The organism is Rhodococcus sp. SORGH_AS_0303, from assembly GCF_030819335.1.
Lineage (GTDB): Bacteria > Actinomycetota > Actinomycetes > Mycobacteriales > Mycobacteriaceae > Rhodococcoides.
In genome coordinates, this window is record NZ_JAUTBO010000001.1 from 3,451,798 (window position 1) to 3,564,854 (window position 113,057).

The 113,057-nt window shown below is 68.4% G+C and carries 112 protein-coding genes, 2 tRNA genes and 2 pseudogenes (2 of these 116 only partly in view); 52 read left to right on the forward strand and 64 right to left on the reverse strand.

The window, feature by feature from the left end; translation table 11 throughout:
- From QE449_RS16205 to QE449_RS16215, 3 genes are all read right to left on the reverse strand, one after another.
- On the reverse strand, nt 1-1,214 hold the 5' portion of the coding sequence (locus tag QE449_RS16205) for a BCCT family transporter (protein ID WP_373428308.1). It extends 475 nt beyond the left edge of the window; 1,214 of the gene's 1,689 nt are visible here — the first part of the coding sequence; it begins with the start codon at nt 1,212-1,214; the stop codon falls past the left edge of the window.
- Nucleotides 1,215-1,273: 59 nt separating this feature from the next.
- Nucleotides 1,274-1,708: a DoxX family protein gene (locus tag QE449_RS16210; protein WP_027504098.1), complete on the reverse strand. Its 435-nt coding sequence runs from the start codon at nt 1,706-1,708 to the stop codon at nt 1,274-1,276.
- A gap of 76 nt (nt 1,709-1,784) precedes the next feature.
- Nucleotides 1,785-2,144, reverse strand: a complete 360-nt coding sequence (locus QE449_RS16215; RefSeq protein WP_027504099.1) for a GntR family transcriptional regulator — start codon at nt 2,142-2,144, stop codon at nt 1,785-1,787.
- A gap of 27 nt (nt 2,145-2,171) precedes the next feature.
- On the opposite strand from QE449_RS16215, the gene arsC reads away from it, so the two are divergent.
- Complete coding sequence (gene arsC, locus QE449_RS16220; RefSeq protein WP_027504100.1) at nt 2,172-2,513, forward strand: arsenate reductase (glutaredoxin); 342 nt, start codon at nt 2,172-2,174, stop codon at nt 2,511-2,513.
- Between the two features lie 60 nt (nt 2,514-2,573).
- Here arsC and arcA read toward each other — a convergent pair whose 3' ends face one another.
- On the reverse strand, nt 2,574-3,788 hold the full coding sequence (arcA, locus tag QE449_RS16225) for an arginine deiminase (RefSeq protein WP_027504489.1): 1,215 nt from the start codon (nt 3,786-3,788) through the stop codon (nt 2,574-2,576).
- A 62-nt stretch (nt 3,789-3,850) separates the two neighbouring features.
- Nucleotides 3,851-4,729, reverse strand: coding sequence for an SDR family oxidoreductase (locus QE449_RS16230; RefSeq protein WP_307109157.1), 879 nt, complete (start codon nt 4,727-4,729; stop codon nt 3,851-3,853).
- 108 nt (nt 4,730-4,837) lie between these two features.
- On the opposite strand from QE449_RS16230, the gene QE449_RS16235 reads away from it, so the two are divergent.
- Nucleotides 4,838-5,437: a sulfite oxidase-like oxidoreductase gene (locus QE449_RS16235; protein WP_056447072.1), complete on the forward strand. Its 600-nt coding sequence runs from the start codon at nt 4,838-4,840 to the stop codon at nt 5,435-5,437.
- 1 nt (nt 5,438) lies between these two features.
- The gene (locus QE449_RS16240) at nt 5,439-6,209 is read left to right on the forward strand and encodes a ferredoxin reductase (protein WP_222650147.1); all 771 of its coding nucleotides are present in this window, start codon (nt 5,439-5,441) and stop codon (nt 6,207-6,209) included.
- A 23-nt stretch (nt 6,210-6,232) separates the two neighbouring features.
- Here the strand turns inward: QE449_RS16240 and QE449_RS16245 are convergent, their stop codons facing one another.
- The 5 genes from QE449_RS16245 to QE449_RS16265 all read right to left on the reverse strand — a co-directional run bounded on the left by QE449_RS16245 (nt 6,233) and on the right by QE449_RS16265 (nt 9,522).
- Entirely contained in the window at nt 6,233-6,415 is a 183-nt protein-coding gene (locus QE449_RS16245) for a hypothetical protein (RefSeq protein WP_307109775.1), read from the reverse strand.
- Nucleotides 6,416-6,499: 84 nt separating this feature from the next.
- The gene (locus tag QE449_RS16250; protein ID WP_051612955.1) at nt 6,500-7,195 is read right to left on the reverse strand and encodes a TetR/AcrR family transcriptional regulator; all 696 of its coding nucleotides are present in this window, start codon (nt 7,193-7,195) and stop codon (nt 6,500-6,502) included.
- A gap of 267 nt (nt 7,196-7,462) precedes the next feature.
- A complete protein-coding gene (locus tag QE449_RS16255) occupies nt 7,463-7,885 on the reverse strand; it encodes an effector binding domain-containing protein (RefSeq protein ID WP_162247027.1) in 423 nt (140 codons plus the stop codon).
- An 11-nt stretch (nt 7,886-7,896) separates the two neighbouring features.
- Entirely contained in the window at nt 7,897-8,364 is a 468-nt protein-coding gene (locus QE449_RS16260; protein ID WP_027504104.1) for an effector binding domain-containing protein, read from the reverse strand.
- Between the two features lie 135 nt (nt 8,365-8,499).
- Nucleotides 8,500-9,522 (reverse strand): DMT family transporter, encoded by a 1,023-nt coding sequence (locus tag QE449_RS16265; RefSeq protein WP_082544602.1) that lies wholly within the window; start codon nt 9,520-9,522, stop codon nt 8,500-8,502.
- A gap of 59 nt (nt 9,523-9,581) precedes the next feature.
- On the opposite strand from QE449_RS16265, the gene QE449_RS16270 reads away from it, so the two are divergent.
- From QE449_RS16270 to QE449_RS16295, 6 genes are all read left to right on the forward strand, one after another.
- Complete coding sequence (locus tag QE449_RS16270; protein ID WP_027504105.1) at nt 9,582-10,124, forward strand: CGNR zinc finger domain-containing protein; 543 nt, start codon at nt 9,582-9,584, stop codon at nt 10,122-10,124.
- Between the two features lie 248 nt (nt 10,125-10,372).
- Complete coding sequence (locus QE449_RS16275; protein ID WP_307095328.1) at nt 10,373-11,617, forward strand: aspartate aminotransferase family protein; 1,245 nt, start codon at nt 10,373-10,375, stop codon at nt 11,615-11,617.
- Complete coding sequence (locus QE449_RS16280) at nt 11,614-12,258, forward strand: SDR family oxidoreductase (RefSeq protein WP_307109158.1); 645 nt, start codon at nt 11,614-11,616, stop codon at nt 12,256-12,258. Before QE449_RS16275 ends, QE449_RS16280 begins: the two co-directional genes overlap by 4 nt.
- Nucleotides 12,252-12,650, forward strand: a complete 399-nt coding sequence (locus QE449_RS16285; RefSeq protein ID WP_307109159.1) for a hypothetical protein — start codon at nt 12,252-12,254, stop codon at nt 12,648-12,650. Before QE449_RS16280 ends, QE449_RS16285 begins: the two co-directional genes overlap by 7 nt.
- A gap of 26 nt (nt 12,651-12,676) precedes the next feature.
- Entirely contained in the window at nt 12,677-13,171 is a 495-nt protein-coding gene (locus QE449_RS16290; RefSeq protein WP_056447056.1) for a type II toxin-antitoxin system RatA family toxin, read from the forward strand.
- Nucleotides 13,172-13,199: 28 nt separating this feature from the next.
- Nucleotides 13,200-14,174 (forward strand): TAXI family TRAP transporter solute-binding subunit, encoded by a 975-nt coding sequence (locus QE449_RS16295; protein WP_056447053.1) that lies wholly within the window; start codon nt 13,200-13,202, stop codon nt 14,172-14,174.
- Here the strand turns inward: QE449_RS16295 and QE449_RS16300 are convergent.
- From QE449_RS16300 to QE449_RS16310, 3 genes are read right to left on the reverse strand one after another with little or no spacing between them, the layout of a single operon-like run.
- Entirely contained in the window at nt 14,101-15,486 is a 1,386-nt protein-coding gene (locus tag QE449_RS16300) for a HAMP domain-containing sensor histidine kinase (protein ID WP_307109160.1), read from the reverse strand. The genes QE449_RS16295 and QE449_RS16300 overlap by 74 nt on opposite strands.
- Nucleotides 15,483-16,157 carry a response regulator transcription factor gene (locus QE449_RS16305; RefSeq protein WP_222638306.1) on the reverse strand — a complete coding sequence of 225 codons (675 nt, stop codon included), beginning with the start codon at nt 16,155-16,157 and terminating at the stop codon, nt 15,483-15,485. The genes QE449_RS16300 and QE449_RS16305 overlap by 4 nt, the downstream gene beginning before the upstream one ends.
- A 44-nt stretch (nt 16,158-16,201) precedes the next feature.
- Nucleotides 16,202-17,533, reverse strand: coding sequence for an MFS transporter (locus tag QE449_RS16310; RefSeq protein WP_222627659.1), 1,332 nt, complete (start codon nt 17,531-17,533; stop codon nt 16,202-16,204).
- A 149-nt stretch (nt 17,534-17,682) separates the two neighbouring features.
- Between QE449_RS16310 and QE449_RS16315 the strand changes: the two genes are divergently transcribed.
- Complete coding sequence (locus QE449_RS16315) at nt 17,683-18,432, forward strand: hypothetical protein (RefSeq protein ID WP_222650140.1); 750 nt, start codon at nt 17,683-17,685, stop codon at nt 18,430-18,432.
- Nucleotides 18,433-18,445: 13 nt separating this feature from the next.
- Here the strand turns inward: QE449_RS16315 and QE449_RS16320 are convergent.
- The 5 genes from QE449_RS16320 to QE449_RS16340 form a co-directional block, all read right to left on the reverse strand.
- Nucleotides 18,446-18,521: transfer RNA gene (locus QE449_RS16320), tRNA-Ala, on the reverse strand.
- A gap of 62 nt (nt 18,522-18,583) precedes the next feature.
- A complete protein-coding gene (gene glpR / locus QE449_RS16325; protein ID WP_027504110.1) occupies nt 18,584-19,348 on the reverse strand; it encodes a gephyrin-like molybdotransferase receptor GlpR in 765 nt (254 codons plus the stop codon).
- A gap of 207 nt (nt 19,349-19,555) precedes the next feature.
- Nucleotides 19,556-20,206, reverse strand: coding sequence for a GNAT family N-acetyltransferase (locus QE449_RS16330; protein ID WP_027504111.1), 651 nt, complete (start codon nt 20,204-20,206; stop codon nt 19,556-19,558).
- Between the two features lie 31 nt (nt 20,207-20,237).
- Nucleotides 20,238-21,494 (reverse strand): gephyrin-like molybdotransferase Glp, encoded by a 1,257-nt coding sequence (glp, locus tag QE449_RS16335; protein WP_056447044.1) that lies wholly within the window; start codon nt 21,492-21,494, stop codon nt 20,238-20,240.
- A gap of 32 nt (nt 21,495-21,526) precedes the next feature.
- On the reverse strand, nt 21,527-22,483 hold the full coding sequence (locus tag QE449_RS16340; RefSeq protein ID WP_051612960.1) for a UTP--glucose-1-phosphate uridylyltransferase: 957 nt from the start codon (nt 22,481-22,483) through the stop codon (nt 21,527-21,529).
- Between the two features lie 63 nt (nt 22,484-22,546).
- Here QE449_RS16340 and QE449_RS16345 point away from each other — a divergent pair, with 63 nt between their 5' ends.
- The 4 genes from QE449_RS16345 (at nt 22,547) to mscL (ending at nt 24,866) form a co-directional block, all read left to right on the forward strand.
- Entirely contained in the window at nt 22,547-23,146 is a 600-nt protein-coding gene (locus QE449_RS16345) for a 5-formyltetrahydrofolate cyclo-ligase (RefSeq protein ID WP_373428394.1), read from the forward strand.
- A 93-nt stretch (nt 23,147-23,239) separates the two neighbouring features.
- The gene (locus tag QE449_RS16350) at nt 23,240-23,575 is read left to right on the forward strand and encodes an FmdB family zinc ribbon protein (RefSeq protein WP_081821044.1); all 336 of its coding nucleotides are present in this window, start codon (nt 23,240-23,242) and stop codon (nt 23,573-23,575) included.
- An 89-nt stretch (nt 23,576-23,664) separates the two neighbouring features.
- Entirely contained in the window at nt 23,665-24,321 is a 657-nt protein-coding gene (locus QE449_RS16355) for an SAF domain-containing protein (RefSeq protein ID WP_307109161.1), read from the forward strand.
- A gap of 101 nt (nt 24,322-24,422) precedes the next feature.
- A complete protein-coding gene (mscL, locus tag QE449_RS16360; protein ID WP_307109162.1) occupies nt 24,423-24,866 on the forward strand; it encodes a large-conductance mechanosensitive channel protein MscL in 444 nt (147 codons plus the stop codon).
- Nucleotides 24,867-24,946: 80 nt separating this feature from the next.
- Here mscL and QE449_RS16365 read toward each other — a convergent pair whose 3' ends face one another.
- The 7 genes from QE449_RS16365 to QE449_RS16395 all read right to left on the reverse strand — a co-directional run bounded on the left by QE449_RS16365 (nt 24,947) and on the right by QE449_RS16395 (nt 32,516).
- Nucleotides 24,947-25,369 (reverse strand): hypothetical protein, encoded by a 423-nt coding sequence (locus tag QE449_RS16365; protein WP_056447534.1) that lies wholly within the window; start codon nt 25,367-25,369, stop codon nt 24,947-24,949.
- A gap of 247 nt (nt 25,370-25,616) precedes the next feature.
- Complete coding sequence (locus QE449_RS16370) at nt 25,617-26,174, reverse strand: MspA family porin (protein WP_307109744.1); 558 nt, start codon at nt 26,172-26,174, stop codon at nt 25,617-25,619.
- Nucleotides 26,175-27,062: 888 nt separating this feature from the next.
- A complete protein-coding gene (locus QE449_RS16375) occupies nt 27,063-27,557 on the reverse strand; it encodes a molybdenum cofactor biosynthesis protein B (protein ID WP_197027709.1) in 495 nt (164 codons plus the stop codon).
- Nucleotides 27,558-27,652: 95 nt separating this feature from the next.
- A complete protein-coding gene (locus QE449_RS16380) occupies nt 27,653-29,038 on the reverse strand; it encodes a S1C family serine protease (RefSeq protein WP_307109163.1) in 1,386 nt (461 codons plus the stop codon).
- Nucleotides 29,039-29,137: 99 nt separating this feature from the next.
- The gene (locus tag QE449_RS16385; protein ID WP_307109745.1) at nt 29,138-30,625 is read right to left on the reverse strand and encodes a HAMP domain-containing sensor histidine kinase; all 1,488 of its coding nucleotides are present in this window, start codon (nt 30,623-30,625) and stop codon (nt 29,138-29,140) included.
- Complete coding sequence (locus QE449_RS16390; protein WP_027504120.1) at nt 30,625-31,311, reverse strand: response regulator transcription factor; 687 nt, start codon at nt 31,309-31,311, stop codon at nt 30,625-30,627. Before QE449_RS16390 ends, QE449_RS16385 begins: the two co-directional genes overlap by 1 nt.
- 59 nt (nt 31,312-31,370) lie before the next feature.
- Entirely contained in the window at nt 31,371-32,516 is a 1,146-nt protein-coding gene (locus QE449_RS16395) for an alpha/beta hydrolase family protein (RefSeq protein ID WP_373428309.1), read from the reverse strand.
- A 73-nt stretch (nt 32,517-32,589) separates the two neighbouring features.
- Here QE449_RS16395 and QE449_RS16400 point away from each other — a divergent pair, with 73 nt between their 5' ends.
- Both QE449_RS16400 and QE449_RS16405 read left to right on the forward strand, forming a co-directional pair.
- Nucleotides 32,590-32,829: a hypothetical protein gene (locus tag QE449_RS16400; RefSeq protein ID WP_307109164.1), complete on the forward strand. Its 240-nt coding sequence runs from the start codon at nt 32,590-32,592 to the stop codon at nt 32,827-32,829.
- A gap of 407 nt (nt 32,830-33,236) precedes the next feature.
- The gene (locus QE449_RS16405) at nt 33,237-34,778 is read left to right on the forward strand and encodes an HNH endonuclease signature motif containing protein (RefSeq protein ID WP_307109165.1); all 1,542 of its coding nucleotides are present in this window, start codon (nt 33,237-33,239) and stop codon (nt 34,776-34,778) included.
- Between the two features lie 62 nt (nt 34,779-34,840).
- Here the strand turns inward: QE449_RS16405 and QE449_RS16410 are convergent, their stop codons facing one another.
- Nucleotides 34,841-35,908 (reverse strand): cellulase family glycosylhydrolase, encoded by a 1,068-nt coding sequence (locus QE449_RS16410; protein WP_307109166.1) that lies wholly within the window; start codon nt 35,906-35,908, stop codon nt 34,841-34,843.
- Between the two features lie 202 nt (nt 35,909-36,110).
- Here QE449_RS16410 and QE449_RS16415 point away from each other — a divergent pair, with 202 nt between their 5' ends.
- From QE449_RS16415 to QE449_RS16460, 10 genes are all read left to right on the forward strand, one after another.
- Nucleotides 36,111-36,830: a GAF domain-containing protein gene (locus tag QE449_RS16415; RefSeq protein WP_027504123.1), complete on the forward strand. Its 720-nt coding sequence runs from the start codon at nt 36,111-36,113 to the stop codon at nt 36,828-36,830.
- Nucleotides 36,831-37,101: 271 nt separating this feature from the next.
- On the forward strand, nt 37,102-38,472 hold the full coding sequence (locus QE449_RS16420; protein ID WP_307109167.1) for a sugar transferase: 1,371 nt from the start codon (nt 37,102-37,104) through the stop codon (nt 38,470-38,472).
- Nucleotides 38,473-38,491: 19 nt separating this feature from the next.
- Nucleotides 38,492-39,865, forward strand: a complete 1,374-nt coding sequence (locus QE449_RS16425) for an O-antigen ligase (protein WP_222650130.1) — start codon at nt 38,492-38,494, stop codon at nt 39,863-39,865.
- Nucleotides 39,775-40,827, forward strand: coding sequence for a glycosyltransferase family 1 protein (locus QE449_RS16430; protein WP_056447022.1), 1,053 nt, complete (start codon nt 39,775-39,777; stop codon nt 40,825-40,827). Before QE449_RS16425 ends, QE449_RS16430 begins: the two co-directional genes overlap by 91 nt.
- Nucleotides 40,827-42,392, forward strand: a complete 1,566-nt coding sequence (locus tag QE449_RS16435) for a flippase (protein ID WP_307109168.1) — start codon at nt 40,827-40,829, stop codon at nt 42,390-42,392. The genes QE449_RS16430 and QE449_RS16435 overlap by 1 nt, the downstream gene beginning before the upstream one ends.
- Entirely contained in the window at nt 42,389-43,474 is a 1,086-nt protein-coding gene (locus QE449_RS16440; RefSeq protein WP_307109169.1) for a glycosyltransferase family 4 protein, read from the forward strand. Before QE449_RS16435 ends, QE449_RS16440 begins: the two co-directional genes overlap by 4 nt.
- Nucleotides 43,475-43,685: 211 nt before the next feature.
- Entirely contained in the window at nt 43,686-45,017 is a 1,332-nt protein-coding gene (locus tag QE449_RS16445; RefSeq protein WP_307109170.1) for a hypothetical protein, read from the forward strand.
- Nucleotides 45,004-46,116, forward strand: coding sequence for a glycosyltransferase (locus tag QE449_RS16450; protein WP_285188033.1), 1,113 nt, complete (start codon nt 45,004-45,006; stop codon nt 46,114-46,116). The genes QE449_RS16445 and QE449_RS16450 overlap by 14 nt, the downstream gene beginning before the upstream one ends.
- Nucleotides 46,103-47,395: a hypothetical protein gene (locus QE449_RS16455; protein ID WP_222627678.1), complete on the forward strand. Its 1,293-nt coding sequence runs from the start codon at nt 46,103-46,105 to the stop codon at nt 47,393-47,395. The genes QE449_RS16450 and QE449_RS16455 overlap by 14 nt, the downstream gene beginning before the upstream one ends.
- Before the next feature lie 6 nt (nt 47,396-47,401).
- Nucleotides 47,402-48,610, forward strand: coding sequence for a lipase family protein (locus QE449_RS16460; protein WP_307109171.1), 1,209 nt, complete (start codon nt 47,402-47,404; stop codon nt 48,608-48,610).
- Between the two features lies 1 nt (nt 48,611).
- Here the strand turns inward: QE449_RS16460 and zwf are convergent, their stop codons facing one another.
- Entirely contained in the window at nt 48,612-50,069 is a 1,458-nt protein-coding gene (zwf, locus tag QE449_RS16465; protein WP_056447015.1) for a glucose-6-phosphate dehydrogenase, read from the reverse strand.
- Between the two features lie 124 nt (nt 50,070-50,193).
- Between zwf and QE449_RS16470 the strand changes: the two genes are divergently transcribed.
- The 3 genes from QE449_RS16470 to QE449_RS16480 all read left to right on the forward strand — a co-directional run bounded on the left by QE449_RS16470 (nt 50,194) and on the right by QE449_RS16480 (nt 54,526).
- On the forward strand, nt 50,194-51,444 hold the full coding sequence (locus QE449_RS16470) for an Ig-like domain-containing protein (protein ID WP_307109172.1): 1,251 nt from the start codon (nt 50,194-50,196) through the stop codon (nt 51,442-51,444).
- Between the two features lie 136 nt (nt 51,445-51,580).
- Complete coding sequence (locus QE449_RS16475) at nt 51,581-53,965, forward strand: ATP-binding protein (protein WP_307109173.1); 2,385 nt, start codon at nt 51,581-51,583, stop codon at nt 53,963-53,965.
- Nucleotides 53,966-53,992: 27 nt separating this feature from the next.
- Nucleotides 53,993-54,526: a DUF1992 domain-containing protein gene (locus tag QE449_RS16480; RefSeq protein WP_027504133.1), complete on the forward strand. Its 534-nt coding sequence runs from the start codon at nt 53,993-53,995 to the stop codon at nt 54,524-54,526.
- On the opposite strand, the gene QE449_RS16485 is transcribed toward QE449_RS16480, so the two are convergent.
- Genes QE449_RS16485 through mrf form a run of 5 tightly spaced genes read right to left on the reverse strand, consistent with a single transcriptional unit; the run spans nt 54,441 to nt 57,849 of the window.
- The gene (locus QE449_RS16485) at nt 54,441-55,616 is read right to left on the reverse strand and encodes a cation:proton antiporter (RefSeq protein WP_027504134.1); all 1,176 of its coding nucleotides are present in this window, start codon (nt 55,614-55,616) and stop codon (nt 54,441-54,443) included. The genes QE449_RS16480 and QE449_RS16485 overlap by 86 nt on opposite strands.
- Before the next feature lie 3 nt (nt 55,617-55,619).
- Nucleotides 55,620-56,099 carry a cation:proton antiporter regulatory subunit gene (locus tag QE449_RS16490; protein WP_027504135.1) on the reverse strand — a complete coding sequence of 160 codons (480 nt, stop codon included), beginning with the start codon at nt 56,097-56,099 and terminating at the stop codon, nt 55,620-55,622.
- Between the two features lie 17 nt (nt 56,100-56,116).
- Nucleotides 56,117-56,293 (reverse strand): 50S ribosomal protein L32, encoded by a 177-nt coding sequence (gene rpmF / locus QE449_RS16495; RefSeq protein ID WP_056447007.1) that lies wholly within the window; start codon nt 56,291-56,293, stop codon nt 56,117-56,119.
- A 3-nt stretch (nt 56,294-56,296) separates the two neighbouring features.
- Complete coding sequence (locus tag QE449_RS16500) at nt 56,297-56,554, reverse strand: type B 50S ribosomal protein L31 (RefSeq protein WP_027504137.1); 258 nt, start codon at nt 56,552-56,554, stop codon at nt 56,297-56,299.
- Nucleotides 56,551-57,849, reverse strand: coding sequence for a ribosome hibernation factor-recruiting GTPase MRF (gene mrf / locus QE449_RS16505; protein WP_056447005.1), 1,299 nt, complete (start codon nt 57,847-57,849; stop codon nt 56,551-56,553). The genes QE449_RS16500 and mrf overlap by 4 nt, the downstream gene beginning before the upstream one ends.
- Before the next feature lie 148 nt (nt 57,850-57,997).
- Here mrf and rpmB point away from each other — a divergent pair, with 148 nt between their 5' ends.
- The 6 genes from rpmB to QE449_RS16535 are packed head-to-tail and all read left to right on the forward strand — an operon-like array spanning nt 57,998 to nt 60,451.
- Entirely contained in the window at nt 57,998-58,234 is a 237-nt protein-coding gene (gene rpmB / locus QE449_RS16510; RefSeq protein ID WP_027504139.1) for a 50S ribosomal protein L28, read from the forward strand.
- 1 nt (nt 58,235) lies between these two features.
- The gene (rpmG, locus tag QE449_RS16515; protein WP_027504140.1) at nt 58,236-58,406 is read left to right on the forward strand and encodes a 50S ribosomal protein L33; all 171 of its coding nucleotides are present in this window, start codon (nt 58,236-58,238) and stop codon (nt 58,404-58,406) included.
- Entirely contained in the window at nt 58,406-58,711 is a 306-nt protein-coding gene (gene rpsN, locus QE449_RS16520; protein ID WP_027504141.1) for a 30S ribosomal protein S14, read from the forward strand. Before rpmG ends, rpsN begins: the two co-directional genes overlap by 1 nt.
- 12 nt (nt 58,712-58,723) lie before the next feature.
- Nucleotides 58,724-58,978, forward strand: a complete 255-nt coding sequence (rpsR, locus tag QE449_RS16525; protein WP_027504142.1) for a 30S ribosomal protein S18 — start codon at nt 58,724-58,726, stop codon at nt 58,976-58,978.
- Between the two features lie 31 nt (nt 58,979-59,009).
- Entirely contained in the window at nt 59,010-59,936 is a 927-nt protein-coding gene (locus tag QE449_RS16530) for an AEC family transporter (protein WP_056447002.1), read from the forward strand.
- A 53-nt stretch (nt 59,937-59,989) separates the two neighbouring features.
- A complete protein-coding gene (locus QE449_RS16535) occupies nt 59,990-60,451 on the forward strand; it encodes a hypothetical protein (RefSeq protein WP_027504144.1) in 462 nt (153 codons plus the stop codon).
- A gap of 6 nt (nt 60,452-60,457) precedes the next feature.
- Here the strand turns inward: QE449_RS16535 and QE449_RS16540 are convergent.
- The 3 genes and pseudogenes from QE449_RS16540 to QE449_RS16550 form a co-directional block, all read right to left on the reverse strand.
- Nucleotides 60,458-62,423, reverse strand: a pseudogene (locus tag QE449_RS16540) (hypothetical protein).
- Nucleotides 62,423-63,826: a sigma 54-interacting transcriptional regulator gene (locus QE449_RS16545; RefSeq protein ID WP_204866402.1), complete on the reverse strand. Its 1,404-nt coding sequence runs from the start codon at nt 63,824-63,826 to the stop codon at nt 62,423-62,425. Before QE449_RS16545 ends, QE449_RS16540 begins: the two are co-directional and overlap by 1 nt.
- A gap of 48 nt (nt 63,827-63,874) precedes the next feature.
- A complete protein-coding gene (locus tag QE449_RS16550; protein WP_081821049.1) occupies nt 63,875-64,210 on the reverse strand; it encodes a hypothetical protein in 336 nt (111 codons plus the stop codon).
- Between the two features lie 67 nt (nt 64,211-64,277).
- Here QE449_RS16550 and QE449_RS16555 point away from each other — a divergent pair, with 67 nt between their 5' ends.
- Nucleotides 64,278-64,769, forward strand: a complete 492-nt coding sequence (locus QE449_RS16555; RefSeq protein ID WP_204866400.1) for a glutathione peroxidase — start codon at nt 64,278-64,280, stop codon at nt 64,767-64,769.
- Between the two features lie 57 nt (nt 64,770-64,826).
- Here the strand turns inward: QE449_RS16555 and purH are convergent, their stop codons facing one another.
- From purH to QE449_RS16595, 8 genes are all read right to left on the reverse strand, one after another.
- Nucleotides 64,827-66,428: a bifunctional phosphoribosylaminoimidazolecarboxamide formyltransferase/IMP cyclohydrolase gene (purH, locus tag QE449_RS16560; RefSeq protein WP_051612967.1), complete on the reverse strand. Its 1,602-nt coding sequence runs from the start codon at nt 66,426-66,428 to the stop codon at nt 64,827-64,829.
- Nucleotides 66,397-67,041 carry a phosphoribosylglycinamide formyltransferase gene (purN, locus tag QE449_RS16565; protein WP_222629067.1) on the reverse strand — a complete coding sequence of 215 codons (645 nt, stop codon included), beginning with the start codon at nt 67,039-67,041 and terminating at the stop codon, nt 66,397-66,399. Before purN ends, purH begins: the two co-directional genes overlap by 32 nt.
- Before the next feature lie 106 nt (nt 67,042-67,147).
- The gene (locus tag QE449_RS16570; protein ID WP_307109174.1) at nt 67,148-68,602 is read right to left on the reverse strand and encodes a DUF6350 family protein; all 1,455 of its coding nucleotides are present in this window, start codon (nt 68,600-68,602) and stop codon (nt 67,148-67,150) included.
- Nucleotides 68,603-68,661: 59 nt separating this feature from the next.
- The gene (locus QE449_RS16575; protein WP_307109175.1) at nt 68,662-69,897 is read right to left on the reverse strand and encodes a DUF5336 domain-containing protein; all 1,236 of its coding nucleotides are present in this window, start codon (nt 69,895-69,897) and stop codon (nt 68,662-68,664) included.
- Nucleotides 69,898-69,996: 99 nt separating this feature from the next.
- Nucleotides 69,997-71,121 carry a dimethylsulfone monooxygenase SfnG gene (sfnG, locus tag QE449_RS16580; RefSeq protein WP_307109176.1) on the reverse strand — a complete coding sequence of 375 codons (1,125 nt, stop codon included), beginning with the start codon at nt 71,119-71,121 and terminating at the stop codon, nt 69,997-69,999.
- A gap of 38 nt (nt 71,122-71,159) precedes the next feature.
- Entirely contained in the window at nt 71,160-72,395 is a 1,236-nt protein-coding gene (locus QE449_RS16585; RefSeq protein WP_056447522.1) for an acyl-CoA dehydrogenase family protein, read from the reverse strand.
- 68 nt (nt 72,396-72,463) lie between these two features.
- A complete protein-coding gene (locus QE449_RS16590; RefSeq protein ID WP_307109177.1) occupies nt 72,464-73,864 on the reverse strand; it encodes an HNH endonuclease signature motif containing protein in 1,401 nt (466 codons plus the stop codon).
- A 278-nt stretch (nt 73,865-74,142) separates the two neighbouring features.
- Nucleotides 74,143-75,108 carry a YafY family protein gene (locus QE449_RS16595; RefSeq protein WP_027504154.1) on the reverse strand — a complete coding sequence of 322 codons (966 nt, stop codon included), beginning with the start codon at nt 75,106-75,108 and terminating at the stop codon, nt 74,143-74,145.
- A 93-nt stretch (nt 75,109-75,201) separates the two neighbouring features.
- Here QE449_RS16595 and QE449_RS16600 point away from each other — a divergent pair, with 93 nt between their 5' ends.
- Entirely contained in the window at nt 75,202-75,567 is a 366-nt protein-coding gene (locus QE449_RS16600; protein WP_027504155.1) for a VOC family protein, read from the forward strand.
- A gap of 1 nt (nt 75,568) precedes the next feature.
- Here QE449_RS16600 and QE449_RS16605 read toward each other — a convergent pair whose 3' ends face one another.
- The 4 genes and pseudogenes from QE449_RS16605 to QE449_RS16620 all read right to left on the reverse strand — a co-directional run bounded on the left by QE449_RS16605 (nt 75,569) and on the right by QE449_RS16620 (nt 80,592).
- Nucleotides 75,569-76,561, reverse strand: a complete 993-nt coding sequence (locus QE449_RS16605) for a zinc-binding alcohol dehydrogenase family protein (protein ID WP_307109178.1) — start codon at nt 76,559-76,561, stop codon at nt 75,569-75,571.
- A 90-nt stretch (nt 76,562-76,651) separates the two neighbouring features.
- Nucleotides 76,652-77,554 (reverse strand): succinate--CoA ligase subunit alpha, encoded by a 903-nt coding sequence (gene sucD, locus QE449_RS16610; protein ID WP_027504157.1) that lies wholly within the window; start codon nt 77,552-77,554, stop codon nt 76,652-76,654.
- 14 nt (nt 77,555-77,568) lie between these two features.
- Nucleotides 77,569-78,733, reverse strand: a pseudogene (gene sucC, locus QE449_RS16615) (ADP-forming succinate--CoA ligase subunit beta).
- Between the two features lie 137 nt (nt 78,734-78,870).
- Entirely contained in the window at nt 78,871-80,592 is a 1,722-nt protein-coding gene (locus tag QE449_RS16620; protein ID WP_307109179.1) for a hypothetical protein, read from the reverse strand.
- Nucleotides 80,593-80,837: 245 nt separating this feature from the next.
- Between QE449_RS16620 and QE449_RS16625 the strand changes: the two genes are divergently transcribed.
- Nucleotides 80,838-82,046: a M23 family metallopeptidase gene (locus QE449_RS16625; protein WP_307109180.1), complete on the forward strand. Its 1,209-nt coding sequence runs from the start codon at nt 80,838-80,840 to the stop codon at nt 82,044-82,046.
- Between the two features lie 79 nt (nt 82,047-82,125).
- On the opposite strand, the gene QE449_RS16630 is transcribed toward QE449_RS16625, so the two are convergent.
- A complete protein-coding gene (locus tag QE449_RS16630) occupies nt 82,126-84,585 on the reverse strand; it encodes a UvrD-helicase domain-containing protein (RefSeq protein WP_307109181.1) in 2,460 nt (819 codons plus the stop codon).
- A gap of 298 nt (nt 84,586-84,883) precedes the next feature.
- On the opposite strand from QE449_RS16630, the gene QE449_RS16635 reads away from it, so the two are divergent.
- A complete protein-coding gene (locus QE449_RS16635; RefSeq protein ID WP_027504161.1) occupies nt 84,884-85,210 on the forward strand; it encodes a chorismate mutase in 327 nt (108 codons plus the stop codon).
- A 66-nt stretch (nt 85,211-85,276) separates the two neighbouring features.
- Here QE449_RS16635 and QE449_RS16640 read toward each other — a convergent pair whose 3' ends face one another.
- Nucleotides 85,277-86,758 (reverse strand): NAD-dependent succinate-semialdehyde dehydrogenase, encoded by a 1,482-nt coding sequence (locus QE449_RS16640; RefSeq protein WP_307109182.1) that lies wholly within the window; start codon nt 86,756-86,758, stop codon nt 85,277-85,279.
- 174 nt (nt 86,759-86,932) lie between these two features.
- On the opposite strand from QE449_RS16640, the gene pgi reads away from it, so the two are divergent.
- From pgi to QE449_RS16660, 4 genes are all read left to right on the forward strand, one after another.
- Nucleotides 86,933-88,576: a glucose-6-phosphate isomerase gene (gene pgi / locus QE449_RS16645; RefSeq protein WP_307109183.1), complete on the forward strand. Its 1,644-nt coding sequence runs from the start codon at nt 86,933-86,935 to the stop codon at nt 88,574-88,576.
- A gap of 165 nt (nt 88,577-88,741) precedes the next feature.
- A complete protein-coding gene (locus tag QE449_RS16650) occupies nt 88,742-89,503 on the forward strand; it encodes a crotonase/enoyl-CoA hydratase family protein (protein ID WP_307109184.1) in 762 nt (253 codons plus the stop codon).
- On the forward strand, nt 89,500-90,780 hold the full coding sequence (locus QE449_RS16655) for a hypothetical protein (protein WP_056446954.1): 1,281 nt from the start codon (nt 89,500-89,502) through the stop codon (nt 90,778-90,780). The genes QE449_RS16650 and QE449_RS16655 overlap by 4 nt, the downstream gene beginning before the upstream one ends.
- Nucleotides 90,781-90,821: 41 nt before the next feature.
- Entirely contained in the window at nt 90,822-91,067 is a 246-nt protein-coding gene (locus QE449_RS16660; RefSeq protein WP_027504165.1) for a DUF2630 family protein, read from the forward strand.
- Here QE449_RS16660 and QE449_RS16665 read toward each other — a convergent pair whose 3' ends face one another.
- The gene (locus QE449_RS16665) at nt 91,068-91,820 is read right to left on the reverse strand and encodes an SDR family oxidoreductase (RefSeq protein WP_285187973.1); all 753 of its coding nucleotides are present in this window, start codon (nt 91,818-91,820) and stop codon (nt 91,068-91,070) included. It abuts the gene before it with no gap.
- Between the two features lie 47 nt (nt 91,821-91,867).
- On the opposite strand from QE449_RS16665, the gene QE449_RS16670 reads away from it, so the two are divergent.
- Nucleotides 91,868-93,307, forward strand: a complete 1,440-nt coding sequence (locus QE449_RS16670) for an NAD(P)/FAD-dependent oxidoreductase (protein WP_307109185.1) — start codon at nt 91,868-91,870, stop codon at nt 93,305-93,307.
- On the opposite strand, the gene QE449_RS16675 is transcribed toward QE449_RS16670, so the two are convergent.
- A complete protein-coding gene (locus QE449_RS16675; RefSeq protein WP_027504168.1) occupies nt 93,304-93,897 on the reverse strand; it encodes a hypothetical protein in 594 nt (197 codons plus the stop codon). The genes QE449_RS16670 and QE449_RS16675 overlap by 4 nt on opposite strands.
- Nucleotides 93,898-93,938: 41 nt before the next feature.
- Here QE449_RS16675 and QE449_RS16680 point away from each other — a divergent pair, with 41 nt between their 5' ends.
- Nucleotides 93,939-95,507, forward strand: a complete 1,569-nt coding sequence (locus QE449_RS16680) for a carboxylesterase/lipase family protein (protein ID WP_051612973.1) — start codon at nt 93,939-93,941, stop codon at nt 95,505-95,507.
- Nucleotides 95,508-95,511: 4 nt separating this feature from the next.
- On the opposite strand, the gene QE449_RS16685 is transcribed toward QE449_RS16680, so the two are convergent.
- Both QE449_RS16685 and cobF read right to left on the reverse strand, forming a co-directional pair.
- Complete coding sequence (locus QE449_RS16685) at nt 95,512-96,378, reverse strand: Fpg/Nei family DNA glycosylase (RefSeq protein WP_027504169.1); 867 nt, start codon at nt 96,376-96,378, stop codon at nt 95,512-95,514.
- A gap of 20 nt (nt 96,379-96,398) precedes the next feature.
- Entirely contained in the window at nt 96,399-97,145 is a 747-nt protein-coding gene (gene cobF / locus QE449_RS16690) for a precorrin-6A synthase (deacetylating) (RefSeq protein WP_027504170.1), read from the reverse strand.
- A 23-nt stretch (nt 97,146-97,168) separates the two neighbouring features.
- On the opposite strand from cobF, the gene QE449_RS16695 reads away from it, so the two are divergent.
- Genes QE449_RS16695 through QE449_RS16705 form a run of 3 tightly spaced genes read left to right on the forward strand, consistent with a single transcriptional unit; the run spans nt 97,169 to nt 98,809 of the window.
- A complete protein-coding gene (locus QE449_RS16695; protein ID WP_307109186.1) occupies nt 97,169-97,966 on the forward strand; it encodes a thymidylate synthase in 798 nt (265 codons plus the stop codon).
- Nucleotides 97,963-98,442 carry a dihydrofolate reductase gene (locus QE449_RS16700; protein WP_027504172.1) on the forward strand — a complete coding sequence of 160 codons (480 nt, stop codon included), beginning with the start codon at nt 97,963-97,965 and terminating at the stop codon, nt 98,440-98,442. The genes QE449_RS16695 and QE449_RS16700 overlap by 4 nt, the downstream gene beginning before the upstream one ends.
- A 40-nt stretch (nt 98,443-98,482) precedes the next feature.
- Nucleotides 98,483-98,809 (forward strand): cupin domain-containing protein, encoded by a 327-nt coding sequence (locus QE449_RS16705; protein WP_027504173.1) that lies wholly within the window; start codon nt 98,483-98,485, stop codon nt 98,807-98,809.
- A 47-nt stretch (nt 98,810-98,856) separates the two neighbouring features.
- On the opposite strand, the gene QE449_RS16710 is transcribed toward QE449_RS16705, so the two are convergent.
- Nucleotides 98,857-99,810, reverse strand: a complete 954-nt coding sequence (locus QE449_RS16710) for an acyl-ACP desaturase (protein ID WP_027504174.1) — start codon at nt 99,808-99,810, stop codon at nt 98,857-98,859.
- 321 nt (nt 99,811-100,131) lie between these two features.
- Here QE449_RS16710 and QE449_RS16715 point away from each other — a divergent pair, with 321 nt between their 5' ends.
- The 4 genes from QE449_RS16715 (at nt 100,132) to QE449_RS16730 (ending at nt 103,495) form a co-directional block, all read left to right on the forward strand.
- The gene (locus tag QE449_RS16715) at nt 100,132-101,373 is read left to right on the forward strand and encodes a CdaR family transcriptional regulator (protein ID WP_307095423.1); all 1,242 of its coding nucleotides are present in this window, start codon (nt 100,132-100,134) and stop codon (nt 101,371-101,373) included.
- A gap of 54 nt (nt 101,374-101,427) precedes the next feature.
- A tRNA-Arg gene (locus QE449_RS16720) sits at nt 101,428-101,503 on the forward strand.
- Between the two features lie 125 nt (nt 101,504-101,628).
- Entirely contained in the window at nt 101,629-102,522 is an 894-nt protein-coding gene (locus QE449_RS16725; RefSeq protein ID WP_307109187.1) for a hypothetical protein, read from the forward strand.
- Between the two features lie 49 nt (nt 102,523-102,571).
- Nucleotides 102,572-103,495 (forward strand): hypothetical protein, encoded by a 924-nt coding sequence (locus QE449_RS16730; protein WP_307109188.1) that lies wholly within the window; start codon nt 102,572-102,574, stop codon nt 103,493-103,495.
- A gap of 7 nt (nt 103,496-103,502) precedes the next feature.
- Here QE449_RS16730 and QE449_RS16735 read toward each other — a convergent pair whose 3' ends face one another.
- The 10 genes from QE449_RS16735 to QE449_RS16780 form a co-directional block, all read right to left on the reverse strand.
- On the reverse strand, nt 103,503-104,939 hold the full coding sequence (locus QE449_RS16735) for a tyrosine-type recombinase/integrase (RefSeq protein ID WP_307109189.1): 1,437 nt from the start codon (nt 104,937-104,939) through the stop codon (nt 103,503-103,505).
- Between the two features lies 1 nt (nt 104,940).
- Nucleotides 104,941-105,618, reverse strand: a complete 678-nt coding sequence (locus QE449_RS16740; protein ID WP_307109190.1) for a recombinase family protein — start codon at nt 105,616-105,618, stop codon at nt 104,941-104,943.
- Nucleotides 105,615-105,842 carry a hypothetical protein gene (locus QE449_RS16745; RefSeq protein ID WP_307109191.1) on the reverse strand — a complete coding sequence of 76 codons (228 nt, stop codon included), beginning with the start codon at nt 105,840-105,842 and terminating at the stop codon, nt 105,615-105,617. Before QE449_RS16745 ends, QE449_RS16740 begins: the two co-directional genes overlap by 4 nt.
- Before the next feature lie 123 nt (nt 105,843-105,965).
- Complete coding sequence (locus tag QE449_RS16750) at nt 105,966-106,769, reverse strand: HGGxSTG domain-containing protein (RefSeq protein WP_307109192.1); 804 nt, start codon at nt 106,767-106,769, stop codon at nt 105,966-105,968.
- Nucleotides 106,770-107,057: 288 nt separating this feature from the next.
- A complete protein-coding gene (locus QE449_RS16755; RefSeq protein ID WP_307109193.1) occupies nt 107,058-108,359 on the reverse strand; it encodes an AAA family ATPase in 1,302 nt (433 codons plus the stop codon).
- Nucleotides 108,356-109,411, reverse strand: a complete 1,056-nt coding sequence (locus QE449_RS16760; protein WP_307109194.1) for a hypothetical protein — start codon at nt 109,409-109,411, stop codon at nt 108,356-108,358. The genes QE449_RS16755 and QE449_RS16760 overlap by 4 nt, the downstream gene beginning before the upstream one ends.
- Before the next feature lie 259 nt (nt 109,412-109,670).
- Nucleotides 109,671-110,339, reverse strand: a complete 669-nt coding sequence (locus tag QE449_RS16765; RefSeq protein WP_307109195.1) for a hypothetical protein — start codon at nt 110,337-110,339, stop codon at nt 109,671-109,673.
- Nucleotides 110,340-111,262: 923 nt separating this feature from the next.
- Entirely contained in the window at nt 111,263-111,706 is a 444-nt protein-coding gene (locus QE449_RS16770) for a hypothetical protein (RefSeq protein ID WP_307109747.1), read from the reverse strand.
- Nucleotides 111,706-111,945, reverse strand: coding sequence for a hypothetical protein (locus QE449_RS16775; RefSeq protein WP_307109196.1), 240 nt, complete (start codon nt 111,943-111,945; stop codon nt 111,706-111,708). The genes QE449_RS16770 and QE449_RS16775 overlap by 1 nt, the downstream gene beginning before the upstream one ends.
- On the reverse strand, nt 111,942-113,057 hold the 3' portion of the coding sequence (locus QE449_RS16780; RefSeq protein ID WP_307109197.1) for a hypothetical protein. 123 nt of this gene lie beyond the right edge of the window; only the last 1,116 of its 1,239 coding nucleotides appear in the window; its start codon lies beyond the right edge, outside the window; it ends in the stop codon at nt 111,942-111,944. Before QE449_RS16780 ends, QE449_RS16775 begins: the two co-directional genes overlap by 4 nt.

A 113,057-nucleotide genomic window follows, 5' to 3' on the forward strand; every position in this document is an offset into this window, starting at 1 on the left:
ACCAGGCTCACGGCACTCGGGATCACGATGACACCGATGATGAACTCACGAACGGTGCGGCCACGGCTGATGCGGGCGAGGAACATGCCGACGAAGGGGGTCCAGGAGACCCACCAGGCCCAGTAGAAGATCGTCCACGACGACAGCCACGACGCGGTCTCCGGATCGGACGACGCCGCCGAGCGAGCCGACATGTGGAACAGCTGGCTCGCGTAGTCGCCGATGGTGGTGGGAATCAGGTTGAGGATCAACACCGTCGGGCCCAGCACGAACACGAAGAGTGCGAGGACGAGTGCCAGCACCATGTTGATGTTGGACAGCCACTGGATGCCCTTGGCGACGCCGGAGACCGCGGACGCGACGAAGGCGAGGGTCAACAGCGCGACGATGGCGACGAGCAGGAGCGTGCCGGCCTCACCGAGCCAGCCGATGACCTCGACACCCGAACCGATTTGCAGCGCACCGAGTCCGAGGGAGGCGGCGGTACCGAACAGCGTCGCGAAGATGGCGAGGATGTCGATGACCTTGCCGATCGGGCCCTCGGCGCGGCGGCCGAGCAGGGGGAGGAAGGCGGAGCTGATGAGCTGACGACGGCCGCGGCGATAGGTGCTGTACGCGACGGCGAGACCCATGACGGCGTAGATGGACCACGGATGCAGGCTCCAGTGGAACATCGTGGTGGCCATGGCCGTTCCGACACTGCTGTCGGTGCCGGGCGGCGGCGTGACGAAGTGCGTCAGCGGCTCGGAGACGCCGTAGAACATCAACCCGATGCCCATGCCGGCGCTGAACATCATGGCGATCCAGCTGACGGTCTTGAACTCCGGCTTCTCCCCGTCCTTGCCGAGCGGGATACGTCCGTACTTCGACATCGCCAGGTAGATGCAGAAGAGCACGAAACCGGTGGCGGAGATGATGAACAGCCAGCCCATGTTGGTGACGAGCCAGTCCAGCATCGAGGACGTCACGTTCTCGAGGCTCGTCGGTCCGGCCAGTCCCCAGACGATGATGCCCGTGACGACGGCTGCCGCGACGCCGAACACCACGGGGTCGAGGGTGGCGCGCCGCGGCGCCGGTTCCTGCGACCCGGGGTCCTGCGCATCGGGGTGCGCGGAGGTGGGCAGCACGGCAGATGCCGCGGACGAGGGAACGTCCGCGGCATCATCGCGTGGGGTGTCAGCCGGTCCTGTGTCCGTGTCCATACGCGATGTCATGAGACGTCACGTTGCTCGCCTCGACGCCCCGGTGCAAGTTCACAGACTGTTTTTGCAGGTCAGGACGATACGCGTGCACGTGACTTCGGACGGCGGAATGCGCGGTCGACACTGTACGTGCCCGAGCCGACTGCCGCGAGGAGAAGCGCTCCGGCGCCGAGTGCGACGACCAGTTCCCAGCCGCCCTCGCCGACGAACACGCCCTTGTCGAGGTGCACGAAAACGAGCGCGCCGACCATGTCGACGACCAGCAGCAGAGCCGCGACGGACGTCAGCACGCCCAGGATCAGAGCGGCTCCACCGATGAGCTCGACGAAGGTGGCGAAGTACGCCGACACCTGCGGGGCCGGAATGCCCATGCCCTCGAAGCCGGCGGTGGTGGCATCGAGCCCGTTGGTACGCAGTTTCTGCCACCCGTGGGCGACGAACACGACGCCCAGGGCGATGCGCGCGACGAGTGCGGCGATGTCTCGAACGACGACAGGTGTCTTCACAGTGATCCTCTGATGGGTCGGGGTGGATTCGGGATCACGATGACACACTTAGGTTGAAGCGTCAACCTTGGTGGTGTCAGGAGTCTGTGAGCGCCGTCCGGACGTAGCGCAGAGCCACCTCGTCGTCGATGCCGGCGCGACGCGCCGCGCGGACGTACTCCGTGGCCGCGAGTTGCACTGCCCCGGCCGAAGGATCGCCGCCGGCCGCCACGAAGGTGCCCGACCGCCCCCGGGTCTCGATCACGCCGTCCTTCTCGAGTTCGCGGTACGCCTTCGCCACCGTGTTGGGAGCGAGGTCCAGCGTCGCCGCGAGAGCTCGCACCGTCGGCAGTTTCGATCCCGCGATGAGCTGCCCCGACCGCACCGCGGCCACGATCTGCGACCGCACCTGGTCGAACGGCGCCGTCCCCGACGCACCGTCGATCGTGAACCTCATCGGTCCCACTCCCGCCATACTTGCTCCATGTCCGTCACGATCTATCACAACCCCCGGTGCTCGACGTCCCGCAACGTACTCGCGGCCATCCGCGACGCGGGGGTGGAGCCGACCATCGTGCCCTACCTGACCACCCCGCCGGACGAGGCGACGTTGCGAGCCCTCATCTCCGATGCCGGCCTCACCCCGCGCACCGCTGTACGCAAGCGCGAGACACTGTACAAGGAACTCGATCTCGCGAATGCCGACGACGAGACGGTCCTGCGCGCCATGCTGACGCATCCGGTACTCATCGAGCGGCCCTTCGTGGTCGGCGAGAAGGGCACCGTCCTGGCGCGCCCGGCGGCCACGGTGAGCACGGTCCTCTAGCCGGCCGGACATCTGCGGGAAGGCCGGAGGCCGGCCGGAGGTCAGCGGGAAGGCCGGAGGTCAGACGGGATCGCGGGCGACGGGGCAGGACATGCAGCGGGGTCCGCCGCGGCCCGACCCCAGTTCCGATCCCGAGATGCGCAGCACCTCGATGCCCGACGCCTCGAGGCGCGCGTTGGTCTCGACGTTGCGTTCGTACGCGACGACGACGCCGGGAGCCAGTGCGAGCGTGTTGTTCCCGTCGTCCCACTGCTCACGTTCGGCGGTGACGTTGTCGAGTCCGGTGTCGATGACCCGCAGTTTGCCGATACCCATGGCGTCGGCCGCGGCGTCGAGGAACGGGCCCGCGCCGGTGATGGTCACACCGGTGTCCTCGCGACGAATCGTGAACGCGGACAGCGTGTCCTGGATGATCGGGTACATCACCACCGCGTCGGTGTCGACCATCGTGCACACGGTGTCCAGGTGCATCGACGCCCGTTCCTGCGCGATGGGCACCACGAGCACGGTGTGCGCGAGGTCGTCGTCGAAGAGGCTGCGCGCGAGCGCTTCGGCACCGGCGGGCGTGGTGCGTTCACCGACTCCCACGGCGACGACGCCGGGCGCCATCAGCAGCACGTCGCCGCCCTCCACCGGCGCGGTGTGCGACTCGTAGGCCCGGCGCACACCGAGGAATCGTGGATGGAAGGCGTAGATCAGATCCGTCAGCGACGTCTCCCGAGCGCGGGCCCGCAGCGCCAGTGACGTGATCGCGACGCGTTGCTGGATCCAGAACGACGAGTCGCGGGTGAACAGCAGGTTCGGGAGCGGCTCGATGACGAAGTCGCCGCCGTGGTGCATGCGCCGGACCAGCGAGACACCCGAGTCGTCCGCGACCGGCAGTTCGTCGAAGGTCATGCCCGCCATCAGCACGGTCGCCAGTTCGGGTGCGGGCAGGCCGCGGAGGTAGGTCGCCAGGTCCCGGGCGAGCACGTGTCCGAGCCGCCGGGGTTCCACCGCGGCGGCGACACCCTGCACGCGTGCGGCACCGCTGAGGGCCAGGGTCTCGGTCAGCAGATCACCGAGCAGGAGGACCTCGACACCGCGTCCTCGCAGCAGGTCGGCGAACGCGTCGTGCTCGTCGCGAGCGCGGTCCACCCACGGCAGTCCATCGAACAGCAGCTGATCGTTGTTGCGTGGGGTGAGTCGGCGCAGCTCGTCGCCAGGGCGGTGCAGCATGACCGTCCGGAGCGTTCCCACCTCGGAATCCGCTCCCAGCGGAGCCGTCGCGTCCATGCCAGAACGGTAGTGCGTGAGCGCCGACTCGGCACGCGCTCCGCCGCGACACGCGTGTGAGGTCAGCGCAGCAGTCGGGAGAAGTAGTCGTTGGCCGCCTGCATGGTCATCTCGTAGGGGCGCGCGAACTTGCGCGACACCCAGTACCCCACCCGGATGTCGTTGCTCGAGTAGACGAGGAAGTGCCGCTTCGCCATCCCGGTCAGGATCTTCTCCGCGACCACCTCGGGCGACACGGCGTGGGCCTCGAAGCGTGCGGTCAGCTTTCTCACGCGTGGGTCGTCGCGATCCACGCCGGCGATGTCCACCGTCTCGACGAGCGGTGTCCGCACCGCCCCGGGGACCACGAGCGAGACGTCGATGCCGTGCCGGGCGAGGTCGTAGCGCAACACCTCGGACATGCCGCGCACGCCGAACTTGCTGGCGCTGTAGGCCGCGTGCCACGGATACGCGAGCAGGCCGGCCGACGACGACACGTTGACCAGGTACCCACCGCGACCCGCCGCGATCATCGGGGGAACGAAGCACTGGGTGACGTGGATCGGGCCCATCAGGTTGATGTCGATCAGCGCCTTCCACGTCTCGTGGGCCATGTTCTCGACGGTGCCCCACGCGGAGATCCCGGCCACGTTCATGACGACGTCGACGCTGCCCACCTCGGCGTGCACGGCGTCCGCGAACGAGGCGACGACGTCGTGGTCGGAGACGTCGAGCGCACGCGAGGCGACGACGCTGCCGCCGTTCTCGGCGATGGTGGCGGCCGTGGCGGCCAGTCCCGCCTCCGCGATGTCCGTGACGACCAGCCGCGCCCCACGCCGCGCGGCCTCGATGGCCGTGGCGCGACCGATGCCGCTGGCGGCGCCGGTGACCAGCACGATTGCCCCGCGCAGGTCGGTCCACGACCGCCGCGGACGTCTCCCACCCAGCCTGCTCTGCACCATCGCGTCGCACTCCCCCCTCGCCGGCCTGCTGTGGTGCCCGACACTACCGGTCGAGTGTGCGCGCTCCGACTTGTCAGAGTCCCGACGACCGGCGCAGAATCTGCCACCATGGCGTTGATCTCGAAGGGCTTCGTGGGCCGCCGGCGCGGCGACGACGGCCGGACTCCCCCCGGCCAGTACCTGACCAACGATTTCCCGGTTCTCGCCATCGGGCCCGCGCCCGTGGTCGCGACCGACACGTGGTCGTTCTCCATCACGTCCGAGACCGGTGAGACCCGGACCTGGACGTGGGACGAGGTGGCCGCGCTGCCGCACGAGACCCCGACGGTCGACATCCACTGTGTCACCAAGTGGTCGAAGCTCGACACCAACTGGAATGGCGTGAGTCTCGACGTGTTGCTGGACGGTCTCGACACCGAGGCGGGGTACGTCGTCGTGCACGGCTTCGACGGATACACCACCAATCTGCCCCTCGAGGACCTGCGAGACGGGAAGGCCTGGCTGGTCACCGAGTTCGACGGAGAGCCGCTCGCACGCGAACACGGCGGTCCCGCACGGCTTCTCGTGCCGCACCTGTATTTCTGGAAGTCGGCGAAGTGGGTCTCGCGCATCGAGCTCACCGAGGAGAACGAACAGGGATTCTGGGAGCGCGGCGGCTATCACGACTACGGCGACCCGTGGCGCGAGCAGCGATACCAGGGCGACTGACGTGACCACCGGATCCACGGCCGGGGTCGGGGCCAGGCCCTGGCTCGTCTCGACCGTGCTCGAGGTGCGGCGCGAGACACCGACCGCCTCGACGCTGGTGCTCGACGTCGACGGCTGGCCGGGACATCTCGCCGGACAGCACGTGGACGTGAAGCTGACCGCCGAGGACGGGTACAGCGCGCAGCGCAGCTACTCCCTCGCCTCCGCACCGGACGGCACGTCGCGCATCGAGATCGCCGTGCAGAACGTCTCCGACGGCGAGGTGTCCCCCTACCTCGTCGGCGCCGTCGAGGTGGGCGACCGGTTCGAGATCCGCGGACCCGTCGGCCGGTGGTTCGTCTGGCGGCCGTCGGCACCCACCGAGACCCCGTCACCGCCTGTCCTGCTGGTGGGCGGCGGCTCGGGCATCGTTCCGCTCCGCGCGATGGTCCGCGCGCAGGCCGCGGCGGGATCGAGCGGCGGCCGGGTGCCGTTCCGCGTGCTCTACTCGGTCCGTGAACCGGCGGAGGTGTACTTCGCCGACGAGTGGGCGCATCCGCCCGCGGGAGTCGACGTCACCACGCTCTACACGCGGCGCGCTCCCACCGGCTCCCGCAGGCCGCTCGGCCGCATCACGATCGAGGATCTCGACGCGCACGGGTGGCCCGCCGAGTTCGAGCCGCGGTGCTACATCTGCGGGCCCACGAGCTTCGTCGACACGGTCGCGGACATGCTGGTCGAGCGAGGACATGCACCGGCGAACATCCGCACGGAGCGCTTCGGACCCAGCTGACAACCGTCCCCGCCCGGCCGAGTTCAGAGGCGGGTGGTCATCTCGTCCTGGTAGTCGCAGACAGTGCGTTCGATGCGTGCGGCATCGTCGGCGTCACCGCGTTTCCGAGCGTCGTCCGCGCGTGACTGCAGCACGCGGATGGCCTTGCGCAGCTCGTTGTCGGACATGCGGCGGTCGGTGCGTTCGCGCGTGGCGATGTCTTCCATGGGTCTCTCCCGACGTCACTCGTGCGGTCGACACACGATGCCGTGTGTCTCACGTCACAGTGTGCGCCGGGAGAGCGCCGAACGCTAGTGGTTGCTGGAGACGCCGGTGTCGCTGGTGGCGTCGGCACCCGAGCGATCGCGTACGAAGCTGGAGAGGCTTCGCGAGGCGAACTCGCGGAAGTACGGGAGCTTCGCCGGAGGCACGAGCGAGGGCAGGATGGTGTGCCAGACCTGCTCCATGCGCACGGCGGCACCGTCGAGGCGCGCAGTGCCCTCGGCGACCATCAGCACGCCACTGAGCATCTCCGAGACCAGGCAGGACGCGGTCTCGGCGTCCAGCGAGTCGATGACGTCACCGTGCTCGATGGCACGCTCGAAGAGGTGCGAGAAGATGTTCTGCCACGTACCGAAGACGCTCCCCCGCGTGGGGTCCGGTGCGTCCACCTCGAGCTGCAGGCGGTACATGATGCGCACCAGGTTGTCGGTATTGGCAAGGTCGAGAACGGAATACGTGATCCCGATGACGGATTCCAGTGCGGGAGAACGGCTGTCGACCATTCCGGTGCAGGCGGCCGCGACACGCTCACGACCCTCGTCGACGAGCGCGCGCGCCAGCTCTTCCTTGGACGCGAAGTGGAAGTACAGCGCGCCCTTGGTCACACCCGACTCCGCCGAGACCTGGCTCAGGGTCGCCGTGGCGTGGCCGACCCGCAGGAACAGATCGGCGGCAGCCCGCAGGGCCGCGGACCGCGTTGCCTCTGCACGTAATTGCCTGACCATTGTTACTCCCCACTAGTCACGCGCGTTCGGACCGGTGCTCCGAACCGCCGGTGTGAATCCCGTGTCACACCCTTCTACTGCGCGTGATCATGATAGGCACAGGTTGGACTCGAACACCGCCACAGAAATGCACTCGAGACAAAATCACAATGACGACCAGCGCTCGAGCGAGTCCAGGCACCGCTCCGACTGCTTCTACTCGTCGGTAGGTTCTTTATCTCGACGAGAGCCGACTTCTCGTCCGCCGGCACCGGACGTCGGCGCACGTCATTGCAGCGAGACGGCGACGAAGATCTCGACGTTCCCGTCGGCTGAGAGGCACTCGAACTCCACCCCGCCGGCGCGCACGATCGAGCCGTCGGCGATGGCCTCCTCGGCCTGCGCCCACGCGTCCTCCGCCCGGTCGGGCAGCGTCATCGACGGCGTGAAGACCGCGAACGCTCCCGACGGAACCGTGACGAAGACGTCGCCGATCGGCACGTCGTCGACGTTCCCACGAGGTACGCCGACGACGACGTTGCAGACACCACGCTGATCCGGGACGTAGACGGTGTAGACGTCGGCGTCCTCCGGTTCGCGTTCGCGGATGCGTTCACGCAGGAACACGACGAGATCGCTGGCGCTGCCCTCGGGTCCGGGATCGACACCGGGCACGACCAGTCCGCCGAACACCATGCTCGGACGTGCCACGAGACGGAACGTCATCCCGCACCGCCGACGCCCCGCGAGCCGGGCGTCGCGACCGGAACGTACATCTCGATCTTGTACGCGTGGGGATACACCTCGAACTCACCGGTGAAGGCGCGAGTGAAGGACCCCATCTCCTCCGCGTGGGTGATCTCGTTCCACAGCGTCGTCAGGACCTGCGGAAAATTGCCGACTGCTGAGAATTTCGCATAGCGACCCGCCGGCACACGCGCCACGATGTGCCCGCGGCGCACGTCACCGTCCGCGACGCGGTACCCGACGATCTGCGTGCTGTAGGACCCGATCGCGGGAACGAAGTCGGTGTAGATCGACCCGAGCGGTTCACCGATGTCCTGGTTCAGGATTCCGGACCACGCACGTTCGAGATTGGTGTCATAGAGAGAGCCCAACGCCCGTTTCGGGCTACGCACAGGGAGACCCGCAACCCACGTTTCCGCGAGGTCGACGAATTCGATGGTCATGACGGGCTCCCGTGCAACGGCTTCGATGTCCGCGTGGTGGTCACTGACATTCCGGCGGACCGGCACTCGCGACCCCGCCCGGAGAAGTGCCCACCCGCCGAATACCACGACGCGCCCTCACCATACAGTGCCGCGTCAGGGGAGAACGGATACCCCGTGCGATCCGTCCATTCCTGCCGAGGCCGGCAACGCCTCCACGGGCGGCGGTGCATCGGATCGCCACTGCACCACGGCGGCTCCCGTCAGAATTGCTGCACCACCTGCGATTTGAGTGAGAGACACCGTCTCGCCGAGCAGGAGCCACGCCGCAACCACCGCGCACAGCACCTCGACCAGCGCGATCACCGATGCGGTCGATGCCCCGAGAGCGCGGGACGCCATGATCCCGAAAACGTACGCGACGGCTGCGGAGACCAGGGCGAGCACTGCGACGGCAGTCCACCACGGCCACGCCCGGCCGTCGAGAGCGACGTCGTTCGTCGACACCTGCAACGGAACCATTCCCAGCATTCCGGCGACGCCGACCACAATGGCGCCCACCGCCAGTCCGGCGGCCGAGAGAACCAACGGATCGACGGCGTCACCCTGTTTCGCGGACACCACGAAGTAGAACGCGAGACACACGGCGGCGGACAGTCCCCAGAGCACGCCGACAGGATCGAACACGGCGCCGTCGAACACGTCGAGCACGACCAGCGCACCGCCGAGCGCGAGTGCGACACCCGCCATCGTCGTCGGGCGGGGGCGCCGCCGGGTGGTGATCCAGATCCAGCCGATCACCAGGACCGGCCCGAGGTACTCGAGCATGAGTGCGACACCCACCGAGAGGTGTTGGATCGCATTGAAGAAGCAGACCTGGGCTCCTGCCACCGCGACGACGCCGTACGCGACGACGGTGACGGGAGCCGAGAGCACCCCGCGGAGTGCGCCGCGGCGCAGCAGGACGACGACGGGCAGGAGGATCACCGCACCGCCCACGATGCGAGCGAGCACCGCGGACTCGGGCGACCACCCGGTGTCGGTGAGCGCCTTCGCGAACGGGCCCGACATTCCGAACGCGATCGCGGAGGTCACGGCGAACGCGACACCGGAACGGGAGGACACCATGAGCGGCCCTTTCGAGGATCCGGCCACACCGTCGGGTACGTCGCCCGTCATGTCATGACCGTAACTGTAGATTGGTCATGACACTAGAGACCCGGAAGGTCAGGAGTCAAATGCTTTTTGCTCATGACACACGCACCGCCCTCGTCTGGGCGGCGGCGCTGATCAACACCGCCGCGAACGGCGAGGACCACCTCCCTGACGTGAGCACCCTGTCGTCGATGCTCGACGAGCACGAGTGGACGGGGCGCCGCGACGGCACACAGGAGGAACTCGACGCCGTGCGGGCCCTGCGCCCGGCCTGGCGGGCGCTGTGGGAGACGGGCGAACCCGACGCCGTCGTACCCGTCGTCAACGCGATGCTGGCCGCATCCGACGCCCGGCCGTACCTCACCCGCCACGGCGACTGGGGCTGGCACATGCACGTCAGCGACGACGACGCGCCCCTCGCCGATCGCATGACGGCCGAGACCGCCGTCGCCCTCGCCGACATGGTGCGGTCGGACGAGCTCGAGCGGCTCCGCCTGTGCGACGCACCGGACTGCGACGCGGTGCTCGTCGACCTCTCCCGCAACCGATCGAGGCGGTACTGCGACACCGGAAACTGCGGCAACCGCGCCAACGTCGCCGCGTACCGGGCCCGCAAGAAGATCTGACGACCGCCGGTCCCGGTGAACCGATATTCGCATAATTTCTGATGATCCGGATTCACTCCGTGGTCACCGGACCAGCCACTCGGAACTGCCCCACAGGATAACGGTGGTTCGCTCCATCTGTTGTGGCGCAACATCATACGACTCATCGGTGGCTTTGACGCCACCTGCAGCCGGGGTTACCGTCGGTGATCGCGGCGGCCCGCCGGGCCGCACGCCTCATCGCTTCTCCTCGTCTCGGGAGCCACACCATGTCGATCTCGACGTCCCTCGACGGGCGGGTGCAGAGCCACACCCGCGCGCATCTGTCCGAGTCTCGTGCACGCGTGGCCTCCATGCTGGGCGACATCGTCGAGGACCGCTCGCTCGGAGCCAGACTGTGGTCGACCGACGACGTCGAGTACCTCAACTGCGGCGGGTACGGGACCCTCCTGCTCGGCGCCCGGCATCCCCGCGTCGTCGACGCGGTGATCGCCCAGCTCGGACGCCATCCCGTCTCCACCCGCACCCTGCTCGAACCTCGGGTGGCCGAGGCCGCGGCGGCACTGGCGGCCCGCCTGCCGGACCCGCTGTCGAAGGTCTACTTCGGCGCCTCCGGAACCGAGGCCACCGAAGCCGCCGTCAAGATGGCCTGCAGCGCCGGCCACCATCGCCTGATCGGGGCGAGCCGCGGCTACCACGGCAAGACCCTCGGCGCGCTCGCCCTCACGGCGAATCCGTCGTATCAGAACCCGTTCCGTCGACTGTTCACCGCGGCGACCACAGTTCCGTACGGCGACGTCCAGGCACTGTCGGACGCACTCGGCGACGACGCCTCCGACGCCTGCGTGGTCCTCGAACCCGTGCAGGGCGAGGGCGGGGTCGTGCTGCCGCCCCGCAACTACCTCGCGGTCGCCTCGGCACTGTGCCGTGAACGCGGAGCCCTCCTCGTGATCGACGAGATCATGACCGGCCTCGGACGCACCGGCCTGATGTGGGAGAGCGAGCGGGACGCCGTCGACGCCGACATCGTCCTCGTGGGAAAGAGTCTGGGCGGCGGCGTGATTCCCGTGTCGGCCGCCGTCGCGACACCGCGCGCCTTCCGTGCCTTCGACATCGACTTCGGCATCCACACGTCGACCTTCTCCGGTGCGCCGCTGGGGATGGCGGCCGCGTGCGCCGCGCTCGAGGTCATCGACGACGAGAAGCTGGTGGCGCGATCCGCACGGACGGGCGGACGACTGCTCGACGAGTTGCGCATACTCACAGCGGATCTCGGGACCGTGGAGGTCCGCGGTCGAGGGTTGCTCATCGGGCTGGACTTCGGCGACGCCGGCACCGCCGGCCGCTTCCTGCTCGCGCTGCTCGACCGGCGCGTCGTGGCCAACCACTCCCTGAACGCCAGTCCAGTCGTGCGTTTCACTCCCCCGGCCACGATGACCGAGGCTGATGTCGACTGGATGCTCACCGCCGTCGGCGACGCACTGCGCGAGACGTTCTCGAAAGGACACCGATGACGATTCTGCTGACCGGAGCCTCCGGCGTCGTCGGACTGCCGACGCTCCGCGCCCTCACCGAGGACCACGACGTCGTCGTGCTGGAAGGTCGACGGGCCGTGCAGCACTCGGGGATCACTGTCCGCGGCGACCTCCGCGCGCCACACCTCGGACTCGACGACCGGACGTGGTCCGCCCTCACCCGCGACGTGGACACCGTCGTGCACTGCGCCGGCGTCGTGGACTTCGGGATCGACGACGCGTCCACCCGGGCCGTCAACGTCGACGGAGTCCGCCACATCGTGGAGCTCTCCCGGGACGCGTCGGCACGCCTGGTGCACGTCAGCACCGCCTTCGTCGGCCAACCCGTGATCCCGGACGTCACCGGCGGACTCGCCACCATGCACCCCGGTGCGTACATCGCCAGCAAGAGGGACGGCGAGGATCTCGTGCGGAGCAGCGGCCTCGACTGGACCATCGTCCGCCCGTCCATCGTGTGCGGCGATTCCGAGACCGGTGAGATCTCCGAGTTGCAGGGGCTGCACACCCTCGTGCGCGCCTTCCTGCGCGGGTCGTTGCCGGTCGTCCTGTGCGAGGACGCGCGCTGCAGTACGACTTCGTGCCGTGCGACGTCGTCGCACGGTCGATCGCGACGGTGGTGAACCACCCGCGGCAGTACGACCGCGAGCACGTGTGGGTCACCAGCGGGGCCGCGGCACTGGACATCGACTCGCTCGTCGCCGTGCTGGTCGACGAGGCCACCCGCCTCGGGATCGCGGTGGACGCGCCTCGCCGGCTGCACCCGGACGTGTTCCAGCGCCTGTGGAAGCCGGCCTTCTTCGACCTGCTCGACCCCGCGTCGCAGACGAAGTTCGCCAATCTCCTCGCCTCCGTCGCGAACCTGTTCAACACCAGCCCGTTTCCCACGTCGCTCGGGTCCGGACCCCTCCCTCCCGCGCAGACGGCGGGCACCATCGAACGCTCCGCCCGCCTCACCGCCCGACATCTGGTGGAGCGCTCCCCCGGCGCCTATCCCGTCCTGCAGTCCGCCTGACCGTCGATTCCATTCGAGGAGTTCTCATGTCCCCCAGCATCATCAGTGTGATCGCCACCCTCACCGGCGTCACTCCGGACGACGTGTTCGATCGGGTCAGCGACTTCGCCTCCTTCGGCGATCACGTACCCATGGTCGACCGCATCACCGTGACGGATCCCGAGTCGCGGGACGCGGCCGGGTACGTTCGATCGTCGTCGTGGTCGACCCACTTCCGCGGCGGTCTGCTGCAGTGGGTCGAGACGGACACCGTCGACGTGCCCGGCCGCACCGTCACCTTCGAGCAGTCGAGCGGCGACCTGGGATCGTTCGACGGCCGGTGGGCGGTGCGGGAGACCGCCGACGGCGCCGTCGAGATGGCCTTCGACGCCGCCGTCGACATCGGCATCCCGTCGATGGCCGACATGCTCAATCCGGTCGCCGCACAGGAACTGGCCACCGGCGTGCACCAGATCGTCGACGGGCTCTTCGGCTCGGGCGTCGTCTCCGTCGAGACCGGGTCGCGGCTCACTCAGCGCTGACGGACCGGCCCCGGCCTATGCTGAACGCGTGCTCGGCCGACGGCAGTTCCTCCGCGGGGCCGGCGTGGCTGCGGCCGCCGCCGCCCTGGCGGGGTGTTCCCGAGATACGTGGTGGCAGGACGCTTCCGGCCGACTGCGCATCGCCACCGGCAACGTGGGTGCGGTGTTCGACGAGTACGGCGCGGCTCTGCGCACAGAGGCCTCGCAGGTGCTGCCGGGTGTGCGCTCGGAGGTCCTCGTGACCGGCGGTTCCGTGGGAAACGTGCTCGACCTCTCGTCGAGCAGCGCGGACGTCGCGTTCTGCCTCGGCGACACGGCACTCGATGCGGTGCGCGGCGAAGGGGCCTTCGACTCCCCGGTCCCCCTGACCGCGCTGGCCCGGCTCTACGACAGCTTCCTGCAGATCCTCGTCCCGGTATATTCCCCGGTCACGGGGATCCAGGACCTGGCGGGCGTGCGCCTGAGCGCGGGCCAGACCGACTCGGGTACCCGGTCGGTGACCGAGAGGTGCCTGGCCGCAGCAGGAGTGGACACGGCGGACGTCGACTTCGTCGCGCAGCCGCTCGGCGAGGCGACGGCGGCGCTGAGCTCCGGACGCGTCGACGCGCTGGCCTTCGTCAGCGGGTTCCCGGTGCGGGCACTGGTCGAGCTGGGCGCGCGCACACCGATCCGCGCGCTGGATCTCGGTGGACTGGTCGAGGGACTCGTGTCGACCTGGGGTCCGCAGTACGTCACCGGTCCGCTGCCGGCCGGGCCGTACCGTCTGCCCGCCGCCGTCCAGACTGTCAGCGTGAAGACGTACCTCATCGCGACGCCGACGCTCCGCGAGGACACGGCCTACGGGTTCACGTCCGTCGTCTTCGACCGTCAGGACGCGATCGCACGAACCGTGCCCGACGTCCGGCAGCCGACCGTCGCCGCCGGGATGTTCACCCAGCCGGTCCCGCTGCATCCGGGGGCGCTGCGGTGGTTCCGCGATCGAGACGCGCGGGAAGTGAGATGACCGTCCGCAGGCCGGGATCGGCGGGTTCGAAGACCACGTTCCCGTCGGCGTCGCGGACGCGGAGGACGACGATCGCGAGACCCAGTCCGGTGCCCTCGACGCCGGCGTGTCGTTCGAGTCGGTGGAAGCGCCGCCCCAGCTCGGCGGCTTCGGCGGCACTGACGCCGTCACCGTGATCGCGCACCGTCACTCGCCACGCGTCGCCGGCCTGCTCCAGCGCGACGTCGACGGACCGACCCTCCGCGTACTTCAGCGCGTTGTCCAGAAGGACGTCGAGGACCGTGGGGACGAGGTCCTCCTCCAGGAACGCCGGGGCGGTGTCGACGTCGACCCGGACGGTGAGCAGATCCTCGAACAACGGCGCCCACAGCGCGACCCGCTCGCGAAGCTGCCGGGCGACGTCCACCTCGGACAAGCGTCGGTCGAAGCCTCCCGCGCGGCTGATCTCGATCACCGCGTCGAGTGAGCGCGCCATGCGTTCGGTCTCGGCGAGCACCGGTTCGACGGCGGGATCGTCCACGGCCAGGTTCTCGAGCCGGAGCCGCAGTGCAGTCAGCGGATTGGCCAACTGGTGCGACACGTCCGCGACCAGTTCGCGCTGCTGCTGCCGGGAGTGCTCCACGTTCGCCGCCATGTCGTCGAACGACTCCGCGAGCCGCCGGAGTTCGGGAGGCCCGACGTGGCGTCCCTCGGTCGGAGTGCGGCCGCGGGACAGCTGCTCGACGCGGGTGGTCAGATCGTCGACCGGCCGCACCACCCAGCCGACGAGTGGCACTCCCACGAGCCAGGCGACGAGCGCGAGGACGACGGCGCCGCCCGCCGCGGCGAGCACCATCGCTCGCTGCACGTTGTCCCGCGCGGCCGATGTGTTCTCCAGCATGACGACGGCACCGAGGATCTGCGCGTCCCGGCCGATGGGCGTCGCGACGATCAACGGCTCGGTCTGCCACGGCCACAGCGCAGTCGGAGCGGAGGTCGGTGTTCCCGCGAGCGCGTCGCGTACCGCGCCCGCCAGACCCGGCACGTCGGCCGGCAGATCCGAGCCGGCAGGTGCGAGCACCGATCCGTCGATGTCGACGATCCACGTGCGGGTGCTCTCCGTGACCTCGCCGTACCGCATCAGATCGGGTCCCAGAGAGCTCGCGTCACCGACGCTGTCGGCCAGGGTGGCGAACCGGGTCGCGGCGGCCAGACGCCGTTCGTGGATGGTGATCGCCCGTTCCTCCGCGTGGGCGGCCACGAGCGGCGCGACGAGAGCCGCCAGCACGGCGGCCGTCAACGTGATCGCCAGTGCGAGCAGCCGTCTCCTCACGCGTCGGGCTCGGCGGGAGCGACCAGTCGATAGCCGACACCGCGCACCGACTCGATCCGGGCGACGTCCTTCAGCTTGTTCCGCAGTGACGCGACGTGGACGTCGAGTGTGCGCGAGGCACCCACCCACGTCGTGTCCCACACCTCCTCCATGAGCGCGGCGCGGCTCACGGGGCGGTCCGGTGTGCGGGAGAGTGCCACGAGCAGTTCGCATTCCTTCGCGGTGAGCGTGCGCACGGTGCCGTCGGGTGCGGTGACCTCGCGGGTGTCCCGAGCGAGGTCGAAGCCGAGATCGACGGCCGGCTCGGTGGCGACGCGTCCGACACTGCGCCGCACGACCGCGTCCAGCCGTGCGAGCAGCACCGCGAAGCTGTACGGCTTGGTGACGTAGTCGTCGACACCCGCACGCAGAGCGCCGATCACGGAATCCTCGGTGCGCCGCGCCGTGAGCGCCACGATGGGAACGGACGAGTGCTCCCGGATCCGGCGGCAGACCCACAGGCCGTCGTGATCCGGGAGCCCCATGTCGAGCAGGACGAGATCGGCGTCGTCCACCATGTCGAGCGCCGCGGTCCCGGTCGCGGCGTGCCGCACCGCCCAGCCCTGCCGACGCAGCGACTGTGTGAGTGCGTCGGCGACTCCGAGGTCGTCCTCGACGACGAGAATCTGCATCGTCAGGCCCTCCCGTCCGGCGCGGAAAGCCTAACGCACGGACCTCAGGACACGGCCGCCTCGTTCCTGTCCGCTCGGCGTGCCTGCTCGGCGTCCAGGAAGGTCGGTGCGCGGTTCTTCAGGACGAAGACGTACACGACGAGCGAGACACCGATGGCGATGGTGACGTAGATGCCGAAGGCGTCGAGCGCATCGTTCTCCTTGGCGGCCTCGTAGATCACCGGAGCCGTGCCACCGAACATCGAATTGGCCAGTGCGTAGCCGAGTCCCAGTCCCAGAGCGCGCACGTGCGCGGGAAACAGTTCCGCCTTCACGATCGCGTTGATCGAGGTGTAGCCGGTGAGGATGACGTAGGTGCCGGCGAGCAGCAGGAAGGACACCATCGGCGTCTCGACGCGCGGCAGCAGGTTCAGGAAGGTCCACGACCACAGCACACCCGCGATGCCGAACCCGACGAGCAGCGGCTTGCGCCCGATCTTGTCGCTCAGCAGTCCGCCGAGTGGCTGGATCACCATGAGCAGCACCAGCGCCGCGAGGTTGATCCACGTCGCCGTCATGCCCTGATCGGCGTAGGTGCTCTTGACGATGAGCGGCCCGTTGACGCTGTAGGTGTAGAACGCGACGGTCCCGCCGAGGGTCACGAGGAAGCAGATGAGCAGCTGCTTCGGGTACGCGGTGAACAGCTCGGTCATCGAGCCGCTGCGCTTGCCGTCGACCTCGGTCTGCAGGGATTCGTCCATGCTCCGACGCAGGAACAGCACCACCACGGCGCCGAGGGCGCCGATTCCGAACGCGATGCGCCAGCCGAAGGAGGCGATCTGCTCGTCGGTCAGGACACTCTGCTGGATCAGCAGCGTGACCTGGGCGAGGACGTGACCGCCCACCAGGGTGACGTACTGGAACGAGGAGAAGAATCCGCGCAGCCCCGGCGTGGCCGCCTCGGACATGTAGGTCGCCGACGTGCCGTACTCGCCACCCGTCGCGAAGCCCTGCAGCAGACGGCAGAGGACGAGCATGACCACGGCGGCCGACCCGATGGACGCGGCCGTCGGGGTCAGCGCGATGAGCAGGGACGAGCCCGCCATGAGCGAGATGCTGAACACCAGCGCGGGACGACGCCCGTGCCGGTCCGCGTACCGACCGAAGAACCACGACCCGATCGGGCGCATCACGAAGGTGATCGCGAAGATGCCCATCGTGTAGATGCCCGCGTTGGGCTCACCGTCGGCGAAGAAGCTCGACTGCAGGTACGACGCGAAGACCGTGTAGACGTACACGTCGTACCACTCGACGAGGTTGCCGAGTGATCCGCGAATGGTGTTGAACACCGCCCGCTTCGTCGAGGGAGGCCCCGCGGGGATGGCTGTCGTGGCCATGGATGGTCACCTTTCGGTCCGGTGCAGGGGATGCACCGAACGAACACTAGGTGTGACCGGCGCCATATGAGGCACGGCTGCGGGCAGTCTTTACAGACACTTTGCAAACCCGACCGAGGCTGTCGGTGGGACCTGCCACCATCGCCGACATGACGACGACGCCGGCGCTCCCCGAAGCGTGCCTCGCGTGGTGCAGCACCCGTTCGTACGAGTACGACGTGCTGGGTGATCTCGCGGAGATCGACCTCGACTGGTGGAACAGTCGTCTCACGAGCGCGCGCATCCCGGTGCGGGTCCGCGCCCGAGGTCAGGACGGAGACGTCGTCGAGACCGGCACCGGGTTCCTGCGGCGCGGCGATCTGCAGACCATCGGGAGCGGGTGCGATCTGACCACCGTCTACCACTGCGCCGCATGGCTCGTCGGTCATCGAGACCGAGACCGCGCTCGCCGCTTCCCCGATGCGCGGGACCTCGAGGAGCCGGCCGGCGACCGTCGGCTGCACGGTGTTCGGCAGGCACTGGACGAGTGCCGCCGCGCGCCGGCGCTCATCGACGTCGGTCCGCACCGGGACTGGTCGGGCTGGCCGAGGGCCACGGGATTCGGGCGCGTTCCGATGTCCCTGTACGTGTGGGCGATCGGGTCGGAGACCATGCTGCACCGCCCGCAACTCCTCGACCAGCAGGCGCTGTCGGAACTCGTGCACCTGGGGTGGGTGGACAATCCCTCGGTGTCGGCCATGACCGTGCGGCGCTACCTCGACTACTGCGAGGTGCTCGACGAGTGGGCGAGACTGGGCCGCGTACGGCCCGAGCTCGTCGAGATGTGGCTGGTGCGGTCGTGGCGGATCCGACGGGAGACGCCGTCGCCGTTCCTGGACGAGTTCCGCGATGCGCTGTGACGAGAGTCGAACGTGGTGGAGCTGAGGGGAATCGAACCCCTGACCTTCTCGATGCGAACGAGACGCGCTACCAACTGCGCCACAGCCCCTGACCCGGCGAACCAGGATCGTCTCGAACTCTAGCAGCCCCGCGGGACTGCCAGAAATCCGGTCACTCCCCCGCTGCGCGGCGCATGCGGACGTCGAGGTGGGAGTCGCCGACGTGCTCGTCGTAGTGCTCGAGATGGTCGAACGCCGGGTCCTCGTCGTCCACCTCGAGCACCACGGCGCCAGGACGACGCAGGCGCTCGGGAGTGAGCTTGAGCTCCGGGTCGGTGCTGGACTCGACACCGAGGCGCGAGCGCTGCAGACGCTGCATACGACGACGACGGATGTCCTCCTCGATGCGCACCTGGCGGCGGAGGTAGAACAGGTAGGACGACAGCCCGACGATGGTGACGGCGAAGACCCACCAGAAGATCGGGCTCGCAAGGAATCCCAGCGCTGCAGACATCGCGATGACGAACACGGAGCCGAGCACCGTGCGCTGACGGAACGCGTAGCGGGCGGCGCGGGCGATGGCGTCGGCCTCGGGATCGAAGCCGCCGCGGCCGCGTCGCTGCGGCACGAAGTCCTCCGAGAAGTACTCGTCGACGTGCTCGTCGCTCTCGTGGCCGTGCTGGGTCTCCATCGGATCCTCCGAAAGCGAGTCGGTCGAGTGCAGGTCGTCGTCGGACGGGCGCCAGTCGGGGTCGCTGCGGTGCCCTGCCGCGGGACCGGGATCGACGCGGAGCCGCGCTCCGCCCCGGTGCAGGACCCGTGTCGCGAGCGCGACGTCGGTGGTGCGGCGGATACGCGGGCGCGATGTGACCACCATCGGCACGAGCACGAACAGCCAGATGGCGACGAGGCCGATCCAGATCACCGAATTGGGCACACCCACCACCTCCTGACGTGAATCACATTCATGTGAGCTTGCACGTCAGCGTAGTGGGGCGCGGTGAACCGCCGACGACGACGCGCCGAACACGAGTGCACTCATGTCACTCCAGTCACAGGCCGAACTTCCCGCAGTGCTTGCGTGTTCCCGCGGACACTGCAGCACGCGCGGGAACACGGAACCCCTACGGGAACCTCGAGGCAACTACCGAGCCCACGCCGCCCGACCACTGCGCACCAGCACGTCCGCCACCGTTCCGGGCGTCTCCCCCACCGTCATGGCGACGAGGATGTGGTCGCGCCACGCACCGTCCACGTCGAGGTACCTCTGCAGCAGGCCCTCCTGGCGGAACCCGACGTTGCGCAGAACCGCTTGGCTGGCAGCGTTTTCCGGCCGCACGGTGGCTTCGAGCCGGTGCAGCCCGGCCGACGAGAAGCAGTGGTCGACGCCGAGTGCGAGTGCTGCCGTGGCAACCCCCTGCCCGCCGACGTCCTTGGCCACCCAGTAGCCGATCCACGCCGATCGAAGGGCTCCGCGGACGATGTTGCCGACAGTCAGCTGCCCGACGAAGGTGCCGTTCAGTTCGATGGCGAAGGGCAGCATCATCCCGCGCCGGGCCTCGGCCTTGAGGCTCGAGAACAGGGGCGGCCACGACGACATCGCGTGCCGCATGTCCCACGGCGCCTCACCGGTGGGCTCCCACGGTTCGAGGTGCGCGCGGTTGTCGATGCGGGTCCGCGACCACACCGCGGCGTCACGCAGACGCACCGGTCGGACCGTCACCTCGCCCGCGGGAACCACGAGAGGTCCCAGCTTCGCCGGCCATCCGGGATGGCTCGACCACGATCGCGGCATACTTCGAAACCTTAGCGAAGAGGACGGAGCGTCAGCCGCGCTGCGCGAGGAATGCGACGTCGACCTCTTCGCCGGTCCGCACCTCGGTCACCTCGGGGTCGACCATGACCAGGCAGTTGGCCTCCGCCAGCGTCGCCAGCAGGTGCGACGAGCTGCCGGGAGCACCGCCGAGTGCCTGCACGAGGTACTCCCCCGTGCCCTCGTCCCGCATGAGCTGGCCGCGCAGGTAGGCGCGGCGCCCAGCGATGGACGTGATGGGTCCGACGGTGCGGGCCGTGACGATGCGGCGCATGGGCTGGCGTCGACCGAGCGCGATGCGCACGAGCGGCCGCACCATCACCTCGAAGACGACGAGCGCACTCACCGGGTTGGACGGCAACAGGAAGGTGGGTACCTCGTCGCGACCGAGCTGGCCGAAGCCCTGCACCGATCCGGGGTGCATGGCCACGCGGCCGACCTCGATGTCGCCGAAGTCCTCGAGCGCCTCGCGGATCTCCTCGGACGCGCTGCCGCCGACGGCTCCGGCGATGACGACGATCTCGGAGCGGATGAGCTGCCCTTCCACCACCTCGCGCAGCCGCTTCGCGTCACCGCTGACGATGCCGATGCGGTTGACGTCCGCGCCCGCGTCCCGCGCCGCGGCAGCGAGGGCGTAGCTGTTCACGTCGTACACCTGGCCCTGGCCCGGTGTGCGTTCGATGTCGACGAGTTCGCCGCCGATCGAGATGACCGAGAGGCGGGGACGGGGATGCACCAGGACCTTGTCGCGGCCCACGGCTGCGAGGAGCCCGACCTGCGCTGCGCCGATGATGGTCCCGGACCGCACGGCGACGTCGCCGGGCTGCACGTCGTCACCGATGCGGCGCACGTACTCCCCGGAACGCACGGGTGCGAGCACTTCGATGCGGCCGCGCGCGAACTTCGCTCGCTCCACGGGGAGAACGGCGTCCGCGAGGGTGGGCAGCGGTGCACCCGTGTCGACGCGCACCGCCTGCCGCGGCTGCAGACGGATGGGCTGACGCGACCCCGCCGCGACCTCGCCCACCACGGGCAGCGAGATGTCGACGGGTGCGCCGTCGTCGTCGGTGGCCGACCCCGCGGCAGCGATGTCCACACTGCGGACCGCATAGCCGTCGATGGCCGCCTGATCGAATCCGGGCAGCGGGCGCTCGGTCACCACTTCCTCCGCGCAGAGCAGACCCTGCGCCTCGGAGATGGCGACTCGCACCGGCCGGGGGGCAACCGCTGCAGCCGTCACTCTCGACTGCTGCTCCTCAACCGAGCGCATCCGCACCTTCCGTCATCCGTGTCGACCGGGCGTCACTCGTAGGTCGTGAGCTCCGGTGCCCAGCTGTCGCTCAAGCGCTCCTGGAGCCACTCGCGCAATGCCGGACCGTAATCTTCGCGTTCCAGTGCGAAGTCAACCGCAGCGCGGAGGTAACCCCCGGGATTTCCGAGGTCGTGTCTCACTCCGCGGTGCACCACCACATGTACCGGATGACCCTCCTCGATGAGGAGAGCGATGGCGTCGGTGAGTTGCAACTCGCCGCCGGCGCCGGGCTGGATGCGTCGCAACGCATCGAAGATGGCCCGGTCCAGAAGGTATCGGCCGGCCGCCGCGTAGTTCGACGGCGCGTCCTCCTTCTTGGGCTTCTCCACCATGCCGTTGACCTTGAGCACGTTGGGGTTCACTGCGTCGGGCACGATCTCGGTGTCGAACACTCCGTACGCGGACACCGCGTCCTCGGGAACCTCGATGGCGCACAACACGGTTCCGCCGCGCTTGGCACGCACCCGCGACATCACGTCGAGCACACCCCGCGGCATCACCAGGTCGTCCGGGAGCAGCACTGCGATCGCGTCCTCGTCGTCGTCGAGCACCTCCTCGGCGCACGCGACGGCATGTCCGAGACCCAATGGCTCCGCCTGGATCACCGACTGGACGTCGAGAAGTCCGGGCGCGACACGGACCTTCTCGAGCATCTCGAGCTTGCCGCTCGCCTCGAGCTTGTTCTCCAGCACCAGATCCTCGACGAAGTGGGCGACCACACCGTCCTTGCCGGGCGAGGTGACGATGACGAGGCGCTGCGCGCCGGAATCGGCAGCTTCTCCGGCGACGAGCTCGATTCCGGGCGTATCGACCACCGGCAGTAGCTCTTTCGGTACCGTTTTCGTGGCGGGGAGGAAACGTGTTCCCATGCCTGCAGCGGGTACGACGGCCGTACGGAACGACGGCTTCTTGCCACCGGCCACGGACTCACTGTTTGCTGAGCTCATGCGCACACCCTATCCATGTAGACCGCGAATCGTCCTTCGCGAGACACTGGGGTTTCCCCCGTGATCAGTGACGACAAACTCGAGTGGAGGACACGCATACTCACTGCCCGCAAGCAGCGAGACGTCCACGCACGAGAGCGGGCATCAGAGGCACTCTCTCACGCCGTGTCGGTTTTGGCCTCCGATGCGCGGGAGCGCGGCGGCGACACTCTCGCCGCCTACGTACCGGTGGGTAGCGAGCCCGGTGATGCGAGCATGCTCGACTCCGCACTGGCCGCCGGACTGCGAGTGCTGCTGCCCGTCGCGCGTGAACCGGGGCCGCTGTCCTGGGCCGAGTACCGCGGACCCGACTCGCTCGTCGCGGCCGCGTACGGCTTGCGCGAACCGTCCGGCCCGACGCTTCCTCCCGAGACCGTCGCGGACGCGTCGATCGTGTTGGTACCCGCACTCGCCGTCGATCGCAGCGGCGGTCGCCTCGGCCGAGGCGCCGGCTTCTACGACCGCACACTCGATGCCGTCCGGCCCGACGCGTGGCTGGTGGGCGTGGTGTACGACGACGACCTGGTCGACGCGCTGCCCACCGAGACGCACGACGTGCGCATGACCCACGTGTTGACGCCGCTGTCGGGGCTGCAGCGGCTCGGCCACGACAGCCGCGGCTGAGGAATAGCGCCACCTGCACGGACGTTGCCTCGATTGCCGACGCTGGCACTGTCGACTGTAGAGTGCCAGTCAGGGACCGACAGCGGAGGAAACGTGCCTACCTACTCTTATGCGTGCACCGAGTGTGACAACCGGTTCGACATCGTCCAGAAGTTCACGGACGACTCGTTGACGGTCTGCCCCGCGTGCTCCGGCAAGCTTCGCAAGCTGTTCAACACCGTGGGCATCGTCTTCAAGGGCAGCGGCTTCTACCGCAACGACAGCCGCGGCAGTTCGAGCAGCAGCGAGTCGGGCTCGTCCGACTCCGGCAGCTCCTCGGACAGCAAGAGCTCGAGCGAGAAGAAGAGCGACACGAAGTCCGACTCGACCTCGACCACCTCGAGTGAGAAGAAGTCGACCAGCACCTCCACCCCCGCCGCCGCAAGCTGATCGTCCGACCCGGGGAGCGTCGAACCGCTGTCCCCGGGCACCGTGAAACCTGGCGGCGTCCTGCGTCGCCCGCGTTCTACGGTCGCGTCATGTCTCCCACGGTCGATCACCCGCTGAGCGCGCGCCTGTTCGACCGCATCCCGCCTCTCCCGCCGCGTCTGCGGTCACCTGCCGCTCGACGCATCGTCGCCGCTGCTCTCGTGGGGCTCGCTGTCGTCTCGGCCTATCGAACCGATCCGTCGCGGACGGAGGTCCCGGTCGTCGTGACCGCCACGGACGTCGCTCCCGGCACCTCACTCACGGCCGCCGACGTCACGCTGACCCGCGTCGACTCGTCCCTGCTCGCGGACGGAACGCTGCGGTCGGTGGACGACGCGGTGGGACGGACTGTCGCCGGACCCGTCCGATCCGGCGAGGCGCTCACCGACGTCCGACTGCTGGGGCCTCGGCTTGCGTCCGCCACCCTGCCGTCCGGTGATGCCCGCATCGTGCCGATCCGCCTCGCCGATCCCGAGCTGGCGCAACTGCTTCGAGCCGGCGACGTGGTCGACGTCGTGCGTGCGGCGCCGGACGACACGTCCTCGTCCGGGGTGATCGCCGAAAGCGCCACCGTGGTGATGGTCTCCGCCCCGGGCTCCGGCGTGTCTCGACGCGACCAGCTCGTTCTGGTCGCCCTGCGCGCGGAAGACGCGTCGGCCGTCGCCGCTGCGTCGCTCTCCGATGCACTGACGGTCCTGCTGCGGTGACCGTCCCCGGGTCCCGGGCTTCGCCGCGCCCATCGAGACGCGCTGGTCGGTTACTCTCGTCGTGGCTCAATCCATGATCGACGAGAGTAGGGGCGGATCGCATGTTGAAGGGCTTCAAGGACTTCCTGCTGCGCGGGAACGTGGTCGACCTCGCGGTCGCAGTGGTCATCGGTGCGGCCTTCACGGCCATCGTCACCGCATTCACCACCAACATCGTGAACCCGTTGATCTCGTCCATCGGGGCGAGCAACGAGCTGGGCTGGGGCTTCCTGATCCGCTCCGGCAACGACGCGACATTCGTGAACATCGGGGCCGTCATCACCGCGGTGATCAACTTCGTCATCATCGCGGCGGTCGTCTACTTCGTGCTCATCCTCCCGGTGAACACCGCGAAGAACCGCTTCGCGACGAAGAAGGAGAAGGCTCTGAGCGATCAGGACATCCTGATCCAGATCCGGGACCTCTTGGCGGAGGGCCGTTCCGACGGCGTCAAGACCACCTCGGACGGCATCACCGGCAACACGACGCCGGGCACCACCACGTAGTCACCCACAGACACGACGAAGGGCTCGTCCTCACCGCACGGTGAGGACGAGCCCTTCGTCGTCTGTTCGAACGAGCGGGATCAGTTGAACTTGACCAGCGGGAACTCGTCGAGGGTGATCGCGGTGCCGGCCGCGGAGCAGGCGTCGACCACTGCCGTCGAGTTGTCGACGAACGCCTGACCGGACGAGCTGTCCGGCTCGGTGAGTTCGAGGGAATCGGCGGGTAGCGCACCGATGAGCGTGCTGAGCGAGGACTCGACATCACCGGTGGCGGTGTCCGCGAGAGGCTGGAACTTCTGCATCTCGGCGGTCTTCGCGTCGGTCCAGGTCTGGACGTCCGTGTCGGCCGGGCCGGCCTTGACGAGGGCGGTGAACTGGTCGTACGTGGTCTCGAAATCAGTGCAGGCGGTGGCGTTCTCGGACGAGTCGTCGGACGTCCCGGAATCCCCGCTGCTGCAGGCGGACAGGCCCACCAGGGCCGTGAGGGCGAAAGCTGCAGTCATCACACGAGTCGCGGTACCGGAGTTCATGCCGACCATTCAACAGGATGCGTGGACGTCGGAACGCAGTGGGGCGGTGCACCTTCGGATGCTCGTGACATGCCACCGACCCCTGTCGCACGCCCTTGTCACGCCTCACGAACACGACGAAGCCCCACCCGGATGACCCGGATGGGGCTTCGTCTGTGTTCAGATCTGCTGTGGAAGCGGACTACCGATCAGCAGGCAACTGATACTGGCTGGGCCAGGATCAGTTAAAGCGCCACGGCTTGCCGTAGGTGACTGCGGTGTCGCCATTGCTGGAGACGACCTTCACGTACGGGCGAACCGAGACGTTGCCGGCGATGTTGGTCGCGGTGCCGTGCACGTTCGAGATCTGGATCTCGGTGCGCTCGCCCGAAGCCGAGCCGGTGCCGACCTCGACGTCCTCGATGCCGGGGCCCGGCTCGAGGGTGACCGTGGTGCCGACCTGCGGGAGGATGTCCGACACGGTGAAGGCGTCGCCGTCACCGATCTCGAGCTGCGGGGTGCTGTAGCTGAAGGTCAGCTCTCCACCCAGCGAAGCCGGGTAGCCGAACTGGTAGCCGAGGGTGATGTCACCCTCGAAGTCGGCGGCGTCGGGGCCGGTGACCTCGACGATGGCGCGACCGTTGTGGAACCACTCACGGGTGAGGGGGCTTCCGTCGAGCGGGAAGACGCTGTTGATGAAGGTGTCGGCCTGCGAGACCGTGATGGTGTTGCCACCACCGTCGACGACGGAGTTCGAATCGTCGACTGCTGCAGATGCCGAGCCGCCACCGACGACCAGGCCGACGACTGCGGCACTGGCGACCCACTGCGGTACGCATGGACTTGAGCCCCCGGCTGCGCCGCGGCTTCTGAATTACGGTCATGTACTTCCTCATCATGTTCGTCCCGCGGCGTGTTCGCCTCGGGTGCGCTGTCGGGCTCTGACGTCCTCCCGAGCGGTTCGCTTGCGAGCGAACCGTATCAGGCGGCGACTGCAAGCTCATGGCTTACGCGTCGGGCAGTGCAGGAACACAAGTTGGACGCGTCCTCGTATCGATTCAGCATCCACCGTTGAACCTGAGCGAAACCTTAGAGGGTGATTCGGACCGTGACAATCCCTACGTTCGCGGCGTTGCGTCCAAAAACCGCCGTCCACGTTTCGTGCGTGTGAACGTGCGTCACAAGCGTTTTGGCCGCACGACGCGCCGCAGCTCCAATGGCGCGAAACGTCGTCGGACTGTGCTAATCGGGTACCCGGGTGCCCGTGACGTGGGCGTTATTCGACTCGGCCCCGAGCGGAACCACTGCTCGACGGGGGTTGCCAGTCACACCAGTCACATCTACCCTGCGGTAACTCGCGGGGAGGTCGTCCGGATTCAGGCGAATTCGCGGTTAACAGACAGGCAACACCGGGTTCGCACTGTGGTAACTCCCAGTGATGTGGATCACACAAAACTAGTCGTAATGAGGAGGCCTCTGGCTCCTCAACCACTCCTCCGAGCCCGAGGACGAATCACCTCGATGTGGTTCGCCCGACGTTCCGTCGTCTCGAGTCGACTCGGGAAGAACGTCGCCGAACACACGAGCGAGCCGGGCCCGTCGTGCACGGGCCCGGCTCGCAGTGTCCTCGGAGTCCGGATCGGCGGGTGTTGCGTCGTCGGCTCGAGGGTCGTTCTTCTGGGGGTCGTCAGCCGTCAAGGCTGGACAACTCACCGATGACATGGGCGGCGAGGGGCGTCAGCGTCGCCATTCCGTCGCGGACGGCCGCGCGGCTCCCGGCCAAGTTGACCACCAGCGTGCTGCCTGACACTCCGGCGAGCCCGCGGGACAGGCCGGCGTCGAGCGACCCCGCCGCCAGTCCGGAGGAGCGGAGCGCCTCACTGATGCCGAGGAGTTCACGGTCGAGCACCTCGGCCGTCGCGTCCGGGGTGACGTCGCGCGGCGACGTGCCGGTGCCGCCGACGGAGACCACCAGGTCGACGCCGCCGATGACCGCGGTGTTCAGTGCGTTGCGCACGTCCACCTCGTCGTTGCTGACCACGACGACACCGTCGACGAGGAAGCCCGCCTCGGTCAGCAGTTCGTTGACCAGAGGTCCGGTCGAGTCGGCATCTCCGTGAGCCGTGCGGTCGTCGACGATCACGACGAGCGCACGTCCGGCCACGGCTGCATCCATAGTCATGTCGCTCACCGTAATGCCCGGGCCCGACGGAGACTCGATGTGCCCGACGATGGGCGTGAGGTGCCCACGGTCACGGACGATCCGGGGTCGCTTCATCAGTTGCCTCCGCTCGGGGCCGTCCCGAGCGTGACCTGCACGGTCTGCTCGTTGCCACCCTGTGTGTACGTCACCGAGACCTGGTCGCCGGGGGCGTGCGAGCGGACCGCCGCGATGAGTGCGTCGCCGCTGGCGATGACGCGGTCGTCGACCTTGGTGACCACTGCACCGGTCGGGATGCCCGCCTGCGCGGCCGGCCCGCCGTCGGTGACGGCCATGACCGTGGCTCCGTTGGCGTCGTCGCGGCTCGGGACGCTGATGCCGATGATCGCCTGCGTCGCCTTGCCGGTCTGTACAAGCTCGTCGGCGATGCGGCGCGCCTGGTCGACGGGGATGGCGAAGCCGAGGCCGATGGACCCGCTCTGCGACTCGGACGAGCTGGCGCCCGCTCCCAACGTCGCGATGGCGCTGTTGACGCCGACCAGCTTGCCGTTCATGTCCACGAGCGCGCCGCCCGAGTTGCCGGGGTTGATGGCCGCGTCGGTCTGGATCGCGTCGATCACCGTGGTCTGGTCCGTCGACTCGCCACTGGTCGCGACCGGGCGGTTGAGCGACGAGATGATGCCGGAGGTCACCGTGCCGGCGAGGCCGAGCGGCGATCCGACGGCCACGACACCCTGACCCACCTGCAGACCATCCGAGGTGCCGAGCTCGATGGGCGTCAGGTTGCTGCGACCCTGCGCCTTGATCACCGCGATGTCCGAGGACGCGTCCGCACCGACCACCGTCGCCGACGACGTGGATCCGTCGTTGAAGGAGACGGTCAGCTGGGCGTTCGCACCCGCGCCGGACACGACGTGGTTGTTCGTCAGGATGAGACCGTCGGAGGAGAGGATCACGCCGGACCCCTCACCCTCGGCGGTGCGGCCCGCCACCTGGATCTGGACCACGCTGGGGAGCACCTTGCCGGCCACGGCCTGCACCGAACCGTCAGGAGCGTTGGCGGCCGGGTTCGCCTGCGTGACGGGCTGATTGAGGGCGTTGGTCACGCCACCGTTGCCGCCGTCCGCGGCGATGGCGCCGACCGCGCCGCCGACTCCACCGCTCACCAGGGCCAGGGCGATGGCGCCTGCGACGAGGGCTGCACGCCCCGGCTTCCGCGACGTGGTCGCCGGCGCCGTCCCGCCGTAGTACTGCGGCTGCTGGTACGGGTTCTGCTGGTAGGGGTTCTGTCCCTGCTGATGAGGCTGCTGATACGGGTTGTGGGGCTGCTGGTGCTGACCCGCCTGGTGTTGACCGGCCTGGTGTTGACCCGACTGTCGACCGTCCCACCCGGTGTACTGGGGCTGTGTCTGTCCCCCGTACGCGGGCTGCTGCGCGGTGGGCTCCGATGCGCCGTCCCGGCCGTCGCGGCCGGTGTCACCAGTGGTGCGGTCCTCGTTCATGCGTTTCGCTCCATCTCCATGACCGGCTCGCACCGGTCACCTCACGTCGTCCTGATCGACGATGCTCCGCCGGACTGAGAGGGCGCTGAGATCATCGTGTCAGTGGCCTGTGGGTCCTGCGATCCTGTTCCCAGCAGATCCTGCGGACCGGCGGATTCCCCCCGGGAGAACGATTCGAATCAGGGTGCCGCCGGTGACCGAGTCCTCGACCGCGATGGTTCCGCCGTGCTTGAGCACCACCTGGCGCACGATCGCCAGACCCAGTCCCGATCCGGGCATCGACCGCGACGCGGTGGACCGGTAGAAGCGTTCGAACACCAGCTCTCGTTCCTCGGGCGCGATACCCGGACCCGCGTCGGACACGGTGAGTTCGAGCAGGCCGTCGGGCCGGGCGATCATCGCCACGTGCACGGTGGCGCCCGACGGACTCCACTTGGCCGCGTTGTCGAGCACGTTGAGGACGGCGCGGGACAGACCTGCCTGGTCGCCGTACAGGATCCACGGTGTGGTCATCGAGTCGAAGTCGATCTCGTTGCGACGCCTGCGAACTCGCTCCAGGCTGCGTTCGACGACATCCGCCATGTCGACACGTTCGAAGACGTTCTCCGGGGCGTCCTCACGTGCCAGGTCGACCAGATCGCCGACGAGCGTGGACAGTTCCTCGATCTGCGCCACCACGTCGAGACGCAGCTCCGCCATGTCCTGCTCCGGGATGCGCGGCGCACCCGGCCGACTCGACGCGATCAGCAGTTCCATGTTGGTGCGCAACGACGTCAGCGGGGTCCGCAGTTCGTGACCCGCGTCCGCCACGAGTCGACTCTGCCGCGCCCGCGACTCGGCGAGCGCCCGCAGCATCGTGTTGAAACTGTCGGTGAGGCGGGCGAGTTCGTCGTTACCCGTCACCGGAATGGGCGTCAGGTCGTCGGTTCGGGCGACACGCTCGGCCGCCGCCGTCAGCCGTCCGATGGGTCGCAGACCGGTGCGTCCCACCGCCGTGCCGGCCACCGCCGCGAGGACGACGCCACAGCCGCCCACGACGAACAGCACCCAGGCCAGTCGGTCCAGGACCTGGCCGGTGGGCGCGAGCCGCTGTGCGATCACCAGCGTGCTTCCGGTCTGCGTGCGCTCCGCGAGAACGCGAGCTCCCGAGGTGGTGCGCAGCGACGAGGTCGACTGTCCCAGCGCGACGTCCATCTCGGGGTCACCGATGGGCACGATCGAACCCGGCGGGATGTACTTCGTCAGGTCAGGAAAGATCAGCGCGACACTGACATCGGTGCTGTAGAGCGTGGCGCCCGCGACGTACCGGGGATCGAAGGCGACGAGGTTGGTCTCGATCAGCGCACTCGCCCGGGTACGCAGCTGATTGTCGACGTCGCCGTACAGCGCGCGGGACACCACCGCGTACGCGGCGATCGCCATGACGGCGACCGCGATGGCCACCACGGACGCCGCGAGCAGCGTGACACGCCACCGCAGGGACACCGAGCGGGTGAGGGGCATCGGAGGACGCATGAGTCCGTCCTGTGCCGCGCGCCCCTTGTCGGTCCCGGCCTCGCCCCGCCGGCGGCCGAAGGGAGCAACCATCACGGAGGCGTTTCCCGCAGCACGTAACCCACACCGCGGACGGTGTGGATGAGACGAGTCTCGCCGTCGGCCTCGGTCTTGCGCCGCAGATACCCGACGTACACCTCGAGGGCGTTGCCCGACGTCGGGAAGTCGTAGCCCCACACCTCCTCGAGGATGCGGCTCCGGCTGAGCACCCGTCGGGGGTTGGCGAGCAGCATCTCGAGCAACGAGAACTCGGTGCGGGTCAGGCTGATGGGCCGTTCGCCCCGTCGCACCTCGCGCGTGACGGGGTCGAGTGACAGATCGGCGAACGTCATGGCCTCGCTGTCCGGACCCAGTTCCCCACCGGTGCGTCGCAACAGTGCACGCAGCCGTGCCAGCAGCTCCTCGAGCGCGAACGGTTTGGGCAGGTAGTCGTCCGCCCCGGCATCGAGACCCGCCACCCGCTCGGACACGGAGTCACGAGCCGTCAGGACCAGGATCGGCAGGTCGTCTCCGGTGCTGCGCAGGCGACGGCACACCTCGAGCCCGTCGAGCCGGGGCATCATGACGTCGAGGACCAGCGCGTCCGGTCGCTCGGCCGCGACCTTCTCGAGGGCGTCGAGACCGTCGGTGGCCAGGTCCACGGTGTACCCGTTGAACGTCAGCGACCGTCGCAGCGATTCTCGGACGGCACGATCGTCGTCGGTCACCAGTACACGCATGGGAACAGTGTCGCCCCGACGACTGAGACGCTGCTGAGAGGACACAGGGGCGGCCGGTGTCAGCGCCCGAACAGCCGGTCGACGAACGCGATCGCATCGGGCTGCGAGTCACGGAACGTCTGACTGTGGTCGCCCGGGTAGGTCCGGAAGGTCAGCGGTTCGCCGTTGGCCGTCATGGCCGCCGCGAGCGACAGGGCGGACGGTGCCGGCACATCGACGTCCCGCAGACCCTGGCCGATGAAGACGGGACGGTCGTACCCGGAGGTGGGCACACCCATGTAGTCGTTCAGCAGTCCGTACACGTTCGGGATCTGCGCCAGCGGCCGCGAGAACATGTCGCCCAGTCGCAGCCCGGACACCGCATCGTGGAACGGGTTCGCGCACTGCGTCTCGGCGGTGTCCACCCACTGCCGGCCGAGCGGAGTCAGGTACGAGTTCAGATCGATCTCGGGATGGGCGGCCCGCAACCCCGCCAGAATGTAGAAGACGTACGACGTCAGACCGTCCGGAATCGCGACGGGCGGGACTCCTGGCCCGAGCGGAAGCAGAACGAGTTCGATGTTGGCGGGCACGCCGGTCCCGACGGCGCCGAGGTAGTCCAGGCCGTCGCCGCCGTACTCGGTGGCGTACCGCGCGGTCGTCACCGCGGCGCCGCCGCCCTGGGACTGGCCGATCGCGACCCATCGATTCGACAGCGTCGGCTCCAGTTCCCTTGCAGCAGCCACACTGTCGACGACGCTGTGCGCCTGCACCTCGCCGTCCAGGTACGGCATCACTCCGGGGGTACCGAGACCCACGTAGTCCGTGGCGACGATCGCGTAGCCGCGGTTCAGCCACGTCTGGAGGTACGGGAAGTCGCGGTCCGGCAACGTGGGGCCGACGACCGACGGAGCGCAGTCGTCGCCGAGCCCGGACGTGCCGTGGGCCCACGCGATGACAGGCCAGCCACCTTGGGGCGCCTCGCCGGGCGGCAGATAGACGCTACCGGTACTCAGGGCCGGCTCGTTCTGCGAGCCCACCGACCAGTAGGTGATGCGCCGGGCGTCGACACTTCCCGGAATCGGGGCCGGTGACGCCGTCGATCCGACGAGAGTGCCCGGATCACGGTCCTGCGCCTGCGCCACACCCGTGAGGGTCAGCGCGACGGACGTCGTGGCGGTCAGGGTCACCAAGGCGCGCAGCAGGCGGCGGGAGCGGTTCGGCACGGCGTCACCGTACCGCTCCGGCGCCGGACTCCGGACTAGAACATACGTTCGATCACGGCTACGCTCTCCAGTCATGGACGAGGTGGGTGCGACGCAGAGTTCGGTGAACGACAAGGTGCTCGAGCTGCGCGCGGTCGCGGACGAGCTCCGGGCGCTCGACGACCACCGAGTGGCCCTCGGCGACAAGCTGGTGGACCTCGAATACTGGTTCCGACGGGTGGGGTGCCTGGAGTTGTCCGACCACGCGCTCGACGTCTTCGTCTCCCGCTACGTGGGCCGGGTCTTCGAGCTGGCGGACGGCCTACGCGAGTAGCCGTGACCTCGTGTCACACTCAGTTGTGACCGCCGTCGCCCCGATCGGCACCACGTGGGGTGCCCCTCATTCCGGTGGAAACCACCTCGCAGCGGGCAATCATGGAGCACGGCGGGACACGCTCCCGCCGGGGCCGGTCAGGGGAACCGACCTCAGCACGATCGGAGGAAACACATGATGATCACACTGACACTCGTCGGCGCGGCAGCACTCGCGGTCGCACTGTTGTCCGGCGGACGCGACCTGGACTTCCGGGGACGCCAGATGTCGCACAGCTACCGTTCGCGCTGACACCGACGCACATCGACGACTGCCCACCGTTCACCTGTGAACGGTGGGCAGTTCTCTGTCCGTATTCGGTGACATCTACTATCGAACATATGTTCTAATCCATGTAGTCTGAAGTCATGGAATCGGGGGATCCAGGGTCGGCCTGGCAGGTGCAGATGGGCCGACGTGTCGGCGCGCTGCCTGCCGTGGCCGCACCTGTCGACGATCCCCGCGTGTGCGCGCTACTCGCCCAGCTCGGCTCCGCGGTCGAGGGCATCGCCATGCTCGACGCGTCGACGCTCACCAGCGAGGACCGACTGGCGCTGGTCTGCGCGGCCGAGAACACCCGGCGCCTGCTCACCGGCGCGTCACACACCTGGCTCAACGGCCTGGTGGCCGGCTCGGGATTCGACTCAGTGCTCGGTGCGATCGGCGCGAGCGGTGTTCCGCACGCACTGGCGCACATGCTGCGCATCACCACGGCTGCCGCGGCATCCCGCCTTGCCGTGGCACGCGATCTCGGCACCGGAACGACCATGACGGGTGAGACGCTCGATCCGCCGTTGACCCACACGGCCGCGGCAGCGCGGGACGGCGCGCTGGCCGACGCACACGTCTCGATCATCCGCTCGTTCCTGAAGAAGCTCCCTCACGCCGTCGATGCCGAGACGCGCGACGCCGCCGAGCAGACTCTCGCCGACCTTGCGCGCACGGTCGGACCGGAGGAGCTCACGGCCATCGCGACGCGCCTCACCGAATACCTCGATCCCGACGGAGCGGAGCCCGACGATCGCGACCGCGCCAGGAAGCGCTTCTTCGAGATCGACCCCCAGGGCCCCGATTCGATGTCGACCGGCCGCTTCTGCGTCGACCCGGTGCTGCGCGCCCTGCTCGACGCGTTCCTCGCCAAGTTCGCGGCACCCGGAACGAACAACTCCGAAAGCACTCCCTCAGCAGTCGATCTCGACGACCCGGCTCGGACCGAGGACGCGACTTCCACCGACGCGAAACCCGCCGACAGCGCGGAAGGGTCGGACGACCGCGAGGCCGAGTGGGACCACCGCACCCCCGGCCAGCGCAATCACGATGCACTGACCTACCTCCTGAAGGACGTGCTGGCCTCGGGTCGACACGGACAGCATCGTGGTCTGCCCCTGTCCGTGGTCGTGTCGGTGTCACTCGACCAGCTCACCGCCGCAGCGGGTCTCGGGCTCACCACCACCGGATCCACAATGCCCGTGGCAGACGTGGTGCGCATGGCGGCCGAGGCGCACCACTACCTCCGCGTCTTCGACGGGGCCACCGGCAGCACGCTGCACTTCGCCCGAGCCCGCCGGTGCGCGAGCACCGACCAGCGGCTCGCCCTGTTCGCCCGCGACCGCGGCTGCACCGGGCCGGGATGCTCGGCCCCCGCGTCACGGTGCGAGGCCCACCATGTCGACGACTGGGCGGCGGGCGGCCTGACCGACATCGACGACCTCGCGCTGGCGTGCGACGTCCACCATCCGCTCGTCGGCGAACGTGCCGGCCAGTGGGCCACCAGCACCGCTCCCCCGAGTCATCCGTACCCGGGAACAGTGCTGTGGCATCCGCCTGCCGTCATCGACGAGGGTCGGCACGGCATCCCGAACCACCTGAACTTCCCCGAACGGCACCTCGCACCGCCGCCGGACGACTGATCGAATCCGAGACGGTGAGCCGAGGGCGACCTCAGGTTCGACACTGCGCCGGCCTGGCACCGTCAGCCGGAATGTTCCGCCGTGAATTCCGTGATCTCGGCGAGCGCAGGCTTGGGCGAGAAATCGCGGCGCACCATTCCGAAATTCTGCTCCGTGTCGGACTCGTCGCTGCCCGAGTCACGCATGCTGTAGACGTACGCGGGCCCGAGCCAGGAATTGCCGAGAAGGGCATTGAGCATGATGCCGATGGACTCGGCCTGCCCCTCCTCGCTCATGGCATTCGCGTTCGTTCCCGTGGGTGCGCCCATCTCGGTGATCCAGATCTGCTTGTCGCCGTCACCCTCGGCACTCATGACATCGTGCATCGACCACATCGCCATCGCCGTGTTCCACGGCGCCGTCGACAGATCGTTCGGAAGGAACGGCCACGTGTACGGGTGAACGTTGAAGGCATCGAAATAACGATTCGCTCCGAGGGTGTAGAGCGACGAGAGGAAAGCGGTCGGCGAGATGTTGGTGCCGTTGTTCACCGCGGGCGCCATACCGCCGGCGAGCACCAGCGCCTCCGGTTGCACCTTCTTGATGGCGCGGTACGTCGCGCGCAGCATCAGCGCGTACACCGTCGGGTCGGGCAGCGGCGTGAAGTAGGTGGTGATGTTCGGCTCGTTCCACACCTCCCACAACACGATTCGGTCGCGGTACCGCTCCGCGGCGAGTGCTGCGAAAGCCCCGAACGCGTCCGGACTCGCCGGCCGGGCGTAGGGCTGATCCCGAGCCGTCGCCACACGCGCCCAGGCAGGTGCGTAGGTCACGATGGCGTACGGGCACATACCCCGAGCGACGATGGCGTCGACCACTCTGTCCGTCGACGACCAGTCGCGCCGACCGGGCTGCGGCTCCACCACCGACCAGTCGATGTCGATGCGGACCGAGAACATGCCCGCATTCTTCGCGATGTCGAGTTCGCGTCCGAGGTCCTCGTCCGACAGGAATCCGAAGGAGCCGCCGGGTGATCCGCCCACCCGGACGCCGTCGGACTCCGCGACGCACCGCGGTACCTCGCCCGACGGAGCGCCGGATGCCGGTGCCGGCACACCGACGAGAACGAGAAGGACAGCGGCACCAGACACGCTGCATCGCCGGAGAAACCCGGCACCGGCTCCGCGCCGAGTCGGCCTCGAACGCGAAACAGACCGATCGGTGAGCACCGGCCCAGGCTAACAGCGGCGGCCGCGCGGGGCGTACCAGCGAAAACGGACACCGGCGAGGCTCCGGCCGCGATGATTCTCCACATCGCTCGATCCCGTACAAGCCTGCATTAGTATCGGCGAAATGACGACGGGAAACGACGGCTTCGACGCCCGCCTCAACGAGGTTCTGGAACAGCAGGCCGTGAGGGTGGGCGAGACGGTGCCCGCCTATGTTCGGCGCGCCGTCATGACACGCCTGGTGAAAGAACTTGCCGAGGCGGACGACACCGATCTCGGCCATCTGCTCAAGCGCCTCGAGTCGACGGCGGATCCGGTGCCCGACACGCCCGCGTCCACACCTCCGGCGGCATCCGACATGCCCGCGATCGTCACCGATCCCGATCGCGTGCGCGCCGTCGAGGCCACCGGGCTGCTCGACACCCCGTCCGAACCGGCCTACGACCGCATCGTGGCCATGGCCGCGGACGCGTTGTCCACGCCGGGCGCCTCGATCTCCTTGATCGACAAGGACCGACAGTTCATCAAGAGCGCTGTCGGTTTCGGGCCGGAGGAGGAACGACCTCGGGAGATTCCCCTCGAGGCCGGAATGTGCCGCCACACGGTGGCCCTGGGTGAACCACTGCTGGTGGAGGACGCCCGCCTCGACGAGAAGTTCATGAACCACCCCGGCGTGCTGGACAAGACCTTCATCTCCTACCTCGGCATCCCTTTGGTGGACGACGGCGGTCACGCGGTGGGCACGCTGTGCGTCTGGGACGCCGAGCCACGTCAGTGGACGACGGGGCACGTACAGGTACTGAAGGACATCGCGTGGATGGTTCGCGAGCGAATTTTCGAGTGAGCGAACCATTCCGGGCGTGATCTACATTTTCGCCTCGTTAGTCTGTCCATCGGTCGCTTTTCCGTAATGGCGCCGTGACCATTCTGAGAAGACAACTCCAAAGAATGGTCTAGTGTTGACCTCGGTCGGTCAACCACTAGGTCCGTACGGAGTGAATCCTGTGTCCGAAACACTGGAATCGCGAGATACGTTGCTACGCAACGCCCCTGCCACGAGGGTGTCCAATGAACGTGGAATAGCGGACCGTCTTCGCGTCGATCCCGCACACACGATGGTCACCATCGCGGCAGACGCGACGGCAGCGATCGTGGCTGTTGCCGTGGCGAGGTTCTGGCCGGGAACGGGCGGCATCGACTACGGCTGGGTGCCGTGGTTGTTCGTGCCGCTGGTTCTGCTCATCCTGGCGTCCCGCTCGCTCTACCGACGCGGACTCCGCCGGAACTTCCTCGACGAGATCGGTCCCGTCGAGACGTCCGTCGCGCTCGCCACTCTGCTGGTGCTGACGATCTTGCTGGTCATCGGCACGGACTACCGGCCCGGCCTCTTCATGGTCCGGGTGTGGATCGCCGCGGCGATCCTGGTGGCGGTGGCGCGGTTCCTGCGCACCGCGATCCAGCGGTACCTGCGGGTGAACCACAAGTCGGCGGCTCCGACGCTCATCATCGGCGGCGGTCCGATCGCCCACCAGCTGGCGTCGCGCATGCACCAGTTCCCCGAGTACGGCCTCGACCCCGTGGGCGTGCTCGACAAGGCACCCGCGGTCGATCCGCAGCCTGACACTCCCGAGGCACTGACCGTCCCCTACATGGGCACACCGTCGCAGCTCGCGCAAGCCATCGAGCAGACCGGCGCCGAGGAGCTCGTCATCGGGTTCTCGGACGTTCCGACCGAGAGTCTGGTCAAGGCCATCCGCACCGCCCACTCGAACGGAATGCGAGTGTGGTTGGTACCGCGCCTGTTCGACACCGTCGGCGTGCGGACCCGCGTCGAGCATCTCGGCGGGTTGCCCCTGATGGTGCTGCCGCACACCGACCCCAAGGGCTGGCAGTTCGTCGTCAAGGGCGTCATGGACCGCACCCTGGCCGGACTGGGCGTGCTGGTCCTGTCCCCCGTCTTCCTGGTGCTCGCGCTGCTGGTCAAGACGAGCTCCCCCGGACCCATCTTCTTCTCCCAGGAGCGCATCGGCCGTGACGGAAAACCGTTCGGCTGCCTGAAGTTCCGGTCGATGCGTCCGCCGCGTGCCTCGGACGCCGAGTTCACTCGCGTCGAGGGCGCCGCTCCGGGCGGCGTCGAGGGCGTGGATCGCCGGACCCGTATCGGCAAGATCATGCGCCAGACGTCGCTGGACGAGCTGCCCCAGCTCCTCAACGTCGTTCGCGGCGACATGAGCCTCGTGGGTCCCCGACCGGAGCGCCCCGCATACGTGGATCTGTTCGAGATGCAGATCCGCCGCTACGGTGAGCGCCACCGGGTGAAGGCCGGTGTCACCGGGTGGGCGCAGGTGCACGGACTGCGCGGACAGACGTCCATCGCCGACCGCGCCGAGTGGGACAACTACTACATCGAGAACTGGTCGCTGTCCCTCGACATCAAGATCCTCTTCCTCACCATCGCCGCGGTCCTGAAGAAGGCGGAAGACTGACCGTGTCGGCGGTCCCGTCATGCTGATCGTCCTCGAGGGTCTCGCCGCGGTCGTCGTGCTGGTCGTCGCGTTCCTGGTGGCACGCGCGGTCTTTCACCGACCGCAGCTCGGGGTGCTGCTGCTGGCCGCGTTCGTCCCGCTGAACGGTCTCCTCGCCATCCTTCCGCTGCCCGGCTTCGTCGCCGGCTGGAAGGAGGGCCTGGTGATCTTCACGCTCGGCAGCGCCTGGATCCGGCGCAGTCGAGCGCTGGGCCCGCGTCGTCCGACACTGCTGATGCCCTGGTGGCCGGCCGCAGCCCTGTTCGTGGTGTTCGGGACCGCGTCGGCACTGCTGTCGTTCGGGGTCATCGGCTTCGTCGGCATCAAGGTGACGTTCTTCTACCTGCTGCTGGTGGCGATCCTGTGGCTCGCGCCGTTCGACGCCCGCGACCGGGACCACCTCGTCAGCATCCTCATGGGCATGGGCGCGTTCACGTCCCTGGTCGGCATCGCCCAGTTGCTCGCGGGACCGGCGGCGCTCGTGGCGATCGGGTACGAGTACGGCACCCAGGTCCGGACGTCGGGCGGGCTGCTCCGCACGTTCAGCACGTTCAACCTGCCCTTCCCGTTCGGGCTCTACGTGATGCTGTCGCTGCTCGTCGGCGGAGCCGTGGCGCTCGCGAACCCCATGCGCCGGCGCAACCTGCTGTTCCTGTGCGCGAGCCCGTTCATGGTGGTCGCCATGTCGAGTGCCATCGTGCGAGCGGCGCTGCTCGGACTCGCAGTCGGGCTGATCTACATGACCATCATCCGGTTCCGCGCACTCGGCGGTCTGCTCGTGATCATGGCGGCGCTCGTCGGCGCGATCCTGCCGTTCGTCCCCAAGATCACGTCGGTCTTCTTCTCGTCGAGCAGCCTGAACGAACGTGGCGGTCGATGGAACGAGGTCATCGAGAAGGTGCGCACCCACTGGCTCGGCGAGGGGCTCGGGTCGAGTGGTGCGGCAGCGGACCGGATCTCGTCGGCGCAGGGTGAGAACATCACCGGGTCGCTCGGGCTGTCCACCAACTACCAGCCCGACAACTACTACGTGAAGACGGCTCTCGAACTCGGTCCGATCGGACTGTGGGCCGTCCTCGCGCTCCTGGTGACCGCCCTGATCTGGTGCACGCGACTCTCCCGCACCCTCCCCGGTCAGGACGGCGCGCTGACACTCGGTGTCGGCGCCTCCATCGTGGCGGCGATGTTCGCGTCGCTGGTGGCCACCTATTTCGAGATCTTCCCTATCGACGTCTATTTCTGGCTCTTGTTAGGAGTTGTGGGATGCGCAGCAGCACAACACGAATCGTTTTCGGGGCCCTCGCCCTCCGTCCCGGCGGCAGCGGCGTCCAGACGTACATCCGTGAGCTCCTGAGGGAGCTGCCCGGCCGTCTCCCCGGAACGGACCTCGCCGCCGTCGTCCAGAAGGACGCGATCGGCGAGCTGCCGACGGGCGTCGACGCGCTCCCCCGGCCGGTGTCCGGCGGTGCCGTCCGCGCGGTGCTCGGTGCGCTCCCGGTCGGATCGCACGACGTGGTCCACGGGCTCGACGTCGATCTTCCCCTCGTCGGCCGGGGCGCCACCGTCGCCACGGTGCACGACATCTCGGTCATCGACATGCCGTCCGCGTCGAGTCGCTTCCGCGCCGCCGGCGAACAGCGCCTCGTGCGACGGTCGCTGCGCAAGGCCGACCTGCTCATCGCCGTCTCGCAGTTCACCGCCGACCGCATCAAGGCCGTCAGCGGCCGCGACGCCGCGGTCGTCGAACTCGCCCCGGCAGCCTGGGCCGTGCCCCCGGAGGACGGCGCGGTGGAGACGGTGCGCGCGAAGTACGGTCTGCCCGAACGCTTCGTCATGCAGGTGGGCACCGTGGAGCCGCGCAAGAACGTGCAGTTGGTCGCCGACGCCGCGGAGAAGCTGGGCGTGCCCTTCTTCCTGGCGGGCGCGGGGTCCACGGGCCCGGACGCACCCCGCTACGCGAACGGGCTCGGCTACGTCGACGTGGAGGACCTGCCCGCGCTGTACGCGGCGGCGACCGTCACCGCGTACGCGTCGCGCTACGAGGGCTTCGGGCTGCCCCCCGTGGAAGCGATGGCGTGCGGCGGCGCCGTGGTCGCGAGCGCGGTGGGCGCCCTGCCCGAGGTGGTCGGCAAGGGCGCCGTGCTGCTCGACAACGAGCGGGTCGACGACTGGGCGGAGGCACTGAGCCCGTTGATGTTCGACGAGACGGCGCGCGCGGACCTGGTGACCGAGGCCCTGCACGCGATGGCCGACCTGACGTGGGCCCGGACCGCCGAGCGCACCGCGGACGCCTACCGGGACGCAGGCCTGCTCTGATGGACGACGACATCACCGTCGAGGGTGCCGTGATCCCCGAACCCGAGACCCCCGAACCTGAGACGACGGCACCTGAGACCACGGCACCTGAGACCACGGCACCCGACTATCGCGCGCTCGCCGCCGATCCGAAGGCGGCGGCGCGGGCGACCGCGGCGGTGCTGATCTCCCGCGTGATCGTGGCGGGACTCGGCTGGGTGGGCAGCGTCATCGTGGCCCGCTCGCTGAGCCCCGAGGGGTGGGGTCAGTTCAGCTTCGTCTTCGCGCTGCTCGGACTCATGTCCGTCGTCACCGACCTCGGCGTCGGCCGCGTCGTCCTGGCCCGACTGATGGACGACGACGCCGAGGAGATCGGCCGCACCGCCTCGTCGTTCCTCGCACTGCGCACCGTGCTCGGACTCGTGGGGTACGTGCTCGCCGTCGGCTACGTCGTGGTGCTGCAGTACCCGGGTGAGGTCATCGCGGCGACCGCTCTGGGCGGCCTCGTCGTGGTGTTCGCGACGCCGTCCCACGCACTCTCCGTGCTGTTCCAGGCTCGCCATCGACTGTTGCTGGTCGCGGTCATCGAGAGCCTGGGCCAGGGCCTGCAGTTGGTGCTCACGATCCTCGCCGCCGTCTTCGCGCCGGTGCTGCTGATCTTCGTGCTGCCGGCCGTGCTCAACGAGGCGTTCCGCGCGGTCGGCAAGGGTCTCGCGGTGCGGCGGCGGTCGGTGGGCTTGCGCCCGTCTCGTCACATCGACGTCCACCGGTGGGGTGCCTACCTCCGCGAGGCGATTCCCCTCGCGATCGGCTTCGCGCTGACCATCGCGATGCTGAAGATCGACGTCCTGATGCTGAGCCTTCTCGACACCTTCGACGCGGTCGGCCTGTACTCCATCGGCTACAAGTTCTCCGACATGATGGACACCATCGCGCTGGCCGCCGTGGCGCCGGTGAGCACCCTCCTCGTGGCGGCCTGGCCGAGCGAGACGGCCACGTTCCGCGCCCGATCCCGTTCCGCGGGACTGTACTTCGCGACCTTCGGCGCCGTCGCCGTCGCCGGCTTCTGGCCCTCTGCCGAGCCGCTCATCCGCCTGCTCTACGGCGAGCGCTTCGCTCCCGGTTCCGACGCGGCACGGCTCCTCGTCCTCGGTGCCGCGATCATGTCGCTCATCCTGCTCGGCATCTTCCTGCTCGCCTCCGCGGGGATGCAGCGGCACTACCCGCTCGTCGCGCTGTTCGGCCTCGCTCTCAACATCGGCCTTAACGTCGCGCTCATTCCGAGGTTGTCCTACAACGGATCCGCCATCGCCACCGTCGTCACGTTCGGTGTCACGGTGATCATGCTGTGGGTCGTGATCGAGCGCAGCATGCCCATGTCGGGGCTGCTCGCCGTGTCGCCGATCCTCGTGCTCGCCGCCGTCACGGCCGCGGTGACGGTCGGGGCGACACTGCTCGTCGACGCGGCACCGTCCCTGTGGTTCCTGATCTCGGTCGTCGCGGCGCTCCTGGTCGCCGCGTGCGGGTTCCTCCTGACCAAGCGTGACTCGCGCAGCAACTCTCCTGCCCCGGAGGTCGCCTCGTGACTCCGGATCGCACCACCGTGTTCGTCGCGCACACCGCGAACATCTCGGGTGCCGAGAAGATGCTGCTGTCGCTGGTGTCCGAGGCACTGCGGGGGCCGGGCGGCGTCACCGTCGTCTGTCCCGTCGGGGCGCTGTCCGAGGCGCTGCCCGACGCCGCGGTGCACGTCGCGATCCCCGAGCTGGGCCTGGGCGGAGAGCAGGGAGTCGCCCGCATCGGCGCCGCGGCGAGGATGGCGGCGCGGTGGGTGTCGGCGGCACGGACGCTGCGTGCGGTGACGCGACGGCCGGCGACCCACACCGTCGTCAACTCGCTGTTCGCCCTGCCCGCAGCGCGACTCGCCCGGCCACCGCACGGTGTCGCCTGGCTGGTGCACGATGCGATCGCGGCGGGACGCCAGCGCGCCGTGGCATCGGCGAGTCGAGGCGCCGTCCGCCGCGCGGTCGCGTGCACGTCCGCCGCGGCGGCACCGGTACGCGACCTCGGCATCGAGGTGGAGATCGTGCCCTACGGCGTGCCGTGGCCCGTGGAGGATTTCGCCGCCCCCACGCACTCGCCGCCCGTCGTGGGCATGCTCGCGCTCCTCACTCCGTGGAAGGGGCACCTCGTCCTGCTCGACGCGGTCGCGACGCTCGACGACGTGATGGTCGAACTTGCGGGCGGCAGCTTCTCCGGCGATCAGGCGTACGTCGACGAACTGCACACGCGGGCAGCACGTCCCGATCTCGCGGGACGTGTCCGCTTCCTCGGGCACGTCGATCCCGACAGCGCGCTGCGCCGGTGGGACGTCGTGGTGTCGGCCAGCGTTCTCCCCGAGGCGGGGCCCCTGTCCGTCCTCGAGGCCATGTCCCACGGGGTGCCGGTGGTGGCCACCGATCACGGCGGTCCCACCGAGTTCCTCGCTCGCGGGGAGGGCGTGCTGGTCCCGCCGGGTGACGCGGCGGCACTGGCCGACGCTCTGCGAAGGGTGCTCGGCGACGACGCGGCGCGCGCGGACATGGGAGCACGCGCGCGGGACACCGTCGCGACGCGTCACGACATCTCGGTCACCCTCCCCCGACTGTTGACGGAATTGACCGCATGAATGCCACGGCAGAAAGAGCCATCAGCCATTCCTCGCGCACCCAGAATGGGTACCGCGTCGGTTTCGCGACGGCCCGCGAACCGATCTCCCGAACGGTGACACACGGCAATTCGCCTACGCAGGAATGGTCTCCGTCCCTGCGTAGTATCGAATGGAACATGCCGTCGACCGGGCATGACCGCACGCGCACCAGCAACTCGAGGAGATTCGGTTGGCGCCCGTAGACGACCCCGTGCACCGCGGAGACGTACCTCCGCCGATAGATCTCGCCGGGCACATGCGGGAACTGGGACGCGCGTTCCTTCCCGCTCTGATCATCGCGCTGATCGTCGGCGCCGGCGTCTTCGCCCTCCGCGAGTACGGCACCGAGAAGCAGTACGCGGCATCCGTCGTGACGGAGATCCGGGCGACCGGCGAGGTGATCCCCGGCGACGCGTTCATCGAGCAGCTGCGCGCCCCGTTCATCGGGCTGGCCGCGGACAACGACGTGCTCGATCAGGTGCTGTCGCAGGTCGACACAGGCTGGGACGCCGGCGAGCTCGCCTCCCACCTCGAGCTCGCCCCGGGAACGTCGCCGGCGCTGCTCACCTTCACCGTCACCGCGGACTCCCCCGAGCTCGCCCTCGAGGTCGCCCGCACCACGGTGACCACGGTGTCGCAGGCGTCGTCGGCCAACGCCGCCCGCAACGCACAGGGGCAGCTCGAGCAGGTTCAAGCCTCGATCGCGGCCGAGGAAGCCCGCAACTCCCAGCTCATCCCGGGCGACCCTGCCCGCTCCGCATCGGACCAGTCGCTCGCCGACCTCCGCGACCAGCTGACACAGCTCCAGAGCACGGGCGGCGGGAACCAGCTGGTGGTGCTCGCCGTGCCCGAGCAGAGCACCGCCCCCGTCTCACCGATGCCGGCCTCGGAGGCCTCCGTCGCGGGCCTGGTGGCGTTCATCGTCGCCGCCGAGCTGATCGTGTTGCTGCGCAGTCGACTCGGGCGTCGTCCGCGGCCCGCGTGGGCCCGCCGCGTCGCTCGCAAGTACCAGGCCGACTTCGATCCGAAGGTGACCACGGGCCTGCCGCCCATCGTCGCCGCGACGGTGGCCGCGTCGGACCGGGGCGCGCCGTCGTCGAACGGCAACGGCAGCAACGGCAACGGCACCCGATCGGCCGGCGCTCGGCACGCCGCCCACGGCCGCATCGAGCAGAACGTGCTGGTACTCGTCGGTGACGACGCCGTGTATCCGGCTCCCACCTCCCTCTCCACGGGCGGGCAGCCCCGCCACCCGGACGCACTCGTCGGGGCCGACCTCACGAGCGAGTGGTGGACCTTCGTCGACGTGCACGACGTCGAGACCGCGGTGGTACTACTGTCGTCCGGTGGACGCGACCGCCGAGCTGCCGAGGGAGTGCTGAAGCAGCTGCGGACGTTCGGCATCCACACTCACCTCGTCGTGCAACCGTCCGGCCGCAAGCGCCGGTCCGATCCCGCTCCGGGTGGACGCACGGCCTCCCAGCGCCCCGAGGAACAGGTCGGACACAATGCCAGACACTGACAAGATCGCGATCGTCCACGAGCGCTTCACCGAGATCGCCGGATCCGAGCACGTCGTCGAACAGCTCGCTCTGCAGTGGCCGGGTGCGCGCGTGTACGCACCCATCGCCCGTCCCGAGGGAACTCCCGCCGGGCTGACCACGCCGCCGAACACCACGTGGCTCAACTCGATCTACAACGGCATCGGTCAGCGGTCCTACGCCCCGGTCCTGCCGCTGATGCCGACGGTGTTCCGTCGTCTGCCGTTGCGCGACGCCGAGGCCGTCGTCGTGAGCCACCACGCCTTCGCGACGCAGGCCGTGCACGCGACCGACGCTCCCGTCATCGCCTACGTGCACAGCCCGGCGCGTTGGGCGTGGGATCCGGAACTGCGGGCGGGTGAGGGCGGCGGCCGCGCAGGTGCCGCGATCCTCACGGCACTGTCGGCCGTCGCACGGCGCTGCGAGACAGGAGCCGCGCCGCGTCTGACCACCGTTGTCGCCAACTCGACCGCCGTAGCGGACCGCATCTCGCGCTGGTGGGGACGAGACGACGCCGTGGTGGTGCACCCACCCGTCGACACCGAGGGTTTCACTCCCGATCCGACGGTGGAGCGTGAGGACTTCTTCCTGCTCGCCGGTCGCCTGGTGCCGTACAAGCGTCCCGACATCGCGATCCGTGCGGCAGCCCTGGCGGACGTACCGCTCATCGTCGCCGGCGACGGCCGCGCGATGGAGCAGTGCCGCGCCCTCGCCGGACCGAAGACGGTGTTCCTCGGCCGCGTCTCGCACGAGAAGCTGCTCGAGCTCCACCGCTCCACGCGTGCACTGCTGATGCCCGGCATCGAGGACTTCGGCATCGTTCCCGTCGAGTCGATGGCCACCGGTACCCCGGTCATCGCGCTCGGTGAGGGTGGTGCCGTCGACTCGGTCATCCACGGCACCACCGGATTGCACGTGCAGCCCGGTACCGACGACGAGATCGTCACCGGTTTCGCCGACGCCATGACGTCGTTCGACCCGGCCCAGTTCGATCGAGCGCAGATCCGCGTCTGGGCGGAAGGCTTCTCGCGAGCCAACTTCCGCTCACGAATGCAGGAGGTGATCGATGCCGCAGTCTGAGTACCCGTCGACCGAACTCGACCGCACCTTCGCGTCCGCGCAGACCCTCGCCGTCGTCGGGCCGACGGCGGGTCTCGACGTCGACGCCGCGCGGGCGATGCTCGCCGCGGCGGAGAACGCGTCCCCCACCTCCCGCATCCGGCTCGATCCCCGCTCGGACAGTCGGAACTGGGCGTACCGCACCGACATCGGCGCCGGCACTGCCGTCACCAGCAGGCCGGATCTGGCCACCGACGACCTCGGTGAGCTGATGGACCGGGTGCGCACCCGCGACGGTGTACGCGCCCCCGTGGAGATCGTGCTGTGCGGTGACTACGCCGTGGTCCACTACTCCCACGGCGTGGGCGACGGTCAGCTCGGTGTACTGCTGGTCGGCGCCGCCGCGAGCGACCCCGGCTTCGCGATCGCACGCAGCATGGCGCCGTCGCTGCCGAGAAGCGCCACGTGGAGTGCTCTGCGGCGGCACTACCGATCCAACCCTCGTGCCCTGCAGGACTTCCGGCGCCTACGCGCCGTCCACAAACGGCGTGACGCGACGGCCGACGGGGCGCCGACGCGCCGTATCGAGCACTGGGAATCGTCGAAGACCACGCGCGCGGCCTACATGCGTCCCGAGCAGGTGGCGGAACTGCGATCGTGGTCGAAGGCGAACGCGCCGGGCGCCACCGGCGCGTCGGTGTCGGTCGCTCTGCTCGTCGCCGCTCTGCGCTCCGAGGGTGTCCCCCTCGACGAGCACGTCATGATCCTCTTCAACTGCCGCCGGTACCTCGACGAGAAGCACCGCGCGGAACACGGCAACTTCGCGATCGGTATCCCGGTCCGCCTGCCCGTGCTGCCGACGCCGGGTGACGTCGCCGGTGTCATGAAGCAGGTCATCGACTCCGGCTGGCCCATCGCCGTGCTCGGAATGGCCGATGCCCGAGCAACTCTCAAGGGTCACCGGACGGCCCCGGCACCGGCGCCGAGCGAGGACGTCGTCACGGTGCCCGACCGACCGCGACTCGCGGTGAGCGACCTGGGCACCCTCTCGATCTACGACCACCTTCCCTGGCTCGACGACGGTCGGCCCCGTCAGATGACGGCTTCTCTCGAACCCGACGGCCCGGACGGCATCTCGATCCTCGTCTCGCAGGTCCAGGGCGGACGTTCGTACTCGGCGTCGTTCTGCAGCGGCATGATCGAGACCGAGACGGTCGACCGTGCCCTCGCCCGCGCGTGTGCCGATCCTGTCGGTTTGCTGAGCCGGAACACCGCCGACCTGCGCTCCGACGGGGAGTGACGTGCGGTGGCCGCGATCATCGGGACGACGACCGCGCGCCGCCAGGTCGCGCTGACCTGGCTGTCGGTGCTGGCCGTCCTCTGCGCGAGTTGCGCTGGGCTGCCGGGAGAGTCGGCCCCGGAGACTTCCGTCGACTCTCTCACCGACGTCGCCGCGGGCTCACTGCTGGGCACCCCTCGTGACTTCGCGGGCTATCCCGCACTCGCCACCCTGACAGCGGTGTCGAAGACGGTGCTCTACCGTTCGACCTCCGGCATCGACGGCTCCGCCACCGAGGTGAGCGGGCTGGTCCTCGTTCCTCGCGGCGACCCACCGGCGGGTGGGTGGCCGGTCGTCGCCGTCGGCCACGCGACCACCGGTACCGACAGTCGGTGCGCGCCGTCCACCCACATCGGGCTGCTGGGGGCGCTCACCACCGTGATCCCGTTCCTCGCCAACGGTTACGTGGTCGCCATGACCGACTACGAGGGCCTGGGCACCCCGGGGCCGCACCCGTACCTCGATGCCGCCACGGCCGGCAACAACGTGATCGACGCGGTGCGCGCAGCGCGCGAGGTGGAACCGACGGCGTCCGACTCCTGGATCGGCTACGGCGTCTCCCAGGGCGGGCAGGCGGTGTGGGCCGCCAACGAACGGGCCGCCGACTACGGCGACGGACTCCGCCTCGTCGGCACCATCAGCATGTCCCCCGCGACCGACCTGAGCCCGCTCGTCGACGCGATGGTGGCCGGAACACTCACCGCCGAACAGGTCGTGCTGGTGCCGTCGGTCCTGACAGGGCTGTCCGTCGCGCACCCCGACCTCCAGGTGACCGACTACCTCCGCGGTGTGCTGTACGAACGCCGGGACGTCTTCGCCGCCTGCGAGGGCGAGAACGACGGGCTCGAGAGCGCGATCGCCGAGTCTGTCACACCGGCGGACTACGCACCGGTGGACGAGGCCGCCGCAGATCGTCTGCGCGCGTGGCTCACCGAGGCCGGAGTGCCGGGCGCCGCGGCGACCGCGCCCATGTTCGTCGGCTACGGCGAACTGGATCGACTCGCACTCCCGGAGTGGACGGTGGCCGCGGTGCAGCGAGCGTGCGCACTCGGCGACACCATCGAGCTCCGCGAGGCACCGGGGCAGGGCCACGGCATCCTGAACCTCGGAAGTGCGCCGGCGGAATGGCTGGACGGCCGGTTCGCCGGGACACCGGCGCCGAGTACCTGCAACTAGGTCACTCCCCGCGCCACTCGCGCTCGAACGGCAGCCGCCACGCGTCGGGCGCGACCAGACTGTGGATCGCGTTGGGACCCCACGATCCCGGCGCGTAGGACCGGACGGGCGGCGGGTCCTCGAGCAGCGGTGCCGAGACCTCCCACAGCCGCTCGATGCCCTCGGACGTGGTGAACAGCGTGTGATCCCCGTGCATCGCATCGAGGATCAGCCGCTCGTACGCCTCCAGAACGTCTGCGGCACTCTCCGTCTCGTGCAGCGCGAACTGCATGCTGAGCTTGTCCAGGCGCATGCCCGGGCCCGGCCGCTTACCGTAGAAGGAGAGCGACACCTTCGACGAGTCGGTGAGGTCGAAGGTCAGGTGGTCCGGCCCCTGGGCGCCGACGCCGGAGCCCGCCGGGAACATCGACTTGGGCGGCTCCCGGAACGCGATCGAGATGATGCGCTGCCCCTCGGCCAGCTTCTTGCCGGTCCGGAGATAGAACGGCACACCCGCCCACCGCCAGTTGTCGATGTGGCACTTCAGGGCGACGAAGGTGTCGGTGTCCGAGTCGGGGGCGATGTCCTTCTCGCTGCGGTAGCCGGAGTACTGGCCGCGCACGACGTTCCGCGGATCGAGGGGAAGCATGGAGCGGAAGACCTTGTTCTTCTCCTCCTTGATCGCCTCGGGTTCCAGCGCGGTGGGCGGTTCCATGGCCGTGAAGGCCAGTACCTGGAACAGGTGGGTCACCACCATGTCCTTGAAGGCACCCGTCGACTCGTAGAAGCCGGCGCGGCCGTCCAGTCCGAGAGTCTCGGGCACGTCGATCTGCACGTGTTGGATGAACGTGCGGTTCCAGATCGGCTCGAAGAGACCGTTGGCGAAGCGGAACGCGAGGATGTTCTGCGCCGGCTCCTTGCCGAGGAAGTGGTCGATGCGAAAGATCTGCTCCTCGGCGAAGGTCTCGTGCACAGCCGCGTTGAGCGCGACGGCGCTGGCGAGATCGGTGCCGAACGGCTTCTCCATGATGATGCGGGCCCGCTCGACGAGCGTCGCCTCGGAGAGCATGTCGATGACGGCGAGCGCCGCGGACGGCGGTACCGACAGATAGTGCAGCCGCTGCACGCCGTCCCCGAGTTCCTTCTCCGCCGCTGCCACCGCGTCCGACAACGCCTGCGGGCCGGCGGTCTGGGGCACGTAGGTCAGGCGAGTCGCGAAGCGATCCCACTCGTCCTCCGTCGGTGTGCGCGTGGAGAACTGCTCGATCGCCTCCTTCGCCATCGCCCGGAACTCGTCCGACGTCATCTCCTGCAACGACGTACCGACGACGCGCATCCGCGGCGCCAGTTCGGACAGGACGAGGTGCATCATCCCCGAGAGCAGCTTGCGTTTGGCCAGGTCTCCGGTGGCACCGAAGAGGACGACCACCTGGGGCGGCAACGCGTCCGGGACGGAGGATCGGCGGCGAGTCGTGGTCATGCCCGCGATGCTTCCATCGAACCCGCACTCCCGCTCGGCGGGGGTGAGCGCCGCGCACGCGCTACCGTGGTGGTCAGCGCCGTGTCGTCGCGCTGCCCGATTCCGCACCTTACGGAGCACCTGCATGTCGTCCCGTCCTGCCCTTCTCCGCACCGTTCTCCTGGCGTGCCTCGCGTTCGTGATGCTGCTGGCCTCGGCCTGCACCATCGGATCGAGTGACGGCGGCTCGGGAGGTGATTCCGGCGGCGCGCCGGAGACGACGCAGGCCGCACCCGCGCCGACCCTCGCCCTCGACCCGCCGGACGGCGCGGCCGACGTCAACCCGCTCGCGCCGGTGAGCGTGACGGCGTCGAACGGCACCATCACCGCGGTGCGGATGACGAACGCGGACGGTGTCGTCGTCGACGGGGTCGTGACACCCGACGGATCCACCTGGAAGCCGGCCACCACGCTCGGCTACGGGAAGCAGTACTCACTGGAGATCGACACCGAGGCGACCGACGGCGCCGCGCACGAGCAGACGAGCACGTTCACGACCGTGGAGCCGGACAACTACACGCTGCCGTCCTTCGTGACATCGGGCGGCAACCTGCTCACGGACGGGGGCACCTTCGGCGTCGGCATCGTCGCGGTGGTGCACTTCGACGAGCCCATCGGTGACCGCGCCGCCGCCGAGCGCACGCTGTCCGTCCAGACCACGCCCGCCGTGACCGGATCCTGGTACTGGGCCGACGACCAGAACGTCCACTGGCGGCCGGAGAACTACTACACGCCCGGAACCGCGGTGACCATCTCCGCGAAGGTGTACGGCGTCGAGGTCGGTGAGGGCCTCTTCGGACAGGAGGACGTCACCACGTCGTTCACCATCGGCGACTCGCACGTCTCCGTCGCCGACGACGACACCAAGCAGGTAGAGGTGTACGAGAACGGCACGCTCGTGCGCACCATGCCCACGTCGATGGGCATGGGCGGCAGCGAGACCGTCGGTGGCCAGACGTTGACGTTCTGGACTCAGCCCGGCGTCTACACCGTGCTGGACAAGGCGAACCCGGTGATCATGGACTCCTCGACGTACGGGCTGCCGGTGAACTCGCGCCTCGGGTACAAGGAGTCGATCAACTACGCGACGCGCATCAGCAACGACGGCATCTACCTGCACGAACTCGAGGACACCGTGTGGGCGCAGGGCAACACCAACGTCTCGCACGGCTGCCTCAACCTGAGCCGGGCCAACGCGTCCTGGTTCTACGACTTCTCGGTGCCCGGCGACGTCGTCGAGGTGCGCGACACCGGCGGTGCACCGCTGCAGCAGTGGCAGAACGGTGACTGGAGCGTCCCGTGGTCCGAGTGGCTCGCCGGGAGTGCGCTGGCCTGATCCGCTCGCGGTCGTCACCACCCCGCGCGCACCTTTACACTGTACGGAGACGCGCGAGGAAGGTTCATCAGGAATGCCGGGGACGACGACAGCACACAGCGCATGACGGGTGTGCTCGCATGATGCACGTGGTCGCGTGACGACCCGCGACGAGCTGTTCCCCGGCACGGACGCCACCTCGACCGCCCATCGCGAGTTCGACTGGTCGACGACGTCACTCGGACCGGTCGAGAACTGGCCGGACGCACTGGTGACCGCCATCCGCACGCTGTTCCCGTCCGAGGTGGGACAGCTCGTGTGGTGGGGCGAGGATCTGGTCCAGCTCTTCAACCACGCCTACACCCCGATGGCAGGCGACCTGTTTCCCGAGGCCGTGGGCCAGCGCGCCGCGGACTGCTGGCGCGTCGGCTGGGAGCAGCTCGGCCCGTTGGCGCACGACGCCCTGCGCGGCACCGCCGTCCATCGCACCCGTCAGCGCGTCCTGCTGGACCGTTTCGGCTACCTCGAGGAGACGTTCTTCACGTTCTCCTACAGCCCGATCCTCGGTTCCGGCGACACGGTGAACGGGGTCTTCGTCGCCACCACCGACGTGACCCAGCAGGTGCTGGCGGAGCGCCGCATGTCGGTGCTGCACGAGCTGGGCTCGATCTCCGTGGCCCCCCGCGACATCGACGACGTCTGCCGGGCGTCACTGGACCTGCTCGCCGGCAACGAGGCCGACGTGCCGTTCGCGTCCATCCACCTCCGCACCACCCACGACGCGGAACTCGGCGAGATCCGTCCCGTCGCCTCGACGTCCACGACGCTCCCCGGTCGGCCGCACACCGCCACGACCGTCGATCGCGGCGTGATCGATCGCGTCAGCACGAGCGGTGTCGGCGAGATCGTGGGCACGACCGCCGTCGTGCTCCCCCTGCACGCGTCGTCGGGCCGACCCGTCGGCGTTCTCGTGGCCGGCATCAGCGCGTTGCGGCGCTTCGACGAGCCGTACCGCGTGTTCCTCGATCTGGTGGCCGGACGCATCTCGACGGCGCTGACGGATGCGTACTCGTATGCGGCAGAACGCCGCCGGGCTCGCGACCTGGAAGAGCTGGATGCTGCCAAGACCCGGTTCTTCGAGAACGTCAGCCACGAGTTCCGCACCCCGCTGACACTGCTCCTGGGTCCGTTGGGCGACGTGGTGGACGACCAGGAGAACCCACTGCCGCCGCACCGGGTGCGATCGCTGCAGACCGCGCGGCGCGCGGCACTGCGACTGCAGCGACTGGTGGACACCCTGCTCGACGTCGCCCGCGGCGATGCCGACGGATTCGTCGTGTCTCTCGAACCGACCGACATCGTCTCGCTCACCACGGACTGCGCCTCGATGTTCCGCGACGCGACGGCGCGGGCCGGCGTGGAACTGCACCTCGCACTCGACGGCATCACCCACCGCTTCGCCGAGATGGACCGCACGATGTGGACTCACGTGGTGATGAACCTGGTGTCCAACGCGGTCAAGTTCACGACGGCGGGATCGGTGACCGTGAGCCTGCGAGACGACGCGGACACGGTGACGTTGACGGTCACGGACACGGGACCGGGTGTCCCCGAGGCCGACCGAGCGAAGATCTTCGACCGGTTCTATCAGGTCGCGGCCGCCGCCGGTCGCAGCCGCGAGGGGTCCGGCGTCGGACTCTCCCTGGTGCGCGACCTCGTGGCCGCCCTGCACGGCACCATCGACGTGAGCGACGGTCCGGACGGCACGGGATCCACGTTCACCGTGACGCTTCCCCGCACGGTGGCGTCCGCGCCGCCCGCCTCCGACGCCACCACACAGGAGGTCGCGGAAGCGTTGGGCGCCGGGTACATCGGTGAAGCCGACACCTGGCGACCGCTGGACGGCGTCCGGACCGATCCGACACCCGATCAGCGCCAGGTGGTGCTCGTCGAGGACAACGCCGACATGCGCGACTACCTCGTCGGACTGCTCCGCGAACAGAACTGGCACGTGACCATGTTCGCCGATGTCGACTCCGCGATGGCGCACGCCCGCGCCCACCCGCCGGACGTCATCGTCAGCGACATCATGCTGCCGGGACGCTCCGGTCTCTCGCTCGTCGACGAGGCGAGGTCCGACGGCCGGTTGGTGCGCGTCCCGATCGTGTTGCTCAGTGCACGTGCGGGATCCGAGTCGGTCGTCGAAGGCCTCCGCCTCGGTGCGGACGACTACGTGACCAAGCCGTTCCAGCCGGCGGAGCTCGTCGCACGTGTCCGGGTGCACCTGGAGCTCGCCCGGTTGCGGGAGCAGCTGCTCGGCAGCGCGCAACGCGAGGTGTCCTCGCTGCGCACGGCGCTCGACAGCCGCAGTGTCCTGAGTCAGGCAGTGGGCCTGCTGATGGTCACGCAGCGGATGTCGCCGGAGGCGGCCTTCGACCACATCGCGACGATGAGTCAGGCCGCCAACGTCAAGGCTCGGGTGATCGCGGAGCAACTGGTCCGCGACTTCGTGGAGGAGCTCGGGTCCGACCCCGTCGGATAGGCACAGCAGCGCAGGAGGTCTCGTCGCATGACGGAACGCAAGCCGTCGGACATCAGTGTCCAGACGTGGGTGGACCGGCAGATCGCGTCCGCTCAGGAGAACGGCGCCTTCGAGAACCTGCCGGGCCTCGGCAAGCCGATCCCGCCGTCGAGCACCGACGAGTTGTCCTGGGTGCGGGGGTATCTGAAGCGCGAGAACCTCTCGGGCGATGCTCTTCTGCCGACGCCGCTCCGCCTGCGCAAGGAGGTCGAGCGTCTCCCGGAGGCGCTGCGGGACGTACGGTCCGAGGACGCGGTCCGTGCGATCGTCAAGGATCTGAACGCGCGCATCATGGACTGGCTGCGGGCGCCCGTGGGACCTCAGGTACCCATCGGCCGCGTCGACGCCGACGAGGTGGTCGCGCAGTGGACCCGGGACCGGTCAGCGGCTCGGGCAGCGCTCGCGGCGAAGAAGGCATCGCTGCAACAGGCCGGTCTCATGACGTCGGACCCCGCGCCGCCAGCACGCGCAGCGTCACGGGCTCGACGACCCTGGCTGCGATGGGTCCGGCGACGGCCATGATCAGCACGTAGGCCGTGGCGAGTGCGGCCAGCTCGCTCTCCACGGCGCCGGCCGCGACGGCCAGACCCGCGATGACGATGGAGAACTCGCCGCGCGCGATCAGTGCTGCCCCGGCACGCATCCGGCCCAGCTGTCCCACGCCGATCTGCTTCGCGGCCCACGCGCCGGTGGCCACCTTGGTCACCGCAGTGATGACCGCGAGCAGCACCGCGTACCCGAGGACGGGCGGGATCGAGCGCGGGTCGGTGTTGAACCCGAACACGACGAAGAAGATGGCCGCGAACAGGTCACGCAAGGGCTCGAGCACCCGGGTGGCGGCCTGGGCGGTGGATCCCGAGATGGCGATCCCGAGCAGGAACGCCCCCACGGCCGCGGACACCTGCATCGCCGACGCGATTCCGGCCACCAGGAGGGCGAGCCCGAAGACTTTCAGCAGCACCACCTCTCGGTCCCGGCTGGCGACCACCTTCGACACCACCCACCCGTACCGCAGTGCGACGACCAGCACGACGGCGACGACCAACAGGGAGATCCCCACGGCCTCGGCGCCGCCGAGAATGCTGACGCCGCCGAGCACCGCGGTGAGGATCGGCAGATAGAGCGCCATCATGAGGTCCTCGAACACCAGGATGGACAGCACGACGGGCGTCTCGCGGTTGCCCAGTCGGCCCAGGTCACCGAGCACCTTGGCGACGATGCCGGACGACGAGATGTAGGTGACACCGCCGAGCACCAGGGCGCCGATCGGTCCCCAGCCGAGAATCAGCGCTGTCACCGCACCGGGCACGAAGTTCAGCACCAGGTCGACCAGGCCCGCGGTCCACGACCGTTGCAGCCCGGTGACCAGTTCGTTCGCGGTGTACTCGAGTCCGAGGAGCAGGAGCAGCAGCACCACGCCGATCTCGCTCGCGAGATGGGTGAAGTCGTCGATGCCGTCGAGCTCGACGATGCCGCCGTTGCCGAAGAACAACCCGGCGAGCAGATAGAACGGGATGGGGGACATGCCGATCCGCGAAGCGAGCCTGGCGAGCAACCCCAGCGCGAAGAAGACAGCGCCCAGCTCGGTCAGTCCGAGCGCAGTCTCTCCCACCCGTCAGCTACCGAGGATCTTCGCTGCGTGATCGAGACCGTCGCTCGTTCCGACGACGACGAGCAGGTCGCCCGAGACGAGGGTGAAGTTCGGCGGCGGCGACGGCTGGACCTGCCCCGCCCGCATGACCGCCACGATGGACACACCGGTCTTGGTCCGCATGGCGGTGTCGCCGAGAAGTCGGCCGTCGAAGCGGGATCCCTCGTGGATCGGCAACTGCCGGGTCCGGATACCGGGGAGGTCGCGGTGCTCCTCCCCCAGCTGCGCGACGAGTTGCGGCGTGCCCAGCAGGTTGCCGAGCGCCGCCGCCTCCTCGTTCGTCAGCGTGATCGACGCCTGCGTCGAGTCCGGGTCCTCCTTCTTCGACACGATCAGCTCGTTCGTGCCGTCCTTGCGCGTGATGACCCCGATGCGTCGCCCCGTGGACAGCGCGAAATCCTTGCGTACCCCGATGCCGGGAAGCAGGGTGACGTCGACGTTCATGCGGCGATGCTAGCCCCTCAGGTCAGTCGTGACGGGTCCAACAGTCCCGTCTGCACCGCCTTCACCAGCCGACGCGGCACCCGGTGCGTCACGCCGCCGACGGTGACGGACACCAGATCCGGCGGCGTCGCCTTCCACTGCGAGCGTCGACTGCGCGTGTTCGAGCGGGACATCTTCCTCTTGGGAACAGCCACGGGTCAGGCCTTTCTCGTGCGGGTGCCGTAGCGACGCTCGAACTTCTCGACGCGTCCCTGCGTGTCCATCACCCGCGCCGCGCCGGTCCAGAACGGGTGCGACTCGTTGGTGACGTCGACGACCACCAGCGGATATGTGCGACCGTCCGAGTACTCGACGGTGCGATCGCTGGTGACGGTCGACCTCGTCAGGAACATCGATCCCGTCCCGGAGTCCTGGAATACGACCGGATGGTAGTCCGGATGTACGTTCTTCTTCACTGTGCAGCCCGTCTGTCGTCGTCCGCCCCGACGGCGGAACTGTCTGTCTCGCAGGGATCTTCGTGGTACTGCCCGAAAGGGTCGGCCCACTCGGCCCAGAGCTCGGGAGTCTCGAGCTCGTCCGGCGTGAGCAGCGCGTCGGACAGCGCCGCGTACACGTGCTCGGGATCTGCCTCGTGCACCAGCACCACCAGCGACTGCGCGCGGTCCCCGTACTCCTCGTCCCATGCGAGTGCGGCGAGAGCGCGGCGGGCGGTGGGCGCCTCCTCGTAGTCGTCCGGTGCCATGGCCGCGAGCCACGAGCCCGCGGAGGCAACCCGGAGCCCACCGCCGGCGGACTCGAGCCACAGCACGGCGTCGGGTTGCGTGGCCACCCACAGCCGACCGCGGGTGGCGACGACACCGTCGAGGAGAACATCGATCGCGTCGTGCAGCCGGCCCGGGTGGAACGGCCGTCGGTCCGTGAACTCGACCAGGGTGACGCCGCACTCCGCCGACAGCGGCGGCTGCCCGTCGAGCAGTGGCGCGTGGGCGTCGTCGACGAGTCCTCGCCGCGCCGTCGCCGGAACGCGGGCCAGCAGGTCTCGCGGACGTTCGCCCGGCAGGATCCAGACCCGCGGCGCGCGTGGTGCGAGCCGCGCCAGTACCGCGTCTAGGCGCGCGGCGTCCCACCGATCGACTCCGGTGTCCGCGACGACCAGCAGATCGGACCCTCGAACGGTGCCGACGGCGACCTGCGCGACGGTGCGGTCGTCGAGAAGATCCACGACCTGACCGCCGTCGGGCCCGGGCGGGAACGCCCGTTCGCCGACGAGCTCGTCGCCGGTGGCGTCGGACAACCAGGTCGCGCCGTCGACGCAGCCGACGACCGCCTCGATGCGCACGTCTCGCGACGCCGTGGCGTCCACCCGGCCGACCATGCCGGTGACGACGGTGTTCTCGATCGCCCAGCAGATCGCCTCGACCTCCAGCGAGGGATCGACCCGGACGACGATGCGTCGCACGGACGAGTCCGCGGAGACCGATCGCAGCAGGGGGAGCAGATCCTCCCGCAGCAGGCAGGAGACGCAGCACCCGAGACCCGCCAGGTCGACGACCCGGGTGGTCGGCGTGGCGTCGTCGTCCACCCGGACCGTCCGCCGCCGCACGACACCGACGGTGGCGTCGGAGAGGTCGTGGTGCAGGACGATCGTGCCCGGCTCCTGGAACGTCGCGCTCACCGCGGCGCCGAGATCCTCCGGCCCGCACACCACGACCAGGGGCGTTCTCCTGTCGGGCGCCTCGAGGTTCTCCATCGGCACTGCACGTCCTTTCGGTTCTTCGATTTGTCGACAACGATTGTCAGTTACCGGCGTCCGAGCGTACAGTTCCGATACAGCGCTTGTCGACAACTGTTGTCGATAAAGTCACCGGTCACCAGTCGACAGAGAGGAAGGGTTCGCGATGTCCGCGCACTGCGACGTCACAGGACGGGTCCCGAGCTTCGGGAAGTCCGTCTCGCACTCCCACCACCGCACGAGTCGGAGGTGGAACCCCAACGTGCAGCACAAGACCTACTTCGTACCGAGCCTCGGCCGACGAGTGCGGCTGACGGTCTCGGCGAAGGGGATCAAGACCATCGACCGCGACGGCATCGACTCCGTCGTCACGCGGCTCGTCGCGGCCGGAAAGAAGTTCTGACATGGCGAGCAAGAGCACCGACGTCCGGCCGATCGTGAAACTGACGTCGACCGCCGGCACCGGCCACACGTACGTCACCCGGAAGAACCGGCGCAACGATCCCGACCGACTGGTCCTGCGCAAGTACGACCCCGTCGTGCGTCGACACGTCGATTTCCGGGAGGAACGCTGATGGCCAAGAAGTCGAAGATCGCCCGCAACACCCAGCGGGCCGAGATCGTCGCCCGCCACGCGGCACGTCGCCACGAGCTGAAAGAGCTGATCCGGAGGCCCTCGACGAGCGACGAGGACCGGTTCGCGGCGCAGCGGGCTCTCCAGCGTCTACCGCGCGATGCGAGTCCGGTAAGATTGCGCAATCGAGACGCTGCGGACGGTCGCCCGCGCGGGTACCTCCGGAAATTCGGACTCTCCCGCATCGGCGTTCGAGAGAGAGCACATCGCGGGGAACTTCCCGGCGTCCACAAGAGCAGTTGGTGAGATGGAGAACTCATGGCAGTGAAGAGGGGCCCGTCCAAGAAGGATCGGGTCGAGAAGGATCGCAAGCCCAAGAAGAACCCGCTCATCGCGGCGGGCATCACCGAGGTCGACTACAAGGACGTGAACCTGCTGCGTCAGTTCATCTCCGATCGCGGCAAGATCCGTAGCCGCCGTGTCACCGGGCTGACCCCCCAGCAGCAGCGTCAGGTCGCCACCGCCGTGCGCAACGCACGCGAGATGGCGCTCCTTCCGTTCACCACCCGCTGAGTGTCGACCGGTAGGGGCTGACAGGCCCCCCGTGTCAGGAGTTCTCGCCGGATTCACCGTCATCTTCGTGGTCGTCTTCATCGGCTACGTCGTCGCCCGTACGGGCGTACTCGGTGAGTCCGGCGGACTCGTTCTGGGGCGGATGGTGTTCTTCGTCGCCACTCCGGCGCTGCTGTTCGACACCCTCGCCCGCGCCGACCTGTCGGTGATCTTCTCCCCCACACTCGCCATCACGGCCGTGGGGGCTCTGCTGGTCGGAGCTCTGTATCTGGTGATCGCCCTGACGATCACGAAGCGCACGGTCCCCGAGGCCACCATCGGGGCACTCGCCGCGTCCTACGTCAACGCGGCCAACCTCGGCATCCCCATCGCCGTGTACGTCCTGGGCGACGCCTCGTTCGTCGCGCCGCTGCTGCTCTTCCAGATCATGATCTACTCGCCGCTGGCCCTGACGATCCTGGACGTCTCGACGTCGTCGCGCGGCACCTCGCTGGTCGGTGTCGTGGCAGCCCCGTTCACCAACCCGATCGTCCTCGCCGGCCTCGCCGGACTGGCGCTCGCCGTGACGGGTCTGAGCCTGCCGGACCCCGTGATGCAGCCGTTCGCACTGCTCGGCGGCGCCAGCGTTCCCGGCGCCCTTCTCGCCTTCGGCATGTCGTTGCAGGGCGTACGCGTGCTCGAGCGGGGAGCCGGACCGCGCCGCGACGTCGCGCTGGCGACCTTTCTCAAGATGGCCGTGCTGCCCGTCCTCACCTACGTCCTGGCGCGGTGGGTGTGGCGCATCGACGGCCACGACCTCTTCGCCGTGGTGGTCATCGCAGCGCTTCCCACCGCGCAGAACGTGTTCATCTACGCCACCCGCTACGGCCGCGGAACCGTGCTGGCACGCGACACCGCGTTCGTCACGACGCTGGTGTCCGTTCCCGTCATCGCCCTCGTCGCCGCGCTGCTCGCGTGACCGTGGGAGCGAGCTCGGCCGGGCCCGCGCGCGGCCGCGCTACCGTGGAGGTCATGAGGTCGTTCGCCCTGGGGCTGCTGTTGTGTGTCGCACTCGGCGGATGCGGCTCCTCCGACCCCGGCGACGCCGGCGACCTCGAGACCGGCGCGGCGTCCCCCACCGACCTCGTGCCCGTCCCCGGCTCACCGCCGGTTCCCCACGAGGTGGCCGCGGACCAGGTGGGCACCGAGTTCACACCCGGCGCGTCGCTGGTGATGGCGCAGTCCACGCCGTTCGAGGCGTGGACCGCGCTGCCGGGCAACCGGATCGCGGTGCACTTCGTCACCGGCACTCCCGAGTGCTACGGCGCCGACGCGACCGTGGAGGAGACCGAGGAGACGGTGGTGGTCACCGTCCGGACCGGCACCCTCGAATCCGCGAAGGACAAGTCCTGCATCATGATCGCCGTGTACGGGACCATGGAGCTGCAGCTCGCGGCCCCGGTGGGCACCCGCACGGTGCTCAACGGGACCTGAGCCGGCTCAGCGCTTCCTGCGGGCGCTCAGATAGTCGCTCACCACCGCGGCACCGAGTCCGTCCAGATCGGGTGCGACGACCCGCCCGCCCACGCGCTGGGCCATCCGGTCCACGACGCGGGCCAGTCCGGGGTCGTCTCCCAGCCGGAAGATCGTCACCTGCGCACCGATCTTCGCCAGGGTGTCGAGCTCCCTGACCGTCAACCCGAGGGTCCGCGGATGCGGCGGATAATCGAAGAAGGCGTGGCCGTCCGGTTCGAGATGGGCGGTCGGCTCGCCGTCCGTGACGATGAGCACCACGGGGTGGGCGTTGGGATTGCGCCGCAGGTGCGCCGTGGCCAGCATCAGCGCGTGGTGCAGGTTGGTGCCCTGGTCCCACGCGCCGTCGAGCCCCGCCAGTTCCGACGGTGTGAGCGTCTGCGCGTGTCGTCCGAAACCGATCATCGTCAGATCGTCGCCGCGGAACCGCGTGCTGACGAGGTGATTCAACGCCAGCGCCGTCCGCTTCATCGGAACCCAGCGACCCTCCATCACCATGGAGAACGACGTGTCCACCAGCAGGGCCACCACGGCCTGTGACCGTTGCTCGGTCTCGCTGATCTCGACGTCGGTGACGGCCAGACGCACTCCGGTCTCGCCGTCTCCGCGAGGTTCCGTCGCGGTGCGCAGGACGGCGTTGGTCACCGTCCGGACGACGTCCCACGGCTCGGTGTCGCCGAACTCCCAGGCGCGCGACGCACCGGTGGGCTCGCCCATCGCGCCCGCTCGGCGGGTGTCACGCTCACCGCGGCGCGATGCCATGCCGCCCGCGACGTCCTTCAGAGCCGATTGTCCCAACTGCCGCATGGCCTTCGGGGACAGGCGCCACTGTCCGTCGGCCCCCTTGTCGAGGAAACCCTCCTGCTGCAACGCCTTCTCCAGGTCCGCCAACGTCCGCGCGTCCGCGGCCGCCTCCGGACCCAGTTGGCGCAGCAACGCATCGGCGTCGATGTCGTCGAGCGCCGCACCGTTGTACTGCTGCGAGAGCTGGTCCCCCAGCTCCTCGAGTTCGGCGATGTCCTGCAGCACACCGGTCCCGTCGCCGAGTCCCATGCCCTCCTGACCGCGGAACTTCTGGGCGGAGTCCCAGTCCTCCCCCGGCCGGGCCGACTGCAGATTCGCGTCGAGTCGCGACAGCTGGTCCATCAGGTCCTGGCTGCCGAAGGCCTGCTGCGCCAACGCGTCCAGCTCGGCACGCTGCTCCGCGGGAGAGCGAGTTCCGCAGCCTCTGCGCTGCCGCGGACCGCTCCGCGAGAGCATCGATCAGGTCGTCGATGGTCTCGGGATTCTCGGGGAAGAACTCACCGTGATCGCGCATGAACTTCTCGAACTGCTCGTCGGTGTTCTCCCCGCGCGCATGGGCGTCGAGCATGTCGTTGAGATCGGACAGCATCTCGGCGACCCGAGCACGGTCCTCCTCGGTGGCCCCCTCGAGTGCCTGCTTCATGCCCTTGAAGCGTTGATCGAGCACCTCGCGGCCGAGCAGATCCTTGATCTTCTCGTAGTTCTCCCGCGCCTCGCTGCTGCGCCAGTCGTAGTCGGCGAGCTCCTGCACTGCCTGCGCCGTCGACGGAGGCAGTTCGGCGATCTGCATCTCCTGGAAGCGGGCGTCGTCGTCCAGAGCACGGGCCAGGGTCTTGCGCTCCTCGAGGACCGCCTCGTCCAACAGCTCGCGCACCTCCTGCAGGGTGCCGTCGAGATTCTTGTTCTTCAGCAGTTCCCGCCGACGACGGTTCGCCCGCGCGGCGAGATCGTCCAGGCCGCGCATGTTCTTCGTCCCGCGACGCAACATCTCCTGCATCGCGCGGCGCGGCGACGCACCTTCGAGAACGTCCTGACCGATCGCGTCGAGCGCCTCCCGCAGATCGACGGGTGGTGCCAGCGGATCCGGACCGTCGACGTACGGCCCGTACCGGGAGTTGTGGCCCGCCATCAGCTGTACACCGTCTGCCCGTCGTCGCCGGTGTCCTTGCCGATGCGACGTGCGAGGTAGAGACCTTCGAGCGCGAGCTCGACGGCCGCGGCGCGCTCACCGTCGGAGGTCGCGCCCAGACGCTCGGCGATCTCGTCGATGACAGGAAGATCCGGCAACTCGTTCAGCAGCACCTTCGCGGTGACTCGATCACCGGTGATCACGGGCTCACCCTGCTCGACGGCCGTGACGAGAGGGCTAAGGTCGATACCGCCGAGCGAGTCCCGTGCGGTGTCGGCTGTGGCCCGCCGCAACAGGTGGTTCAGGACCTCGATCTCCCGTCCCTCCTCGCCCGACTCGAACTCCACCTTGCCCCGCAGGACGTCGACGATCGTCTGGGTGTCGACGGGACGGGCCACCGGATCGGACTCGCCCAGCACGGCGGCACGGTGCACGGCGGCCGCGCCGACGGTCTCGGCGGCGGCGACGGCGAACCGAGCCGAGACGCCGGAACGCTGGTCGACCGACGGCGATTCACGCAGCAGCCGGGTGAACCGCGCCAGCACCTCGAGCACGTGCGGCGGCACGACCGCGGTGAGGTCGGCCTCCTGCTCGATGACCGCGATCTCGTCGGTCAGCAGGATCGGATAGTGGGTGCGGATCTCGGCGCCGAACCGGTCCTTCAGCGGAGTGATGATCCGACCGCGGTTGGTGTAGTCCTCCGGGTTCGCACTCGCGACGAGGAGCACGTCGAGGGGCAACCGCACCGTGTAGCCACGGATCTGGATGTCGCGCTCCTCCATCACGTTGAGCAACGACACCTGGATGCGCTCGGCGAGGTCGGGCAGCTCGTTGATCGCCACGATTCCTCGGTGGGTACGCGGCACGAGGCCGAAGTGGATTGTCTCCGGATCGCCCAGGCTGCGGCCCTCGGCGACCTTCACGGGGTCGACGTCGCCGACGAGGTCGGCCACCGATGTGTCCGGGGTCGCCAACTTCTCCGAGTACCGCTCGGAGCGATGGCGCCAGGACACCGGCAGATCGTCGCCGAGTTCGGCTGCCCGGCGGATCGAGGCGGGGGTGATGGGGTCGTAGGGATGCTCACCGAGCTCGGAGCCGTCGATGACGGGCGTCCACTCGTCGAGCAGCGTGGCGAGGGTACGGAGCAGGCGGGTCTTGCCCTGCCCGCGCTCGCCGAGGAGAACGACGTCGTGCTGGGCGAGGAGTGCGCGTTCGATCTGCGGAAGGACGGTGTTCTCGAATCCGAGAATGCCGGGCCATGCGTCGCGGCCCTCGCGCAGGGCGTCGAGCAGGTTGTCGCGGAGTTCGTTCTTGACTGTCTTCTGGACGTGTCCCGACGCGCGGAGTTCACCGAGGGTGGTCGCGCGCGGGTGTGGATCTCGACTACTGGGAGACTGGGTCACCCTTCCAACGTACGAGCGTCGAGCCGTTTCGGCACGTGCACAGCTCGATCAGTGCCCCGACGGGTCCGTCAGGTCCTTGCCCTCGGCGTTCTTGACGCGCTTGCGTTCGAGCAGGATCACCGTCAGACCGGCGGCCCAGAGGATCACGGTGGCCGGGAACAGGATCATCACCCACCCCTCGAAACCGCCTCCTGCGGCAGTGAGCCCGAGACCCATGGCCCCGAGGCCCAGTGCGATGAGGAAGTAGCCGGGCCAGTTCCGGGCATCGGCGATGGCCTCGCCGGCGTGTGCGCGGAAGGTCCGCTCGTCGTCGCGAGGCTCGCGCTCCGAGCTGCCCTCCTTCATTCCGCCGTCCGGGTCGCCGTCACGGTGGTCCTGAGTCATGGCCCGCGTCTACCCTCGCCGAGAACAGACCAAACACGATGTGGCCTCCTGCCGGTAGCGTCGAGCGGTGACCGAGACCAGTGCATACGACTTCACCGCCACGACCATCGACGGCGAGCCCGTCGACCTCGCCGCCTACAAGGGCAAGCCGCTCCTCATCGTCAACACCGCCTCGCAGTGCGGATTCACGCCGCAGTACGAGGGCCTCGAGGTGCTGAACAAGACGTACGGGCCGCAGGGGCTGGTGGTTCTCGGCTTCCCGTGCGATCAGTTCGGGCACCAGGAGCCCGGCGACGCCGACGAGATCAAGAACTTCTGCTCGCTGCGGTACGACGTCACGTTCCCGATGCACGAGAAGATCGAGGTGAACGGCGACGGCGCGCACCCGCTCTACAAGTGGCTGCGCGACCAGAAGTCGGGCGTGCTGGGCAGCCGGATCAAGTGGAACTTCACCAAGTTCCTCATCGACGCCGACGGCAAGGTGGTCGACCGTTTCGGGCCGACCACCAAGCCGGAGAAGCTCGCGAAGCCCATCGAGAAGGTTCTCGCTAAGGGCTGAGCCCGGGGGGTCGAGGTTCGGGGGGTCGAAGTTCGGGGGGTCGAGGTTCGGGAGAGGTCAGTGCGCGAAGTGGCGTGACCCGGTCAGGTACATGGTCACGCCCGCCTCGCGCGCTGCCTCCACGACCTCGGTGTCGCGGATCGATCCGCCGGGCTGCACCACCGCCGCCACCCCCGCTGCGGCGAGGATCTGGAAGCCGTCGGGGAACGGGAAGAAGGCGTCCGACGCGGCCACGGCGCCCGTGGTGCGGTCGCCGGCGCGGCGCACGGCCAGTTCGGCGGAATCGACCCGATTGACCTGTCCCATGCCCACTCCCACGGACGCACCGTCCGCGGCGATGAGGATGGCGTTGGACTTGACGGCGCGGCACGCCTTCCAGGCGAACTCGAGGTCGGCCAGCACTGCCTCGTCGGCGGGCTCGCCCACGGCCAGGGTCCACCCCGACGGATCGTCGCCCGCGGCGTCGAGACGGTCACGGTCCTGCAGCAGCAGGCCGCCCGAGATCTGCTTGATCTCCGGCACCGCCGTCGGCGGCTCGCACACGAGGACGCGGATGTTCTTCTTGCGCTGCAGCACTCCCAGCGCGCCGTCGGCGTAGGACGGGGCGATGATGACCTCGGTGAAGATCTCGGCGACCTGCTCGGCCATCTCGACGGTGATCTCGCGGTTGGACGCGATGACGCCGCCGTACGCGCTCACCGGATCGCAGGCGTGCGCCTTGCGATGCGCCTCGGCGATGGAGCCGGACGCCGACACCGCGATGCCACACGGGTTGGCGTGCTTGATGATCGCCACGCACGGGAGATCGTGGTCGAACGCGGCACGCCAGGCGGCGTCACCGTCGGTGTAGTTGTTGTACGACATCTCCTTGCCGTGCACCTGCTCCGCCTGCGCGATGCCGGCGGGAGCGGACGGGTCGACGTACAGAGCGCCGGCCTGGTGCGGATTCTCGCCGTAGCGCAGAACCGAGGCGCGCTCGTAGGTCGCGCCCATCCATGCCGGGAAGTGCTCGGACTCGTCGGAACCGCCGGCGACGAGGACGTCGGTCATCCAGGACGCCACCGCGACGTCGTATGCTGCGGTGTGCTGGAACGCCGTGGCGGCCAGAGCGATTCGCTGCTCGAGCGTGAAGCCGCCACCCTGCACCGCGGTCAGCACGTCGGCGTAGCGAGCGGGATCCACCACGACCGCCACCGACGGATGGTTCTTCGCCGCGGCGCGGACCATGGACGGGCCACCGATGTCGATCTGCTCCACGCACTCGTCCGGACTCGCACCGGACGCCACCGTCTCGGTGAACGGGTAGAGGTTGACGATGACGAGCTCGAACGGAGCGACGCCCAACTCGTCGAGCTGCGCGAGGTGTTCCGGCTTGCGCGTGTCCGCCAGGACGCCGGCGTGCACGCGCGGATGCAGCGTCTTCACGCGGCCGTCCAGGGTCTCGGGGAAGCCGGTGAGGTCTTCGACCCGAGTCACCGGCACGCCCGCGGCGGCGATGCGCCCGGCGGTCGATCCGGTGGACACGATCTCCACCCCGGCGGCGTGAAGGCCCACGGCCAGCTCGTCCAGACCGGTCTTGTCGTAGACGCTGACGAGTGCGCGCGAGACGGCGCGCGTGTTCTCTGGGTTAGTCACTGGGGATCTGGGCCTTTCGTCCATCGGTGATGACTCCGCGTGTGGCGACGGCGGCGACCACGTCGATCAGCAGCCGTCGTTCGACGATCTTGATGCGCTCGTGCAGCGACTCCTCGGTGTCGCCGTCGAGCACCGGAACAGCTTCCTGCGCCACGATGGGCCCGGTGTCCACACCGTCGTCCACCAGGTGGACGGTGGACCCGCTGACCTTCACACCGTGGGCGAGGGCATCGGCCACCGCGTGCGCGCCCGGGAACGACGGCAGCAGTGCGGGGTGGGTGTTGACGATGCGGCCACCGAAGCGTGCGAGGAACACCGGCCCGAGGATCCGCATGAATCCCGCGCTCACGACGAGATCCGGTGACCAGGAGTCCACGACCTCGGTGAGGGCGGCATCCCACTCCGCACGCGAACCGTGGTCCGACACGGCCACTCGCCGGGACGGCAGCCCTGCGCTCTCGGCGCCGCACGGCCGATCCACCACCACGGCGACGACCTCGGCCGGGAACTCGGGAGCGGACGCGGCCTCGACCAACGATCCGAGCAGTGATCCGACCCCCGAGGCTAGGACGACGACGCGGGCCGGGAGGTCCCGCCCGGGTGTCGAACGCGGGGCAGACAGCGTGCTTCTCCTCAGCTGCTCGGGCGGGTCAGGTGCTTTGTCGGCGTGGGATCACGCCGACAGGAAGCCTAGACGGCCGCCATTCGCCTCCTCGATCGGCCTCGCTCGGGGAGGACGCGCGTCAGGGAGCGGTGTCGGTGCCGCCGGGCTTCTCGGGCTCGGCCGACTCGTCCGGCAGGTCGACGATCTCGGCGTCGACGACGTCCGCCTCCACGGCATCGTCTTCGGTCTCGACGGTGTCGGTGTCGGTGTCGGTGGTCTCGGCTTCGGTCTCGGCTTCCACGATGTCCGTGTCCGTCGGCGCGGCGTCCGGGGCTGCGGGGAGGGCGGCCGGCTCACCGAGCATCGATGTGCCCGCGGAGTCGTCGGATTCGCTCTCCTCGGCTTCGCTGTCCTCGTGCCATCCGTGGATGTCGTGGCGCCGCATCGACCAGGCGGTGACGGCCGCGGTGAGCGCGCCCACCACGAGGCACCACGCGAAGGTGGTGACGCCGAGGAGCGGCGCATCGACACCGAGATGGCCGAACGTTCCCACCGAGCCACCGGCGACGACGCCGATCAGGACGGCCGCCACGCTCACGCAGACCGCGGCGGCGGCGGCACTGCGCACCGCGTCCACCAGGGACGTCGTCGCACGAGCACACGCACGCCCGAGCACCACGGCGGCGAGTGCGGGGACGACGAGCATGACCGGCCACCACACCTGGGCCGACGATTCGGGCATGACTGCCAGCACCGGGACGGCAGGAAGCTGACCGCCGGTCGTCTCGGTGACGGAGACCATCGCCGCGCCCACGTGGGCGGACGACCCGGTGACGACCGACGACGCCGCCACCACGATGTTGGGCAGATACAGCACCGAGATCGCGGTCAGACCCAGCGCTCCGCCTATCCCGCCGCCGGACTCGAGCAGCGTGCCGAGCGTGGAGAAGGACAGCACGAGAGAGGCGGCGACGACGACGGCGCCACCGGCGAGCAGTACCGCGCCGGCACGCGCCGCGGGAGCGAAGGACGCTGCGAGCCACGGCGGCAGGACCACAGTGCGCATGAGTGAGGGCCAGGTACCGCGGATGCAGCCGATCGCCGCACCGATGCCGTGCACGAGGATGACCCACCCGAAGGTGGCGAGTGCGTTGGGCGTGCTCAGGGCGATGACGGTGGACGCGTCGTGAATCATCGCGAGCATCACCGCCGCCATCGCGAGCGGACCCGCGATCGCCGCGCCGACGACCCATCCGATGTCGCGACGGGTGGAGGCGTCGGTCAGTGGCCGCGCGACCGCCGACGACACCGCGTGCACCAGCACGAGAGTGGGCAGCAGCGGAAGGATCGACAACGTCGCACCGGCGATGCCCAGCGGCACCTGATGCACGGCCAGCCACGTGGCGGCCAACGCTCCGAACGTCCCCGTCAGGTCGCTGTTCGCGGAGACGAGCGTCACCAGCACCACGGCCGTGACGACGGCCAGGAGTAGCCCGACGGGCCGGAACGCCACGGTGAGCAGCATTCGAGCCTCGTCGGGACTCGGACCGAAACGGCCCCGCGTGTGCGGTTCGCGATCGAGTAGTGAGGTCATCACCGATCAGGTTCTCACCGTCGGCGCGGTGGAGAACCTAGGCGCGCCGACGACGTGGTTCAGCGGCGGTCGTCCGACCGATCGCCGAAGTCGAGTGCGCGGGTGGCTTCCGGTGCCTGCTGCTCGGGCGCCTGCTGCTCGGGTGCCTGTTGCTCGGGTGCCTGTTGCTCGGGTGCGTGCCCCTCCGTGCTCGGCTGCTGCGCGGACGACTGCTCACCGGTGGGAGGTGTCGCGGACTCCGCCGATGCGGCGTGCGCGGGGGCGGTGTCCGCGGCGGTCTGGCCGACCGGCTGCCCGTAGCGCTCGGTCGGGGCGCTGTAGGGCGATCCGTAGCCCTGCGGCTGGCCGTACCCTTGCTGACCGTAGGCGCCGGGCTGCGCCTGACCCTGCTGGCCGTATCCCTGCGGCTGCCCGTAACCCTGCGGCTGCCCGTAACCCTGCGGCTGCCCGTAACCCTGCGGCTGCCCGTATCCCTGCGGCTGCCCGTAGGCACCCGGCTGCCCGTAACCCTGCGGCTGGCCATAGCTCTGTGGCTGCCCGTAACCCTGCTGGCCATAGGCGCCCTGCTGGCCATATGCCTGTTGGCCGTATGCCTGTTGCCCGTAGTTCTGCTGGCCGGGACCCTGCTGTCCCGGGCCACCCGGCTGGCCGAACTGCTGCTGCTTCGGACGCGGCGCCGGAACCGTCACGACTCCCGAGTCGACGAGAAGCGCACCGACGGCCGCGGCCACCTGCACGATGGCCAGGATCAGCACCAGGATCGACCCGATGCCGATACCGACGCGGACGGTCTCACCGAAGGCGGTGAACGCCGCCCCGCGGTTCACCAGCTGGAAGATCAGCGTGAGCAACGCGGTGACGGACAGCGCCGCGACCAGTCCCCGCGACGTCGTCTGCCGCGGGAGGAGGCCCGCGGCCGTGACGAGCGCAGCGAGGAGGAGCAGCGCCACGGACGTCGGGTCGCCCAGCTCGCGTTCGAAGAAGTTGGAGGACTCACCGCCGAGCGCGAACTGCGCGGACAGACCGAGCAGGAACGCGAGGACACCGGTGCCGATGACGACGTACGACGCGATACGGGCGACCTGCGTCGTGCGCGCCGCGATCTGCTCGGTCGTGTTGTCGTCGGCGCCGGCCGCGTCCGCGTCGACGGACGGGGTCGCAGCGCCGTCAGTGCGGTCGATCGACGCTGAACGGTCGTCGACCTGCCCGGTCTCCGTGGACGGGTCTCCGAAGGTGGTCGTCCGCGGGTCCGTCCGGCCGTGGTCGTGGTCGGGTCCCCCTGGTGAGAAGGTCATCTCGATTCCTCTTCCTCGGTGCTGGTCGTCGGTCGGCCGCCGACTGCGGCGGCCGCGCCGCTCACCAACACTACGGACCCGCGGTGAGTGACTCCTCGCTCAGGCGACGCCGACGGGTTCGCGGTCACTCGCCCGCGCGGCCTCGATCTCCCGCACCAGCGGCAGAATCTTCGCTCCGAAGTACTCGATCTCCTCCTGGAAGTGCAGGAAACCGCCGAGGATGAGGTCCACGCCGCGGTCGCGGTAGTCGACGATGCGCGTCGCCACCTGTTCGGGCGTACCGATCAGCTGGGTCTTGAAGCCGTCGTTGTACTGCACGAGGTCCTCGAAGCTCGAGTCGGCCCACATGCCCTTCTTGTCCGACGTCGAACTGCCGGCCTGCTGCACGGCACCGCGGAACCCCTCGACTGCCGGCTTGTTCGCCTTCTCGATGATCTCGCGGAGGGTGTCCCTCGCCTCCTTCTCGGTGTCGCGGGCGATGATGAAGCCGTTGAGACCGAACTTCACCTCACGCTGATGGGCCCGTGCGACGCGCCGCACGTCGTCGATCTGCTCGGTGATGCCGTCGAAGTCCTTGCCGTTGGAGAAGTACCAGTCGGAGTACCGACCTGCGTTCTCCCGTGCCGCCGACGAATTACCACCCTGGAACAGTTCGGGATTGGGACGCGCGGGCGTGTTGAGCGGTTTCGGCTTGAGCGTGAAGTCGTGGATGCGGTAGAAGTCGCCGCGGAAATCGACGTCGTCCTCGGTCCAGATCTTCCGCAGCACCTGCAGGAATTCGGCGCTGCGTCGGTAACGCTCGTCGTGTTCGAGCCAGGGCTCACCGAGATGCGTGAATTCGTCCTTGAACCATCCACTCACCACATTGACGGCGAAGCGTCCGTTGGAGAGATGGTCCGCTGTCGCACCGAGTTTCGCGAGCACGGCCGGTTGCCAGAGCCCGGGATGCACGGCAGCGATGACCTTGAGGCGCTCGGTCGCGAGGAGCAGTCCCAGACTGAAACTCGTGGACTCGTGTTGAAACTCGGCTCCGTAGCTGGCCTCGTACCGGACCTGGCTCAGCGCGTACTCGAACCCGTTGTTCTCCGCCGTCTGCGCGAGCTTCTTGTTGTACTCGAACTCCCAGCTGGTGCGTTGCTCGATGTCGCTGGTGACGAGGCCACCACTGACGTTGGGCACCCAGTAGGCGAACTTCACTTCGTCGGCGATCTTCTCTGTACTCATGCAGTCCTCGGTTCGATAATAGTGCGCGACATATGATTTCAGGAGTACCAGGTGGGCTGGGGCAACTCGCCGGTGAGCACGTGGCGGCCGACCTCGCGGCGCTTGTAGGCCACCGGATCGTGCAACGTGTGCGTGCGCACGTTGCGCCAGAAACGGTCGAATCCGTGACTCGACGCGGTGGCGCGGGCGCCGAGCCCCTCGAAGATGCCCGACGTGATCTCCAGGGCGACCTCCGTGGCGCGTGCCTTCGCCGCGGCGACGCGCACCTCGTGCTCGCCGCGCTCGTGCTCGGTGACGGTCCAGGCGTTCTCGTGGATCCGCTGCTGCTCCGCGGCCACGGCGTCCGCGAGAGCCTCTGCGGCCCAGAGCTTCGCGGTCAGGTCTCCGTACAGGTCGATGATGTAGGGCTCGTCGAGCGCGTTGTCCACGGTGCTGTGCAGCCACGCTCGCGTGGTGGTGCGCGTGTAGTCGGCAGCGGTCTCGAGGGCTCCGCGTGCGATGCCGAGGTAGAAGTTGACGAACACCAGCTGGATGATCGGGACGTTGAGGGTGTTGTAGACCCGCGGCTCGAACGCCTTGTTCGCGAATCCGGCGGCCGAGCTCCAGTCGGTGCGGACGTGATCGATGGTGACACTGCCACTCTCGGTGCGACGCTGACCGATGTTGTCCCAGTCGTCGTGGAACGTCAGGCCCTCGGAGTTCGACGGAACGATGGCGAAGACGTGGGTGTCGGTACCGGCGAGCACCCCCTCGAGCACGGTCACGTCGGAGACACGACTGCCCGTGGAGAACGTCTTGGCACCGTTGTAGACGATCGTGTCGCCCTCGTCGGTGATCTCGACGTCGTTGTCGCGCGGGTTGACCGCGCCGCCGAAGAACCAGGTGTTCTCGGTGGCGGCTTGTTCGACGGCAGCGATCTGCTCCTTCGTCCCGACCAGACGTGCCGCCCAGAACCACAGCAGGTGGTAGCCGAGCAGCTGTCCGATCGACCCGTCGGCGGCGGCCACGGCGCGGATCACCTGGTAGGCGGTCTCCCAGGTCTGCCCGCCACCACCGAACTCGGTCGGCCCGAGGATCGTGACCAGACCGGACTCCTTCAACAACGTCACCTCCTCGTGCGGCGCCTCGGTGGCGCGATCACGGGCGACGGCGTCGACGGCGAGGATCGCGGCCACCTCGTGGGCACGGTCGATCCATTCCGCGGACGTCGTGGGAGCGGTGGTCCAGCGCGGTTCGGTGGCGGCGCCGGCGGGGCGGGTGTCGGTGATCGTCATGCCCGGAAGTACATCGCCCGGGTCGATGCGGAACCACCGTTGCGCTCTGGGTGATTCGAACGGTTCGCTCACTCGCCGGGTGCGGTGAAGTAGTCGGTGCCGTGCGAGTCGCGGACATGGACGATCCCGTCCCGGAGCATGCGGTGGTGCCACTGCCGCCGGGTCTTCAGGCCGTGGTGCCGGCGGCACAGCGGCGTGAGGTTGCCGGTGACGGTCCATCCGCCTCTCCGGGGGTCGGTGTGGTCGAACGGGACGACGTGGTCGAGATCGCAGTCCTCGCTGGGCACAGCACATCCCGGGTGAACGCACGTCGAATACAGCGCTGTCACCAGCGACGCGATCGCTTCCGACGGCCGGTACGTCAACGCCCCGGCCGGGGGTACGGCGAATCCCCCATGTCCGTCGGGGTCGGCGACGGCACGGTCCACCGCCGATGGTGGGAGCGCGCGGAGGTACTCGGTGTCCTCCCGCACCGCCCGCGCTCGAACGCTGTCCATTCGCCCCGTGGTCGGTGTCCAGCCTGCCGGCATCCGCCGAGTACGTCGAACCTCTCGCCCGGCATCCGCGGCCTCGTGTTCCGGGCATCGGCAGCTGCACCCCACCCGCGGTTCCGCGACCTTCGCGGCGGTGATCATCGCCTGCCACGTCGCATCCCCGGCGATCCTCCGTGCCACGTCCGCAGGAACCGGACCCCAACCCATGAGATGCCCGGGTTCCCCCGCCAACCCCGCCGCCGTGGCCGCATCGAGCACGATCACCGCAGTGGCCTCGGTACGGGCGACCGTCTCCCGCTGTTCGCAGTCCTGGCCTGCACAGTCGCACGCGACAGCTCCGCCGGAGAGCACCGCGTGAGCTGCATCGAACAACCGTGCCGGCAGCGGCCGCGGATCCGTCGCGCACACCCCACGCGCCGCCGACACGATCGCCCGCCACATCGCCGCGACCTGCTCCGCCGGACCACGAATCGTCAGCTCGGCCTGACCGCGCGGGAGCTTCCGCACCGTTGCCGACCGCTCCCGCGTCGCCCGTTCACGCGCTTCCCGGTGCCACTGCGCGTCGAACTCCGCGACAATCCGGTCGACCGCCGCTGCCACCGCACCCGGAGTGCACCTCGACGCGGCAGCGATCACCCGCTGCAGCAGCGCTTCGGTGGCGTTCGGGATCCCGGCCACCGACCGGCACACCGTCCGGAACGCCGCATACGCCAACCGGCCCGCATCGAACGCTTCCTGCACCGCCGGACGGGCGGTGCGAATCAGGAACAGCCACTCGGTCACCGTGCGCGTCGACACCGACAACGCCGCCCGCGACCTCCGCCACCGCACAGATCTCAGCAGCCTCGGCGTCGAACACCCCACCCGGACCGAGCACCGCCGGCCGACGCGACGACTCCTGCACGTACGCACACGACGCCGACACGGTCCGGGCGAACGACGCCTGAGCGTCGACCTTCGCCGACACCACCACATCCACCGAAACCTCTGCGTCGTACACGAATTCACCCCCCGGTGATGCCCCGATCAGACCGCCCCCCGACGACCTGAACAGACAATAACCCACCCCACCGACACACTTTCGGGTCACGCCGTCGGATGCGCGCTCCAGCTCCTCGATCCGTTTCGGCCGTCGATACATGCGCGGACATTGAGCGCAGATCGCCTTTCCACCAACACATTCCGTGCCCGAGAACACGGCCGGTCGTACTGACCGGACACGTCGATCGAGCTCGAGGCGTCCCGATCGGCGGTCAACTGGATGGGGGTGAGTGTGTTTCGGCCAGGACTTTCGCGAGTTGGCTGATGCGTGTGCGGGCTGCGTCTGGGGCGAGGACCTCGATGTGGTCGCCGAATTGCAGCAGTTGACGCACCGACTCGATGTCGGGGTAGCCGACGACGACGATGCATGTTCCGTTCTCCGGATCGGATACATCGTGGATGCGTGTCCCGAGGATGCGCCGCGCCAAGTCGAGGCCGTGTTCCGGCAGGCGAAAGGTCACGCTCACATGACCTCGACCCTCGGTGCGGTCCTTCAACGCGGCCCATGTGGTGCGGAGGGTTTCTCCGGGTCGGAGAGAGACTGGCGCGTCGAGTTGTTCGAAAGCCGCGAGTCGGTCCAGAGAGAACAGTCGTCCATCTCCTCGGTGGTCGGCGACGAGGTACCAGCGGCCGGACTTCGCCACGATCCCGTACGGGTCGACCACACGTGTCGAGGCCTCACTCTCGGCGCTCCGCCGGTATCGGATTCGCAATCGGCGTCGGTCCTGCAGGGCCGATGCCAGATCGGCGACGTCGACCGCTGCTTCTGAATCGGCAAACCACGGGGTGCTGTCCACCAGCACGAGGTCCGCCAGTCGCAATGGGCTCGTGCCCGTGGATGTCGCGGCCTGGCGGGCGGCGATCTTGCGTGCTGCCGACTCCCACATCGCCGACAAGCCCATGCGCTCACGTTGCGTGCTGTCCAGACCCGCCAGAGAAAGGGCTTCCAACTCCGGTGGTTCCAGGTGGGACGCGTTGAGCCGCGCACCGGGGAGCAGGACGATTCCACCGCTGCGGCCACGTTCGGCGTACACAGGCACTCCTGCTGCCGAGAGCGCCTCGACGTCCCGCAGCACGGTCCGCCGCGATACTTCCAGACGCGCGGCCAGCTCCGTGGTGGTGATGCGTTGGCGGGTCTGCAGCAACAGCAAGAGGTGCAGCAATCGGGCGGCCTTCATGCGTCCGATCTTCGCAGAAAAGGTGACAGGTTCTGTCGTGATAGGCCGGTCCACTGTGGCGGTACCGAGAATTCACCGAGTCGAGGAGCTCCTGTGCCCGCACCGAACCTATTCCTGATCGGCGTCCGCGACGGCGAGACCGCTACCAGCTTCTACAGCGACCTGTTCGAGATCGAACCGACCTTCATCAGTCCCCACTATGTCGCTTTCCAGGTAGCCCCCGGCGTCTTGTTCGCGCTGTGGACCGGCTACAGCGAGCACCTGGCCCCGGACACTCCAGGCACGACCGAGGTCGGACTGATGGTCCCCGGGTCGGCGTCTGCCGTCGACGAGGTCTTCGCGAACTGGGTCTCGAAGGGAGTCCGTGTCGTCGACGAGCCGTACGACGCGGTCTTCGGCCGCACATTTGTGGTCAGCGACCCCGACGGCAACCTCATCAGGGTCTCGCCGATCGACTGATCTACCGAACGACGACCACCTTCCCGATGGTGCCGCCACTTTCCACCCGCCGGTGCGCGTCCTGCAGGGTGTCCACGTCGAACGGTGACAGAGTCGTGGTGCGGGTGCTCCGCAGAGTTCCGTCGTCGATGAGTCGCGAGACCTCGTCGAGGATGGTGTGCTGAGAAGTGCTCTCCGGCAACGACAACGGCACCGTGAACATCAGTTCCCAGTGCCAGGTCTGGCTCTTGGCCTTCAGCGGCATCAGGTCCAGGCCGACCGGATCGTCAATCGCCACGACCTGACCGTGCACTGCCATCACCGCGGCGTAGGCGTCGACATTGCCCTCGGAGAACGGGGAGAACACGTACTCGACGCCGTCCGGCGCCAGGGCACCGACCTCGTCCACGAGGGAGTGCCGATCCACCACGTGATGGGCGCCCATCTCCGTTGCCCAGTCGCGGGATTCGCCGCGCGATGCCGCGGCAACGACGGTGAGCGAGGTCAGTGCCCGGGCGAGCTGGATGATCATCGACCCGGTACCGCCGGCGGCCCCCATCACGAGAAGTGTGCCGGTGCTGTCTTTCCCGAGTCCGAGCCGGACGAACAGCGATTCCCAGGCGGTGATGGCGGTCAGCGGCACGGCCGCGGCGTCCTCGGCGGACAGTGACGACGGCGCATGGCCGACGATCCGCTCGTCGACGAGTTGGTACTGGGCGTTGCTGCCGTCCCGAGCTATGGATCCCGCATAGAAGACTCGATCGCCGGGCTCGAAGATTCGGGCGTCGGAACCCACCGCGACGACCTCACCGACGGCGTCGAAACCGAGGACCTTCGGGCCGTCGGACGGATCGAAGGACGAGCGAACCTTCGTGTCCACCGGATTGACGGACACCGCGTCGACACGTACGAGAACGTCGAATCCGGTGGGCGACGGAGTCTCTCGCTCGATCTGCACGAACGGCGAGTCGGGTTCGACGGAGACGATGGCGGAGTGAGTCGCGGGAATGCTCATACCTCGACGGTAGTCCCCCGGAACGACACGAGGGAGGCAAGCTTCCCGAGCGGGAAACCGGCCTCCCTCGTGTGAGAGAAGAAAGAGTGACTACTTCTTCTCGAGGATCTCGCGCGCGAGGGCAGCGGTCTCGGACGGCGTCTTGCCGACCTTCACGCCGGCCGCCTCGAGAGCGTCCTTCTTGGCCTGAGCCGTTCCCAGCGAGCCGGAGACGATGGCGCCGGCGTGGCCCATGGTCTTGCCCTCGGGAGCGGTGAAGCCGGCGACGTAACCGACGACGGGCTTGGTGACGTGCGCCTTGATGTAGTCGGCTGCACGCTCCTCGGCGTCGCCACCGATCTCGCCGATCATGACGATGATCTCGGTGTCGGGATCGTTCTCGAACGCCTCGATGGCGTCGATGTGCGTGGTGCCGATGACCGGGTCGCCGCCGATGCCGATGGCGGTGGAGAAGCCGAAGTCACGGAGCTCGAACATCATCTGGTAGGTCAGGGTGCCCGACTTCGAGACGAGGCCGATGGGGCCCTTGCCGGCGATGTTGGCGGGCGTGATGCCGACCAGTGCCTCGCCGGGGGTGATGATGCCGGGGCAGTTCGGCCCGATGATGCGGGTCTTCTTGCCCTTTTCGACGTTGTAGGCCCACGCGTACGCGCTGTCCTGCACCGGGATTCCCTCGGTGATGACGACGAGCAGCGGGATCTCCGCGTCGATGGCCTCGACGATGGCGTCCTTGGAGAATGCCGGCGGCACGAACGCGATGGACACGTCGGCTCCGGTCTTCTCCATGGCCTCGGCAACGCTGGCGAACACGGGCAGCTCGACGTCGGAACCGTCGGCTGCGGTGTGCTTGACCGTGGTCCCGGCCTTGCGAGCGTTGACGCCGCCGACGACCTGCGTGCCGGCCTTGAGCATCAGGGCGGTGTGCTTCGTGCCCTCGCCGCCGGTGATGCCCTGGACGATGACCTTGTTGTTCTTGTTCAGGAAAATAGACATAGTTTCGGTGCCCTCTACTTCGCAGCCAGCTCGGCGGCCTTGTCGGCGCCTTCGTCCATGGTCTCGGCCAGTGTCACCAACGGGTGCGCAGCATCGGCGAGAATCTTCCGGCCTTCTTCGACCTTGTTGCCGTCCAGGCGGACGACCAGCGGCTTGGAGGCGGTGTCGCCCAGCGTCTTCAGAGCGCCGACGATGCCGTTGGCAACCGCGTCGCACGAGGTGATTCCGCCGAAGACGTTGACGAACACGCTCTTGACCTGCGAGTCGCCGAGGATGACGTCGAGGCCTGCGGCCATGACCTCTGCCGAGGCGCCGCCGCCGATGTCGAGGAAGTTGGCGGGCTTGACGCCACCGTGCGCCTCACCGGCGTACGCGACGACGTCGAGGGTCGACATGACCAGTCCGGCACCGTTTCCGATGATGCCGACCTGTCCGTCGAGCTTGACGTAGTTGAGGTCGTTCTCCTTGGCCTTCGCCTCGAGTGGGTCCGCCGCGTCGGCGTCCTCGAACTCGGCGTGGCCCTTCTGGCGGAAGTCCGCGTTGGCGTCCAGGGTGACCTTGCCGTCGAGGGCGAGGATCTGGTCGTCCGGCGTGCGCACGAGGGGGTTGACCTCGACGAGCAGCGCGTCTTCCTTGATGAAGACGTCCCACAGCTTCTGGATCGTGTTGGCCGCGGCGTCGAGCACCTCGGCGGGGAGCTTGCCGGCTTCAGCGATCTCACGCGCGAAGGCGAGGTCGACACCCTTGACGGCGTCAACGGGGATGCGGGCGAGCGCGTCGGGGTTCTCCTCGGCGGTCACCTCGATCTCGACACCACCCTCGACGGAACACATCGCGAGGTACGTGCGGTTCGTGCGGTCGAGCAGGAAGGAGATGTAGTACTCCTCCGCGATGTCGCTGGCCTCGGCGACGAGGAGCTTCTTGACGACGTGGCCCTTGATGTCGAGTCCGAGGATCGCTTCCGCGTTCGCCTCGGCCTCGGCGACGTCCTTGGAGTACTTCACGCCGCCGGCCTTGCCGCGGCCGCCGACCTTCACCTGGGCCTTGACCATGACAGGCTTGCCGATTTCTTCGGCGATCTGTCGTGCACCGGCGACCGTGTCGGTGACACGACCTGCCGACGTCGGAACCTCGTGCTTGGCGAAGGAGTTCCTTCGCCTGGTATTCGAAGAGATCCATCAGCTCACCATCTCGTCTGCGTTGACGCCCGCTCGAGGGGTAGGAGCGGGTCCGACTTGCGACTGTAACTTTCCACCGAGAGGCCTGATCGACAGCCCGTCGAACTTGTGGTTCAGATCACCGACCTGCGCCGACATCTACTCACCAGTACGAAAAAATCCTGCCGCCACCAGCGCCGATGCCGCAGCGCCGACAGCGGTCACGAAGGCCCCCGACGACGCCGTCACGTCGGGGCCCGCGCCGCCGAGGATCGGGCTCAGCGCGACACCCGCCAGAGCCACCGCGGAACCGATCTGGAGCGCCGCGGCGCGCGACGCCCGAGCGCGGGCCGCGACGGCGGCGCCGATCAGGACGGCGGCCACGAGTACCAGCCGCCCCCACACGTCCCACCCCCACGGCAGCGCCCCGATCCAGCCGCCGGTCTCCCCAACCACGTCGTACTGCGGCAGGAGCAGCCCCAGTGCGGCGACCCCGGCCGCGACGGCCAGCGCGGCTGCGAGGGGGCGCGAGGCCCCGTCCAGATCGCTGGTGTCGACGCCGTCCCGCTCCGAGGCGCCCGCCGCGGCGACGAGCGCGAGCGTGAGCAGACCGAGCAGCGTGCCGACGACCAGCAGCCAGCCGCCCGCACCGACGGACACGCCGTCGATACCGACGCCCAGCACGAGCGCCTGCAGCACCGCGGCCGCGAGCGCCAGATGGCCCGTGACGATCAGCGGCACCGCAGGCCGCACCGCGGCGGCGAACTCCGAGAAGAGCAACAGCACGCCGCCGACGACGGTCACGACGGCGTACGCGGCCACCGCCCGATCCCCCACCACCGTCGGGACGGAGCCGGTCGAGACGTCGAGAAGCGGCAGGACGGCGCCGACACCGAGAGCGATGCCCGTCAGGACCGTCACCGCTCCCGCGACGACGTGCCGCCGCGTCGAGTTCGAGGGAGCGGCAGACCGTGCGAGCCGGGGCACGGAGGTCGTGGGTCCGGAGGTCGCGCGCGCCGTCGCCACCGTGGCCACGCCGAGGACGACGAGCCCGCCGACTCCGACGACCGTGCCCGCGCCGAGGTCGATGCGGTCGCCCGCCCCCAGCGCGGCAGCCAGGCGGACGCCGACGACGGTCGCCGACGCCGCGACCACACCGGTCTGTGCGCCGACCGCCGCGGACCTGCTGGTCGACGAGAACGCGTAGGCCACACCCACCAGCACCGCGACCGCGGACAGTCCACCGCCGAGAGCCGACGCGACGGGTCCGGCGACCGGAGCGGGAGCGAGGACGACGGCATCGGTGCTCACGTACGCGGGCAGGAGGAACGAGGCGGCGAGTGCGAGAGCGCCCGCGACCCCCGCGGCGACCACGACCGATGCCGATCGACGAGCGACGGGATCCTCGTCGACGTCGTCCCACTCGACCGTCCGCGCCAGCGCGAGTGCCGCCAGCGCCCCGGCGACGACGACGAGCGCGTGCCCGAGCGTCACCACCACGGCTCCCGGGCCCGCCTTCAGCGCGCCGGCCGAGATCGGACGGAACAGCTCCAGCCGGTCGGCGTCGATCGCTCCGACGAACAACTGGAGATCGGCCACGATCGATCCCAGTGCGACGGCGCCCAGCGTCGCGAGCACGGGGAAGACGATCGGCCGGATCGCGCGCACCAGGAGCAGCAGAGCGATCGCTGCCCAGAGCGCCGACGAGACGGCGGCCGCGCCCCGCACCGGGGGGCCCACGTCGGCGCCGCCGACGACGGGAACGTACGGAGCGGCCGCCACCGCCAGCGCTCCGACGACTCCGAGAGCGCGGGCACCGAGCCGGACGGGGTCGGACGCGGAACCTGAGGTACGACGGCCCGCGGATGTCGGCTGTGTCACGATGACGAACGGTATCCGGTCCTCGTGTCCGTCGATCGTGATGCCGCTCGCCTCGATCACAGGAAGATCACCGATGTGCCTGATCGGCGTCGGGACTCGTCCTCGAGTAAACCCAGGACACCTTGTGAGCCACCTCACATATGTGACCCGAGAAGCCGTTTGGCTTGCGCCCGCCGCGACCATTTCGTTACCGTCCACGAGGTTCCACATCACGGGTAGGTCACGAATCAGGAGGACGGCAGGTCTTGCAGCACCACCGAACTCCGTTCACACGCTCACGCTTCGTCTCGGACGCCACCGACGAAAGTCGGTTCGATTCCCAGCAGTACGAGGCCCAGCAGTTCGAGCACGACACCACCGTGTTCACGCCGGCGGACGGTCATCTGACCGACACCGGCCCCCTCGAAGCCCTCTCGACCGATGCAGCATCGTCCCCCTGGGACCGTGCGCACGAGTCCAGCGACTACGTGGCGTCCGCGCCCGCGTACACCCCGGCCCCCCTCGGCGATGCGCCCACGCGCCGCCGCCGCTCGGTACCGGCGACGTCCTTCCTCGTCACCGCTCCGGCCGGGGCAGCACCGTCGGTGACCTCGGCTGCCATCGCGGACGAGATCGCCGTCAAGCGCAGCGGCGCCCACCGCATCCCCGCTCCGCCGTCCGCCCTCAAGGGACGCGTCGCTGTCGTCGCCGTGGCCGCAGGTGCGGTCGTCGCTGCCGGCCAGGCCGCGATCGACAACGCGCAGCCCGCCGAGCGCACCGAGACCTCCGAGTACGCGCTGGCCGCCGGCCAGGCCCCGGCAGCTGCCGCGTCCGCAGGAATCGTCGACAGCTCCACCGCCGCCGGCATCGTCGCGGACCAGCCGGCCGCGCACGTCGACTCGGTGCCCACCGCCACGTCGACCGGAGCGCCCGTCACGGCCCCCTCCACGTCCGCGGCACCGCAGATCCTCAACATCGCCGCACCGGTCGACCTGGGCCAGTTCTCGGAGCTCCTGGCGAAGGGCCAGCGCTTCAGCGAGGAGCGCGAGGCTCGCGAGGCCGCCGCACGGCGTCCCCTCTTCGCACTGCCCGCGCTCGGCACCTACACCTCCGGCTTCGGCTCGCGGTGGGGCACGCTGCACGCCGGCGTGGACATCGCCAACGCCATCGGCACGCCGGTGTACGCCGTGGCCGACGGCACCGTCATCGACTCGGGCCCCGCGGCCGGCTTCGGACTGTGGGTCCGGTTGCAGCACGCCGACGGCACCATCACCGTGTACGGCCACATCGATTCGTCCGAGGTCCAGGTGGGCCAGACGGTCATGGCCGGCGACGAGATCGCCAAGATGGGCAACCGCGGCCAGTCCACCGGCCCGCACCTCCACTTCGAGGTTCACCTCACGGGCGACAACAAGATCGACCCGCTCCCCTGGTTGGCGTCCCGCGGTATCGCTCTCGGCCCCGAGCGCGACTGAGTTCCCACACCTCCACACACGTCGAAGGTCCGGCGTCACCGTCATGCACGGTGGCGCCGGACCTTTCTTCCGTGCCCTCTCACAGCTTGGTCATCGGCACTCCGCCGATGAGCATCATCTTCACGCGACCGGACGTGCCGAAGTCGATCAGCACCATCGCACGCTGACCTGATCCCTCGGACTCGACGACGGTCCCGAGACCGTACTTGTCGTGGCTCACGCGATCACCCACGGCGAGCGTCAGGGTGTTGTTGGACCGGGCCTTGCCGAAGCTGGGTGTCGGGGTGGCCGACGGCGACGACCCACCGGACCATCCACCACGGGGATTCGACGTCCAGTCGCGCTGGCGCCCCGAGCCACCACTGGAACCGAACCCGCTGCCGACGCCGGGATCCTCCCGTTTCCAGTCGATGAGATGCTGCGGAACCTCTTGCAGGAAGCGCGATTCGGGGTTGTTGATGGGCTGCCCCCACGCCGAGCGCATGATCGCGCGAGTGAGGTAGAGCCGGTGCCGAGCACGCGTGATGCCCACGTAGGCGAGTCGACGCTCCTCGGACAACTCCGCAGGATCACCGAGCGCTCGCATGTGCGGGAACTGGCCGTCCTCCCACCCGGTGACGAACACGACCGGGAACTCGAGCCCCTTGGCCGTGTGCAGCGTCATGAGCGTGACGACGCCGTCGCCGTTGTCCGGGATCTGGTCGGTGTCGGCCACCAGCGAGACCCGCTCGAGGAAGGCGGCGAGCGAACCCGGCTCGGCCACACCGTCGGTGTCCTCGGGTTCTGCGGACGCGACGTCGAGGTCCGCGTTGATGTCGACCCCCACCTCGAGATCCTCGATGCCCTGAAGGTTGCGTGCGTCGGCACTGAACTCGCGGGCCACGCTGACCAGTTCGTTGAGGTTGTCGAGGCGAGCGCCGTCCTGGGGATCCGAGCTGGCCTCGAGTTCGGCGCGATACCGCGTGCGGTCGAGCACCGCCTCGACGATGTCGCCGATGTCCGCGACGTCGTTTCCGTCGGCATCGGTGGCGTTCATGGTGGCCCGCAGCTCGCCGATCATCTCCATGAACGACGCGATGGCGTTCTGCGCGCGCGTGTTGAGCAGCGCCACGGAGCCGGCCGCGGCATCGAGGAGCGCGGCGTTGAAGCTGATGTTCTTCCGCTCGGCGTGCACGGCGACACAGGCCTCGGCACGATCGCCGATGCCGCGGCGCGGGGTGTTGAGGATGCGCCGCATGCTCACCGTGTCGTCCGGATTGGCCAGCACGCGGAGGTACGCGACCACGTCGCGTACCTCCTTGCGCTCGTAGAAGCGCACACCGCCCACCACCTTGTAGGGCAGACCGAGGCGGATGAAGATCTCCTCGAGCGCGCGCGAGGAGTTGTTGGTCCGGTAGAACACCGCGACGTCGGAGTACCTGTAGTCGGTGCCGTCGACCAGCCGATCGATCTCCGACGCCACGAACTTGGCCTCGTCGTGCTCGTTGTCCGCCACGTAGCCGATGATCGGATCGCCGTCGCCGGTGTCCGTCCACAGCCGCTTGTCACGGCGGTTGGTGTTGCGCGCGATGACGGCGTTGGCGGCCGCGAGGATGGTCTGGGTGGACCGGTAGTTCTGCTCGAGCAGGATGGTCCGCGCGTCCGGATAGTCGCGCTCGAACTCCTCGATGTTGCGGATGGTCGCGCCGCGGAACGCGTAGATCGACTGGTCCGCGTCACCCACCACGCACAGTTCGCTCGGGGGAACCGCCGCGACGTCGCCCTCCGCCGTCGTTCCGGTACCCACCAACTCGCGCACCAGCATGTACTGCGCGTGGTTGGTGTCCTGGTACTCGTCGACGAGGACGTGGCGGAAGCGGCGCCGGTAGTACTCGGCGACGTCCGGATGGCTCTGCAGCAGTGCCACCGTCTCGCCGATGAGATCGTCGAAGTCGAACGCGTTGGCCGCCCGCAGACGCTGCTGGTAGTGGCCGTAGACCTTCGCGATGACGGCCGGCAGCTCGGCCGGCTCCTTCTCCGCGTCGGCGACGGCCTGGTCCGGATCGATCAGCTCGTTCTTCAGATTGGAGATCTGCGTCGCCAGCAGACGCGACGAGAACTTCTTCGGATCGAGCTGCAGATCCTTGCCGATCATCGTGAGGAGCCGACGCGAGTCGTCCGCGTCGTAGATGGAGAAGTTCGAGTTGAGGCCGGGGAGCAGCGCCGCCTGGCTGCGGAGGATCCGCACGCAGCTCGAGTGGAACGTGCTCACCCACATGAAGTTGGCCCGCGGCCCGACCAACTGGACGACGCGCTCCCGCATCTCGGCCGCGGCCTTGTTGGTGAACGTGATCGCGAGGACCTGACCGGGTGTGACATCTCTCTCCGCCAGGAGATACGCGATGCGACGGGTCAGCACCGCGGTCTTGCCCGAACCGGCGCCCGCCACGATGAGCAACGGTCCCCCCGAGTGCATCACTGCCTCGCGCTGCTGGGGATTGAGGCCCTCGAGGAGCTGGTCCGAGGACCTGGTGGCACGTGCGGGTGACTGTGTGTTCATCGTCCGTCCAGATTACCGGCGGTCACCGACACCGACACCATCACTCGGGCCGTGGGCGCCGAATCCCTGTCGTGACACACGCACGCGGACGTCGGATCCGAACGAGACCGTTCGGCGCCTTCTTTACGCCGAGTGCGGGCCGGGCATACTCTTGCTCGGGCCCGGACTCGCGGACGGCACAGTGCCGACCGCATCCGACCCCCTGACCAGGTATTTCGTGGCGTCCTCGAGAATTCTTGGAATCTACGTAACAGAACGTGAGAGCAGAGCGACACACGTTCTGACACGAGGAGTTGATATGAGCACAGCGATTCACACCACCGCAGCATCGGCATCGTCCGAGTCGAACGATCACGCCGACGACGCGAACCTGCCGACGTCCGAAGCCGAGATCGACGAGCTCCGCAAGGAGATCGACCGCCTCGATGCCGAGATCCTCGCCGCCGTGAAGCGCCGCTCCGAGGTCTCCCGCACCATCGGTCAGACGCGGATGGCACAGGGCGGACCCCGCCTCGTCCACAGCCGCGAGATGAAGGTCCTCCAGCGCTTCAGCGACCTCGGCCAGGAGGGTCACACGCTGGCCATGCTCCTGCTCCGCCTGGGCCGCGGCCGCCTCGGACACTGAGTCCACCGCTCGTAGAGCTCGACCGGGAACCGCCCAGACGACGGGCGGTTCCCGTGCCTCACCGCATCACTGCAGGGCGATGTACTTGGTCTCGAGGTACTCCTCGATCCCCTCGCTTCCGCCCTCGCGACCGAATCCCGACGCCTTGATCCCACCGAACGGTGCGGCCGCGTCGGAGATCACCCCGCGATTGACACCCACCATGCCGGTCTCCACGGCCTCCGCCACGCGCAGCGCCCGGTCCAGATCCCGCGTGAAGATGTACGCGGCCAGGCCGAACTCGGTCTCGTTCGCCGCAGCGACGCCGTCCTCCTCGGTCTCGAAGCCGCGCACCGCGAGCACCGGTCCGAAGACCTCCTCGCTCAGAATTCGGGCGTCACCGGGCACGTCGGTCAGCACGGTGGCGGGGTAGAACCAGCCCGGCCCGTCCTCCGCAGTGCCGCCGAGTGCGACGGTCGCGCCCTTGGACGCCGCGTCGTCGACGAGTTCGGCCACCGTGTCACGCTGCTCCTCGTTGATCAGCGGTCCGAGCTTCGTGTCCGGATCACTGCCCCGCCCGACAGTCATGGCGCGCATCTTCTCGGTCACCTTGGCGACGAACTCGTCCTTGACCGAGTTCTGCACGTGGAACCGATTCGCGGCCGTGCAGGCCTCGCCGCCGTTGCGCATCTTGGCGAGCATCGCCCCCTCGACGGCGGCGTCGATGTCCGCGTCGTCGAACACGACGAAGGGCGCATTGCCGCCCAGCTCCATCGACGTCCGCAGCAGATTCTTCGACGACTTCTCCACGAGCATCCGCCCCACCTCGGTGGAGCCGGTGAAGGTCAACTTGCGCAGTCGAGGATCGTCGATCAGCGGCCCGGTGACAGCGCTGGACTTCGACGTCGGCAGTACCGACAGCACGCCCTCGGGCAGCCCGGCCTCGGAGATGAGCTTCGCCAGGTAGAGCATCGTCAGCGGAGTCTCCGAGGCGGGCTTCACCAGGATCGTGCATCCCGCCGCGAGTGCGGGCCCGATCTTGCGGGTGCCCATCGCCAGCGGGAAGTTCCACGGCGTGATCGCCAGCACCGGGCCGACGGGCTGCTTGGTCACCAGAATCCGGCCGTTGCCCGCGGGCGCCGGCGTGTACCGCCCCGCGATGCGGACCGCCTCCTCGGAGAACCAGCGGAAGAACTCTCCGCCGTACTTCACCTCGGCCTGACTCTCGGCGAAGGCCTTGCCCATCTCCAGCGTCATGAGCAGTGCGATGTCGTCGGCGTGCTCGGTGATCGACTCGAAGACCGCCCGCAGGATCTCGCCGCGCTGTCGCGCCGGGGTGGCGGCCCAGGACTTCTGCACCGCGACGGCCTCGTCGAGCGCGCGTGCGGCGTCGGCGGGACTCGCGTCCGAGACCTCGGTGAGCACCTCCCCCGTCGAGGGATCCCGAACCGGGAACGTGGCGCCGTTCTCCGCGTCGACCTGCTTGCCTCCGATCCACAACTTCGTGGGGACGGACGCGATCAGGTCCTTCTCCCGGGTCGTCGCTGCGCTGCTCGTTCCTTCGCTCACGTCTCTCGCACTCCTCGTCGCTGCTCGCCGGGTCGCCCGGTGGTACCGACTGTCTACCCCGTGGGGCGGGACTCGTCACGCACTCCCGCACGGCGATCGCATGTCAGCGGGCAGGCCGGAGGCCGGTCGGCATGTCCCAGCGGCTCGGGTGCCCAGCGATTAGGGTCAGGGCTCATGAGCGCCGACATCACGAGCACCGAAGCCTGGACCGAGCTCGTCTCGCATCACGAGGCCGTGGCCGATCGCCACCTCCGTGACTTCTTCGCCGACGATCCGTCGCGTGGGAGCGAGCTGACCGTCACCGCGGGCGACCTGTACATCGACTACAGCAAGCACCGGGTCGAGCGGCAGACGCTCGAACTGCTGCTCGACCTCGCACGCGCAGCGGACGTCACCGGGCGTCGGGACGCCATGTTCGCGGGCGAGCACATCAACACCTCCGAGAACCGGGCCGTGCTGCACACCGCGCTGCGTCTGCCGTCGGACGCGTCACTCGAGGTCGACGGCCAGGACGTGGTGGCCGACGTGCACGAGGTCCTCACGCGGATGGGCGATTTCAGCGATCGAGTGCGATCCGGCGAGTGGACCGGCGCCACCGGTGAGCGGATCCGCACCGTCGTCAACATCGGGATCGGCGGCTCCGACCTGGGTCCGGTGATGGTCTACCAGGCTCTGCGGCACTACGCCGACGCGGGCATCTCGGCGCGCTTCGTCTCGAACGTCGACCCGGCCGATCTCGTCGGCACCCTCGCCGACCTGGACCCGGCGTCGACGCTGTTCATCGTCGCCTCCAAGACCTTCGGCACACTCGAGACGCTGACCAACGCCACGGCCGCCCGGCGATGGCTCACGGCCGCACTCGGTGACGACGCCGTCGCCCAGCACTTCGTCGCGGTGTCCACCAATGCGGAGAAGGTGTCGAACTTCGGCATCGACACCGCGAACATGTTCGGCTTCTGGGACTGGGTCGGCGGCCGCTACTCGGTCGATTCCGCCATCGGTCTGTCGGTGATGCTCGCCGTCGGCCGCGAGGCGTTCGCGGACTTCCTCGAGGGCTTCCACCTGATCGACCAGCACTTCCGCGAGGCGCCGCTCGAGTCCAACGCGCCGATCCTGCTGGGCACGCTGGGCGTCTGGTACTCCAGCTTCTTCGGCGCGCAGTCCCGGGCGGTGCTGCCGTACTCGAACGATCTGAACCGGTTCGCCGCCTACCTGCAGCAGCTCACCATGGAGTCGAACGGCAAGTCGGTGAGGGCCGACGGAACGCCCGTCACGACGGACACCGGCGAGATCTTCTGGGGCGAGCCCGGAACCAACGGCCAGCACGCCTTCTACCAATTGCTGCACCAGGGAACACGACTCGTGCCGGCGGACTTCATCGGCTTCGCCGAGCCGACGGACGATCTTCCCACCGCGGACGGCACGGGCAGCATGCACGACCTGCTCATGAGCAACTACTTCGCCCAGACCAAGGTGTTGGCCTTCGGCAAGACGGCGGAGGAGATCGCCGCCGAGGGCACGGACGCGGACATCGTGCCGCACAAGGTGATGCCGGGCAACCGCCCGTCGACGTCGATCCTCGCGCCGAAACTCACGCCGTCGGTGGTGGGTCAGCTCATCGCCCTCTACGAACATCAGGTCTTCGTCGAGGGCGTCATCTTCGGCATCGACTCGTTCGACCAGTGGGGAGTCGAGCTGGGCAAGACCCAGGCGCAGGAGCTGACGCCGGTGCTGACCGATGCGGACGGCCCGGGCGCGGACCTCGATTCGTCGACGAGTGCGCTGATCGACTGGTACCGCAGCGAACGCGGACGCTGACGTACAGCGAGACCGCGCCGGTCCGTCGGGTCGGGGGTCTGACGGACCGGCACGGTCTCACACACCATGTCGCCGCCACCCGTCCGGGCGTTACACATCGGGCGAACTTTCTTCGGCGGCCTCGTGAACAACCACAACCGGGCGTGGCAGCGGTACGGTCGAACCATGAACGTGCGGATCGAACGCCGAGGTCCGGTGGTCACGGTGATCCTCCACCGACCCGAGGCACGCAATGCCGTGGACGGTCCGACGGCGGCCGCTCTGGTGGCGGCCTTCGAGGAGTTCGACGCGGATCCGACGGCGTCGGTCGCGGTGCTGTGGGGAGACGGCGGAACCTTCTGCGCCGGTGCCGACCTCAAGGCACTGGGCACCGAGCGCTCGAACGTGGCGACCGAGCACGGTGACGGGCCGATGGGGCCCACACGCATGGAACTGTCCAAGCCTGTCATCGCCGCGGTGTCCGGCCATGCGGTCGCCGGCGGTCTCGAACTCGCGCTGTGGTGCGACCTGCGCGTCGCCGACGAGGACGCCGTGTTCGGTGTGTTCTGTCGGCGCTGGGGTGTGCCGCTGATCGACGGCGGAACGGTGCGATTGCCGCGGGCGATCGGTAGGTCGCGGGCGATGGACATGATCCTCACCGGGCGTGCCGTCGACGCGCAGGAAGCGCTGACGTTCGGACTCGCCAACCGGGTCGTCCCCACGGGCACCTGCCGCGCTGCCGCGGAGGAACTCGCCGCGTCCCTGGCCGAGTTCCCGCAGGCGTGCCTGCGCGGCGACCGACTGTCGGCGCTCGAGCAGGAGGGCCTGGACCACCGCGCGGCGATGGCGAACGAGTTCCGGCACGGTGCCACCTCGCTCGTCGACGCGTTCGACGGCGCACAGAAGTTTGCGTCCGGCGCCGGGCGACACGGAGCACCGCTCGAGTGACTCGCCTCTCCGTCGTCGACGAGATCTTCCTCCGCACACATCGAGGCTTCGGCATACCCGTTGCGATGCAGGGCCTCTGGGTCACCGAGGAGCCCATCACCCCCGGCGCTCTCGACCTGATCGACGCCCGGCTCGCCGAGGGTCGTCTGGGTGTGCGGATCGTCAGCTCGCGTCTGCCCGGCGCGCGTCGGCGCTGGGTCCGGGCATCGGGGCGCCCCGGCGTCCGGTGGACGGAGCCGACCGACGACCCGGTCCGCTGGGCCGAGTCGGGCGCCGACGTCTCGCTCGACCCCGAGTACGGACCGGGCTGGCGTCTGACCGCGGCGCCCTGCGGGAACGGAACCGCCGTCTCGTTGGTGTGCTCCCACGTCATCGCCGACGCACGCGGACTCATCGACGCAGCAGCGGCGGCGCTGTCCGGCGTCCCGGACCCGATCGCCCCGGACGACGGCACCACCGACACCGCCGATGCACTGGCCACACTGTCGACCGTCGTCGGCCGCACCGCCGTGGCCGTCTCCGCGCTCGCCGTCAGTCCCGCCCGGCGCGCCGAACTGATGCAGTACTTGCAGGCGTCGAGGACCGGAACTCCTGCGCCGGCCCGTCCCGACGCGTGGGAAGCGCTGTCCGTGAGCACCGATGTCGAAGCGACGCAGTGGGATCGGGTCGCCGCCGACGGAGCGGGCACTCCGAACGTGGTGTTCCTGTCCGTCGTCGCGGCCGTCGTCGCGACGTTGAGATGTTCGGGCACGTCCGGCGACACCGACGGGTCCGTCCTGCTCGGCGTCCCGATGAAGGTCGAGGCCGGCGGCGCCAACGCGATCTCGGTGACGGCGGTCCGCATCACGGAATCCGACTCACTGGCCGACATCCGTCGACGCGCGAAGACGGCGTACCGAAGCCCGCTGACCGGTCCCGCGGGCTTCCCCGACGAGTTGCTGCACGTGGTCCCCGAACGCGCCGCCGCGCTCCTCGCGCCGTCGACGGGCCGGCGAGATGCTCTGTGCTCCAACATCGGCCCGCTTCCCGAGGCGGTGCGCACCATCGGCGGCCGCCCCGCGGTGCGCGTCGCCGCGCGGGCGATCCACCCGGGACTCCGACACGAGCAGTCCGCCGCGTCGCCGACCATCCTGTCGGCCTATCTCTGCCGCCACGATCACGCCTACACGCTGTCGGTGGTGGTCACCGATCCTGCGGCGGCGCACTCGGTGGAGCAGGTTCGCGACGCGATCGCGACGGCACTCGGGCATCACCACCTCACACCCGACTTCTGGTGAGTACGGTGAACATCACCGACTTCAGAGAGGTGAGTGCGTTCATGAGTGAGACCGACATCTACGCGAAGATCAAGGACCTGGTCGACACCGAGCACGAGTTGCGTTCGCGCACCGAAGCAGGCGAGCTCGATCCGAGCGAGGAGCGGGCGCAGCTCGACCAGCTCGAGAAGGCACTCGACCAGTGCTGGGACCTGCTGCGTCAGCGGCGCGCCAAGAAGGACGCCGGACTCTCCCCCGACGACGCCGAGGCGCAGTCCGTCTCACAGGTCGAGAACTACCTGCAGTAGCTAGACGAGCCCGTCCGTGAGTCGACGAGGGAGCACGCGCAACACGACGTCGATCGCCTTCCAGGTGAGGCCCGGCAGCGCGGAGCGCGTGACCTCCTTCTCGATGGCCGCGACCATCGCGGAGACGCCGTCGTCGAGTGAGGACATCAGTCGACCGGCGTCTCCGGCGCGGGAGGACATGTCGGTGGCGACATATCCGGGCAGAACCGTGGTGACCGCGATGGGTGTGCGGCGGAGTTCGGCGACCAGCGCCTCGCCGAGTGCCGAGACTCCCGCCTTCGATGCGGAGTACACAGCCTTGGATCCGGGTAGTCCGCGATCGGCACTCACCGACGACACGAGGACGAGGTGACCGGCATTCTGCTCACGGAACACCGCCAGCGCTGCCTCGACCTGGGACACCACTCCGACGAAGTTGGTGCGTGCGGTCTCGAGGTTGGCGTCCGCGCGGCCGGTGCCGAGCCTCGCGCCCTTCCCGAGACCGGCGTTCACGATCACGCGATCGAGCCCGCCGAGTGTCTCCCGCAGCGCGTCGATCCCCGACACCACCGACTCGTGATCCGTCACGTCCATCGCGGTGACCGCCACGGTGATGTCCGGATGCCGGGCGGTGAGCTCGGCGCGCAGAGCCTCGAGCCGGTCCACCCGCCGGGCACACAGCCCCACGTCGCGGCCCATCGCCGCGAACCGCCGCGCCATCTCCTCGCCCAGACCCGAACTGGCCCCGGTGATCACGATCTTCTGTCTCCCCATCAGGCACACACTAGCCACCACGACCCACTCAGAACTCTGGAGGATCAGTGAGCGACAGCAGCACCGACGAGTACGACGTCATCGTGATCGGCGGAGGGCCCGTCGGCGAGAACGCGGCGCAGTACGCGATCGCGGGCAGTGATCGCACCGCCGCCATCGTCGAGCACGAACTGGTGGGCGGTGAGTGCTCCTACTGGGCCTGCATGCCCAGCAAGGCGCTGCTCCTGCCCGCCTCGGTGCTGAACCAGGCCCGGGCGATGCCCGGGGTCCGCGAGATCGTCGGCGACGCGCGACTCGACGTCGACGCGGTGTTCGCCCGCCGCGAGAGCTTCACCCACGGGCTCGACGACTCCTCCCAGGTGTCGTGGGCCGAGGGCGCGAACATCCACGTCGTGCGCGGTCACGGCCGGGTGTCCGGCGAGCGCGAGGTGACAGTGGGCGATCGGGTCCTGCGCGCTCGGCACGCGGTGGTCCTCGCGACCGGCACCACGGCCACGGTGCCGCCGATTCCCGGACTGCGCGAAGCACTTCCGTGGACGTCCCGCGATTCGACCAACCTGCACGAGGTGCCGGAGCGGATCATCGTGATCGGCGGGGGCGTCGTCGCCTGCGAGTCGGCGACATGGTTGCTTGCCCTCGGCGCCGAGGTCACGATGATCGTGCGCGGAACCTCGCTGCTGGCCGGATCGGAGCCGTTCGCCGGGGTGGCGGTGGCCGACGCTCTGACCGCCGCGGGTGCGCGCATCCTGTTCGAGTCGCAGGTCGCCACGGTGTCGCGGCCCGACGCGCAGGACACCGGGTACGGCCACCTCCACGGTGGGACCGCCTCGGTGACGATCGGCGACGACACACTCGAGGTCGACGAGATCCTGGTCGCCGCCGGCCGAAGGCCGGCCACCAAGGACCTGGGACTCGACGCGGTGGGCCTCCCCACCGGGGACTCGATCGCCGTCGACGACCATCTGACGGCGAAGGACGAGTGGCTCTACGCGGTGGGCGACGTCAACGGTCGCGCCCTGCTCACCCACATGGGCAAGTACCAGGGACGCGTGTGCGGCGACGTCATCGCCGCGCGCGCCGACGGTCGATCGATCGACGGCAGCAGGTTCCGGGCGAGTGCCGACCACGGCCAGGTGCCCCAGGTCGTCTTCACCACCCCCGAGGTGGCGTCGGTGGGCCTCACCGAGAAGAAGGCGCGGGCCGCCGGTCTGCCGGTGCGGGTGGTCGAGATGGACATCGCCGTCGCGGGAAGCTCCCTGCGCCAGGACGACTTCGCCGGACACGCGTCGATGGTGATCGACACGTCGAGCGACGTGATCGTCGGATTCACGCTGGTCGGCCAGGGCGTCGCGGAACTCCTGCACGCGGCCACCATCGCGGTGGTCGGCCGCGTCCCGCTGGAGACCCTGTGGCACGCGGTCCCGTCCTACCCGACGATGAGCGAGGTGTGGTTGCGCCTGCTCGAGGCCGCTCGCAGCGGAAGCTAGCCGCGCGGCAGCGGCTGGGCGCGCCGTACGGACAGTGCTGCTCGCTCGGGGTCGAGTGGGACCGGGGAGATCACGACGCCGTGTCCGACTCGCAGCGTGCCCGAGCTGATCGGCGCGGTGCGCAGACCACCGCGTCCTATCAACGCCTTGCGGGTGCCGTCCACCACCATGCTGTCCATCCACGCGCACGGGTGCGCGGGACGCCCCCCACGCAGGAGCACCGGGCCGTCACCGGTGTCGATGACGAAGTCCTCGCCCCGGAGCGGGTCGAGTTCGAGACCACGCACGACGATGTTGCGGCGGGCCACGCTCACGTCCCCGTCCCACGGCTCGTCGTCCGGGTGCAGGGCGTTCGCCTCCGCGACCGCCGTCTCCCACGCCTCGACGGCCAGGAACGTGATCGCCGCCTCGGTGTGCGCCTGGACGCCGAAGAACCGGTCGCCCCGGATGCCCTTCCCGGTCACCACCTCGACGGACGACGGCAGCTGCGTGCGGACGTCGGCGGCGGGCCCGTCCTTGCTGCGACCGAAGTAGGCATGTGACGGAGACACGAGAAGCTGCACGATCTCGATGGGACAGGTGAACGTCATACCCCGAGTGTGCTCACTCGGCTCTCCGTATAGTCGGCCGGATGGGGCAGGGAGACTTTTCGACAGAGATCACCACGAGCGAGGGGCGGGTCCGCGGATTCGTCGCGCGCGGTATCGCGCAGTGGCGGGGCATCCCGTACGCGCAGCCGCCGGTCGGACCGCTGCGGTTGCGGGCACCGCAGCCGCCGACGGCGTGGGAGGGCGTCCGGGACGCCACCCGCTGGGGTGACGCGGCGGTCCAGGACTCGGGCCGCTCCCCCATCGGTCCCATCAAGGGACAGGGCACCAGCGAGGACTGCCTGACGCTGAACGTCAGCGCGCCGGCCACCACGCCCGCCGGCCCCCGCCCCGTTATGGTGTTCATCCACGGCGGCGCCTACACGCTGGGAACGTCGGCCACCTCCATGTACTCGGGCACGTCGCTGGTCCGCCGCGGCGACATCGTCTACGTCTCGCTCAACTACCGGCTCGGCGCCCTCGGATACCTCGACTTCCGACAGTTCTCGACGCCCGACCGGACCTTCGACAGCAATCTCGGGCTGCGGGACCAGGTCGCCGCGCTGCAGTGGGTCCAGCGCAACATCGCCGCATTCGGCGGCGATCCGGACAACGTCACCATCTTCGGCGAATCGGCCGGCGGCAACGCCGTCACCACGTTGACGACCGTGCCCGCCACGAAGGGCCTCTTCCACAAGGCCATCTCGCAGAGCTCGGCGCCGGGCATGGTCGCCACGTCCGACCGTAGCGAGAAGTGGGGACGCGACTTCGTCGAGTTGCTCGGTGCCACTCCGGACACCGCCGCCGACACGCTCGCGGGAGCCGACGTGGCCGACCTGCTGAAGGCGGCTCACCGGCTGGGTTCGAAGAGCCTGAAGGAGACTCCGGGGCTCATTCCGTTCGGCCCCAGCGTCGACGGGGACTACGTGCCGGAGGCGCCGCTCGAGGCGTACCGATCGGGCCGCGCGCATCCCGTCCCGATGATCATCGGCAGCAACGAGCACGAGGGCACCCTGTTCCCCAAGTGGCTCGACGCCCTTCCCACGAATGCCGAGCGCATCGACCGCCTGTTCGCGAACACCGACCCGTCGGCCAGGGATCGCATTCTCGCCGAGTACCCCGGATACCCGAAGGGCCTGTCCGCCATCGACTTCGGCGGCGACATCACCTTCTGGCGACCGTCGCTGGAGATCGCGGACGCGCACACCGAGCACGCGCCCACCTACGTGTACCGCTACGACTACTCACCGCGGTTGTTCGACCTGCTGAAGCTGTACTCGACGCACGGTTCCGAACTGTTCGCCGTGTTCGGCGTCTACCGCGCCCGCGTCGGGAAGTTCTTCGCGATCCTGGGCGACTGGGGCAGCTCGGTGGCTGTCACCGACGAGGTGCAGAAGCAGTGGCTCGCCTTCGCGAGAACCGGTGCGCCCGAAGCGGACTGGACTCAGTACGAGGTGCCCGGGCGCGCCACTCGGATCTTCGACAGCGCGACGCGGATGGAGAACGATCCGCTCGGATCCCGTCGCGCTGCGTGGGAGGGCTTCAGCGGCTACGACACACCGACCGGATCCTCGGCCGGTTCGGAGAACGAGTCGTCGCAGGACTTCCGCTGATCGGCTACTTCACGAGACGGGACAGACGGCGGTCGGCGAGAATCCGGCCGCCGGTCTGGCACGTAGGGCAGTACTGGAACGACCGGTCGACGTAGGAGACCTCGCGAACGGTGTCACCGCAGACCGGGCAGGGCATGCCCGTCCGCGCGTGCACCCGCATACCGGACCGCTTCTCGCCCTTGAGCCGTGCCGCGTCCTGACCCTCGGACCGCGCGACGGCGTCGAGCAGGACCGAGCGCATCGTGGTCCACAGCAGGGTCACCGACTCGGGGGTGAGCGAGGCGGTGGTGGCGAACGGCGAGAGCTTCGCGGTGTGCAGGATCTCGTCGCTGTAGGCATTGCCGATCCCGGCGAGCAGTTGCTGATCCACCAATGCGGTCTTGAGCCGAGAACTCTTGCGGGCGAGTAGTTCCGCGAACTCCGGCTCCGTCACCGCGAGGGCGTCCGGGCCCAGGCGGGCGATGCCGGGCACCTCCTGCGGATCGCGCACGACCCACACGGCGAGCCGCTTGCGCGTCCCCGCCTCGGTGAGGTCGAACGCGGGGGTGAGCCCCTCGGGCGTGAAGAGATGGACGCGGAGTGCGAGCGGCCCCTTGCCCGGCTTGGGCGGCGCCGACGACGGATTGTCCGTCCACCGCAGCCAGCCACCGCGGGACAGATGCGTGACGAGCCAGAGCCCGCCGGCCTCGATGCCGAGGTGCTTGCCCCACCGGGCCGCGCCCGTGACGTCCTTGCCCTGCAGATCGGTGACCGGCGGGTCGAAGGTCTTGAGAACGCTCAACGCGGCCACGTCGATCCGCCCGATCACCGCTCCCAGCGCATGCTCACGGAGGAAGCCCGCGAGAGCCTCGACCTCGGGTAATTCCGGCACACCTCGACCCTAATCGGAAGTCACGGTCGATGGACGAGATAGGTGTCCATCACCCAGCCGGCCTCGGCCCGCAGAGCCGCCCGGCGCGCGACGATCTCGTCCCCGATGTCGTCGACGGGGCCCGCCAGGGTCACCTCGCCGGGCGTGCCCAGGTTCGCACCCCACCACACGTTCCACCCGGGCAGTGACCGGAAGCTGCAGTCCGAGTCGAGCATCACCACGGCCGCCGTGACGCCGTCGGGCAGGCCCTCGTCACGAAGCCGGCGACCGGTGGTGGTGAGGACCGGCTCCCCCACTCGGTTCATCACGATGCGGTGCGCGGCCGCGAGCGCCGACGGACTGGTGACACCCGGGATCACCGAGACCTCGAACGGGCTGTCGAGCACCGCGCGCACCCGCTCCACCACGCGCAACGTGCTGTCGTAGAGCGACGGGTCGCCCCACACCAGCATCGCGCCGACCGACTCGGACGGCTCCGCGTCCACGAGGTCGGCGAGCATCCGGGCGCGGAGGTCGTGCCAGGTGTCGACGGCGTCGTCGTAGTCCGACGGCGCGCGGTCGCGCGGCGGATCGGTGAACTCGACCACGCGATGGTCGGTCGGCACGTGCTCGCGCAGGATGCGGGTGCGGACGTCGACCAACTCCTGCTTCTGCGCGCCCTTGTCGATGACGAAGAAGACGTCGACGGTGTTCATCGCCTTGATCGCCGCGACGGTCACCTGGTCGGGATCCCCCGCGCCGATACCGATCACGTGCATGGTCCTCATCTGCCTGAGCCTAAGGTGTAGCCATGGTCGCGACGCCCTACGAGGATCTGCTCCGCCGCGTGCTCGCGGAGGGCACGCCCAAGTCCGACCGCACCGCGACCGGCACCACCAGCCTGTTCGGCCACCAGATGCGGTTCGATCTGTCCGAGGGATTCCCGCTGGTGACCACCAAGCGCGTGCATCTCAAGTCGATCGTGCACGAGCTGCTGTGGTTCCTGCGAGGCGAGTCCAACGTCGCCTACCTGCGCGAGAACGGCGTCACCATCTGGGACGAGTGGGCCGACGAGAAGGGCGACCTGGGGCCGGTCTACGGAGTGCAGTGGCGCTCGTGGCCCACACCGTCGGGCGACCATATCGATCAGATCTCGCAGGTGATCGACACCATCCGCCGCGACCCCGATTCCCGACGCATGATCGTCTCGGCCTGGAACGTGGCGGAGATCCCCGACATGGCGCTGGCTCCGTGCCACGCCTTCTTCCAGTTCTACGTCGCCGACGGAAAGCTGTCGTGCCAGCTGTACCAGCGCAGCGCCGACATGTTTCTCGGCGTGCCGTTCAACATCGCGAGCTACGCCCTGCTCACGCACATGGTCGCCGCGCAGACCGGCCTCGAGGTGGGCGACTTCGTGTGGACCGGCGGCGACTGCCACATCTACGACAATCACGTCGACCAGGTGCGCGAGCAGTTGACGCGAGACGCGTTCCCCGCCCCCACGCTCCGACTCGCTCCACGTGACTCGATCTTCGCTTACACCTTCGACGACATCGAGATCGTCGACTACCAGCACCATCCCGCGATCAAGGCACCCGTAGCGGTATGACGATCGGGTTGGTGTGGGCGCAGGCGCACGGCGGCGTCATCGGCAAGGACGGCACGATTCCGTGGCGGGTGCCCGAGGACATGGCGCACTTCCGTGAGGTCACGGGATCCAGCCGCGTCGTCATGGGACGGCGTACCTGGGACTCGTTGCCCGCACGGTTCCGCCCTCTGCCGGGCCGGACGAACATCGTGCTCAGCCGTGACGCGTCCTGGTCAGCGGAGGGTGCCGCACGTGCCGCCACGATGGACGAGGCGCTGCTCGGCGGCCACGACACGTGGATCATCGGCGGCGCGGACATCTACCGGCTCGCCCTGCCGCACGCCGATGTCGTCGAGATGACCGAGATCGATCTGGACGTCCCCGGCGGCGACACGGTCGCTCCCGAGGTACCGGCATCGTTCACCCGGACCGAGGGCGCCTGGCAGACGAGCAGCGCATCCGATGTTCGCTATCGATTCGTGCGCTACACGCGCTGATTCGCCGCGCCGGGGCCCGCTGAGCGGGACAATACGACGCATGGACAAGAAATCGCTGACCGCGCTCGCTCGACAACAGCTGAAGCTGGCGAAGACCGCGTCCAGCGGGCGGAGTTCGCACACCGTCTACGGCGGACATCAGCGCAGCCTGCGGCAGACCGTCGTCGGCCTGGCCGCGGGCAACTCGCTGGCCGAGCACGATCTGAACGGGGAGTCCACGGTCCTGGTCCTCAGCGGCCAGTTGCAACTGGTGAGCGGTGAGCGATCCTGGAAAGGTTCCGCGGGCGATCTCCTCGTCGTCCCCGACGCCCGCCACAGTGTGGAGGCCGTCGAGGACGTCGCGTTCCTGCTGACCGTCGCGATGTAGGACGGGCAGGCCGGAGGCCGGTCGATCGAAGACGGTCGTCAGATCTGTCAGACGGCGATGGCTTCGCCGCGTTCGCGGTCGCGGGCCAGTGCTCGGTCGCGTGACTCCTCGAAGCGCACCGCCTGCTTCTCGAGGTCGGCCAGGTAGTCGGCCACCATCTCGCGCAGCTTCTCGCCCTCGGGTCCGAAGTCGGTGCGCTCGAAGATGTCCCACTTGCGCAGCACCGGCATGATGACCTCGTCGAGGTGCTGGCGCAGGTCGTAGATGCCGTACTTCGCGATGAGGACGGCGTTGCGACGGAAGTCCGGCTGGTTGAGCCCCGGCATCTGGAAGTTCATGACGACGTCGGCGATCGCCTTCATCGTCTGGTCCGGCGCGAGCTCGATGGCCGCCGAGCACATGTTGCGGTAGAAGATCATGTGCAGGTTCTCATCGGCCGCGATGCGGGCGAGCAGTGCGTCGGCGATCGGATCGTTGCAGGCCTTGCCGGTGTTGCGGTGCGACACCCGGGTGGCCAGCTCCTGGAACGTCACGTAGGCGACGCCGTGCAGCAGGTTGGCGCCCTCCATCGGCGAGTCGATACCGACCGTCATGTGCTCCATCCGCGCCTGCTCGAGCGCGACGGGATCGACGCTCCGGGTGACGACGAGATAGTCGCGCATCGCGATGCCGTGGCGGTTCTCCTCCGCGGTCCAGCGACCGACCCAGGTTCCCCAGGCCCCGTCCATCGAGAAGTTCTCGGCGAGCCCGCGGTGGTAGGAGGGCAGATTGTCCTCGGTCAGCAGGTTGGTGACCATGGCCGCCTTGGCGACCTTCGACAGCGACGACTGCTCCGGCGACCAGTCCTGGCCGCCCAGCATTGCGAAGTTCTTGCCGTCGCTCCACGGAATGTAGTCGTGGGGGTTCCACGGCTTGGCCAGCGTCAGATGGCGTTCGAGATTGGTTTCCGCTACCGGCTGCAGTTCGCGCAGCAGCTCGATCTGTGACAGCACCTGTGGCATGAGGTTCCCCCGTGACGCGTCGTGTTCCGTCGACCTGGCCGGCCGACGAGAGGTGACGCTAGGACGGGTCCGATCGGGCCACCGCCGCCTTGCGTCGATGTTGGGACGAGTCGCAGGACGGTCCGATTCCGCCTGGCTCGGGTCACAGCGCCGCGAGGAAACGCGGGACGAAACTACACATATGAACTTTTATTGCCCTACAATCTGAACTTGCGCCCCGTTTTTGTGCGAGTGACGAGCCAGTCGACCGTCGACGTGGAGGGAAACCGCCACGTGACACGGAGTGGACGTACGGCTCGCCGACCGGAAGGAACTAGTTACGTGAGTGTCGAGAACACGCAGTCGTCCCAGGCGGCTGCGGTGGAGAAGAGCACCACCGGACTCATGGTGGCAGGCCGCACCGGCGTGCCGCCACGCGACCTCGAGAACGTCGCTCGTCGGACGGTGGGTCAGCCGGCTGCGGCCACCCGCACGTCGACACTCGGCGCGACCCTCCGGGCTGACGTCACGGAACTGACGGTGTCCTGCCTGTCCATGGCCGTCGGCGTCGGCGACGCACCCACCACCTCGGACGAGGACATCGCCGAGCTCGGTGGCCGCGCGGCGCAGTGGGCCCGCGAGGGTGTTCCGCTCCGCGCCGTCCTCGGCGTCTACCACGAGGGCATCCAGATGGGCTGGGACCTGGTGTCCGAGCGCGCGACGGGCAATCTCAAGGCTGTCGCCAAGGCGTTCGTCGCCCTGTCGGAGCGCATCTCGACGGCCGCGTCGGCCAGCTACGTCGACGAACTGCAGGCCGTCGCGAGCGAGCACCACACCGCCGCGCACACCGTCGTCACCGCACTGCTCAGTGGCCACAACGCGCGTTCGGTGGCCCGCCAGTCGGGCATCGAGCTCGCCGACTCGTTCACCGTGCTGGCCGTCTCCATCGCCGCGCATCCCGACGAGTCCAACCCCGCCCTGCCGCGCGCGGTCACCGCCCGTCGCAAGCTGCGCCGCGTGCAGGCCGAGCTGGCCCTCGTGTGCGACCGCTCCCCCCTGTCGATGCTGTCCGCCGAGGGCGGCACCATTCTCGTTCCCGGCGAGCGCGACGACGAATGGGTCGCCACTCTCGTGGAGCGCATGTCCGTCGCCGCCGAGACCGCGGTCACCGCCACGGTCGCCACCAGTTCCGTCAACGACGTGCCGGCCGCCTCGGATCAGGTGCACGAGCTTCTCGACCTCGCCCAGCAGCTTCGTCGACCCGCCGGTGTCTACCGCATGACCGACCTGGTTCTCGAGTACCAGCTCACCCGCCCCGGCCCCGGCCGGGCGTACCTGTCACGCGTTCTCGTCCCGTTGGACAACTCGCCCGAGCTGCTCGAGACCCTCGAGATCCACATCAACCACGACCTCAACCGTCAGCGCTCGGCGCGTCAGCTGCACCTGCACACCAACACGGTCGACTACCGCCTCAAGCGGATCGCGCACCTCACGGGGTTCGATCCCACGCGCCCGTCCGGAATGCGGCACCTGCAGGCCGCACTGGTGGCACGCAAGCTGGAGGCCATCTCGCCCAGCGCCTGACAGACATGTCGACCCGGTAGAGTGCTGAGCGTCAGCCCGGCTCTCGCCGGGTCGGCCCTCGTAGCTCAGGGGATAGAGCAACCCTCTCCTAAAGGGTAGGTCGCAGGTTCGAATCCTGCCGAGGGCACCACGTTCATGCTGGTGCCGCCGCTTTTCTGCTTGTCGAGCGCACGCTACAAGCACGCCACCCCGCCCCCACCCCCGCACGCTGCGGCATAACCCGGTGTTGTCAGTCCGCCTCGATATGATCCTTGCGTGACAACCAACGATGCCTCTACCGGGCAACCATTCATCCCCCTAGGCATGGACGGCGACGAGCTGGAACGCTTCACTGCACTCAGGGATGACATCCCGCCTTGGTTGGAGAAGTCGCTTTGGGACTGGATTAAGCATGAGTTTGTCGTGCAAGGTCGGTCTGGCGCGGCCTCAGTTACTCTTTTCGATGAGGCGCTCGTGCGCGAGGTAGAGCGCAAATTGCACGTACCTATCGGCTGGGACGGGACTCGCGCTCGGGATGTAGAAAATGCCTTCAACTGGCTTCGCTTGGCGTTTTCTAGCAACGACGCACTCCGGACATGGCGTCTTGTCGACTATCTCCTTGCGACGAAGAACGATGTTCGCAAGCTGCAGCTTGGCAGGGTGCTGACACAAGCTGGATCAGCGTGGAAGGTCGACACGCGAGACGGCAGGCCAGGACTCGTTAAGCGATTGCCGTCCGGTGTTGCGGAAGCTGCTAAAGCTGTATTCACGCACGGTGATGCAGGTCGGCGGCTCGAGTCCGCTTGGGCGTCGGCTTTTGGTGTCAGTCCCGACCCCGAGACTGCCTACTCTCGCGCCGTGAAGGCTGTCGAAGACGCCGCAATTCCCGTGGTCAACCCTGGTAACGACAAGGCGACACTGGGAACTCTGATCGGTCAGATGACCGGCGGCGGCAAGTTCAATCTTCCCTATCTGCGTCAACATGCGGGTGCCACTTCACACGACGTGTTGATTTCGATGATGCAATTACTTTGGACCGGCCAGCACGACCGCCACGGAGGGCCGTCCAGCGTGGGTGCCCCGAACGTGACCCAGGACGAAGCGGAGTCTGCCGTCATCTTGGCGGTCACTCTTGTCGGTTGGTTCGAAACCGGGAAGGTCGTTCGGTAGCCAGTCACGAAAGCTCATGCTGTCGGTGCCGGTAGGTATGGTCCGTGACGTGAACAGGACGGACGCGCTCTATGCCCTAGGAAGACTGCTGGCCCCTGCTCTCGGACGAGTAGTCGAACGAGGCAAGCGAGGCCAGACGCTGGAAGCGTGGGGGTTGAAGCCACACCGAGCCGACGCTGGTACTGCAATGGCCGAGGACGACGAGGATGACTACGCGAACAAGATTCCCGAGGGCGTGACTGGGACCGTTGTGTTTCCGATCATGAATGCGACGGATGCGCTCGCGACAATCAACGCGGTTCTTGCCGAGGCGGGGAAGAGCGCGCCGTTCAAGCACCACACGCCTTGGTTCTTATCCTCCTGTAGAACGGCTTTCGAATCATCGGCCCAAGCAATCTGGATAATGAGCGATGAAGACAGAGACACTCGCAGAGCACGTGCTGCGGGGCTCGCCCGTATCGGTACAGAGCATGCCCGCGAGTACCACGAAGTGGCCATAAGTGCTCACGAGAACAAATTCATGGTGATGTCGGACGAGCTGCTCGCACAGTCGAAGCACCGACTCAAATTTCATACCGACGAATTACGAGTACTTGACACTCTGCCGCAGCAGAAGGGCGGTGGATACAGCGCCATGGTTCGTAAGGCAGCCAATTGGCTCCAAGAAAATCCGCCTGCACACACGACAGACATGGACGGAAAACACTTCCCGACGATCATGAAGCAGCAGTATCGGCTGTGTTCAAGTTTCACTCACGGCCATTCGTGGCCAACCGATTTGGTGCACGGACCGTCCGCCGTACCTGCAATGTTCGCGATGATGGCCGACGCACTTGCAACGGCTGTGATCAGTACGGAATGCGCCATCGCGCTGTTCGAAGCGCAGACAACTGATCCCGCTGCGGGGCGCAAAAACTATTACCCCGACCGCTTGCAGCCGAGCATCGATGCATGGCGGGGTCGATATATGTAGCGGGCAGCTAGCCGAGCCGACCGAATAGCGGCACCACGTTGCTGGGCGCAGGCGCGCGGTCTGCCGGTGCCGTGGGTCGCGTGAGCGGGGCTTGCTTACCGCCTTCGTTCTCGGCGATGTAGTCGGCGTACACGGTCAGAGTCGTCACGTACGACGCATGGCCGAGCCACTTGCTCACCTGCATGTAGTGCTCCCCCGCACTGAGCGACATCACCGCAAAGGCGTGGCGTAAATCGTGCCATCGGCTGTGCCGCAGGTTGAGCGCCACCAGGGCAGGTTGCAGGCACCGCCGGTACACGTTGGCGCACGTCAGCGGCACGTCCCACCGGTACATCGTGGCGGGGTCGCGCACGTCGATGCCTGCCGCCACAGCGCTGGCGCGGGTGTGCCGCCCGGGAAACAACGGTGCGTCGGGGTCGTAGTCCGCGCTGAGCTCGTCGCCGTGGGGATGAACGCTGGCCAGGTAGGTGCGCAGGTCGTCCGCGAGCCAGCCGTCTACGGGCACCTTCCGCCGGGACTTCCGCGACTTCGGGGTGCCGGTCTCCCAGCTCCCGCATACCGGACGACGGGTTCGCTGCACCCGCACCGAGCCACCACTCCCCGCCATAGGGCCGAGGGCAAGGTCGCCCACGTTGAGGCCTTGCAGCTCCCCAGCGCGCACTCCGGTGAACGCCGCGAATGTCACCGCCAAGGCGTCAATCGGCCGGCGAAGTTCACTACGGATGTGGTCGGCCACCGCGCCGATCTGCTGAGCCGTCATCGGGCGTGCGGTGAACGGCTCTTCGCCAGGCGCTGCGCTGGCTGCGCCGTTACTGCGCGGCAGCTTCGCCGAGAGCATCGGGTTGCTGGGGATGGCTCCATCCACCACTGCGAGATCAAGAATCCGCTGTAGGCATTCCCACGCGGGCTTGATGGTGGTCCGTGCCAGGGTCACCATCTCGGTGGGCTGGGCCGGGGCTGCACTGCGGGTGTCGTAACTGCGCTTAGGGCGCGGGCTCAACAGCTCCGCGCGGAAGCGTCGCAAGTCGGCTGCGGTGATGGCCGCCACCGGCTTGTTCCCGAGCGAGCCCTCGACGTACCGCCGATAGACCGACTGCACTTCCTTGGCGTACCGGGGCTTCACGGTTCCTACCAGTCCCTCGAAGTACCGATGGGCGAACGCCGTGAGCGACTGGTCCCCCAGCTTGCGCATCTCGCTGGGCGACTGCGCAGTGACGTGGTGGCGGGCCGCGTTCAGCTCGTCGCGGCGCGCTTCGGCGTCCTCGCGGGTTGCGAACGACTCCTGCCGGGCGCGCGTCTTCTTCCGGCCGCTCGGCTGCGCCGGGTCCGCTGGCACTGGCAGGCCCATCTCGTCGAGAACGGGTTCCTTCCAGATCACCTCGTACCGCTTGATGGCCTTGCCCCGGCTCTTGGCGGTGGTCTCGTGGGCGCGGATGTACGCCATGTCAGGCTCCTGTGGTGGTGAGGGCGTCGGCCTTGGCCAGCTCGACTGATTGGCAGAACCGGCGCACGGTGCTTTCGTGCCACACCGGGCGACCGGCAGGGCTGAGTACTTCGTCGGCGGTAAGCGTCCGCGCGATGGCTCCGTAGGTGTGGCCGTCGGCGCGCATCGCGACGATCCGCCGTGCCACTGCGGTGGGCATCTGCCGGGGCCGTCCCAGCGATACACCCTGAGCGCGCTTGGCGGCGAGCGCCGCTTTGGTCCGCTCCCCGATCAGCCGCCGCTCGAACTGAGCGAACGTGGCCAGCATGTTGGCCATCGCCTCACCGGCTGCTGTGGTCGTGTCCACCTGCACGTCTAACATGACCAAGCTCCACCGCTGGGTACGCGCGCGTTCCATGATCTCCGCCGCGTGCACGACGCTGCGCGCCATGCGGTCCAGCTTGGTGACCACCAGCCCGTCCGCCAGGCCAGAAGCCAACTGCTCCAACGCATTCCGCAGATCAGGGTTCACCTGACTGCCGCTGAGTCCTTCGTCTCGCAGGATGGTCAGCTCCCACCCGCGCCGCTCGGCCTCGGCGATGAGCGCGGCCTCTTGCGCTTCCAGGCCGAGGCCACTGTCGGCTTGCTCGTCGGTGCTGACACGCACGTACCCGAGCATCAATGGGCGCTCGCTCATCATCGGCTCCCCCACACCAGTGCTCCGCGGAACGGTGACAGGTCCACGATGACCAGCCCCGGCGCGTAGTCGGCGTCGAGCACGGCCTGCACCTCTGCGCGAATGGCGGCGGTGTCACTGCCGCGCGGGACCATCACGTCGATCTCCTCGTATCCTTCTGCGTTGCCTACGCACGCTGTCCACACCTCGTGGTCGCGTGCGACGGGTCCTCCGTGAAACTCGGTCATGTTGTCTCCCTGCCAGATTGAGGCGTTAACGTCCGATAGCGCCTTACGCCTCAACCTAGCCTGGCGCGGCCAGGGATGACACCTCACTTATGTTGCGATGCAACAGCATTCGTCACGGAGCAATCAGAACGCTGAGCGGCGACCGTTGTACGGGTCTCGCATCTTGGGGGTGATGGCCGCGTTCCGCTTCTTGGGCTTGGGTTCTGGGTCGGGGTGAGCTTCGTCCAAGCTGATGATGGGACTGCCCTTCGCTTTCGCCCTGCGGGGTTTGACGTCGGCACCACCACCGGGTGCCCCATCCGGCCCTGCTGGGCCGCCCTGGCGAGGCTCAGCCCCGTCCAACGGCGGTTGTGGGCCTGCACCGTGGGCCGGGGTGGGCAGGTTGTTGGCGTATGCCGCGCGGACTGGGTTGTACGAGTCGTCCTCCGGCAGCCAGTCGGCGTCGATGATCTCGCCGGCATCGGGGTCCTCCACACCGCGTGCAGCGCGAGACTCCGCGCGGCTGCCACCAACCAGCCCCTGAAACACCTGCTCCCAGGGTTCCGCTGGACCCACGGTCACTTCCACCGCAGTCTTGGCGCTGACGCCGGTGCGGTCCAGGGCGTCGCGTATCGCAGCCAGGCGGACTGCCGGAGGCGTGCTCTCGTCGTCCGCGATGCCCAGCAGCTCCTTCGCCATGCGGTCAGCGGCTCTGTCGAGCCGGACACGCGCTGCGGCTTTCACCTGCGGGGCCGAGCCGCCGTGCATTCGGCACACGGTGGTGCCGTGCATGGGTGGGTTGTTGCATGGGTCGCCCGTACGACGGCTCCTCGCCGAACACCGCGCTCCTTGCGGGTCGCGTTCGTACTTGCGGACTGCTGTGCTCTCGACTGCTTCCGCGCCTACGCCGTCGAGTGGTTCCAAGTTGTCGCTGTTCGTGGTTGTCACGTGTACTCCTAGCCTGAGAAAACTGGTTGCGTTGGACTGCTGGCGGGCACCATCGGCGGCGGACGATAACCGCCCTAAAGGGCAGGGCGGCGGTTATCGGACCCAGCACGTTGGCCGATAACCGGCTCCGATAACCGAACCGGTTATCGCCCCCTAACTGGGCTCTTCCGATGCGCTGTGGGTGCCCGGTATCGGACCGGTAATCGTGCGGTTATCGGACCGCACACCGTTAACCGCGCGGTAAACGCCCTGCCGCAACAACTTTGGGCAGCGCCTCCGATAACCGGTTTACGTGCCCTGCGCACGGGAGTGCGTCCACGTTGCGGCATTTCCACCTCCCCCGTTGCCACCTTTCGACCCGGCGGTGTAACCCAGAACCCCATCGCGGTGGAGCTTGTCGAGCCGCCGTCGGACGTTCGACTTGTTCGCGGTGTAGCCGTCGTCGCCGCGTTCCTTGTCGTAGAGCGCGCGGACGCATTGGGCTTCGGTGATGCCCGCGCTGCCCGCTGCCAGGGCCAGCTCCACAAGCTGCTGCGTGGGGTCCGACGACACCGATGCCCCCGACCCGTGTGTGTGATCGACGATGAGCGGACCCACGCGGTCCATCGGTTGCTTGAGGTGGCTCAGCTCCACGGTGCGGGCACCGGCTTCACCCCACAAGAGAACAACCGAGCCCTTACCGGCGGTCAGCCATCCCGACCCGTACACGTCGGAGAGCTTGTCGGGCTTGCGGTTGTCGGCGTTCGCCTTGCGTTGGTGATGCAGGTCCACGTACTCGGTTCCGGCGGCGAGGATGTGCTGCATCGCCATGTTGATTCCCGAGCCCACCTCGTCACTGGCGAGTCCGGATGCCAGGTCTTTCAGGCTGTCGACGACGACGAGGCCAGGGTTGCGGCCCACCGTGGCCACCCAGTCCGCGAACACCTTCGGTGCCTGGGACGCATTGATCGGCGGTGGGCCTTTCCACACGATCAGACGCTCGCGCAGAACGTCGGCAACAACGTTGTCGGCGGCGTCGACCATCCGCGCCAACGACCGCCGGATCTGCGGAGGCCGGTCCATAGCCAGGTACAGCACCGGGCGGTCGTCGGTCTGCACCGGCAGCCCGAACAACTCGGGTGGACGCAAACCCATGCGCGCGAGCACAAGTTGTTGCACCACTGTCGACTTACCGACACCCTGCGGGCCGCAGATCATCAGCCCTTCCCCGGTGGCCATCAGTACCTTGTCGTCGACGCCCCACAGCGGATCGGCCTCCGGCGCTTCGGTGAGGAAGTGCAGGCCGTCCAAAGCGCGGTCTGAATTCAACGCAAGGAGCCGCTTGGCCTTCTCCTCGTCGTACCTGGCGCGGGCTTGGTCTCGCACCCGCAGCTTGCCGATCTCCATACGGAGCTCGATGTCGTCACTCGCGCCCGGTTCGCTGCTCTTGCGAATTGCGTCAGCGACGACAGGATCGATCGACTTTCTCTTTCGGGGTTGCTGCCGGAGGAACCGCTGCACCACCACCGGGGCGTCGGCAGCCGCCGCGACCTGCCCAGCGTTCATCCCGTCGCCCACGAGCTCGGCGATGGTGATCGTCTTGAGTGTCATCCGCGCGCCGCCAGCGTGACCCGCAACGGCGACGTGCCGTACGCCCGCTCCTCAACGCTGAGGACCGGTCGAGCACGCGCCTTGGACACTGCACCTCGTACTGCCCGGTAGAAGTCCGCCGTGGCGACCGACTCGGTGCGGGCTTCTCCCGGCAGCTCCCCGGCCCGACGTCGGTCCATCACTTCCAGATACGCCTGGCGGATCATCTCGAGTGCGAGCGCCAACCCGGTACGTCCTTCGGTCGCGGCGAGCACCACCGCCAGCACCCGTTTCGTCATCGCCGCGTGCGCGGACGGATCGTCCTCCGTTCCCTGAGCAATCAGTTCGACCAGGCCCGGATACATGACGAGGGTCTGCATCGCCGGGCTCATTTCGTCCCAGACGGCGTCGGCTCCGTGTTGGGCGTGCACCCACTCCCAGGCCTCACGAGGTGCCGTCGGTACCGATCGCATCGTCGGAGCTGTCGGCGCGACGACGATCGCACGCTCGGCTACGGCGTTGACGATGCCCAGCCGGGTAAGCCCCGGCGCAGCGGGGTTCAAGGCCGTCCGCACCGCCACAGGCCGGTCTATTTGCTTGTGGTTGACGGTGCCGGGGCACCGCAGGATGTGGCTGAGGTCGAACACGCTGTCCACACGAGCACCGGCCTGCACGTGATCCGCAGCAGCGGCGACCAATCCACCCCACCCAGCGCAGAGTTCACGCCACCGTTGCAGCGGCCACATCTCGCCGGCCGAACCGTCGAGCTGCCAATGCTCCGCGACGCGGTTCGGCTGGGTGCGCGAACTCCGCACACGCCACAACGGTTGCAGTCCGTGGCCGCTCTCGATCAACACCGACGGCTCCGACCCCACCCAACGGCTGAGGACCTCGACCACCGCGTAGCAGCGTTCCATCGAGGCGAGTGAGCCGTCCTTGACGTCGAGGTCGGCCCATACCGCGCGGACGCGGGTGACGTCGGCCTCTGTTCCTCGTCCTCTTGCCACCGATGGTGAGATCGGATTGACGCCCCACCACACGTCGCGGTCCTGCGGAGGCACCCATCTGGACACGTCGCCGACGGTCGTCAAACGACTGCCGAAGTGACCATTCATGGGGTGGTTCAAGCTGATGCGCTCGGTGGGCCGATGCTGAAGGACGTCGAGGGCATCCGGTAGTCGAAAGTTGCGCTGTTGCAGCAGAACAGAATTGGGCATATCGTGGGTCACGCTTAGGGCCTTTCGTCGGCCGGGTCGAGGTGGTGCTCGACCGATAGATGAACGGACGGACCGGCCACCTCCCCCAGCTTGAGGTCGGTGGCCGGGCCTGGCATCAACGCCAGGGAGCGTCGATCGGGACGAACATGTCGACGCCTGGATACTCGGCTTGCACCCAACTGAGGCAATCCGTGCAAGCGGTGATGACCCGCAGCACCGCTCCGCAGGTCACGGCAACACCACCGGCAGAACCACTGCGTCCGTCAGACGTTGGAACCCACGCGCACAGGGTGCAGTCGTGTCCGTGCCTGAGCGCCAGCAGTTGCTCGGCAGCCGTCCGTGACGTCCAGCCCAGCGAGACGGGCCACAGGTCTCCGGCCATCGCACTCAGTTGCACGTGGGACGACCCGAAGGCCGCACCGGTCGCCACTTCCTGCGCGGCATTGTGAAGAGCGTGCAGCTCAGCGCGGCGCACGCCTGGCACCAAGTCACCCGCGTAATTTCCGACCAATGACGAATGCGCGGCACTCAGTCCGATTCCGGGCAGGAAGCCCGGATCCCCCTCGATATCGATAGGGCTCGGCGCTCCTTCGCGCATTGCTTCGAGCACGGAGGACAGGATCGGGATGGAGTGCGCGTCCGGCGAGTAGCTCTCGGCCTTGGCTGTCTGCAGCGCCGCGTCGATCTGCTCAGCGTCCGGCGACAGCTTGCGGAAGTTGTCGTGTTTGAGAGCGGGATACTTCTCAACCAAGTACGCGCGCTCTCCTGAAGCCGGGGTGCTCATCGGGTCATCCCCAGCAGCCAGGCCCGCACGTCGTTCTCGGACCACCGAAGTCGACTTGCGACTTTGTGCGCCCTGAGCTCGCCGGCCAGGGTCGCTCGCTTGACGCTGTTGTGCGTGATCGAAGTGACGCCGAAGCTCTGGGCCAGTGCAGCGACGCCGTCGCGGTCGAAGCAGGGCATGGATGGGTCGTAGTTCGGTGCTCGCCGGGGCGCGAGTGGGTCCGCGTGACGATGATCTACTGCGGTGTGGGACGGTGCTGTGCTCATCAGGGCCTTTCGATTAGATGGCCCTGAAGAACGGAGGCAGACAACACAGCTCATTCAGGGCGCACACTTCAACCAATGAATGAACCTTGTTCGCACTACCGATGTTGGCAGGGAGGGTTCCACTCCCCTGAGCAGCAGCTCGGCTTTCCATGAGCCAGGGTGATACGGCTCAAGTGGGGCGGCTGCATCGGTCGAACTGGTCGCCGCGCCCATTTGCCATGCAGTTGCCTGCAGTACCACTACGGTACGCCGCCGGTACCCAGGTGCGCAACCACCGCCCGCCGGAAGGCGTTCCAACACAGTCGCTTTGGGTTCATTAGCCGAAGTCAGTGTCGCCCTGAGTTCGACGGAGAAGCTTTTGACTGAGTTCTGAGAAAACCGACACACCCCAATCGGTCGGCAACGAGCCGTCTCAGCGTGAACAGGAAGCACAGACACACGTCGACCCTCGGGCTGAAGGTAGGCCCGAGGGTCTTCGCGGACTGGTCGGAAGGCGGCGACCGTCTTTCCTGCGTTCGGGCGTGGCTCCCTACTTGCAGGACGTGTGTTGTGGTGCGGGCAGCTAGGCCACGCGCCAGGATGGGCAGTCGCTGGTGGCTGGGCATCGCCACATCCGACGGGCACAGCCACGCCGCCCACTGGCCCGCATGTGGGTGCTCAACGGTGCGCCTTGCGTCCTGCGGCTGTCGAGCTGCTGGGCGAGCGCATCGTCTTGGAGCCCGCCGACGCGCGCCTGGGCGTCGACGACGCGCGGGTCGGATTGGGCTTGACCGTGACCGTGACCGTCTTCGCGGGCTTGTCCAACTTCGGCGTCACGTCCACACGGCGGTCGGGCTTGCCGTGGTACCCGACGATCCCTTTGACGACTGCACCGCGACCTGCGGGCGACTTGAACTCGGCACCGACTTTGACGCCCTTGTAGTCGCCGCCCTGGCCGACTTCGAGGTTCTTCTCGAAGCTGCCGTTGACGTAGGCGCGTCGAACCTTCTTGGTGGCCTTCCGGCCCGACGCCTTGGTGGCCGACTTGGCGGCACGCGCAGCCGTTCCAGCGGTCGTGGCGAAGCGCCCGTTGCGGTCGCGCTTGGGTCGTCGGACGGCCATCACGCGCCGCCGAGTTCGCCGGCCGACCGTTCGGCGATCAGCTCGGACACTGCCGTCAGCTCGTCCGACACCTCCATGTGTGGCAACAGTCCGTGGTATCGGCCACCCTGACTGGGCGGGACGGTCTCCCGTCCGCGTCGCGTCAGACCTTGTCCGTGGCTGAACTCGGACTCGCCCGGCGCGTCCCGCTTGCCGTACGACGGCACACCTACCGGACGGGAACCGGCCTGTCCGGTCACGACCACGCCCACGTCGGCGGGGTGTAGGTCAGGTCCGTATGCACCTGAAGCACGAAGGCCGCGCCCCGGTGCCGGACTCCGGTGCCGAACCCACGAGCGAAGTAGCTGTCGACAAGCGGGTAGCGGCTGTCACCGCCGGGGATGATGCGCAGGCCCTGATAGTCGGGATTGGCGTGCTGACGGAACGCCACCGGATTCATCGAGCTGTTGGGGCCACCGGTCGCGACGATTGCCACGTAGCCCATCGGGATGAGCACGTCCGAGATGACCCACGCGGGGCCGTACGAGCCTGCGACCGGGAGCCCGCCGTACTCACCGGGAGCGATCTTGCCGATGACGTTCTCATCCGTCAGGTAGGCGGGGGCCGTCGCCGACTGAATGAAGTCGAACTTCGGGAAGATGTCCTCCGACTCGCCCGACAGTCGCGGTCGGGACGGAACGCCGCGCCGGAAGGTGCTGATCTGGTCGAGCTCGTTCGGATGGCACAGGATCAACAGCTGCGACCCCTGCGTCACGCCGTAGCCCTTCTCCGAGACCGACTTGATCGCGTGCTCCAGGTCCCGTGAATCGAGCACCGGCGCACCCGTGGAGAGCATGTGGCTCGTCTGCTGGGGGAAAACCTGCCCCATGTACGGAGGAGGTGCCAGACCGTCCTTGCCGGTGTAGAGCGGGCGCACCGGGTGCTGGAACTCGTTAGACCCTTGGGTGTTGTCGAACAGGCGACGCAGCACCGTGCCGGTGACCTTGCGATTGTCGGCCTCGATGATCTCGCCGATATGCGCGCGGACATGTTCCGCAGTGGCGTCTCTTAGGAAGCGCCACGTGAACCGAGCTGCGGTGTCGTAGTCGTTGAAGTCGTAGCCCATGAGCAACGGCTCGAGCTTGGTTTTCGATGCAACGGGGACGCCGTACTCGCTCGCCTTCTCGAAGTCCACACCCTTCGGGCTCTGCACGATGGGGTCAGCGATCGACGTCGTCGAGTAGGACACCAACGAGGAAAGCTTCGTCCTCTTCTCGTTCAGCACCGAGACGACGGCAGCGGACTCATCCCACAGTTGGTTGATGGGCACGCCGTCCGCAGTCCGGCTGACGAGGGCGTCTCCGGCGTTGCG

Bases quoted from the DNA above. Each gene is read 5' to 3' on its own strand.
- QE449_RS16215 (WP_027504099.1), bottom strand. From the start codon at position 2,144: ATGAGGTTCACGATCGACGGTGCGTCGGGGACGGCGCCGTTCGACCAG.
- arsC (WP_027504100.1), top strand. From the start codon at position 2,172: ATGTCCGTCACGATCTATCACAACCCCCGGTGCTCGACGTCCCGCAAC.
- arcA (WP_027504489.1), bottom strand. From the start codon at position 3,788: ATGGACGCGACGGCTCCGCTGGGAGCGGATTCCGAGGTGGGAACGCTC.
- QE449_RS16230 (WP_307109157.1), bottom strand. From the start codon at position 4,729: ATGGTGCAGAGCAGGCTGGGTGGGAGACGTCCGCGGCGGTCGTGGACC.
- QE449_RS16235 (WP_056447072.1), top strand. From the start codon at position 4,838: ATGGCGTTGATCTCGAAGGGCTTCGTGGGCCGCCGGCGCGGCGACGAC.
- QE449_RS16245 (WP_307109775.1), bottom strand. From the start codon at position 6,415: ATGGAAGACATCGCCACGCGCGAACGCACCGACCGCCGCATGTCCGAC.
- QE449_RS16250 (WP_051612955.1), bottom strand. From the start codon at position 7,195: ATGGTCAGGCAATTACGTGCAGAGGCAACGCGGTCCGCGGCCCTGCGG.
- QE449_RS16260 (WP_027504104.1), bottom strand. From the start codon at position 8,364: ATGACCATCGAATTCGTCGACCTCGCGGAAACGTGGGTTGCGGGTCTC.
- QE449_RS16265 (WP_082544602.1), bottom strand. From the start codon at position 9,522: ATGACGGGCGACGTACCCGACGGTGTGGCCGGATCCTCGAAAGGGCCG.
- QE449_RS16270 (WP_027504105.1), top strand. From the start codon at position 9,582: ATGCTTTTTGCTCATGACACACGCACCGCCCTCGTCTGGGCGGCGGCG.
- QE449_RS16275 (WP_307095328.1), top strand. From the start codon at position 10,373: ATGTCGATCTCGACGTCCCTCGACGGGCGGGTGCAGAGCCACACCCGC.
- QE449_RS16280 (WP_307109158.1), top strand. From the start codon at position 11,614: ATGACGATTCTGCTGACCGGAGCCTCCGGCGTCGTCGGACTGCCGACG.
- QE449_RS16290 (WP_056447056.1), top strand. From the start codon at position 12,677: ATGTCCCCCAGCATCATCAGTGTGATCGCCACCCTCACCGGCGTCACT.
- QE449_RS16305 (WP_222638306.1), bottom strand. From the start codon at position 16,157: ATGCAGATTCTCGTCGTCGAGGACGACCTCGGAGTCGCCGACGCACTC.
- QE449_RS16310 (WP_222627659.1), bottom strand. From the start codon at position 17,533: ATGGCCACGACAGCCATCCCCGCGGGGCCTCCCTCGACGAAGCGGGCG.
- QE449_RS16315 (WP_222650140.1), top strand. From the start codon at position 17,683: ATGACGACGACGCCGGCGCTCCCCGAAGCGTGCCTCGCGTGGTGCAGC.
- QE449_RS16330 (WP_027504111.1), bottom strand. From the start codon at position 20,206: ATGCCGCGATCGTGGTCGAGCCATCCCGGATGGCCGGCGAAGCTGGGA.
- glp (WP_056447044.1), bottom strand. From the start codon at position 21,494: ATGCGCTCGGTTGAGGAGCAGCAGTCGAGAGTGACGGCTGCAGCGGTT.
- QE449_RS16340 (WP_051612960.1), bottom strand. From the start codon at position 22,483: ATGAGCTCAGCAAACAGTGAGTCCGTGGCCGGTGGCAAGAAGCCGTCG.
- QE449_RS16355 (WP_307109161.1), top strand. From the start codon at position 23,665: ATGTCTCCCACGGTCGATCACCCGCTGAGCGCGCGCCTGTTCGACCGC.
- mscL (WP_307109162.1), top strand. From the start codon at position 24,423: ATGTTGAAGGGCTTCAAGGACTTCCTGCTGCGCGGGAACGTGGTCGAC.
- QE449_RS16365 (WP_056447534.1), bottom strand. From the start codon at position 25,369: ATGACTGCAGCTTTCGCCCTCACGGCCCTGGTGGGCCTGTCCGCCTGC.
- QE449_RS16375 (WP_197027709.1), bottom strand. From the start codon at position 27,557: ATGACTATGGATGCAGCCGTGGCCGGACGTGCGCTCGTCGTGATCGTC.
- QE449_RS16380 (WP_307109163.1), bottom strand. From the start codon at position 29,038: ATGAACGAGGACCGCACCACTGGTGACACCGGCCGCGACGGCCGGGAC.
- QE449_RS16385 (WP_307109745.1), bottom strand. From the start codon at position 30,625: ATGGTTGCTCCCTTCGGCCGCCGGCGGGGCGAGGCCGGGACCGACAAG.
- QE449_RS16390 (WP_027504120.1), bottom strand. From the start codon at position 31,311: ATGCGTGTACTGGTGACCGACGACGATCGTGCCGTCCGAGAATCGCTG.
- QE449_RS16400 (WP_307109164.1), top strand. From the start codon at position 32,590: ATGGACGAGGTGGGTGCGACGCAGAGTTCGGTGAACGACAAGGTGCTC.
- QE449_RS16405 (WP_307109165.1), top strand. From the start codon at position 33,237: ATGGAATCGGGGGATCCAGGGTCGGCCTGGCAGGTGCAGATGGGCCGA.
- QE449_RS16415 (WP_027504123.1), top strand. From the start codon at position 36,111: ATGACGACGGGAAACGACGGCTTCGACGCCCGCCTCAACGAGGTTCTG.
- QE449_RS16420 (WP_307109167.1), top strand. From the start codon at position 37,102: ATGGTCACCATCGCGGCAGACGCGACGGCAGCGATCGTGGCTGTTGCC.
- QE449_RS16425 (WP_222650130.1), top strand. From the start codon at position 38,492: ATGCTGATCGTCCTCGAGGGTCTCGCCGCGGTCGTCGTGCTGGTCGTC.
- QE449_RS16430 (WP_056447022.1), top strand. From the start codon at position 39,775: ATGCGCAGCAGCACAACACGAATCGTTTTCGGGGCCCTCGCCCTCCGT.
- QE449_RS16435 (WP_307109168.1), top strand. From the start codon at position 40,827: ATGGACGACGACATCACCGTCGAGGGTGCCGTGATCCCCGAACCCGAG.
- QE449_RS16450 (WP_285188033.1), top strand. From the start codon at position 45,004: ATGCCAGACACTGACAAGATCGCGATCGTCCACGAGCGCTTCACCGAG.
- QE449_RS16455 (WP_222627678.1), top strand. From the start codon at position 46,103: ATGCCGCAGTCTGAGTACCCGTCGACCGAACTCGACCGCACCTTCGCG.
- zwf (WP_056447015.1), bottom strand. From the start codon at position 50,069: ATGACCACGACTCGCCGCCGATCCTCCGTCCCGGACGCGTTGCCGCCC.
- QE449_RS16470 (WP_307109172.1), top strand. From the start codon at position 50,194: ATGTCGTCCCGTCCTGCCCTTCTCCGCACCGTTCTCCTGGCGTGCCTC.
- QE449_RS16480 (WP_027504133.1), top strand. From the start codon at position 53,993: ATGACGGAACGCAAGCCGTCGGACATCAGTGTCCAGACGTGGGTGGAC.
- QE449_RS16490 (WP_027504135.1), bottom strand. From the start codon at position 56,099: ATGAACGTCGACGTCACCCTGCTTCCCGGCATCGGGGTACGCAAGGAT.
- mrf (WP_056447005.1), bottom strand. From the start codon at position 57,849: ATGGAGAACCTCGAGGCGCCCGACAGGAGAACGCCCCTGGTCGTGGTG.
- rpmB (WP_027504139.1), top strand. From the start codon at position 57,998: ATGTCCGCGCACTGCGACGTCACAGGACGGGTCCCGAGCTTCGGGAAG.
- rpmG (WP_027504140.1), top strand. From the start codon at position 58,236: ATGGCGAGCAAGAGCACCGACGTCCGGCCGATCGTGAAACTGACGTCG.
- rpsN (WP_027504141.1), top strand. From the start codon at position 58,406: ATGGCCAAGAAGTCGAAGATCGCCCGCAACACCCAGCGGGCCGAGATC.
- rpsR (WP_027504142.1), top strand. From the start codon at position 58,724: ATGGCAGTGAAGAGGGGCCCGTCCAAGAAGGATCGGGTCGAGAAGGAT.
- QE449_RS16535 (WP_027504144.1), top strand. From the start codon at position 59,990: ATGAGGTCGTTCGCCCTGGGGCTGCTGTTGTGTGTCGCACTCGGCGGA.
- QE449_RS16550 (WP_081821049.1), bottom strand. From the start codon at position 64,210: ATGACTCAGGACCACCGTGACGGCGACCCGGACGGCGGAATGAAGGAG.
- purH (WP_051612967.1), bottom strand. From the start codon at position 66,428: ATGGACGAAAGGCCCAGATCCCCAGTGACTAACCCAGAGAACACGCGC.
- QE449_RS16570 (WP_307109174.1), bottom strand. From the start codon at position 68,602: ATGACCTCACTACTCGATCGCGAACCGCACACGCGGGGCCGTTTCGGT.
- QE449_RS16575 (WP_307109175.1), bottom strand. From the start codon at position 69,897: ATGACCTTCTCACCAGGGGGACCCGACCACGACCACGGCCGGACGGAC.
- sfnG (WP_307109176.1), bottom strand. From the start codon at position 71,121: ATGAGTACAGAGAAGATCGCCGACGAAGTGAAGTTCGCCTACTGGGTG.
- QE449_RS16585 (WP_056447522.1), bottom strand. From the start codon at position 72,395: ATGACGATCACCGACACCCGCCCCGCCGGCGCCGCCACCGAACCGCGC.
- QE449_RS16590 (WP_307109177.1), bottom strand. From the start codon at position 73,864: ATGTGGTGGTGTCGGCGAAGGTCGACGCTCAGGCGTCGTTCGCCCGGA.
- QE449_RS16595 (WP_027504154.1), bottom strand. From the start codon at position 75,108: ATGAAGGCCGCCCGATTGCTGCACCTCTTGCTGTTGCTGCAGACCCGC.
- QE449_RS16605 (WP_307109178.1), bottom strand. From the start codon at position 76,561: ATGAGCATTCCCGCGACTCACTCCGCCATCGTCTCCGTCGAACCCGAC.
- sucD (WP_027504157.1), bottom strand. From the start codon at position 77,554: ATGTCTATTTTCCTGAACAAGAACAACAAGGTCATCGTCCAGGGCATC.
- QE449_RS16630 (WP_307109181.1), bottom strand. From the start codon at position 84,585: ATGAACACACAGTCACCCGCACGTGCCACCAGGTCCTCGGACCAGCTC.
- QE449_RS16635 (WP_027504161.1), top strand. From the start codon at position 84,884: ATGAGCACAGCGATTCACACCACCGCAGCATCGGCATCGTCCGAGTCG.
- pgi (WP_307109183.1), top strand. From the start codon at position 86,933: ATGAGCGCCGACATCACGAGCACCGAAGCCTGGACCGAGCTCGTCTCG.
- QE449_RS16650 (WP_307109184.1), top strand. From the start codon at position 88,742: ATGAACGTGCGGATCGAACGCCGAGGTCCGGTGGTCACGGTGATCCTC.
- QE449_RS16660 (WP_027504165.1), top strand. From the start codon at position 90,822: ATGAGTGAGACCGACATCTACGCGAAGATCAAGGACCTGGTCGACACC.
- QE449_RS16665 (WP_285187973.1), bottom strand. From the start codon at position 91,820: ATGGGGAGACAGAAGATCGTGATCACCGGGGCCAGTTCGGGTCTGGGC.
- QE449_RS16675 (WP_027504168.1), bottom strand. From the start codon at position 93,897: ATGACGTTCACCTGTCCCATCGAGATCGTGCAGCTTCTCGTGTCTCCG.
- QE449_RS16680 (WP_051612973.1), top strand. From the start codon at position 93,939: ATGGGGCAGGGAGACTTTTCGACAGAGATCACCACGAGCGAGGGGCGG.
- cobF (WP_027504170.1), bottom strand. From the start codon at position 97,145: ATGAGGACCATGCACGTGATCGGTATCGGCGCGGGGGATCCCGACCAG.
- QE449_RS16695 (WP_307109186.1), top strand. From the start codon at position 97,169: ATGGTCGCGACGCCCTACGAGGATCTGCTCCGCCGCGTGCTCGCGGAG.
- QE449_RS16700 (WP_027504172.1), top strand. From the start codon at position 97,963: ATGACGATCGGGTTGGTGTGGGCGCAGGCGCACGGCGGCGTCATCGGC.
- QE449_RS16705 (WP_027504173.1), top strand. From the start codon at position 98,483: ATGGACAAGAAATCGCTGACCGCGCTCGCTCGACAACAGCTGAAGCTG.
- QE449_RS16710 (WP_027504174.1), bottom strand. From the start codon at position 99,810: ATGCCACAGGTGCTGTCACAGATCGAGCTGCTGCGCGAACTGCAGCCG.
- QE449_RS16735 (WP_307109189.1), bottom strand. From the start codon at position 104,939: ATGGCGTACATCCGCGCCCACGAGACCACCGCCAAGAGCCGGGGCAAG.
- QE449_RS16740 (WP_307109190.1), bottom strand. From the start codon at position 105,618: ATGATGAGCGAGCGCCCATTGATGCTCGGGTACGTGCGTGTCAGCACC.
- QE449_RS16745 (WP_307109191.1), bottom strand. From the start codon at position 105,842: ATGACCGAGTTTCACGGAGGACCCGTCGCACGCGACCACGAGGTGTGG.
- QE449_RS16755 (WP_307109193.1), bottom strand. From the start codon at position 108,359: ATGACACTCAAGACGATCACCATCGCCGAGCTCGTGGGCGACGGGATG.
- QE449_RS16765 (WP_307109195.1), bottom strand. From the start codon at position 110,339: ATGAGCACCCCGGCTTCAGGAGAGCGCGCGTACTTGGTTGAGAAGTAT.
- QE449_RS16770 (WP_307109747.1), bottom strand. From the start codon at position 111,706: ATGGCCGTCCGACGACCCAAGCGCGACCGCAACGGGCGCTTCGCCACG.